Origin of the sequence: Curtobacterium sp. 320, from assembly GCF_031455235.1 — a bacterium.
Taxonomy (GTDB): Bacteria; Actinomycetota; Actinomycetes; order Actinomycetales; family Microbacteriaceae; genus Curtobacterium.
Genome location: NZ_JAVDSI010000014.1, coordinates 1 through 80,895, shown reverse-complemented (window position 1 = coordinate 80,895; position 80,895 = coordinate 1). Strand labels below are relative to the sequence as shown.

General features: G+C 72.1%; 73 protein-coding genes and 3 tRNA genes. 56 read left to right on the top strand and 20 right to left on the bottom strand.

Annotated features, from left to right (window positions below):
- Positions 1–178 precede the first annotated feature (178 nt).
- From gltX to J2X60_RS16260, 3 genes are all read left to right on the top strand, one after another.
- On the top strand, positions 179–1,666 hold the full coding sequence (gltX, locus tag J2X60_RS16270; protein ID WP_309888945.1) for a glutamate--tRNA ligase: 1,488 nt from the start codon (positions 179–181) through the stop codon (positions 1,664–1,666).
- Positions 1,667–1,742: 76 nt separating this feature from the next.
- A complete protein-coding gene (locus J2X60_RS16265) occupies positions 1,743–2,669 on the top strand; it encodes an NAD(P)/FAD-dependent oxidoreductase (RefSeq protein ID WP_309888954.1) in 927 nt (308 codons plus the stop codon).
- 44 nt (positions 2,670–2,713) lie between these two features.
- A tRNA-Gln gene (locus J2X60_RS16260) sits at positions 2,714–2,785 on the top strand.
- A gap of 140 nt (positions 2,786–2,925) precedes the next feature.
- Here J2X60_RS16260 and J2X60_RS16255 read toward each other — a convergent pair.
- Positions 2,926–3,810, bottom strand: a complete 885-nt coding sequence (locus J2X60_RS16255) for a glycoside hydrolase family 16 protein (RefSeq protein ID WP_309888943.1) — start codon at positions 3,808–3,810, stop codon at positions 2,926–2,928.
- Positions 3,800–5,980 (bottom strand): hypothetical protein, encoded by a 2,181-nt coding sequence (locus tag J2X60_RS16250; protein WP_309888941.1) that lies wholly within the window; start codon positions 5,978–5,980, stop codon positions 3,800–3,802. Before J2X60_RS16250 ends, J2X60_RS16255 begins: the two co-directional genes overlap by 11 nt.
- A gap of 293 nt (positions 5,981–6,273) precedes the next feature.
- Here J2X60_RS16250 and J2X60_RS16245 point away from each other — a divergent pair, with 293 nt between their 5' ends.
- The 5 genes from J2X60_RS16245 to J2X60_RS16225 all read left to right on the top strand — a co-directional run bounded on the left by J2X60_RS16245 (position 6,274) and on the right by J2X60_RS16225 (position 14,567).
- Positions 6,274–7,632, top strand: coding sequence for a glycosyltransferase (locus tag J2X60_RS16245; RefSeq protein ID WP_309888939.1), 1,359 nt, complete (start codon positions 6,274–6,276; stop codon positions 7,630–7,632).
- Between the two features lie 206 nt (positions 7,633–7,838).
- Positions 7,839–10,535, top strand: coding sequence for an alpha/beta fold hydrolase (locus tag J2X60_RS16240; protein ID WP_309888937.1), 2,697 nt, complete (start codon positions 7,839–7,841; stop codon positions 10,533–10,535).
- Positions 10,536–10,809: 274 nt separating this feature from the next.
- Positions 10,810–11,640 carry a glycosyltransferase family 2 protein gene (locus J2X60_RS16235; RefSeq protein WP_083294974.1) on the top strand — a complete coding sequence of 277 codons (831 nt, stop codon included), beginning with the start codon at positions 10,810–10,812 and terminating at the stop codon, positions 11,638–11,640.
- Complete coding sequence (locus J2X60_RS16230) at positions 11,637–12,611, top strand: glycosyltransferase family 2 protein (RefSeq protein WP_070416441.1); 975 nt, start codon at positions 11,637–11,639, stop codon at positions 12,609–12,611. Before J2X60_RS16235 ends, J2X60_RS16230 begins: the two co-directional genes overlap by 4 nt.
- A 42-nt stretch (positions 12,612–12,653) precedes the next feature.
- A complete protein-coding gene (locus tag J2X60_RS16225) occupies positions 12,654–14,567 on the top strand; it encodes a discoidin domain-containing protein (RefSeq protein WP_309888935.1) in 1,914 nt (637 codons plus the stop codon).
- 622 nt (positions 14,568–15,189) lie between these two features.
- On the opposite strand, the gene J2X60_RS16220 is transcribed toward J2X60_RS16225, so the two are convergent.
- From J2X60_RS16220 to J2X60_RS16200, 5 genes are all read right to left on the bottom strand, one after another.
- On the bottom strand, positions 15,190–16,452 hold the full coding sequence (locus J2X60_RS16220) for a glycosyltransferase family 4 protein (RefSeq protein WP_309888933.1): 1,263 nt from the start codon (positions 16,450–16,452) through the stop codon (positions 15,190–15,192).
- Entirely contained in the window at positions 16,449–18,014 is a 1,566-nt protein-coding gene (locus J2X60_RS16215) for a lipopolysaccharide biosynthesis protein (RefSeq protein ID WP_139201990.1), read from the bottom strand. The genes J2X60_RS16220 and J2X60_RS16215 overlap by 4 nt, the downstream gene beginning before the upstream one ends.
- Positions 18,011–18,922, bottom strand: a complete 912-nt coding sequence (locus J2X60_RS16210) for a beta-1,6-N-acetylglucosaminyltransferase (protein ID WP_261646391.1) — start codon at positions 18,920–18,922, stop codon at positions 18,011–18,013. Before J2X60_RS16210 ends, J2X60_RS16215 begins: the two co-directional genes overlap by 4 nt.
- A gap of 81 nt (positions 18,923–19,003) precedes the next feature.
- Entirely contained in the window at positions 19,004–19,174 is a 171-nt protein-coding gene (locus tag J2X60_RS16205; protein WP_156794728.1) for a hypothetical protein, read from the bottom strand.
- A 162-nt stretch (positions 19,175–19,336) separates the two neighbouring features.
- Entirely contained in the window at positions 19,337–20,686 is a 1,350-nt protein-coding gene (locus J2X60_RS16200) for a glycosyltransferase (protein WP_229086639.1), read from the bottom strand.
- A 313-nt stretch (positions 20,687–20,999) separates the two neighbouring features.
- Between J2X60_RS16200 and J2X60_RS16195 the strand changes: the two genes are divergently transcribed.
- The 6 genes from J2X60_RS16195 (at position 21,000) to J2X60_RS16170 (ending at position 26,724) form a co-directional block, all read left to right on the top strand.
- On the top strand, positions 21,000–22,262 hold the full coding sequence (locus J2X60_RS16195; protein ID WP_309888930.1) for an ABC transporter substrate-binding protein: 1,263 nt from the start codon (positions 21,000–21,002) through the stop codon (positions 22,260–22,262).
- Positions 22,263–22,421: 159 nt separating this feature from the next.
- Positions 22,422–23,396: a carbohydrate ABC transporter permease gene (locus J2X60_RS16190; RefSeq protein WP_070416435.1), complete on the top strand. Its 975-nt coding sequence runs from the start codon at positions 22,422–22,424 to the stop codon at positions 23,394–23,396.
- Positions 23,397–23,491: 95 nt separating this feature from the next.
- Positions 23,492–24,304: a carbohydrate ABC transporter permease gene (locus J2X60_RS16185; protein ID WP_374475467.1), complete on the top strand. Its 813-nt coding sequence runs from the start codon at positions 23,492–23,494 to the stop codon at positions 24,302–24,304.
- A gap of 5 nt (positions 24,305–24,309) precedes the next feature.
- Positions 24,310–24,855, top strand: coding sequence for a hypothetical protein (locus J2X60_RS16180; RefSeq protein ID WP_309888928.1), 546 nt, complete (start codon positions 24,310–24,312; stop codon positions 24,853–24,855).
- Between the two features lie 20 nt (positions 24,856–24,875).
- Positions 24,876–25,916, top strand: coding sequence for a LacI family DNA-binding transcriptional regulator (locus J2X60_RS16175; RefSeq protein ID WP_309888926.1), 1,041 nt, complete (start codon positions 24,876–24,878; stop codon positions 25,914–25,916).
- A gap of 142 nt (positions 25,917–26,058) precedes the next feature.
- Entirely contained in the window at positions 26,059–26,724 is a 666-nt protein-coding gene (locus tag J2X60_RS16170) for an MBL fold metallo-hydrolase (RefSeq protein WP_309888924.1), read from the top strand.
- Positions 26,725–26,747: 23 nt separating this feature from the next.
- Here the strand turns inward: J2X60_RS16170 and J2X60_RS16165 are convergent, their stop codons facing one another.
- Positions 26,748–27,584 (bottom strand): DUF72 domain-containing protein, encoded by an 837-nt coding sequence (locus J2X60_RS16165; RefSeq protein ID WP_309888922.1) that lies wholly within the window; start codon positions 27,582–27,584, stop codon positions 26,748–26,750.
- Positions 27,585–27,686: 102 nt separating this feature from the next.
- Here J2X60_RS16165 and J2X60_RS16160 point away from each other — a divergent pair.
- From J2X60_RS16160 to J2X60_RS16135, 6 genes are all read left to right on the top strand, one after another.
- Positions 27,687–27,762: transfer RNA gene (locus J2X60_RS16160), tRNA-Glu, on the top strand.
- Between the two features lie 71 nt (positions 27,763–27,833).
- Positions 27,834–27,906, top strand: a tRNA-Glu gene (locus J2X60_RS16155).
- 71 nt (positions 27,907–27,977) lie between these two features.
- Positions 27,978–28,385: a Rid family hydrolase gene (locus J2X60_RS16150; protein ID WP_309888921.1), complete on the top strand. Its 408-nt coding sequence runs from the start codon at positions 27,978–27,980 to the stop codon at positions 28,383–28,385.
- A gap of 168 nt (positions 28,386–28,553) precedes the next feature.
- Positions 28,554–28,943, top strand: a complete 390-nt coding sequence (locus tag J2X60_RS16145) for a CrcB family protein (protein WP_309888950.1) — start codon at positions 28,554–28,556, stop codon at positions 28,941–28,943.
- Positions 28,940–29,314, top strand: coding sequence for a fluoride efflux transporter CrcB (gene crcB / locus J2X60_RS16140; RefSeq protein ID WP_071296136.1), 375 nt, complete (start codon positions 28,940–28,942; stop codon positions 29,312–29,314). Before J2X60_RS16145 ends, crcB begins: the two co-directional genes overlap by 4 nt.
- The gene (locus J2X60_RS16135) at positions 29,311–29,916 is read left to right on the top strand and encodes a histidine phosphatase family protein (protein ID WP_309779859.1); all 606 of its coding nucleotides are present in this window, start codon (positions 29,311–29,313) and stop codon (positions 29,914–29,916) included. Before crcB ends, J2X60_RS16135 begins: the two co-directional genes overlap by 4 nt.
- Positions 29,917–30,015: 99 nt before the next feature.
- Here J2X60_RS16135 and J2X60_RS16130 read toward each other — a convergent pair whose 3' ends face one another.
- The gene (locus tag J2X60_RS16130; protein ID WP_309888918.1) at positions 30,016–31,083 is read right to left on the bottom strand and encodes an FUSC family protein; all 1,068 of its coding nucleotides are present in this window, start codon (positions 31,081–31,083) and stop codon (positions 30,016–30,018) included.
- Positions 31,084–31,243: 160 nt separating this feature from the next.
- Between J2X60_RS16130 and leuC the strand changes: the two genes are divergently transcribed.
- From leuC to J2X60_RS16100, 6 genes are all read left to right on the top strand, one after another.
- Positions 31,244–32,683, top strand: a complete 1,440-nt coding sequence (gene leuC / locus J2X60_RS16125; RefSeq protein WP_309888911.1) for a 3-isopropylmalate dehydratase large subunit — start codon at positions 31,244–31,246, stop codon at positions 32,681–32,683.
- The gene (gene leuD / locus J2X60_RS16120) at positions 32,683–33,279 is read left to right on the top strand and encodes a 3-isopropylmalate dehydratase small subunit (protein ID WP_309888909.1); all 597 of its coding nucleotides are present in this window, start codon (positions 32,683–32,685) and stop codon (positions 33,277–33,279) included. The genes leuC and leuD overlap by 1 nt, the downstream gene beginning before the upstream one ends.
- Positions 33,279–34,646: a UDP-N-acetylglucosamine 1-carboxyvinyltransferase gene (murA, locus tag J2X60_RS16115; RefSeq protein ID WP_071296140.1), complete on the top strand. Its 1,368-nt coding sequence runs from the start codon at positions 33,279–33,281 to the stop codon at positions 34,644–34,646. The genes leuD and murA overlap by 1 nt, the downstream gene beginning before the upstream one ends.
- A gap of 4 nt (positions 34,647–34,650) precedes the next feature.
- The gene (locus J2X60_RS16110) at positions 34,651–35,487 is read left to right on the top strand and encodes a lysophospholipid acyltransferase family protein (protein WP_309888907.1); all 837 of its coding nucleotides are present in this window, start codon (positions 34,651–34,653) and stop codon (positions 35,485–35,487) included.
- A 91-nt stretch (positions 35,488–35,578) separates the two neighbouring features.
- On the top strand, positions 35,579–36,592 hold the full coding sequence (locus J2X60_RS16105) for an NAD(P)H-dependent glycerol-3-phosphate dehydrogenase (RefSeq protein WP_309888948.1): 1,014 nt from the start codon (positions 35,579–35,581) through the stop codon (positions 36,590–36,592).
- A gap of 32 nt (positions 36,593–36,624) precedes the next feature.
- Positions 36,625–37,725 carry a D-alanine--D-alanine ligase family protein gene (locus tag J2X60_RS16100; protein WP_309888905.1) on the top strand — a complete coding sequence of 367 codons (1,101 nt, stop codon included), beginning with the start codon at positions 36,625–36,627 and terminating at the stop codon, positions 37,723–37,725.
- Positions 37,726–37,732: 7 nt separating this feature from the next.
- Here J2X60_RS16100 and J2X60_RS16095 read toward each other — a convergent pair whose 3' ends face one another.
- On the bottom strand, positions 37,733–38,218 hold the full coding sequence (locus J2X60_RS16095; protein ID WP_309888903.1) for a DUF3515 family protein: 486 nt from the start codon (positions 38,216–38,218) through the stop codon (positions 37,733–37,735).
- Between the two features lie 24 nt (positions 38,219–38,242).
- On the opposite strand from J2X60_RS16095, the gene thiL reads away from it, so the two are divergent.
- Complete coding sequence (thiL, locus tag J2X60_RS16090; RefSeq protein WP_309888901.1) at positions 38,243–39,250, top strand: thiamine-phosphate kinase; 1,008 nt, start codon at positions 38,243–38,245, stop codon at positions 39,248–39,250.
- Between the two features lie 23 nt (positions 39,251–39,273).
- Here the strand turns inward: thiL and J2X60_RS16085 are convergent, their stop codons facing one another.
- Entirely contained in the window at positions 39,274–39,837 is a 564-nt protein-coding gene (locus J2X60_RS16085; RefSeq protein ID WP_070416420.1) for an RsmD family RNA methyltransferase, read from the bottom strand.
- Between the two features lie 129 nt (positions 39,838–39,966).
- Here J2X60_RS16085 and J2X60_RS16080 point away from each other — a divergent pair, with 129 nt between their 5' ends.
- From J2X60_RS16080 to J2X60_RS16050, 7 genes are all read left to right on the top strand, one after another.
- Positions 39,967–42,156, top strand: a complete 2,190-nt coding sequence (locus J2X60_RS16080; protein ID WP_309888946.1) for an ATP-dependent DNA helicase RecG — start codon at positions 39,967–39,969, stop codon at positions 42,154–42,156.
- A 20-nt stretch (positions 42,157–42,176) separates the two neighbouring features.
- On the top strand, positions 42,177–42,671 hold the full coding sequence (coaD, locus tag J2X60_RS16075) for a pantetheine-phosphate adenylyltransferase (RefSeq protein ID WP_070416419.1): 495 nt from the start codon (positions 42,177–42,179) through the stop codon (positions 42,669–42,671).
- Positions 42,672–42,758: 87 nt separating this feature from the next.
- Positions 42,759–43,361 carry a DUF177 domain-containing protein gene (locus tag J2X60_RS16070; RefSeq protein ID WP_070416418.1) on the top strand — a complete coding sequence of 201 codons (603 nt, stop codon included), beginning with the start codon at positions 42,759–42,761 and terminating at the stop codon, positions 43,359–43,361.
- 47 nt (positions 43,362–43,408) lie between these two features.
- On the top strand, positions 43,409–43,612 hold the full coding sequence (gene rpmF, locus J2X60_RS16065) for a 50S ribosomal protein L32 (protein ID WP_022905230.1): 204 nt from the start codon (positions 43,409–43,411) through the stop codon (positions 43,610–43,612).
- A 13-nt stretch (positions 43,613–43,625) separates the two neighbouring features.
- On the top strand, positions 43,626–44,351 hold the full coding sequence (gene rnc, locus J2X60_RS16060) for a ribonuclease III (RefSeq protein WP_309888899.1): 726 nt from the start codon (positions 43,626–43,628) through the stop codon (positions 44,349–44,351).
- Positions 44,352–44,355: 4 nt separating this feature from the next.
- Positions 44,356–45,327, top strand: a complete 972-nt coding sequence (mutM, locus tag J2X60_RS16055) for a bifunctional DNA-formamidopyrimidine glycosylase/DNA-(apurinic or apyrimidinic site) lyase (protein WP_309888897.1) — start codon at positions 44,356–44,358, stop codon at positions 45,325–45,327.
- Between the two features lie 32 nt (positions 45,328–45,359).
- Positions 45,360–49,163 carry an AAA family ATPase gene (locus J2X60_RS16050; protein WP_309888894.1) on the top strand — a complete coding sequence of 1,268 codons (3,804 nt, stop codon included), beginning with the start codon at positions 45,360–45,362 and terminating at the stop codon, positions 49,161–49,163.
- A 376-nt stretch (positions 49,164–49,539) separates the two neighbouring features.
- Here J2X60_RS16050 and J2X60_RS16045 read toward each other — a convergent pair whose 3' ends face one another.
- Complete coding sequence (locus J2X60_RS16045) at positions 49,540–50,568, bottom strand: TerC family protein (protein WP_309779852.1); 1,029 nt, start codon at positions 50,566–50,568, stop codon at positions 49,540–49,542.
- Between the two features lie 218 nt (positions 50,569–50,786).
- Between J2X60_RS16045 and ftsY the strand changes: the two genes are divergently transcribed.
- Both ftsY and J2X60_RS16035 read left to right on the top strand, forming a co-directional pair.
- Positions 50,787–51,656 (top strand): signal recognition particle-docking protein FtsY, encoded by an 870-nt coding sequence (gene ftsY, locus J2X60_RS16040; RefSeq protein WP_309888892.1) that lies wholly within the window; start codon positions 50,787–50,789, stop codon positions 51,654–51,656.
- Positions 51,657–51,714: 58 nt separating this feature from the next.
- Positions 51,715–51,873 carry a DUF4175 domain-containing protein gene (locus tag J2X60_RS16035; RefSeq protein WP_139199230.1) on the top strand — a complete coding sequence of 53 codons (159 nt, stop codon included), beginning with the start codon at positions 51,715–51,717 and terminating at the stop codon, positions 51,871–51,873.
- A 96-nt stretch (positions 51,874–51,969) separates the two neighbouring features.
- Here the strand turns inward: J2X60_RS16035 and lipA are convergent, their stop codons facing one another.
- The 3 genes from lipA to J2X60_RS16020 form a co-directional block, all read right to left on the bottom strand.
- The gene (gene lipA, locus J2X60_RS16030) at positions 51,970–52,953 is read right to left on the bottom strand and encodes a lipoyl synthase (RefSeq protein ID WP_309779850.1); all 984 of its coding nucleotides are present in this window, start codon (positions 52,951–52,953) and stop codon (positions 51,970–51,972) included.
- The gene (lipB, locus tag J2X60_RS16025) at positions 52,950–53,657 is read right to left on the bottom strand and encodes a lipoyl(octanoyl) transferase LipB (RefSeq protein WP_309779849.1); all 708 of its coding nucleotides are present in this window, start codon (positions 53,655–53,657) and stop codon (positions 52,950–52,952) included. The genes lipA and lipB overlap by 4 nt, the downstream gene beginning before the upstream one ends.
- Before the next feature lie 63 nt (positions 53,658–53,720).
- Positions 53,721–54,254 (bottom strand): hypothetical protein, encoded by a 534-nt coding sequence (locus J2X60_RS16020; RefSeq protein WP_309888890.1) that lies wholly within the window; start codon positions 54,252–54,254, stop codon positions 53,721–53,723.
- Positions 54,255–54,313: 59 nt separating this feature from the next.
- On the opposite strand from J2X60_RS16020, the gene J2X60_RS16015 reads away from it, so the two are divergent.
- Positions 54,314–55,006, top strand: a complete 693-nt coding sequence (locus J2X60_RS16015) for a hypothetical protein (protein WP_309888888.1) — start codon at positions 54,314–54,316, stop codon at positions 55,004–55,006.
- A 44-nt stretch (positions 55,007–55,050) separates the two neighbouring features.
- Positions 55,051–56,601, top strand: a complete 1,551-nt coding sequence (gene ffh, locus J2X60_RS16010; RefSeq protein ID WP_309888886.1) for a signal recognition particle protein — start codon at positions 55,051–55,053, stop codon at positions 56,599–56,601.
- A gap of 74 nt (positions 56,602–56,675) precedes the next feature.
- On the opposite strand, the gene J2X60_RS16005 is transcribed toward ffh, so the two are convergent.
- The 3 genes from J2X60_RS16005 to J2X60_RS15995 form a co-directional block, all read right to left on the bottom strand.
- The gene (locus tag J2X60_RS16005) at positions 56,676–57,920 is read right to left on the bottom strand and encodes an ATP-binding protein (protein WP_309888885.1); all 1,245 of its coding nucleotides are present in this window, start codon (positions 57,918–57,920) and stop codon (positions 56,676–56,678) included.
- A 23-nt stretch (positions 57,921–57,943) separates the two neighbouring features.
- Complete coding sequence (locus J2X60_RS16000; protein WP_309888882.1) at positions 57,944–59,080, bottom strand: tetratricopeptide repeat protein; 1,137 nt, start codon at positions 59,078–59,080, stop codon at positions 57,944–57,946.
- A gap of 98 nt (positions 59,081–59,178) precedes the next feature.
- Entirely contained in the window at positions 59,179–60,318 is a 1,140-nt protein-coding gene (locus J2X60_RS15995; protein ID WP_217637395.1) for a glutamate--cysteine ligase, read from the bottom strand.
- A 118-nt stretch (positions 60,319–60,436) separates the two neighbouring features.
- On the opposite strand from J2X60_RS15995, the gene aroA reads away from it, so the two are divergent.
- The 8 genes from aroA (at position 60,437) to trmD (ending at position 69,920) form a co-directional block, all read left to right on the top strand.
- On the top strand, positions 60,437–63,589 hold the full coding sequence (gene aroA / locus J2X60_RS15990; protein ID WP_309888880.1) for a 3-phosphoshikimate 1-carboxyvinyltransferase: 3,153 nt from the start codon (positions 60,437–60,439) through the stop codon (positions 63,587–63,589).
- Positions 63,590–63,592: 3 nt separating this feature from the next.
- Positions 63,593–64,762: an acyl-CoA dehydrogenase family protein gene (locus J2X60_RS15985; protein ID WP_071302165.1), complete on the top strand. Its 1,170-nt coding sequence runs from the start codon at positions 63,593–63,595 to the stop codon at positions 64,760–64,762.
- 78 nt (positions 64,763–64,840) lie between these two features.
- On the top strand, positions 64,841–65,695 hold the full coding sequence (locus tag J2X60_RS15980) for an SDR family oxidoreductase (RefSeq protein ID WP_309779843.1): 855 nt from the start codon (positions 64,841–64,843) through the stop codon (positions 65,693–65,695).
- Between the two features lie 4 nt (positions 65,696–65,699).
- Positions 65,700–67,832 (top strand): FAD-dependent oxidoreductase, encoded by a 2,133-nt coding sequence (locus J2X60_RS15975; protein WP_309888878.1) that lies wholly within the window; start codon positions 65,700–65,702, stop codon positions 67,830–67,832.
- A gap of 167 nt (positions 67,833–67,999) precedes the next feature.
- Complete coding sequence (gene rpsP, locus J2X60_RS15970) at positions 68,000–68,416, top strand: 30S ribosomal protein S16 (protein WP_070416404.1); 417 nt, start codon at positions 68,000–68,002, stop codon at positions 68,414–68,416.
- 4 nt (positions 68,417–68,420) lie between these two features.
- The gene (locus J2X60_RS15965; protein ID WP_022902329.1) at positions 68,421–68,657 is read left to right on the top strand and encodes an RNA-binding protein; all 237 of its coding nucleotides are present in this window, start codon (positions 68,421–68,423) and stop codon (positions 68,655–68,657) included.
- A 19-nt stretch (positions 68,658–68,676) separates the two neighbouring features.
- On the top strand, positions 68,677–69,222 hold the full coding sequence (gene rimM / locus J2X60_RS15960) for a ribosome maturation factor RimM (protein ID WP_022905821.1): 546 nt from the start codon (positions 68,677–68,679) through the stop codon (positions 69,220–69,222).
- Positions 69,223–69,227: 5 nt separating this feature from the next.
- On the top strand, positions 69,228–69,920 hold the full coding sequence (gene trmD / locus J2X60_RS15955) for a tRNA (guanosine(37)-N1)-methyltransferase TrmD (protein WP_070416402.1): 693 nt from the start codon (positions 69,228–69,230) through the stop codon (positions 69,918–69,920).
- Between the two features lie 189 nt (positions 69,921–70,109).
- On the opposite strand, the gene map is transcribed toward trmD, so the two are convergent.
- A complete protein-coding gene (map, locus tag J2X60_RS15950; protein ID WP_070416401.1) occupies positions 70,110–70,901 on the bottom strand; it encodes a type I methionyl aminopeptidase in 792 nt (263 codons plus the stop codon).
- Positions 70,902–71,067: 166 nt separating this feature from the next.
- On the opposite strand from map, the gene rplS reads away from it, so the two are divergent.
- The 9 genes from rplS (at position 71,068) to J2X60_RS15905 (ending at position 78,207) form a co-directional block, all read left to right on the top strand.
- Entirely contained in the window at positions 71,068–71,424 is a 357-nt protein-coding gene (gene rplS, locus J2X60_RS15945; RefSeq protein ID WP_022905818.1) for a 50S ribosomal protein L19, read from the top strand.
- Positions 71,425–71,565: 141 nt separating this feature from the next.
- Positions 71,566–72,312 carry a signal peptidase I gene (lepB, locus tag J2X60_RS15940; protein ID WP_309888871.1) on the top strand — a complete coding sequence of 249 codons (747 nt, stop codon included), beginning with the start codon at positions 71,566–71,568 and terminating at the stop codon, positions 72,310–72,312.
- Positions 72,309–73,016, top strand: coding sequence for a ribonuclease HII (locus J2X60_RS15935; RefSeq protein ID WP_309888869.1), 708 nt, complete (start codon positions 72,309–72,311; stop codon positions 73,014–73,016). Before lepB ends, J2X60_RS15935 begins: the two co-directional genes overlap by 4 nt.
- A 102-nt stretch (positions 73,017–73,118) precedes the next feature.
- On the top strand, positions 73,119–73,442 hold the full coding sequence (locus J2X60_RS15930; protein WP_070419101.1) for a DUF2469 family protein: 324 nt from the start codon (positions 73,119–73,121) through the stop codon (positions 73,440–73,442).
- A gap of 110 nt (positions 73,443–73,552) precedes the next feature.
- A complete protein-coding gene (locus J2X60_RS15925) occupies positions 73,553–73,900 on the top strand; it encodes an Lsr2 family protein (RefSeq protein ID WP_070416398.1) in 348 nt (115 codons plus the stop codon).
- A gap of 153 nt (positions 73,901–74,053) precedes the next feature.
- A complete protein-coding gene (locus J2X60_RS15920; RefSeq protein ID WP_070416397.1) occupies positions 74,054–74,422 on the top strand; it encodes a YraN family protein in 369 nt (122 codons plus the stop codon).
- Positions 74,419–75,945 carry a YifB family Mg chelatase-like AAA ATPase gene (locus tag J2X60_RS15915; RefSeq protein WP_309888867.1) on the top strand — a complete coding sequence of 509 codons (1,527 nt, stop codon included), beginning with the start codon at positions 74,419–74,421 and terminating at the stop codon, positions 75,943–75,945. The genes J2X60_RS15920 and J2X60_RS15915 overlap by 4 nt, the downstream gene beginning before the upstream one ends.
- Entirely contained in the window at positions 75,942–77,135 is a 1,194-nt protein-coding gene (gene dprA, locus J2X60_RS15910; RefSeq protein ID WP_309888865.1) for a DNA-processing protein DprA, read from the top strand. Before J2X60_RS15915 ends, dprA begins: the two co-directional genes overlap by 4 nt.
- Before the next feature lie 25 nt (positions 77,136–77,160).
- Positions 77,161–78,207 carry a tyrosine recombinase XerC gene (locus J2X60_RS15905; RefSeq protein ID WP_309888863.1) on the top strand — a complete coding sequence of 349 codons (1,047 nt, stop codon included), beginning with the start codon at positions 77,161–77,163 and terminating at the stop codon, positions 78,205–78,207.
- Positions 78,208–78,213: 6 nt separating this feature from the next.
- Here the strand turns inward: J2X60_RS15905 and J2X60_RS15900 are convergent, their stop codons facing one another.
- A complete protein-coding gene (locus J2X60_RS15900; protein WP_309888861.1) occupies positions 78,214–78,864 on the bottom strand; it encodes a M23 family metallopeptidase in 651 nt (216 codons plus the stop codon).
- Positions 78,865–79,288: 424 nt separating this feature from the next.
- Here J2X60_RS15900 and J2X60_RS15895 point away from each other — a divergent pair, with 424 nt between their 5' ends.
- On the top strand, positions 79,289–80,731 hold the full coding sequence (locus tag J2X60_RS15895; protein WP_071296160.1) for a sugar porter family MFS transporter: 1,443 nt from the start codon (positions 79,289–79,291) through the stop codon (positions 80,729–80,731).
- Positions 80,732–80,895 lie beyond the last annotated feature (164 nt).

The window sequence follows — 80,895 nt, the reverse complement described above, 5'->3', positions numbered from 1 at the left end:
GCCTCTCAGCGCCGATGGTACTGCAAGGGGGACCTTGTGGGAGAGTAGGACGCCGCCGGACTCAACGTTACGAATACCAGGGAACCCCTGACCACCACGTGGTCAGGGGTTTTCTGCGTTCGCGGGTCTTCCACACCCCTCGTGGCGGTCAGTGCCGGGCCGGTAGGATCGTCATGTCATGACTGCGCCATTCACCACCGCTTCCGGTTCCGATGTCCGTGTCCGTTTCTGCCCGAGCCCGACGGGGACGCCGCACGTCGGACTGATCCGTACTGCGCTGTTCAACTGGGCGTACGCGCGGCACACCGGCGGCAAGCTCGTGTTCCGCATCGAGGACACCGACGCCGCGCGTGACAGCGAGGAGTCGTACCAGCAGATCCTCGAGGCACTGCGCTGGCTCCGGCTCGACTGGGACGAGGGCGTCGAGGCCGGCGGCCCGCACGGTCCGTACCGGCAGTCCGAGCGGACGGACGTGTACGAGGACGTCATCGCGAAGCTCAAGGCCTCCGGACACGTCTACGAGTCCTTCGTCACCCCCGAGGAGATGGAGGCCCGCAACAGGGCCGCCGGGCGTGACCCGAAGCAGGGGTACGACAACCACGAGCGCGACCTCTCCGACGCCGAGCGCCAGGCCTTCCGCGACCAGGGGCGTGAGCCGGCACTGCGGCTGCGCGTGCCCGACCGCGACCTGAGCTTCGAGGACCTCGTGCGCGGTGAGATCACCTTCAAGCAGGGCACCTTCCCGGACTTCGTGGTCGTCCGGCCGAACGGCAAGCCGCTGTACACGTTCACCAACCCGGTGGACGACGCGCTGATGGGCGTGACGCACGTGCTCCGCGGCGAGGACCTCCTGTCGTCGACGCCACGTCAGATCGCCCTGTACGAGGCGCTGTACGAGGTCGGTCTCGCCGAGTTCATCCCGGTGTTCGGGCATCTGCCGTACGTCATGGGGGAGGGCAACAAGAAGCTCTCGAAGCGCGACCCCGAGTCGAACCTGTTCCACCACCGTGCCGCCGGGATGATCCCCGAGGGGCTCGTCAACTACCTCGCGCTGCTCGGGTGGTCGATCGGTCCGGACCGCGACGTGTTCACGGTCGACGAGATGGTCCAGGCGTTCGAGGTCTCCGACGTCAACCCGAACCCCGCGCGCTTCGACCACAAGAAGGCAGAGGCGATCAACGGCGACCACATCCGCCTGCTGGACGCCGACGACTTCCGCGGGCGGCTGCTGCCGTACCTGTCGGGCATCGTGTCGGATCCGGTGACGCCGGAGCAGCTCGAGGTCCTCGCGAAGGCGGCGCCGCTCGTCCAGGAGCGCATGCAGCTCCTCGGCGAGGCACCGGGGCTCCTCGCGTTCCTCTTCACGTCGGACGACGCCCTCGAGATCGACGAGGACGCCCTCGGAACCCTCAAGGCCGACGCCGGTGACGTGCTCCGCGCGAGCATCGCCGCGCTCGAGCCGCTCGACGACTGGACGACGGCCTCGATCGAGGGCGCGCTCCGTGCGGCGCTCATCGACGGTCTCGGCCTGAAGCCCCGTGTGGCGTTCGGTCCGCTGCGCGTCGCGGTGTCCGGCCGACGGATCAGCCCGCCGCTGTTCGAGTCGATGGAGATCCTGGGCAAGGAGTCCACCGTCACGCGCCTGCGTCGCCTCGCGGACCGCTGACGTGGCCGAACGGCAGGGGGACGCGGCCGACCGGCAGGCGGACGCGGCCGAGCGGCCGGGTGACGCAGCCGAGCGGCTGACGGTCGACGTCGTCGTCGTCGGTGCCGGCCCGGCCGGGCTCAGCGCCGCCCTCAACCTCGTCCGTGCGAAGCGCACCGTGCTCCTCGTGGACGCCAACCGTCCCCGGAACGCCGCCACGCTGCGGTCGCACGGGTTCCTGACGCGCGACGGTGTCTCACCCCTCGAGCTCCGGAAGCTCGGGCGCGCAGAGGTCGAGGCCTACGCCGAGGCCACGGTCGTGCAGACGGTCGTGGACCGGATCGCGCCGGAGGGCGACCGGTGGCTCGTGCACGGTGCCTGGCGCGGCACCGAGGTCGAGGCGACGGCCCGTGCCGTCGTGCTCGCGACGGGCCTGCGCGAGGAGTTCCCGGTGCTCCCGATGCTCCGCGCGTTCTACGGCACCGCGGTGCACAGCTGCGTCGAGTGCGATGCCTACGAGAAGGCCGGCGAGCCGTTGGCGTTCCTCTGCGAGACGGACGACGTCGTCGACCGCGCCCTGCTGCTCGCGGCGTGGGCGGACGACCTCATCGTGTACACGAACGGCATCGCGCCGCTCGACGACGCCGGCCGTGCGCGTCTGGCTGCAGCGGGCGTGCGCGTCGACGAGCGGGCCGTGGTGGACCTCGAGGGGGACCGTTCCGGGATGACCGGCGTCCGCCTCGCAGACGGGCACGTGGAGCCGCGGACGGGTGGGTTCGTCCGGCCCCGGTGGCACGCCGACCTGGACTGGGTCGACGCGGACCTCCGCCGCGACGCCGAGGGGCTCGTCGTGGTCGACCGCTCCGGACGGACGAGCGTGCCCGGGCTGTACGCCGTGGGCGACGTGACGCCGCCCGGACCGGAACAGCTGATCGTGGCGGCCGGCCACGGGGCGGTCACGGCCGCCGCGGTGCACCGGGATCTCGTCGGTGGTCTCACGGACCTCCGGGATGCTGTACAGTAGTTGATCGTGCCCCGGGCAACCGGGACCGAAGGCCTCCGGGCCTTTGGGGTATGGTGTAATTGGCAACACAGCGGTTTCTGGTACCGTCGTTCTTGGTTCGAGTCCAGGTACCCCAGCACTCGTAGAACAAGCCCCCGGGATCTCCCGGGGGCTTGTTCCGTTTCCGGCGCAGAAGCCGCGTGACACGCCAGGCGACGAACCGCCAGGCCACAGCCCGACACGGCGACGGCCCGACACGCCAGGGCGGCCGATCAGGTCAGGACTGCACCCTGCTCTTCCGGTACGCGACCACCCAGTCCACGAGCACGTGCCCGGATGCGTCGGCCGGCACCTCGGCGTCGTGGATGATCGTCTCCGCCTGCAGTGTCACGCGCATGGGCGTCGTGGGCACCGCGCCCGTGACCGTCTCGAGCAGCTCGTCGTCCCAGTAGAAGCGCACCGCGTCGGCGGTCCACTCCACGGTCGCGACGTGCCAGTCGGTCTGCCCGCCGGACACCACCGTCGGGTCCTCGGGCAGGAACGTCATCGCCTCGGTCGTGGGGTCGTAGCTGCCCGGGATCGCCGACACCGGGCGGACGTCGCCGGTGAGGTCGCCCTCGGGCCAGTCGATCTCACCCTCGTTCCAGTCGCCGGACAGCGGCCAGAGGATCATGACGAACTTGTAGCCGGGGACCTCGTCGGCGCGGTACCGGATCGAGACGCGCTGGTGCGTGTACGCCCGGTAGCCGGCGGGGAGGACCGTCGCCACGAGGGGCTGGGACCCGTTGCTGCGGAGGTGGAAGTCGAGCACCGAGTCGTGCACCGACACCACCTGGTCGGGGGAGTAGAGCCCCTTGCCCGACGTGTCCCGCATCCCGCTGTACTCCGCCATCCGCGGGTACACCGCGAGGAGTTCGCCGAGCGCGGCGTCGAGGTCGAAGTCCTGCGCGAGGTAGGGGACCCACCGCGTCCCCTCGGACTCGAGCGCCCCGGTGGGCATGCGTTCGGCGCGGGCGGTCGAGTCACCGGCACGCGTGGGCAGCACGACGGCCGTGGTGCCGGCGACCACGGCGACCCCCGCGATGCCGGCGATCGTCACGCCGCGGCGCAGGAAGGACCGCCGGGTGGTCATCCGGTGACGTGCCCCGGGCTCATGCTGCATCGCGCACCTCGTAGATCCGGACTCCGTCGCGGTCGTAGCGGAGGGTGCCCTCGTCGGCCACGGACCGCTCGATGGCGTCGATCTGCGCGCCGGTGAGCGTCCCGCGGGTCACGGCGTCGGCTCGCTGCGCCGCCGAGAACACGAGCCAGGAGTGTCCGCCCTGGTCGCGGTCCTGCAGGACACCGGTGAGGTCGTCGGCCGTCATGCCCTTCGGGAACCACGCGGCCTCGCTCTGCAGCGAGTCGACCTGGCCCCAGTGGCGGAGGAAGTTCTCGTAGTTCCCGCCGATGATCGACGGGAAGCTGCCGACGGTCGTGAGGGTGTCGTCCGCCTGGAACCGGCCGTCGAGCCACTTCGCCGCGGCCACGTCGGCCGGTGCGGTCTGGTTCGCCTGCTCGGTCTGGAACGTGGCACCGAGGAACAGCGCGGTGGTCACGGTCAGCACCAGGGCCGTGGCGGCGATGCGGAGCCGGCGGCCGTGGAAGGCGTGGACGGCTGCGATCGCCAGGAACGGCGCGGAGAACAGGACGACGCGGAACTTCGCCTCGCCGCCGTAGCTCTGCCCGAGCACGAGCACGATCGGGCAGGCCGCCAGCCAGAGCACCACGAGGGCGCGTCGGGCGTGCCCACCGCGGACCATCCGGACGAGTCCGATGACGGCGCACACGGCGACGAGTGCCGTGATCCCGAGGACCGCGCGGGACTGCAGGGTCGTCGCGATCGACGGGATGGCGATCGACGTCGACGCGGCGGTGACGTTGCGCACCGGGTCGAAGCCGGTGGTGAGACCGAACTTCTCCTGGATGTAGTCGAGGTTCGGCACGAGGTAGAGCAGGGGGAGCAGCGTCAGCGGGACGGCGAGCCACCAGGGGCGGAGGAAGCCGAGCACGAGCAGCGGCACGAACGCGGCGACGACCACGAACGGGGTCAGCTGGTGCGAGGCCGTGATGACGAACTGCAGGACGACGACGAGCGCCACCGCCGCGACCACGGCGGCCCGCGTCGGCGTGGCGACCGCCTCGGCCACGGGGGAGCGGCGTGCACGGAGCAGCCGGCCGGTCAGCGTCGCGCTCCACCGCCCGATCACGTTGGGCTCGCCGCGGAGGACGGTCAGCGCGACGAGGACCGCCGCGAGGAACAGGAAGAACGCGAACGCCTGCGGGGAGTAGTAGTCCTGCCCGACCCAGTTCGCGGCGCTGAACAGGACCGCGGCGACGTAGGCCCAGCGGCCGTTCGCACCGAGTGCCCGTGCGATCCCGAGGACGAGCGCCCCGTCGGCGAGGGCGAACGCGAGTTCCGTCCACCGCACCGGGTCCGCCGCGTCGAGCGTCCCGGTGGCGGCGCCGAGGAACGCGCTGAAGCTGAAGAACCCGGGCCAGCGGTTGTAGATGTCGATCGACGGGTCGACGGCGCCGTGCTGCAGGATGTACGCGGTCACCGCGATGTGCTTGAACACCCACGGCGGTCGGGGCTCGGCGGCGATCAGGTTCGAGGTGCCGTACATGACGAGCAGGAGGACGCCGGAGGACACCGCGCGGACCACCACGTGGTGGCGACGGTCGACGAGCGTCACCAAGGCGACGACGAACACGAGTGCGGCGCCGGCCCACCAGACCGCGGGCAGTGCAGCCAGGAGGCCCCACTCGCCCAGTCCGGTCGAGTCCGTCTTCGCGACACCCACCGCCCAGAGCGCGGCTCCGGTGACGAGGACGCCGGACGCGGCGACGGTGCGGACCAGGACCGCGGTCGGCAGGGCCGACCGCGCGCGGGCCGACCTGGGCGCGGTGCGCGCGGTCTGGACGCCCTGGCCGAGCGACACCCACCCGGCGACGAGCAGGAGGAGCCCGGCGGCGGGCAGCGGGACCCACTGCCCCGTCCAGACCATCGCGAGCCCGAGGACCGCGTCGATCGCGGCACTGGACGCGACGACGAGTCCGGCGCGCCCGATCGGCTCGCGGAGCCCGAGCAACCGGACCACGGGCAGACCCGGGACGACCAACAGCGCGACGAGCACGACGGCCGTGCGGAGCGGACCGGACGCGTCGGCCGCGATGAGGGCGGCTCCGGCGAAACCGAGACCCGCGGCGACGAGGGACGGCACCGGTGAGGTCGGCAGCACGCGGGTTCCGTGGCGGAGCGACATCCTGGTGGGGGTCGTGGTGGCGGTCACTGCTCGACCACCGCGATCGACTGACGCATCGAGCGTCCCTTCGGGTCTGGGCCGGCGACTGGCAGCGGCCTGCGGGTGTCACGACGGTAACCGGGGGCCGAGGGCGCACGGGAGAGCGGTCACCGGGAAGTGCGGAGGGCCTGCGGCATTGCGGGATCACGCACGCGTGGCGGGCGTCGTACGAGGAGAAACCGCACGGTTCCGCCTGCTCGTTGACCCCCGCCGTCCCCGCAGCGACGGTGGGATGGCCGGCTGCGACCGCGCACGTCCCCCGACACGAGACAGGCTCTCCCATGACCGACACCATCCAGCGCTCGCTCCCGCCCCGCGTCGAGCTCGCCCGCCCGATGTCGAGCGCCGTCGACCCCACCTGGGGCGGTGCCGTGTGGGTCGGTGCCGTCGACCTCGCCGAGGTCCCCGGGGACGACGCCGGCACGGTGGGGCTGCACGACGCGGCCGGCCACCGGTCGGCCAGGCTCCTCGTCCGCGACGGCGTGGCACCCCTCGGGTTCGTCGACCTGCCGGTGTCCGACGAGACGATCGAGGTCGCCGCGCTCCGTGCCGCCGTCGCCGCCCTGCCCGCCGTCCCGCAGCCGCCGATCCCGGTCCGCCTGCCGAGCACCTCCGTCGTCCTGTGCACCCGTGACCGCGCCGACCAGCTCGGCGCCGCCCTCGACTCGCTGCTCGCCCTGGACCACCCCGACTTCGAGGTCGTTATCGTCGACAACGCGCCCTCCGACGAGTCGACGCGCGAACTCGTCGAGGCCCTCGACGACGACCGTGTGCGGTACGTCCGCGAACCCGTCCCGGGCCTCTCGAGCGCACGCAACGCCGGCGTCCTGGCCGCGCGGCACGAGATCGTCGCGTTCACGGACGACGACGTCGTGGTCGACCGGGCGTGGCTCCGTGCCGTCGCCTCGGGGTTCTCCCGCGGGGACGACGTCGTCTGCGTCAGCGGACTCGTCGCCAGCGGTGAGCTCCGCACCCCCACGCAGCGGTACTTCGACGAACGGGTGACCTGGTCGCGCAACCTCGTGCCGCGCGTGCACCGCCTCTCGGCACCGCCCGTCGACCGGCCGCTCTTCCCGTTCGCGGTCGGTGACTACGGCACGGGTGCGAACTTCGCGATGCGGCGGTCGGCGATCACCGACCTCGGCGGCTTCGACGAGGCACTCGGCGTCGGCACGGTCACCGGCGGCGGCGAGGACATCGACATGTTCTCGCGCGTCGTGCTCTCGGGTGCGGCGCTCGTCGTCGAACCCGCGGCGCTGGTCTGGCACCGGCACCGTGCGGACCTCCCGGCGCTCCGGAAGCAGGCGGAGGGCTACGGCACCGGACTCGGGGCCTGGCTCACGAAGATCGCCCTGCAGCCCCGCACGCTCGGGATGGCGCTGCAGCGCGCCCCGCGGGCCGTGCGGCACCTCGTCTCGGGATCCGCCGCCGAGCCGGCCGTCGCCCCGGCCGCGGCAGCAGCAGCGGCAGCGGCACCGGTCGCCGTCGGCACCGCGGACGCGCCGCTCGACGACGCCGCGTTCCTCCGCGAGGTCGGACGGATGCGCTGGGTCGAGCTCCTGGCCGTCGGGCGAGGTGTGCTCCGCTACGGGCGGTCCCGCCGCACCGTCCGCGCCCGCGAGCGCACAGCGAACCGATAGGTCCGTCACCGGGGATCCACGGCGGATCGCGAGGATGCGCCAAACCGCAGGATCCCCGCACGGCGGTCCCCGGCCCCTCGATCGGGGCGTCCGGTCGGCTTACCGTCCTCCAAGCACCAGCAGCGCACCACCGGCCCGCACGACCCAGGGGAGAAGCAATGCGTCCGACACACCCGACAGCGCGTCACCGGACGGTCGAACCGGCCGTGCCGGCATCCGACGACCACTCGATCCTCGACCGGTGGACGCGCGTCGTCGCAGCGTTCCCCGAGTCCCCGGCGCTCGCCGGTGCCGGGACCGCCCGCACGTTCGCCGAGACGGACCGGACGGTCCGGGCGCTCGCCGCACGGCTCACCGAGGTCCTCCGGACAGACGACCGCACCGGCGCCGGCGTCGGACCCGAGCGCACCGGCGCGTCGGTCCCGGTGGGGATCATGGCCGGGCACACGACCGAGACCGTGGTGGGCATGCTCGCGCTGATCGCCGCCGGGCGGACGATCGTCGTGCTCGACGACCACCTGCCCGAGGCACGCCTGCAGCACGTCGTCACGCTCGCGGGGATCGCCGAGGTGCTCGCCGACGACACCCGTGCGGACCTCGCCGCCGCGGTCCTCGGCCCGGACGGCACCGTGCACGACCTCGACGCCCTCATCGCGACGAGCACCGAGCAGGCCGCGACCGGCAGCGCGACCGCCGCCGGCACCGCGACCGGCACCGGCACCGCAGCGACCGCCCGCCCCGGTGGCACCGACCCCGCCGCGATCGTCTTCACCTCGGGCTCCACGGGCCTGCCGAAGGGCGTCGCGATGACGCACCGACAGCTCCTCCGGAACACCGAGCAGAGTGCCTGGAGCGCCGACTACCGCCCGGGCGACCTCGTGGGCGTCGTGCTGCCGCTGTCCTTCGCCGCCGGCATCCTCACCACGCTCGACAGCATGCTGAGCGGGGCCGCCGCGGTCCTGCTCGACGCACGCGACCTCGGGACCGAGCGACTGCTCGAGGGCATGTCCGCCGAGCACGTCACCGCCGTGGTCTGCACGCCGCACCTGCTCCGGTCGGTCGTCTCCACCGTGCGCGACCGCGGCACGGACCTGCACCCCGCGCTCGCCGGACTCCGACTCGTCATGACGGTCGGCGAGCCGATCACCGGCACCGACGTGCACGCCGCACGCCCGGTCCTCGGCGCCCGCACGGTCCTCTGGAACGGGTTCGGGTCGAGCGAGATGGGGGCGGTCTCGTACTTCCCGGTCGGTCCGGACGACGCCGTCCCGAACGGCGTCGTGCCGGCCGGGTACGTGCCGCCGGGCAAGACCGCCCGGGTCCTCCGCGAGGACGGCACCGCCGCCGCGACGGGGGAGACCGGCCAGCTCGTGGTCATCGGAGACGGCATGACCGCCGGCTACTGGGGCGCGCCCGAGAAGACGAGCGAGCACCTCTCCGCCGACGAGGACGGCACCCCGCTGTGGCGCCAGGGCGACCTCGCCCGCGTCGAGGAGGACGGCTGCCTGGTCCTGCTCGGCCGCGACGACGACGCCGTGAAGGTCCGCGGGTACCTCGTCGAGCCGAGCGAGGTCGAGGCGGCCCTCCGTGCCGTCGAGGACGTCCACGACGTCGTCGTCACCGCCCTCGTCGACCCGCCCGCCGTCACGCGCCTCGTCGCCTACGTCGTCGGCCGTCCTGGTCGCCGCACCCCGGCGCCGGCGGCCCTGCGACGCGCACTGCGGGCGAAGCTGCCCGAGTACATGGTGCCGGCGGCGATCGTCCCGATGCCCGAACTGCCGCGCAACGAGCGCGGCAAGGTCGACCGGGCGAAGCTGCCCGGTGCGCCGTCGCTCGAGGTCGAGATGGTCGAGGGCGAGTACGACCAGTGGGAGCTCGTCGTCGGGCAGATCTGGGCCGAGGTGCTCGGACTCCGCGGCGTGCACCTCGACGAGGACTTCACCGCGCTCGGCGGCGACTCGCTCTCCGCCGAGGAGATGCTCGCGATCGTGCAGGCCCGGCTCGGCGTCGACCTCCGTGCGTCGGAGCTCCTCGAACAGCCCACCCTGCGCGCCTTCGCCCGACGGGTGCGCTCGGGGGCGAAGTCCCTGCCGAGCCACCCCGACGTCGTCAAGGTCTCCGAGGCCCGCGTCCCCGGGCGCCCGCCCGTGTTCTGCCTCAGCGGGGCCGGAGCCCTCGGCCTGACGTTCCTGCCGCTGTCCCGCTACCTGCCCGAGCACGACGTGTACGCCTTCCAGCAGCACGGTCTCGAGCGACGGGCGATCCCGGACTGGAGCATCCAGCGCACCGCGCGGCGCACCGTCGAGCTCATGCGCATCGTCCAGCCCCGCGGCCCGTACCTCCTCGTCGGACACTCCCTCGGCGGCCTCGTCGCCCTCGAGGTGGCGAAGCTCCTCACCGAGGGCGGCGAGCGGGTCGAGCACGTCGCGATCCTGGACAGCTACCTGCCGCGCAGCAGCACCGAGCAGGCCCAGCTGCACTTCGGCCGGATGGCGGAGAGCCCGGTGCGCAACCCGGCGCTCCGAGCACTCAAGCGCGGGCTCGACCGGGCGGCGAAGCGCATCCTGCCCGCCGGCGTGCCGGTGGGCGAGGAGTTCGCCAAGCGCGTCCGCGCCTACGGTGCCGGTGTCCTCCGCTACGGCGGGCAGAAGGACTTCGACGCCCTCTTCGACCAGGCCACGATCGTGACGCGGCGGCACACGCCCTCGCCCTACGACGGCACGGCGACGTTCGTGCTCGCCGACGGCAACCCCGACGTGGACGGCTGGAACGACGTGCTCCGCGGTGCGACCACCACGGTGCGCATCGAGAGCGAGCACAGCTCGCTCCTCCGCGAGCCGCACGTCGCCGAGCTGGCGACCGCGTTGCGCGCCGCCTTCACGACGCACGAGTCGCGTCCCTGACGTGACCAGCGAGGGCCCTGGAGGCGCGTGGCGGGCCCGCCCCGCGCCTCCAGGGCCCTCGTGCGTGCCGACACGCCACCCGGCCGCGGCTTGCGGGTTTCCGTATCCGCACTCGGGGGTCCGCAACCAGTGCCCACCCGCATTGACCAGCCCCGTCCGCCGGACGATGGTTGGTCCAAGCCCAGGGAACGGTGTACCCCCGTTCCGACGCCCACCCAGCGCCGGGTCCTCCCTCGACCACTCCCGCATGCAGCCTGAACCCGACAGGAGCACCATGTCCGCCAGCACCGTCCGACCCCGAGACCCCCGCGTCTCGGTCGTCATCCCCGCGAGGAACGAGGCCCGCAACCTCGAGATCATCCTCCCGCAGCTCCCGCCCGTGTACGAGGTGATCCTCGTCGACGGCAACTCGGTGGACGACACCATCGCGACGGCGCAGCGCCTCATGCCGACGATCAAGGTCGTGCAGCAGACCCGCAAGGGCAAGGGCAACGCGCTCGCCTGCGGCTTCGAGGCCGTGACCGGCGACGTCGTCGTCATGTTCGACGCCGACTGCTCCGCCGACGCCGCCGAGATCCCGCGCTTCGTGCAGGCGCTCGTCGACGGTGCCGACGTCGCGAAGGGCTCCCGCTACGCACCCGGTGGCGGCAGCGACGACATCACGATCATCCGCGGCCTCGGCAACAAGGGGCTCAACATGATCTCCAACGTGCTGCTCCGTGCGCGGTACACCGACCTCTGCTACGGCTACAACGCCTTCTGGGCGGACACGCTGCCGACGATCGGGCTCCTGTCGTCGACGCTCCCGCAGCCGACCGACGGCTCGATGCGCTGGGGCGACGGCTTCGAGATCGAGACGATCCTGACCTGCCGCTGGTCCGCCGCGGAGTTCGCGATCACCGAGGTGCCGAGCCACGAGAAGCTCCGCGTGCACGGCACCAGCAACCTCAACGCGGTCAGCGACGGCATCCGCGTCCTGAAGTCGATCATGCACGAGCGTCGTCGTGCCCGCGAGGCCAAGGCCCGCATGCGCCTCATGCCGACCCCGGTCTCGGGCCTCGTGGTCCCGGCCGCCGTGCCGGCGATGGACGAGGAAGCGGCGTGAGCGTCGCGACGGTCGCCGTCGTCATCTGCGCCTACACGCAGCAGCGCTGGGGTGACCTGCAGGACGCGGTCGAGTCGGCGAAGCGCCAGCCCGACGCGACCGAGGTGATCGTCGTCATCGACCACGAGCCGGAGCTGTTCCGCCGAGCGGCCGCCCGCTGGCCGGAGCTCCGGGTCGTCGAGAACGCCGAGGACCGCGGCCTCTCGGGTGCGCGCAACACCGGTGTCGCACTCACCGAGGCCGACGTCGTCGCCTTCCTGGACGACGACGCGACGGCCGACCCGGACTGGCTGATGCACCTCGTCGAGGCGCTCGAGCTGCCCGACGTCGTCGGTGTCGGCGGCCGGGCGACCCCGTCGTGGCCGACCGCGACCGGCGCCGGGCCCTACCCGGACGAGCTGCTCTGGATCGTCGGGTGCAGCTACACCGGCCTCCCCACCACGTCCGCGGACGTCCGCAACGTCATCGGGTCGAGCATGGCCTTCCACCGTGACGTCGTGCTCGCCGCCGGCGGCTTCCGCTCCGGGATCGGCCGCGTCGGCAACCACCCGCTGGGGTGCGAGGAGACCGAGCTCTGCATCCGCATCGCCCGGATCCGTCCCGGCGCCCGCATCCGCTTCGAGCCGCGCTCGAACGTCTCGCACCGGGTCTCCCCGGACCGCGTCACGATGCGGTACCTGCGACGCCGGAGCTACTACGAGGGCATCTCGAAGGCCGTGCTGAGCCGCCGGGTCGGTGCCCGCGACTCGCTCTCGAGCGAGTCGACGTACCTCACCCGGGTCCTGCCCGGCGCGGTGCTCCGCGAGCTCGGGGCCCTCGGTCGCGGTGGGGGCCTCCGTGCCCTGGCGATCGTGACCTCGGCGGTCTCGACCGTGTTCGGCTACGCCGTCGGCCGTGTCTTCGGCACCGTCGTTGTCCGTGCACCCGCCCCGGTGTCCGCGCCCGTGCAGCAGCCCGTCGGCGCTCCCTGACCGACACCCACCCACCCGACCCACCCACGCACAGAAGACGACATGCAGCGAGACGCCCCGACCCCGAGTGCCACCATCCGACGCCGTTGGAAGGTGGCACTCGCGGTCGCGGCAGCGGTCATCACGGGCGCCACCGTCTCGGCGCCGAGCCTCCTCGCGCCGTCGAGAGCCGGTGCGGCGACCACCGCGGACTGCAGCGCGGGGAAGGTCCTCACCGTCGTGGCGCACGCCGACGACGACCTGCTGTTCGAAGGGACCGAGCTCCGCAAGGACATCGACGCGGACAAGTGCGTCCGCTCGGTCATCGTCACCGCCGGGGACGCGGGCAAGTCCGCCACGTACTGGAAGGGCCGGCAGACGGGCCTCGAGGCCGCCTACGCGAACCTCGCCGGCGTCACGAACGCTTGGACCTCGGGCTCGGTCAGCGCCGGTGGCAAGACCCTCGTGACGCGCACCCTGACGGCGGACCCGCGGCTCAGCCTGGTCTACCTGCAGCTGCCGGACGGCAACATCGACGGCTCCGGGTTCGCCGCCACCCGGTACCAGAGCCTGCAGAAGCTCTACCAGCGCTCGATCACGAGCATGAGCACGGTCTCCGGTGCGACCTACGGGACCACCTACACGCTCGCCCAGCTCCAGGCCACCGTGCTCGCGCTGATGACCGGGTACGGGCCGCAGGAGGTGCACACCCTCGACCACGTCGGCACCTACGGCGACGGCGACCACAGCGACCACCACACCGTCGCGTACCTCACCAAGTCCGCGCAGCAGCAGCTCACGACGGCGAGCACGCTCACCGGGTACATGGGGTACCCGATCGCGGACAAGCCCTCGAACCTCACCGCCGCGCAGACGCAGGCGAAGGGGAACGCGTTCTTCGCCTACTCCGCGTACGACGCCGAGACCTGCGCCTCGGTGGCGTCGTGCTCGTCGCGTCCCGAGGGCTCGTGGCTCAGCCGTGAGTACACCGTCGGCACGCAGACGCCCACCGACCCCGGCACCGGTTCGGGCGGGTCCGTCGGAGCCGACGTGACCGCCGGTGCGGCCGTCACCGCGAGCAGCGAGAACCCCGCGGACGGGCAGACCGCCGTGAAGGCCGTCGACGGCGTCGCGAGCGGCTACCCCGACGCCCCGACCGCCGAGTGGGCGACCCGCGGTGGCGGCACCGGTTCGTGGCTGCAGCTCGCGTGGTCGAGCCCGGTGACGCTCGGCGCCGTGGACCTCGCGGACCGTCCGAACGCCGACGACCAGGTCACGGCCGGCACGCTGACGTTCTCCGACGGGAGCAGCGTCGCCGTGCCGACGCTCGACAACGGCGGCGCCTTCACCCGCGTCACCTTCTCGTCCCGGCAGGTCAGCTGGGTGAAGTTCACCGTCACCGGCGTCAGCGCGACGACGCGCAACGTCGGCCTGGCGGAGATCCGGACGTTCGCCCCGGGCAGCACGACGCCGACCCCGACGCCCACCCCGACGCCGACGCCGACCCCGACCCCGACCCCGACCCCGACTCCCACGCCCACGCCGACGCCCGGGGGCGCGACCGACGTCACGGGTTCGGCGACCGCCACCGCGGCGTGGGACGACACCTCGACCGGGCAGACCGCCGCCAAGGCGATCGACGGGGTCGTCAGCGGCTACCCCGACAACACGACCGCCGAGTGGGTCGCTCCCTGGGGGACGACCGGTGTCTGGTTGCAGCTCGACTGGGCCTCGTCGAAGGCATTGAACCGGGTCGTCCTGTACGACCGACCGAACGGCGATGACCAGGTCACGAGCGGCACCCTGACGTTCTCCGACGGCAGCCAGGTGGCGGTCGGGACACTCCCGAACGACGCGTCGCCGCTCACGGTGGACTTCTCGACGCGCAACGTCACGTGGGTCCGGTTCACCGTCACCGGGGTGTCGGCGAGCACGCGGAACGTCGGCCTGGCCGAGTTCCGGGCGTTCACCGGCTGACCCGGGAGCACTCGACGGACGGGAGGCGCGGTGCCGGTGGGTACCGCACCTCCCGTTCGTCGTCCGCGCGTGTGCGCGGGTCGCGGGTGCAGCGTGGGAGGTTCCGCGTGCGGTGCGGTACGCGAGGCCTCGCACCGTGCGCGCGACCTCGCACGTTGGTGCGGCGCGTGCCGCCGCGGGTGACCGTCGCCGTCGGCGCGACCACGGGGCGGACGGGAGGCGCGGTGCCGGTGGGTACCGCGCCTCCCGTTCGTCGTCCGCGCGTGTGCGCGGGTCGCGGGTCGCGGGTGCAGCGTGCGAGGTTCCGCGTGCGGTGCGGTACGCGAGGCGTCGCACCGTGCGCGCGACCTCGCACGCTGGTGTGGCGCTCGCCGCCGCGGGTGACCGTCGTCGTGGGCGCGACCTCATCGCGGCGAGCGGCGCGGTAGCGGCGGGCGGACGCCTGCGGGAACGGCGCGCATCGCGCGGGGAGAGCACGTTGCGTACGAGGCGTGACCGTTCTGGTTCGCGATCGCCGGGGATCGCGAACCGGAACGGTCAGGCGGCGAGCAGAAGGCGACACGGGCGCGAGCACGCGACGGAGGGGAGGGGCGGTGCCAGGGGGAGCCGCGCCTCCTGGGCTTCAGCGACGGGCGTGCGTGAGCAGGGCGCGGAGGAGACCGGCCACGTGCGGTCCGCGGCCGTAGTGGTCGCGCACCCAGGCGCGGCAGCGCTCGCCGAGGGAGGGGTCGCGGTCGGCGCGGTCGAGGGTGTCGAGGACCTTGGTGGCGAGCGCCTCGGGGTCGGTCGGGTCGACGGTCGACGTCGCCCACTCGCCGGCGAGGATCTCGCCCGTGCCACCGCTCTCGGCGGCGACGACCGGGCGGCCGGCGGACATCGCCTCGACGACGACCCGGCCGAAGCCCTCGGGTTCGATGGAGGGCACGACGACCATGTCGGCGGCGTGGAGCAGGGTGACGACGTCGTCCCGCTCGGGGAGGAGCACGACGGAGCCGGCGGGGAGGGACGCGACGGCGCGTCGGACGTCCTCGGCGTCGTCGGGCGCGGCCGCTCCGGCGAGCACGAGCACGGGCGGGTGGTGCGGCTGCGTGGCGTGGTGCGTGCCGGCGGGCCCGAGCGCGGGGGTGAGGGCACGCACGGCGGCGCGCGGCGCGCGGGCGCGGTGGCGTTCGGCGTCCTGCTCGAGCACGAGGCGCCAGGCCTCGAGCAGCGCGAGCACGCCCTTCGACCGGGTGAGACGGCCGTAGTAGAGGACGGTGCGGGTGTCGTCGTCGAGCCCGAGGGTGCGGCGTGCGCGGACTGTCGCGGACGGCGTGGCCGCGGGGAAGAGTGCGGTGTCGACGCCGTTCGGGACGACGGTGATCCGCGAGGCCGGGATGCCCACGTCCGCCCACGCACGAGCCATCGCGTGCGAGACGGCCAGGTAGTGCGTGCGGCCGCCCGCGATCGGCCCGAGGCGTCGGTAGTTCGGCGCGTGGTGCAGGTGCACCACGAGCGGGACGCCGGAGACCACGGACGCCACACGACCCCAGGGGAGGTGCTCGGGCCGGTTCAGCCAGATGACGTCGGGGCGCGAGCGGCGGAGGCGGAGGCCGTCGAGGACGAACCGTGCGGCGTCGCCGGCAGCGCTGCGGAGGCCGAAGGACCGGTTGCCGGTGCGGTGCAGGGTGACCCCGAGCTCGGCGAACTGGTCGCTGCCGGGCTCGGCGCCGTCGGGTCCCGGGGCGAGGTGGCCGCGGTGCCAGACCTCGACGTCCTGTCCGGCGCGCACGAGCTCGCGGGTGTCCTCGAGGACGCACCGCTCGACCCCGCCGGTGATGGCGAGCCCGTTCGTGACGACCGCGATCCGGAGTCGACGGTCGGGGCGTTCCGGGGCGTGGGTCACGGTGTGCCTCCTCGGGCGATCGCGAGCCTGCGGATGAACCAGGGCAGGCAGCCGAGGACGCCGGCGACGCGGACGATGTTCCACACGAGGTCTTGGGGTACGAGGACGGACACCCCGGCGACGACCACCACGGCCGCCAGGACGAGGACCGTCCGGGCACGCGGGCCGCGCCACTCACGGCGGTCGGGGAGCGAGAGCTGCTGCAGCGCCGCGAGCACCATGTAGGCGAAGACCGTGGAGACCCCGGCGCCGGCGATGCCGAGCAGCGGGACCAGCAGCAGGTTCGCGCCGATGTTGACGGCACCGGCGATGGCCGCGATCACCCCGACGGCGACGCCGCGACGCTCCACGAGCAGGAGCCGTCCGGTCGCGCCGCTGGCGATCACCGGGAACGCCGTGAGCGCCACGATGAAGACCACGACGGTGAGCTCGTGCACGCGGTACGACGCCGGTGCGAGGATCGGCAGCGCGACCGGTGACACAAGGGTGACCGCGAGCAGCACCGGGGCGAGCAGCAGGTACAGCTGGTCCCGGGCGTGCAGGGCCAGCTGTCGGCGGGCGACGGCGTCCCGGAGCGCCGCGAAGTGCGGTGCCCAGGCCTGGTTCGTGAAGGTCAGCAGGAGGATCACGGCGGAGCCGACGACGTAGGCGATCTGGTAGCGCGCGACCTCGTCCGGGCCGAGCAGCCGCTGCACGACGATCCGGTCGCCGGCGTTCAGCACGAAGTAGGACAGGTTGCCGAGGGCGATCGGCACGCCGAGCTTGAAGGCCCGTGCGGTGGTCTGGCGGTCGAACAGGCCGGCGAGGCGAGGCCGGGTCGCCGCGAAGCCGATGACCATCGCGGCGGCCTGGGCGAACACGCCGCCCCACGCGTAGGTCGTGGCGTCGGCGTGCACGAACACGAGCAGGCCGAGGCCGATGATCGAACCGCCGACCGAGGACAGCAGGCTCGTGACCGCGAAGACCCGGATGCGGTCCTGGGCGACCAGGATCGCGAGGGAGAGCTGGACGACCGCGGCGGGGAAGATCCAGAGGACCGCGACGAGCAGGATCGGGTGTTCGCCGACGAACCCGGCGACGTCGCCCCAGAGCGGGATCGTGGCGAGGGCGACCGCGGTGACGACGGCTGCGAGGACGATGCCGACCGCGATGAGCCCGCGGGCTTTCCGGTCGTCACCGCCGTCCTCGGCGCGCTGCAGCACGGACGCCTGGTCGAGTCCCGCGACCGCGAGCACGACGAGCGCCTGGTAGAGCGCGATCGCCGAGGCGAGCACACCGAACTCGGAGAGCGGCATGAGGTGCGCGAGGACCGGCGAGATCAGCGAGCTCACGACGAGCTGCATCGACCACACGACCACGTACAGCAGGCCACGGCCGAACAGGACGGACGCGCCCTTCTGGACCGCGGTGCTGCCGGTGTCGGGGACGGTGTGGGCGGCGGCCTCGACGGCGGCGGCTGCCTCGGCGGCCTCGACCGCGGCGGCCTTCCGACCGGTGCTGTCGGCGTCGGGCGGGGTGGCTGCGGCGTGGCGGGCCTCGCGGCGGGTCTGGGGAACGGTCACGAGACACCCACCTCCGGGGTCCGGACGTGCTGTCGGAGTCCGAACGCCTGGTCGACGAGGTCGAGCAGGTCCGAGCTCGCAGCGGTCGAGAACTTGCGGGCGAAGAGGTGCGGCATCGCGGTGGGGTCCGTCGTCCATCGTTCGAGGAGTCGACCGGCGTGGGGGAGTGTCAGCCACGGTGGGCTCTTCATCTTCGAGCCGTCCCAGCCGATGAACCACAGGGTGTGCGGGACGTGGTCCTCGGCGAAGCCGTCGACCAGGGCGGGGGAGTTCAGCACGGTCGGCACGAACGACTCGTCGGCGATCCAGGTGCGGCGCCAGAAGCGGACCAGGTCGGGACGGGCATCGACGACCTCGACGACCGCGGCCGCGTGTGCGGCGCTGAGGACCTTGAGCTGCGACCCGCCCGTGAGCACGACGTCACGCGGGATCCGGCGCGGGATCGGCAGGCGGAGCATGTGCTTCCGCCACGCCCAGTGCGGGTACCGCATCCGGGCGACCCCGCCGCTGGCGCCCCACGCCGCGTGCGGGAGGGGGTGCGGGATGAGGAAGGACTGGTCCCGGTGGGCGTCGAGCAGCGCGGTGATCTCGGCGGGGTTCGCCAGCGGGTAGTCGCTGCCGGTCAGCACCGCCACGTGGCGCGCGCCGGTCTCGGCGAGGGCGGCACGGTAGCCGGAGACCTCGGCCGCGACGTTCTCCCACTTCGCCCAGCCCGTCCGCAGTCGCGGCAGGAGGCGGACCCGGTCGGGGAGCCCCTCGGTCATCGCCCGGTGCACGTCGTCCGGGGTCCGCGCGTCGACGTGCAGGAACACCGGGAACGGGTCGAGTGCCTCGACGAGTCGTCGGACGTGCTGGGGGTCCTCGTGGGCGAGGACGATGCACGCGAGCGCCGCGGGGGAGTTGGCCATGTCTCGAGTGAACAGGGCCGTCCGGACACCGACAAGGCGGTCCCGGGGCGGGTGCGGGGAAGCGGCGGTTTCCCGCAGCGGTCACCGGCGGCGGCGGTACCTCGGGCAGTCGCAGAGGGCGCAGTCGCTGCCCGGCCGGTAGTGCTCGTGGGCGTCCTGCGCGTGGCCGCACACGCAGACGGCCGTCTCCGTGGTGGCGTGGGACGTCGGCACGGTGACGGGCTCGAGCACGAGCGTGGGCCCCAACGGCATGCGTCCTCCTCCGACCCGCGCGGTACGGGCAGCTGCACCGATCCTACGGGGCAGGGAGCGACGCGTCCGCCGACCGAGGGGCCACCGGGCGTGGAACCGGCCGCGGGCTCACCGGGCGCGGAACCGTCCGCGGGCTCACCGGGCGTGGACCCACCCGCGGGCTCACCCGGCGTGGAACCGTCCGGCCTCGACGTCCCGCCAGCGACGACGGCTGCGGAACCACGCCGCCGGGCCCGCCGGGAAGCCCCGGAGCTCGTGGTAGGCCAGCGACCGCGGCACCCCGGCGTCCGGGACGGCGGGGATCGCGGGACCGACGGGCGCGGACTCGACGGCAGCGGGGGCCGGTGCGCTGCCGGTGCGCAGCCGTCCGACCGTCTCGCGGAGCTTCACCATCGCGGCGGCGGGCACGAGCCGGGCGAGGACCGCGACGTGCCGTCGGTCCTTGGCAGCGAGGGCGCACATCAGCGCGGTGAACCCGACGCCGTTGCCGTGCAGCTGCTTGTGCAGGTCCTCGATGCTCTGCCGGTGCCGGTGGTGCACGACCGCTCGCGGCTCGAACCCGATGCGCCCGCCGCGCCAGAGCGTCTCGATGAACATCGCCAGGTCCTCGCCGCCACGGGCCGGGGAGCCCGCGCCGAGCGTGGTGTCGAACCCGCCGACGGCGTCGATCACCGACCGCCGGAACGCCATGTTGGCGCCCGCGCCGTAGGCACCGATGCCGTACACGGCGAAGTGCTTCACGACCGACCCGTCGGGGCGGACCGCCTGCACCCGCGCGTGCCGCATCGTGCCGGCGACATCGTCGGGGACGATCGTGACGGGCGCGAAGGTGCGCTCGCCGCTGAACCCGCCGTAGTACGCCTCGTACCAGATCTGCGCGGGCGTCGAGAGCTCGGTGGGGAGGATCACGCCGGACACCGCGTCGAGGTCGGCCTCGCGGACGAACCGCGCGCCGAGTGCGCGCAGCCACTGCGGGTCGACCCGCACGTCGTCGTCGGTGAACGCGACGACCTCGCCGCGGGCGGCTGCGACCCCGGCGTTGCGGCCGGCGGACAGGCCGGGCCGGCGCTCCGTCACGAGGCGCACGCCCCGACCGGCGAGCAGTGCCGGGAGCCGGTCGTCGGCGGGCACCCGGACCCGGTTGTCGACGACGATGACCTCGTGGTCGGGGTAGTCCAGGTGCTCGAGGACGTCGAGCAGTGCGCCGAGGTCCTCGACGCGGTCCACCACCGTCGAGACGACCACGGAGATCGTCGGCAGGAGGGCATCCGGCACCGGTTCGACGTCGGCGAGCACGGTCTCCCGCAGCGATCCGAGCGCACGGGCGGCGTCGGCGGGGTCGTCGGTGAGCTCGACGTCGAGCGTGCCCGTCGGACGCCCGCCGCGGTAGCCGATCACCAGCGCGGACGAGCCCGTGCCGTCCGCGACGAGGCGGGGGAGCGGTGCGTCGAGGTCGACGTCGATCACGCGTCGGGGTGCGGGGAGTGCACGAGCGGTGCTGGTGGTGGCCATGGTGTGGACGGTAGGTGCCAGGCCGCGGCGGCGACAACGGGGAGCGGGGCCGCTGGCGGTGATCGTGCGGAACCCCGCACGGCGCCGCGGCGAGCCCCCGGACGAGGGTGAGCGCTCACACCTGAAAAGCGAACGGCGCACGGTGGTCACGAGCAGGTCACGGAATCTTTGCAACCGGTTGCGAACGGCTGAGAGCGGGCGTAGCTTCCTCCTCCAGCAGGCAGCGTCGCCTGCTCCAGGCAGCGTCGACCCGATGGTCCTCGCCTGGTGATCTCAACGTGGAGACGACACTGTGAAGACAACACGCGCCAAAGTGCGGTTCGCATCCGTAGCGGGGATCGCGGTCATCGGCCTCGTGCTGACCGGGTGCTCGAGCGGCAGCTCGGCGTCGGACGACGCCAAGAACGGTCAGGACAGCCGCGGACCCATCACCTACGTGCAGGGCAAGGACAACTCGAACGTCGTCCGCCCCCTCATCGCGAAGTGGAACAAGGCCCACCCCGACGAGAAGGTCACCTTCAAGGAGCAGTCCGACCAGGCCGACCAGCAGCACGACGACCTCGTGCAGCACTTCCAGGCGAAGGACGCGAACTACGACGTGGTCGACGTGGACGTCGTCTGGACCGCCGAGTTCGCGGCGAAGGGCTGGCTCACCCCGCTCACCGGCAGCATGAAGATCGACACGTCGAAGCTCCTGCCGGCCACCGTCAAGACGGCCACCTACAACAACACGCTCTACGCGGCACCGCAGACCTCCGACGGCGCGCTGCTCTACTACCGCAAGGACCTCGTCAAGACGCCCCCGACCACCTGGGCCGAGATGATGAAGGACTGCGACATCGCCAAGCAGGCCGGCATCGGCTGCTACGCCGGGCAGTTCGCGAAGTACGAGGGCCTGACCGTGAACGCCTCCGAGGCGATCAACGGCTCCGGCGGCTCGGTCCTCAGCAAGAGCGGCACGCCGGACGTCGACACGTCCGACGCGAAGGCCGGCCTGCAGAACCTGGTCGACGCCTTCAAGGACGGCAACATCCCCGCCGAGGCGATCACCTACCAGGAGGAGCAGGGCCGCACCGCCTTCGAGGCCGGCAAGCTCCTGTTCCTGCGCAACTGGCCGTACGTCTACAGCCTCGCGAAGACGGACGGGTCGAGCACGGTCAAGGACACCTTCGGCATCGCGCCGATCCCCGGCAAGGACGGCACCGGCGCCTCGACGCTCGGCGGTCACAACGCCGCGATCAGCGTGTACTCGAAGCACAAGGCGACCGCGCACGACTTCCTCGAGTTCCTGGAGTCGAACGAGACGCAGAAGTTCTTCGCCACGCAGGGCTCGCTCGCCCCGGTCGTCGGTGACCTCTACACCGACTCCGAGCTGACGGCGAAGCTGCCCTACCTGCCGACCCTGCTCAAGTCCATCGAATCGGCCGAGCCGCGCCCGGTCACGCCGTTCTACCCGGCCGTGACGAAGGCGATCCAGGACAACACCTACGCCGCCCTCAAGGGATCGAAGAGCGTCGACGAGGCGATGAAGGACATGCAGGCGGCCCTCAAGACGGCCACCAGCAGCGGCAGTTAGCACCCGAGTACGCGGCGGACGCCGCATCGGACTGGAGGCGCGGGTCGACCCCGCCCCGCGCCTCCCGTCCGTCCCATCCTGCGTTCCGACACCCGGCAAGGAGGCCGTCACGTGTCAGCAGCAACCGAGATCCCCGCCGCCATCCCCAACCCGACGGGCATGGAGCCGCAGAAGCGGCGCAAGGGCGGACTCAACGCCGAGCACGGCCGATGGGCCGTGTACCTCATCGGCCCGACGATCGTGCTCCTCGCCATCGTCATCGGCTACCCGGTGGTCAGCGCGATCATCCAGTCGTTCCAGCTCGACGCCGGACTCGACAAGGCCACCGGCCTGTTCGTGCAGGGCGGCTTCGCCGGCGTCACCAACTACGTGCACTGGCTCGCACAGCAGTGCGGCAACACCACCTGCCCGCCCGGCAGCATCGGCTCGCAGTTCTGGGTGTCGATGGGCAACACGTTCTTCTTCACGGTCGTCACCGTCGCCCTGGAGACGGTGATCGGCGTGTGGATGGCGATCATCATGAACCGCAACTTCAAGGGCCGCGCGCTCGTCCGTGCCGCGATCCTCGTGCCGTGGGCCATCCCGACCGCCGTCACCGCGAAGCTCTGGTACTTCATCTTCGACGCGAACGGCGTGCTCAACCACGTCCTCGGGCAGCAGATCCTCTGGACGAGCGGCGAGTGGGCGTCCCGGTGGGCGGTCATCATCGCCGACACCTGGAAGACCACGCCGTTCATGGCGCTGCTCATCCTCGCGGGGCTGCAGCTCATCCCCGAAGAGGTCTACGAGGCCGGGAAGATGGACGGTGCCTCCACCGTCCAGCGCTTCGTGCTCATCACCCTGCCGCTCATCAAGCCGGCGCTCATGGTCGCCGTCCTGTTCCGCGTGCTCGACGCGCTGCGCATGTACGACCTGCCGGCGATCCTCACCGGCGGTGGCGGTGGTTCCGGCAACGCCACCACGACCCTGTCGATCCTCGTCGTCGAACAGATCCGGCAGGGCTTCAACTCCGCGTCGGCACTGTCGACCATCACCTTCCTGGTGATCTTCATCGTCGCGTTCGTCTTCGTGCGGTTCCTCGGCGCCAACGTGGTGCAGACGCAGGCCGCCCAGCAGAAGGGGGAGCTCAAGTGACCCTCGCAGCCGACCGTCCCCGGTCCAACGCCCGAGCCCGCGACATCGCCGTCGACCGCAGCGACGTGCGGGTCAAGCGCCACACCGGCCCGCGGATCCGCACCGCCGTGCAGGCCATCGTCATCGCCGTCTGGTGCCTCCTGCCGTTCTACTGGATGGTGGTGACCAGCTTCCGCGACGTCGGGTTCACGTTCGACGCCACACCGTGGCCGACGCACGTCACGCTCGACAACTACGCGACGGCGTTCTCGACGTCGCTCGGCAACCACCTGGGGCGGGCGCTCGCGAACAGCCTCCTCATCGGTGGCGTCGTGACGATCATCGCCCTGCTCGTCGGCACGAGCGCGGCGTACGCCCTGGCCCGTCTGGAGTTCAAGGGCAAGTCGCTCATCGCCGGTGCGATCCTCGCGGCGTCGATGTTCCCGGGCGTCGCGCTCATCTCCCCGTTGTTCCAGCTGTTCACGGACATCGGGTGGATGGGCTCGTACCAGGCGCTGATCCTGCCGAGCATCTCGTTCGTGCTGCCCCTGACCGTCTACACGCTCGCGAGCTTCTTCCGCGAGATGCCGTGGGACCTCGAGGAAGCGGCACGCATCGACGGGTGCACCCGCGTGCAGGCGTTCCGACGGATCATCCTGCCGCTGGCCGCCCCGGCCGTGTTCACGACGGCGATCCTGGCGTTCATCTCCAGCTGGAACGAGTACCTCATCTCCTCCCAGCTCTCGAGCGACGCGACGCAGCCGGTGACCGTGGCGATCGCCTCGTTCGCCGGGTCCCAGCCGCACCAGGAGCCCTACACGGCGGTGATGGCCGCCGGCACGATCGTCACGATCCCGCTCGTGGTCCTCGTGCTCATCTTCCAACGACGCATCGTGGCCGGCCTCACCGCCGGCGGCGTGAAGGGCTGACGACCATGGCACAGCGCGGACCGACCCGGCCCACGGCCCGGATCGAGGAGGCCATCGGCTTCGTCGGCACGTTCGGCATCCTGTTCCTCGGGGCCACGGTGTTCTGCGAGCTCACCGGTCGCCCGGCGCTCGGCTGGGCGCTCACGCTGCTCGTCTGCGTGCTCGGCGTGGTGGTGCTCGACCGGTGGCGGGTGTCGGTGCTCCGCCGCACCCGTTCGACCGACGGTGTCGGCGGGGCGGCGCCGGTCGTCGCTTCGGTCGCGCGGCCGGCAGCGGCGGCGGGCGTCGCGGCCGGCTCCGGTCCGTCGGGGTGGCGGTCGGACCCGTCCCGCATCGCCGTGCAGCCCGCGGTGGACGGTCGGGTGCACCGCCACGTCGGGTGGGACGAACTCGCGCCCGCCGGTCGTCGGGCCGCTCGGACACGCCGCGCCGCGGTCCCGCGCACCGGAGCAGCGCCGGGCACGGCGCTCCCCGGGGCGGGCAGTGCGCCGTCGGTCGCGCGAGCGCAGACCGGCCCCGTCGCCGACGTGCGGCGGCCGTCGGACGGATGACGGGCCTCCCGGGACCGTCCATGGGCATCCAGGAGATCGCGACCGTCACGGGCCTGTCGAAGTCGACGGTGTCCCGCGCACTGCGTGGGATGTCGACGGTCGCGGACACCACGATCGACGAGGTGCGACGGGTCGCCGACGAGCTCGGGTACGTGCCGAGCTCGGCGGCGGCCGGCCTCGCCACGGGGCGACAGCGTGCGATCGGCGTCGTCGTCCCGGTGATCGACCGGTGGTTCTACGTCAAGGCGCTCGGCGGTGTCGACGCCGAACTGCGGCGGGCCGGGTACGACCTGGTGCTGTACAACCTCGCCGGACCCGGCGGCGACCGCGACCGGGCGTTCCGACGGTCGATGCTGCGGCACCGGGTCGACGGCCTCGTCCTGCTGTCGCTCGTGCTCGACGAGACCGAGCGCGCCGAGCTCGAACTCACGCGGCACCCCATGATCGTGATCGGCGGTCCGGCGCCGGGCCTCCGGAACGTCGGCGTGGACGACGTCGCCGTGGCCGGGATCGCCGTCGAGCACCTCTGCGGACTCGGGCACCGGGACGTGGCCTACGTCGGCGGACAGGACGAGGCGGGGATGAACGTGGCGGTGCCGTGGCTGCGGCGGGACGGGTTCGTGGACGCACTCGCCGCGCGGGGGATCGCGGTGCGGGAGGACTGGATCCTCGACGGGCGGTTCTCCTTCGCGGGCGGCGTCGACGCGGGGGAGGCGTTGTTCGGCGGGCGTGACGGGCGCCGCAGTGTCGGGCGTGACGGCGCGTGGCCGACCGCGGTGTTCTGTGCATCGGACGAGATGGCACTCGGGGTGGTCCTCGCCGCGCGTCGAGCGGGCCTCTCGGTGCCGGAGGACGTCTCGGTCATCGGCATCGACGGCCACGAGTACGGCGAGGTCACCGGGCTGACCACCATCGCCCAGGACCCGGTAGCGCAGGGTCGGGTCGCCGCTCGGGCCGTGCTCGCCGAGGTCGACGGCGGGCTCGCGGGGCCGTTGCCGGCGTCTCCGGCGCACCTCGTGGTGCGCTCGACGACGGGGCCGCCCCGGGCCGTCCGCGCGTAGGCGGTGGCATCGCCGCGCTCCGAAGCACGAACGCGACATCGAACCGGGCGTCGTGCCTGGTTCGACGTCGCTTCCGTGGTTCGACGCAAGCCGCGCCATCGCTCCGCCCCGCCGCCCCGCGCCGCCGCGTAGGGTCGCCCGCATGGAGGTCACCAAGCTCGAGCACGCCTGCCAGATCGTCTCCGAGGGCAGCGCGCGCCTCGTCATCGACCCGGGCAACTTCACCCGGCCCGTCGACGTCACCGGTGTCGTCGCCGTCGTCGTCACCCACGAGCACCCCGACCACGTCACGCCCGAGCAGATCCGGCGGATCCTCGACGCGAACCCCGGGGCGGTCGTGATCGGCCCCGCCGGTGTCGCCCGGGCGCTCGCCGGCGCGGGCGGCGCGAGCGGTGCGGGCGGCGCGGGTGGCGTCGTGGTGGACGTCGTCACCGCCGGGGACCGACGCACCGTGGGTCCGTTCGACCTGTCGTTCCACGGCACGCGCCACAACCTGATCCACTCGAGCGTCCCGATCGTCGACAACACCGGTGTCCTCGTGAACGGCAGGCTCTTCCACCCGGGCGACTCCTACACGGTGCCCGACGTCCCGGTCGAGGTCCTCGCCGCACCTGTCGGCGCCCCGTGGCTCAAGGTCTCCGAGATGATGGACTACGTCCTCGCGGTCGGGCCCCGCCTGGCCTACCCGGTGCACGAGGCAACGCTCTCCGACGTCGGCTACGGCATGCACACCGGTCGTCTCCGCGAGGCGATGGAGCCCTCCGGGTCGCTCGTCGTCCTCCGTCCCGGGGAGTCGCTCACGATCTGACCGACTGGTCCAGGAGGCACGGCTCACCTCTGCGCGTCTCGCCTGCGCAGACGGTCGCGCACTATCCGGTCGAGCGCGAGTGCGTCCCAGGGAGCGTGCCGCTCGGCGTCGTTGTCGAAGTACACGTACGCGTCCCGCCCGGCATCGAGGTGCTCGACGATCGTCGTCGCCCACCGACCGAGCGCCTGCGGCGAGTAGCCGTCGTGGTAGGTCCTGGGTGCGCCGTGCAGTCGGAGGTAGGCGATGCGTGCGCCGGTGTCGACGCGCAGGCGTGGGAAGTCGCCCGCGTGCGAGTCGACCAGGGTGGTCCGGTGCCGTCGGAGCACATCGGCGTGCTCAGCACCGAACCCCGCCGCCCGCACCTCGACGGCGTGCTCGATCACCCGGCCGGGGTCCTCTGCCTCGACGGCGGGGACCGGGACCTTCTCGTCGTGCCGTCGGGCGAGCGCTGCCGCTGCACCGTGCGTGCGGGGGAGTCGCCCGAGGAAGTCGTCGAGCACCTCCGGTGTCGGCAGGAGCGCCTCGGGGAGCTGCCAGAGCACCGGGCCGAGCGTCGACCCGAGCTCCAGTGGTCCGGACGCGAAGAAGTTCGCCAGCGCCGTGTCGACGTGCCTGAGGCGCAACATGTGCGTCACGTAGCGCCCTCCCTTGAGCGCGAAGCGGAACGTCGGGGGAACTGCCTCGCGCCACGCTCGGTACCGCGACGGCCGCTGCAGCGAGTAGAAGGAGCCGTTGACCTCGACCGTCGAGAAGTGTCCGGCAGCGTACGCGAGCCATCGGCGCTTCGGCACGTCGGCGGGGTAGAAGTCCCCGCGCCAGGAGTCGTACTGCCAGCCCGACAGTCCGGTGCGCACGATCACCGCGCCACCGTATTCCCGCCGCGGCATGGCGGCGCACCCGGGCGACACGCCTCGTTTTGGCACGGCGCGGGGCTTGTGCAATACTTGTCGAGTTGTCGGAACGGCCCCATCGTACAGCGGCCTAGTACGTCGCCCTCTCACGGCGGTAACGCGGGTTCGAATCCCGCTGGGGTCACCACAGGTGGCTTGCCTCCGACTCCGACAACGACCATGACCCCCGCTTCCGGGCGGGGGATTCCCATGTGTGACGGCCCCATCGTACAGCGGCCTAGTACGTCGCCCTCTCACGGCGGTAACGCGGGTTCGAATCCCGCTGGGGTCACACCAGCACGAAAGCCCTCCGGTCCGCCGGGGGGCTTTCGTCGTCCCGGTCGGCTCTGCGAGGCTGACGGGGTGACCAGTGTCGTGCAGCTCATCCGTTCCGGTGTCCTCAGCGACGTCGCTGAGTACGCGTACGCCGCGTCCGTGCCCGCCGGCAGCCGACTCGTGTTCCTCGCCGGCGCGTGCCCCCTCGACGCCGACGGCCGAACCGTGGCCGTGGGCGACGTCCGCGGTCAGGCGGCGCAGTGCGTCGAGAACCTCCGCACCGCGCTCGACGCCGCGGGGGCCGGGATCGCCGACCTCGCCCAGACCCGGGTCCTCGTCGCGTCGACGCGGCAGGCCGACCTCGTGGCCGCGTGGGAGGTCGTCCGCGAGGCCATGGGCGACCACGACGTGCCGAGCACCCTCGTCGGGGTGACCGTCCTCGGGTACGACGACCAGCTCGTCGAGATCGAGGGCATCGCGGCCGTCGCGGACTGACGCGGTACGCTGATCCGGTCGTCAGACCCGGCAGTGGGGCCTGCCGGACCCAACCGCGGCCAGCCGCCAACGGTCCCTATCCCGAGAACACCGCACGCGCGGAGACGATCCGGCGTGCTCGGCGATAGGAGCACCGTGCACGAACGTCCACCCCACCTCCGCTGGTCGATGCTCGGCGTCGTCGCACTCGGCGGGGCGATCGGCACCGGTGTCCGAGCGCTCCTCACCGAGGTCTTCCCGGCGCACGACGGCATCAGCTGGGCGATCTTCGCGATCAACGTCGTCGGCGCGTTCTGCCTCGGCCTCCTGCTCGAGGCGCTGGCGCACCGCGGCCCGGACGTCGGGTGTCGTCGGGGCCTGCGGTTGTTCGTCGGCACCGGGGTCCTCGGCGGCTTCACGACCTACAGCACGCTCGCCGACGACGCCGCGCAGCTGCTCGACGTCGGTCGCTGGGGCGCCGGCAGCGCGTACGCCCTGCTCACGGTGGCGGCGGGACTGCTCGCCGTCGTGGCCGGCATCGGGCTCGCCACGGTGCTCCGGTCCGGAGGCGCCCGGTGAACGCCCTCGAACTGCTCCTCGTCGCGGTCGGCGGGGGAGTCGGCGCGGCGCTGCGCTTCCTCCTCGACGGTGTCGTGAAGGCCCGGGTGTCCGGCTTCCCGCTCGGCACGGTCGTCATCAACGTGTCCGGATCGCTCGTCCTCGGGGTCCTGACGGGCCTCGGGCAGGCCGGCACGATCCCGCTCCCGGTCGTCGCGGTGCTCGGAACGGGCATGATGGGTGGGTACACGACGTTCTCGACGGCGAGCGTCGAGACCGTACAGCTCCTCCGATCCGGCAAGCCCCGGCTCGCCGTCCTGAACGGCCTCGGGATGCTCGTCGTCTCGGTCGGCGCAGCCGCGCTCGGCCTGCTCATCGGAAGGAACACATGACCTCGGAACGCCCCGGCGAACTCGTCCTCGTCCGTCACGGAGAGACGGAGTGGTCGAAGAGCGGGCAGCACACCGGCCGCACCGACATCCCGCTCACCGAGAACGGCATCGAGCAGGCGAAGCGCGCCGGCCGGTACCTGGCGGACCGCACGTTCGCGCTGGCGCTGTCCAGCCCGTTGCAGCGTGCCCGCGACACGGCGGCGCTCGTCGGTGTCGACGCGGAGCTCGACGAGGACCTCTACGAGTGGGACTACGGCGCGTACGAGGGGCTCACCACGCCGCAGATCAAGGTCCTCCGGCACGGCCCGTGGGACCTCTGGACCGACGGCGTGCCCGCCGGTGACACGCCCGGCGAGAACGCCGCCGAGGTCCGGGTCCGCGTCGAGCGCATCCTCGACCGTGCCCGACCGGTCCTCGCCGAGGGGCAGGACGCGATCGTCGTCGCCCACGGGCACGTCCTCCGCGCGCTCGGCGCCGCGTGGATCCGCCTCGCACCGCAGGACGGCGCCGTGCTGAAGCTCGGCACCGCCTCGGTGAGCGTGCTCGGGTACGAGCACGGCCGCCCCGTCATCGACGCCTGGAACATCCAGCCCCGCGACTGACGCGTCCGCGCACGCAGCCGCAGCGGGTCTGCGGGGGCCTGCTGCGGACGGGAGGCGCGGTGCCGGCCCGACCCGCGCCTCCCGTCCGCGCAGCCCGCGTCACACGGTGCGGATCGCGCTCGTCGCGCCCAGCGCGCGACCGCGGCGCCGCTCGATCCCACGCCCCACGAACAGCAGCGCGACGCTGACGAGCGCCCCCAGGGTGGTCTGCGCGACGCGGTCGAGCGCGAGGAGCTCCGGCGCCTCGGGCAGGCTCAGCCACGACACGGCGAGCGCGAGCGGCGTGAGGAAGAGCAGACACACGGCGTAGTGCCGCGCGACGAAGATCTCGGCGAAGAACTGCCCGACGACGGCGATCAGGACGATCCACCACGCCGAGGGCTCCAGCAGCAGGATCCCCACCGCGATCACGGTGCCCCCGATCGTGCCGATGAACCGCTGGAACGCCCGGAACACCGTGTGCCGCTGGCGCAGTGCGGGCAGCGTCGACACCACGGCGATGACCGCCCAGTAGGGGTGCCCGAGCCCGGGGATCGTCTCGGCGACGGCCCCGGCGACGAGCGCTCCGACCACGTTGAGGGCGACGGTCTCCCACAGCGCGGGCGTCCGGAGCACCGCGAGCGAACGGTGCTTGCGCTCCGCCAGCGGCCGGAACCGGTGCGGGGCGTGCGGGTGCAGCACCAGGCGCAGGACGGACCCGGACATCGCGACGAGCCAGGCCCAGACGACCGAGCACACGATGATCGTGGCGATGACCGGGACGTCGGCCGGCCGGACCGGCACGAGCGACGAGACGAGGAACGCGAACACCGGGAAGATCGGCTGCGCCGGGATCGTGCGGAGGGTGCTCAGCGTGCAGACGGCGAGGACGAGCACGAGGACGAGCCCGACCGCCTGCATCCAGAGCTGCGACCCGGCCAGGGCGACACCCACGCCAGCGGCCATGCACACAGCCTGCATCCCGCCGGCGACACCGGTCGTCACCGCACGCTGCCGGTAGGGCTCGGTCGCGCCGAAGATCGCCGTGAACCCGGCGAACATGGCGAAGGCGGCGTACCCGGGCATCCCGAGGGCGATGAGCAGCGCGAGCGGGGCGCCCCCGGCGACCGCGGCGCGGATCGCGCCCTCGATGTTGATGGTCCGGGTCGAGTGCGCAGGTGTCGTCATGTCGCGACCATCTTCCCACCGCGACGGGTGTCGTGGAGTCGAGCCGCGCCTCCAGGCCGCCGGATCGGCGCGGGAGCACCTTGGTATACCAACCTGCTAGACTCGCCGGACCGAGCCGCGACAGCGGCGCGTCGACGACAACGAGGAAGGGTCGCACCCGATGGGAAAGACGCTCGCCGAGAAGGTGTGGGACGACCACGTCGTGGTCAAGGGCGAGGACGGCAACCCCGACCTCCTCTACATCGACCTCCACCTCGTGCACGAGGTCACGAGCCCGCAGGCGTTCGACGGCCTGCGCCAGGCCGGCCGCCCGGTGCGCCGCCTGGACCTGACGATCGCGACCGAGGACCACAACACCCCGACCCTCGCGATCGACCGTCCGATCGCGGACCCGACCAGCCGGACCCAGATCGAGACGCTCCGTCGCAACTGCGAGGAGTTCGGCGTCCGCCTGCACTCCCTGGGCGACAAGGAGCAGGGCATCGTGCACGTGGTCGGTCCCCAGCTCGGCCTGACCATGCCCGGCATCACGGTGGTCTGCGGCGACTCGCACACCAGCACGCACGGGGCGTTCGGTGCGATGGCGTTCGGCATCGGGACGTCCGAGGTCGAGCACGTCCTCGCGACCCAGACCCTGCCGCTCAAGCCCTTCAAGACCATGGCGATCACGGTCGAGGGCACGCTGCGTCCGGGCGTGACGGCGAAGGACATCATCCTCGCCGTCATCGCGAAGATCGGCACCGGCGGCGGGCAGGGCTACGTGCTCGAGTACCGCGGCTCGGCGATCCGCGCGCTCTCGATGGAGGGCCGCATGACGATCTGCAACATGTCGATCGAGGCCGGTGCCCGCGCCGGCATGGTCGCCCCCGACCAGACCACCTACGACTACGTGCAGGGTCGCGACCACGCCCCGACCGGCCAGGACTGGGACGACGCGGTCGCGTACTGGGACACCCTGTCGACCGACGACGACGCGGTGTTCGACGCCGAGGTCTTCATCGACGCCGACGAGCTCGAGCCCTTCGTCACCTGGGGCACGAACCCCGGCCAGGGCGTCTCGCTGTCCGAGAGCGTGCCGTCGCCCGCGGACTTCGACGACCCGAACGACCAGGCCGCCGCGCAGCGTGCGCTCGAGTACATGGACATCGCGGCCGGCACCCCGATGAAGGACATCGCCGTCGACGCGGTGTTCATGGGGTCGTGCACGAACTCCCGCATCGAGGACCTGCGCGCCTTCGCCTCGATCATCCAGGGCCGCAAGAAGGCCGACGGGGTCCGCGTCATGGTCGTGCCGGGGTCCGCCCGTGTCCGGCTCGAGGCCGAGGCCGAGGGGCTCGACAAGGTGTTCACGGACTTCGGTGCCGAGTGGCGGTTCGCCGGCTGCTCGATGTGCCTCGGCATGAACCCCGACCAGCTCGCGCCGGGGGAGCGCTGCGCGAGCACCTCCAACCGCAACTTCGAGGGACGCCAGGGCAAGGGCGGTCGCACCCACCTCGTGTCACCGCTCGTCGCCGCGGCCACCGCCGTGCGCGGCACGCTCTCCAGCCCGTGGGACCTGGAGACGTCCGAGTCGAACGCCGTCCTGGAAGGGGCACACTGATGGACAAGATCACCACCGTCACCGGGATCGCCGCACCGCTCAAGCGCTCGAATGTCGACACCGACCAGATCATCCCCGCGGTCTACCTCAAGCGGGTCACGAAGACCGGCTTCGAGGACGCGCTGTTCTCCGGCTGGCGCCAGGACCCCGCGTTCGTGCTGAACCAGCCGGCGTACGCCGGCGCGAAGGTGCTCGTCGCCGGGCCGGACTTCGGCACCGGGTCGAGCCGTGAGCACGCCGTCTGGGCGCTCCGCGACTTCGGCTTCCAGGTCGTCGTCTCGCCCCGCTTCGCCGACATCTTCAAGGGCAACGCGGGCAAGCAGGGACTGGTCACCGCGATCGTGACCGAATCGGAAGTCGAGCGGCTCTGGGCCGAGATCGAGCGGAACCCGGGGGTGTCGGCGACCGTGGACCTGGTGGCGCAGCGCGTGTCGCTCGGGGATGTGGACGTCCCCTTCGAGATCGACGCTTACACTCGTTGGCGGTTGATGGAAGGGCTCGACGACATCGGGCTCACCCTCCGTGACGAGACCTCGATCACGGAGTTCGAATCCCGCCGCTCCCGTTGGCGGCCGAAGACATTGCCGGTGAAGTAGTGAACTCTCTCGTACAGGACGCAGCGGCCGCAGGGGCGCGCGTGGGCCTCAAGTCGGACGAGATCGTCATCCGCGGGGGCAAGCCGCTCGTGGGACGCATCGAGGTCCGCGGGGCGAAGAACCTCGCGACCAAGGCCATGGTGGCGTCGCTGCTCGGTGACACCCCGTCGATCCTCAAGGACGTCCCGGACATCTCCGACGTCAAGGTCGTCCGCGGGCTGCTCGAGGTGCACGGCGTGCGCATCACCGATCCTGCACGAGGCGAGCTCATCCTCGACCCGTCGAACGTCGAGTCGGCGCACTTCGCCGAGATCGACGCCCACGCCGGTTCGAGCCGCATCCCGATCCTGTTCTGCGGTCCGCTGCTGCACAAGCTCGGCGAGGCGTTCATCCCCGACCTCGGCGGCTGCCGCATCGGCGACCGCCCGATCGACTTCCACCTCGACGCCCTCCGCGCCATGGGCGCGGTCGTCGACAAGCAGGTCAACGGCATCCACCTCACCGCCCCGGACGGTCTCAAGGGCGCGTACATCGAGCTGCCGTACCCGAGTGTCGGCGCCACCGAGCAGGTCCTGCTGTCCGCGACCCTCGCCGAGGGCGTCACGGAGCTCCGGAACGCCGCGATCGAGCCCGAGATCATGGACCTCATCGCGATCCTGCAGAAGATGGGCGCCATCGTCTCGGTCGAGCCGAACCGCGTCATCTTCATCGAGGGCGTCCAGTCGCTCCGCGGCTACACGCACCGCGCGATCAACGACCGCAACGAGGCCGCCAGCTGGGCCTCCGCCGCGCTCGCGACCAACGGCGACATCTTCGTCGAGGGTGCGAAGCAGCAGGAGCTCATGACGTTCCTCAACGTCTTCCGCAAGGTCGGCGGCGGGTTCGACATCCAAGAGGACGGCATCCGCTTCTACCGCGAGCTCGAGGTCCTCAAGCCGGTCGTCATCGAGACGGACGTGCACCCCGGGTTCATGACGGACTGGCAGCAGCCGCTCGTCGTGGCCCTGACCCAGGCCGCCGGGCAGAGCATCGTGCACGAGACCGTGTACGAGAACCGCTTCGGCTTCACCGACGCCCTGAACGAGATGGGCGCGGACATCGTCGTCCACAAGGAGGGCCTGCCCGGGCACGACCGTCGCGTCGCCCGCCGTCCCTTCGAGCAGGCCGCGGTCATCACCGGCCCGACGACGCTCCACGCCGCCAACGTCCGCGTCCCGGACCTCCGCGGCGGCTTCAGCCACCTCATCGCGGCACTCACCGCCGAGGGCGAGTCCCACATCACGAACGTCGGCATCATCAGCCGCGGCTACGAGCACTTCATCCCGAAGCTGCGCAAGCTCGGCGCCGACTTCGACTTCGCGGGGTAGCGCGGTGACTGCTGCTCCGGCACCTCGCGGTGACGGTGAGGGCCAGGAGGCGCGGCGCGCCTCCGCCTCGCAGGTCACCACCGGCATGCCCGTCCCTGGGCGCCGGTGGCGTCGCGGCGAGCTGAACACGGCGTTCCGGATCCTCGCGACCGTGGTCATCCCGACCTTCCGCTTCTCCGCGCGCTACCACTGGCACGGCCCGAACCGGTTGCCGGCCGAGGGTGCGTTCGTCCTCGCACCGAACCACTTCACGAACATCGACCCGCTCGTCGTCGGCACGGCGGTCTGGCTGTCCCGTCGGGCGCCGCGGTTCCTCGCGAAGGCGTCCCTGTTCAAGGTCCCGGTCTTCGGCAAGATCATGTCCGGCATGGGTCAGATCCCCGTCGAGCGTTCCGGCCGTACCCGGCTGAGCGACCCGCTCGGTGGCGGCCGGTCCTTGATCGAGCAGGGCGGCGCCATCATCGTCTACCCCGAAGGCACGCTCACCCGCGACCCCGATCTGTGGCCGATGCGCGGCAAGACCGGCGCGGTGCGGATCGCGCTCGAGAACGACGTGCCGCTCATCCCGATGGCCCACTGGGGCACGCAGAACATCATGGCGCGGTACGGCAAGAAGCTCCGGCTGATCCCGCCGTCGCGCGTGGACGTCATCGTCGGCGACCCCGTCGACCTGTCGGCGTACCGCGGCAAGCCGATCGACCAGCAGGTGCTCGTCGAGGCGACCGAGCTGCTCATGCGGCACATCACCGCGCTGCTCGAGGAGCTCCGCGGGCAGCAGGCGCCCCCGACCCGCTGGGACCCGGCGGCGAACAACCAGAAGGAGACCGGCCGGTTTGAGTGAGCAGCGACCGGGCCTCCGCCCGCACGATGACCACCCGGACCCCGCGGTCGCAGCCCCCGGAGCGGTGGACACCGCCGCGATCCGGGTCGTCATGCAGTCGACCGACAAGCCGCGCGTCGCCGTCATCGGTGCCGGGAGCTGGGGGACCACGTTCGCCAAGGTCCTCGCCGAGGGCGGTGCCGACACGGTCGTGTGGGCACGGCGCCCCGAGGTCGCGCGCGAGATCACCGAGACCAAGCGCAACTCGGAGTACCTGCCCGGCATCAACCTCCCGCGCACCCTGACCGCCTCGACGTCGCTGTCCGCCGTGCTCGACGGCGCCCAGCAGGTGTACGTGTCGGTGCCGTCGCAGACCCTGCGGTCGAACCTCGACGCGATCGCGCCGCTGCTCGCGCCGGGGGTGCCCGTGGTGAGCCTGATGAAGGGCGTCGAGAAGGCGACCGGTCTGCGGATGAGCGAGGTCCTGCTCCAGGGCCTCGGCATCGACCAGGACCGCATCGCCGTCGCGAGCGGCCCGAACCTGGCGCTCGAGATCGCCCGACGGCAGCCCACCGCGGCCGTCGTGTCCTCGTCGTCGGCCGAGACCGCCAGCGCGGTGGCCGCCGTCGCCACGAACCCCTACTTCCGGTCGTTCATCAACACCGACGTCATCGGCACCGAGTTCGGCGGCGTGCTGAAGAACCTCATCGCCGTGGCGATCGGCATCGTCGACGGCGTCGGCTACGGCGAGAACACGAAGGCGTCGATCATCACGCGCGGGCTCGCCGAGATGACCGACTTCGCGGTGTCGCTCGGCGCGCAGCCCTCGACGCTGTCCGGGCTCGCCGGTCTCGGCGACCTCATCGCCACGTGCCAGTCACCGCTCTCGCGGAACAACACCGCGGGGCGGCTGCTCGGCCAGGGGTACCGGTTCGACGAGGTCGTCCGCCAGATGAACCAGACCGCCGAGGGGCTCGCCTCGGTCGTGCCGATCCTCGAGCTCGCCGCGGCGAACGGCGTCGACATGCCCATCGTGGGGCAGGTCGCCGAGGTGCTCGCCGGTAGGCTCGATCCGCGCAACATCGCGCCGCACCTCACCGAGACCGACGAACCCCAGGGCGAGTGACCGGTCCGACCCCGACCAGCAAGAGGACTGCCATGCCCACGATCGCACCCGTGCCACCGACGACCGTCGCCGTGCTGTTCGGCGGCCGTTCGAGCGAGCACGAGATCAGCTGCGTGACCGCCGGCGGGATCATGGACGTCGTCGACCGTGCCGAGTACGACCTCGTGCCGATCGGCATCACGAAGGACGGCGCGTTCACGCTCCAGCCCGACGACCCGGCGCAGTGGGCGCTCCGTGACGGCACGCTCCCGACCGTGCCCGACAACGGCACCCGCGTGGCGTTCCCGACGTCGCCGGCGACGAACGAGCTCGTGGTCTCGCACCCGGACGGCTCCGTCACGACGATCGCGGTCGACATCGTCTTCCCGATCCTGCACGGCCCGTTCGGCGAGGACGGCACCGTCCAGGGGCTCCTCGAGATCGCCGGTCTGCCCTACGTCGGCGACGGGGTGCTCGCGAGCGCCCTGGCCATGGACAAGCACGTCGCCAAGGCGGTCCTCGAGCACGCCGGGCTCCGGGTCGCGCCGTGGACGACCGTGCTCCGTCGCGAGTGGTCGGCCGACCCGGTCGACGTCGCCGAGGCGATCGCCGCGCACGGGTGGCCGCTCTTCGTGAAGCCGGCACGTGCGGGCTCCAGCATGGGGGTGTCCCGCGTGGACGGCCCCGACGAGCTCGGTGCCGCGATGGACCTGGCGTTCGAGCACGACTCCAAGGTCATCGTCGAGCCGCGGGTGATCGGGCGCGAGGTCGAGGTCGCGGTGCTCGAGGGTCGCGACGGCGTCCCGCGCACGAGCCTGCCGGGCGAGATCGTCGTCGCCGAGGACGGCTTCTACGACTTCGCGTCGAAGTACCTCGGCGGTGACGAGTCGCTGCTCTGCCCGGCCCCGCTCACCGAGGTGCAGACCGACGAGATCCGGTCGATCGGCGCCCGGGCGTTCGAGGCGATCGGCGGCTCCGGGCTCGCCCGCGTCGACTGCTTCCTGACCGACGACGGCTTCGTGGTGAACGAGGTCAACACCATGCCGGGGTTCACGCCGCTGTCGATGTACCCGCGCTGCTGGGCGGCGTCGGGCGTGTCCTACGGCGAGCTCGTCCGCGAGCTCATCGAGCTGGGGCGCGCCGCCGTCCGCTGACCCGGGCCTACTGGTCGACGTCGGACGGGTCCAGGCACTGGTGCCCGTCCTTCGGGAGCGTCGACACCGCGTCGGTGACGTCCTGCACGACCTGGTTCGTGGTCTTCGTCGCGTCGATGACGAGCTGGACAGCCGGCGACCGCCCGAAGGTCGTGTAGACGATCTGCCCGCCACGGTCGTCCCGGATCCAGTCGACGTCACCGAGCGAGAAGCACGGCAGGTCGGAGACCGTCGGGACGGCCACACCGCAGTGGTACAGGGCCACCTCGGGGTCGCCCCATGCCGCCGTCGACTGGGCGTTCGTGTTCCGCAGGTCGAACTTCGAGTCGACCGCTGCCGGCAGCCGGACCTGCACGGCCGCGCACGCGGCGGCGTCGGCTGAGGGCGCCGGGGACATCGCGACGGCGTTCGTGCAGCCGGTCAGACCGGCCGCGACGGCGATCACGACGCCCACGATCGCGGTCTTCCGGTTGGGGCGGCGCACGGTGTCCATCGACGTCCAGGCTACCGTTCTCGTGTGGACGCGACGTACGACGCCTGGGCCGGACCGACCGTGGGGGAGCTCGGCGAACTCGTCGTCCTCGACCGCATCGTGCGCCGGTTGCCCGCCGGAGCGCCGCTGCTCGGCCCCGGCGACGACTGCGCGGTCGTGGCGGCACCGGACGGCCGGTTCGTGGTGACCACGGACATGATGGTGCACGGGCCGGACTTCCGCTGGGCCTGGTCCGCACCCGAGGACGTCGGGTGGAAGGCCGCGGCGACGAACCTGTCCGACGTCGCCGCGATGGGTGCGGTGCCGACCGGCCTCGTGATCGCCCTGGCGGCACCGCAGGACACCCCCGCGGCGGTGCTCGAGTCCTTCGCGGACGGGGTGCGCCTGGCGGTCGACGCCCTGGCGCCCGGCTGCGGCGTCGTCGGCGGGGACCTCTCCACGTCGTCGGCGTTCACGGTGTCGGTGACGGCGTTCGGCGACCTCGAGGGCCGTGCCCCCGTCGTCCGCTCGGGCGCGCGCCCCGGGGACGTCCTCGCCGTCTCGGGGGAGCTCGGGCCGGCGGCGCGCGGCTTGACGCGGCTCTTCCGCGAGGGTGTGGACGCCGACGGCGAACCCTCCCGCGAGGCGGTCGTGGCGAGCGGCGCGGACACGGACCCCGACGTCGGACGACAGCGGCGCCCGGTCCCGCCGATCGCGGACGGGCCACGCGCGGCGTCCGCGGGGGCGACGGCGATGCTCGACCTCTCCGACGGGCTGGCGATCGACGCCGGACGGCTCGCCCGGGCCAGCCGGGTGACACTGGCGCTCGACGAGGCCTCCGGCACCGGGCCCGTCATCGACGAGGTGGCGCTGCACGGCGGCGAGGACCACGGGCTGCTCGCCGCGTTCCCGCCCGGTGCCCCGCTGCCAGGGGGGTTCCGTCGGATCGGCGTCGTGCTCGACCGGGGCGACGCGGACCTCGTGCGCGGGGAAGTGCCCGTGCCGACGACCGGGTGGGACCCCTACGCCGACTGGGACGGCGCGGCCGGCTGACCGGTTCGCGGGCGCGGGCGGCGTCAGGCGGCGGCGACCACGGCCTCCCACGCGACGGTCTCGCCGTAGCTCCGCTTGCTGAACGGCTCGAGCCCCGCGGGCCACGTCGGCTCGGGGGAGCGCTTGCTCCGCTCCACGACGACCACCGCGGCCGCCGTGAGCCGCGGCACGAGCGTCTCGAGCACCTCGGCCAGCTCGTGCTCGGTGACGTCGTACGGCGGGTCGATGAACACCAGGTCGAACGTCCGCACGGTGCCGCGCAGGTACCCGAGCACCGGCTGCGGCTGCACGTCGATCCGCACGCCGGGAACCCGCTGCTGCACGGCCTTCGCGTTCGCCCGGCAGGCCTGCGCCGCCGCCGACGCCCGGTCGACGAGCACGACCTCGACCGCACCGCGGGACGCCGCCTCGAGCCCGAGGGCGCCCGTGCCGGCGTAGAGGTCGGCGACGGAGGTGTCGTCGACGAGCCCGCGTGCCTCGAGCGACGAGAACAGCGCCTCGCGCACCCGGTCGCTCGTCGGCCGGGTGCCGGACTTCGGCACCCGGAGCGTCGTGGAGCCGGCGGCGCCGGCGATGATGCGGGTCATGCAGCCACCGTAGCGGGCCGCCGGGCGCTCCAGGAGTTCTCCACAGGCGGTCCAGGAGGCGCGGATCGCGTCGGTGCCGCCGGGTACCGTTGACGTGTGGTCACGACCGGAACGACAACCGAGCCGGCGGTGCCGGACCTCGGCTCCGCACCGCTCGACGCGCGGTTGTCGACCGTCCTCGGTGGACGGACGGCGAGCGCGATCGAGAAGGCGTTCGGGTACCGCACGGTCGGCGAGTTCCTCGAGCACGCACCCCGGCGCTACGCCGAACGCGGCGCCCTGACCGCGCTCGACTCCCTCGCGATCGGCGAGTCGGTGACGATCGTGGCCGAGGTCGTCGACGTCCGCGAACGGACGATGCGTGCGCGCCGCGGCTCGATCCTCGAAGCCAAGATCGGTGACGGCAAGGGGCTGCTCACCCTGACGTTCTTCAACCAGGGCTGGCGGATGAAGGACCTCGTGCCCGGTGCCCGTGGCATCTTCTCCGGCAAGGTCGGCGACTACCGCGGCGCACGGCAGCTCGCCCACCCCGACTACGAGCTGTTCGACCGCGACGACCCCCGGGCGACGGCGGACCCCGAGTCCGAGGAAGCCATCCGCTTCTCGCGCCAGCCGATCCCGATCTACCCGGCGACGTCGACGCTGACCTCGTGGCAGATCGCCAAGTCGATGGCGATCGTGCTCGACACCCTGCCCGACGTCCCGGACCCGATACCCGCCCGGGTGCGGACCCGGCTCGACCTCGTGCCGTTCCGCAAGGCCCTCGAACTCCTGCACCGCCCCGAGAAGGTCGCGGACTTCAAGCGCGCGCAGGACGCCCTCCGCTACCGCGAGGCGTTCGTGCTCCAGACCGCCCTCGTGCAGCGCCGGATCGCCGCGCGCGCCACGGCCGCGACGCCGCGCTCCGCCGCGCCCGGCGGGATCCTCGAACGCTTCGACGCCACGCTGCCGTTCACGCTCACGGACGACCAGCGGTCGGTCGGCGCCGAGATCGCCCACGACCTGGCGGCGGACTGGCCGATGCACCGCCTCGTGCAGGGCGAGGTCGGCTCCGGCAAGACCCTCGTGGCGATCCGGGCGATGCTCACCGTGGCCGAGTCCGGCGGGCAGTCGGCGCTCATCGCCCCGACCGAGGTCCTCGCGGCGCAGCACCTCCGGTCGATCGTGAAGTTCCTCGGCCCCGACCTCGCGGCCGAGCTCCGGCCGGTGATCCTCACGGGGTCGCAGTCGACGGACGAACGGAGGCGGGCCCTGCTCGCGGCGGCGTCCGGCAGCTCGCGGCTGGTGGTCGGCACGCACGCGCTCCTCGGCGACCGGGTCGACTTCGCCGAGCTCGGCCTCGTCGTGGTGGACGAGCAGCACCGCTTCGGGGTCGAACAGCGCGAGGCCCTCCGCACGAAGGGGGCCACACCGCCGCACGTGCTCGTCCTCACCGCGACGCCCATCCCGCGCACGGTGGCGATGACGGTGTTCGGCGACCTCGACGTCTCGACGATCACCGGGCTGCCCTCCGGCCGCGCCGGCGTCGAGACCTTCACGGTCCCGCTCGCCGAGCACCCGGGCTGGGAGTCCCGCATCTGGACCCGCATGGCCGAGGAGCTCGCCGACGGCCGACAGGCCTTCGTGGTGTGCCCGGCGATCGACGACGCCCACACGGAAGACGACGGCGAGCCCGACCCGGCGAACGACGACGCCCCGAAGCGTGCCCCGGCCACCGTGCTCGCCACGGCGGAACGGATGCGGACGATGCCCGTGCTCGCCGGCCGCCGGATCGAGGTCCTGCACGGTCGCATGACGGCGGACGAGAAGGACCGCGTGATGACCTCCTTCGCGGCCGGCACGGTCGACGTCCTCGTGGCGACGACCGTGATCGAGGTCGGCGTCGACGTGCCGAACGCCTCGATGATGGCCGTGCTCGACGCCGACCGGTTCGGCGTCTCGCAGCTCCACCAGCTCCGCGGGCGCATCGGCCGCGGCCAGTACGCCGGCGTGTGCCTGCTCGTGACCGCGGCCGAGGCCGAGACGACCTCGCGGGAACGGGTCGACGCGGTGTCGGCGTCCGACGACGGGTTCGAGCTCGCGCGGGTCGACCTCGAGCTCCGGCGCGAGGGCGACGTGCTCGGCGAACGGCAGTCGGGTGGGCGGTCGTCGCTCAACCTGCTGCGCGTCGTGGAGCACGCCGACCTCATCGTCGACGCGCGCGAGGAAGCCGAGCGCGTGCTGGAGCCCGATCCGCAGCTCGACGGGCACCCCGCGCTCCGCGAAGCCCTGGCCCGGCGGCTCGACGAGTCCGACGCCGCGTTCCTCGGCAAGAACTGAACGCCGGTATCGTCGCTGGCATGGCGCAGATCGCGGTGGTCCCCGGTTCCTTCGATCCCGTGACCCTCGGGCACCTCGACGTGATCGGGCGTGCGGCGGGGCTCTTCGACGAGGTGCACGTGCTCGTCGTGCACAACCCCGACAAGCGACCGGCGATGTTCGACGCGGTCGACCGTGTCCGCCTCATCGAGGAGTCGCTCGTCGAGACGGGCGTGTCCGACAACGTCCGGGTCGGGGAGTGGACCTCGGGGTTGCTCGTCGACTACTGCCGGCAGGTCGGTGCGAAGGTCCTCGTCAAGGGCGTCCGATCCGGCGAGGACGTCGCGTACGAGACCCCGATGGCGATCATGAACCGCCACCTCGCCGACGTCGAGACGGTGTTCCTGCTGCCCGAGGCCGCCCGCGCCCACGTGTCGAGCTCGCTCATCCGTCAGGTGGCGTCCCTCGGCGGCGACGTGACCCCGTACGTGCCGCAGGTGGTCGCGGCGGCCCTCCACGAGCACACCGGGCGCTGAGCGCCGGACGCACGGAACCGGACACGCCTGCTCCCGCCTCGACTCGCAGGCCCGAGCGATGTAGGCTTGTCGATCGTGTCTTCCCACGTGAACAGCCCCTACGCCCTGCGCGTGCGCGACCTCGCGCACCGGCCGGGCGAGATGCGCGAGCACTCGCTCGACATCGCGGTGCCGGATGCGATGGGAGCCGGTGTCATCTCCGTCCGCGAAGGCGCAGAGATGCACATCGACCTCCGGCTCGAGGGCCTGCACGAGGGGGTCCTCGTCTCCGGGCACGCCAGCGCCGAGGCCGAGGGCGAGTGCTCCCGGTGTCTCATCGACATCAGCGAGCCCGTCGAGGTCGATTTCGCCGAGCTGTTCGCGTATGATGCCTCGGAGGATTTCGACTTCTTCGTTCACGATGACCACGTGGATTGTGAACAGGTCGTTCGAGATGCGGTGGTGCTGGCGCTGCCATTCCAGCCGGTCTGCCGACCGGACTGCCCAGGCCTCGACCCGGTGACGGGCGAGCGACTGGCCGACATCGGCGAGCAGCGCGCTCACGAGGTCCTGGACCCGCGGTGGGCTGCGCTGAGCGGCATCACCCTCGACGACGCGACGAGCGGCGGCGAGGACACCGACGCAGCCAGCACGACCACGCCCCAGACCACCGAGGGTCAGGAGCGGTCCGACGCCGACCAGGCCGACTGACCGCCGCCCCTCGCCACTGACCACCGACCAACCGAAAGAGAACCACCATGGCCGTTCCCAAGCGCAAGCAGTCCCGTGCCAACACGCACGCCCGTCGTTCGCAGTGGAAGGCCGCGCCGGTCCAGCTCGTGAAGACGATCGAGAACGGCAAGGTCACCTACAGCCTCCCGCACCGCGCCAAGGTCGTCGAGGACTCCGCCGGCACGCCCCTGTACATGGAGTACAAGGGCCGCAAGGTCGCCGACGTCTGATCGGACCACACGCATGACAGCGACGTCCGGCGCCACGGGGTCCCGCCCCGTGGGGCCGGACGTCGTTCGTCTGCAGGGCATCCTCGGGGCCGACATCGACCTCGAGCTCCTGCAGCTCGCCCTGACCCACCGCTCGTACGCGTACGAGCACGGTGGCATCGGGCACAACGAACGCCTCGAGTTCCTCGGGGACTCGATCCTCGGCCAGGCCGTGACCGTGAAGCTCTACCGGTCCTTCCCCGACCTCGACGAAGGCGACCTCGCCAAGCGGCGCGCGAGCCTGGTGTCCACCGTCGCCCTCGCCGAGATCGCCCGCATGATCGGGCTCGGACAGTACCTCCGGCTCGGCAAGGGCGAAGAGCAGACCGGTGGCCGTGACAAGTCGTCGATCCTCGCCGACACGGTCGAGGCCGTGATCGGCGCGACCTACCTCTCCGCCGGCCCCGACCCGGCGACCGAGCTGGTGCTCCGGCTGGTCGAACCGCTCCTCATCGACCCGGACCGCTTCGGCGCCGCGATGGACCCGAAGACGAGCCTGCAGGAACTCGCGTCGAGCCTGTCGCTCGGCAACCCGTCGTACCGCGTGACCGAGGCCGGTCCCGACCACGACAAGACCTTCCACGCCACGGTCGTGCTCCAGGGCGAGGACGTCTCCACCGGCACCGGGTCGAGCAAGAAGACCGCCGAGATGGCAGCGGCGCTCCAGGCGTGGACGCAGCTCTCCGGCCGGGCGGCCTGACCGCGTGCCCGAACTGCCCGAGGTCGAGGTCGTCCGCGCCGGCCTCGAACCCGCCGTCAGCGGCGCGCGGGTCCTGCACGTGGACGTCGTCGACGACCGGGCACTGACCCGGCACGACGGTCCGGCCGAGGACTTCGCCGACCGCCTGACCGGTCGCACCATCGCCGCCGCGGTCCGTCGTGGCAAGTTCCTCTGGATGCCCCTGCAGCCCGAGCACGAGGGCGACCGACCCGAGGCCCTCGTGGCCCACCTCGGCATGAGCGGTCAGATCCTGCTCGGCCGCGGGCGCGAGGCGGCGAAGCACCGACGGATCCTCCTCGACGTCCAGCCCACCGGCACCGACCGCGACGGCTCCCCGGAGCCACCGGTCGAGCTCGAGTTCGTCGACCAGCGCACGTTCGGCTCGATGGCGATCGACGAGATGGTCCCGACGATCGACGGGGCGCCGGCCGGTTCCGCCGGACACGTCGACGAGGTCGATCCCGACGCCGTGTGGCGCCGGAGCATCCCGAAGCAGGTGTCGCACATCGCCCGCGACCCGCTCGACCCCGCGTTCGACGACGACCGCTTCATCGCCACCGCCCGGAAGCGCTCGAGCGGCATCAAGCGCGTCCTGCTCGACCAGGGCGTCGTGAGCGGCATCGGGAACATCTACGCCGACGAGTCCCTCTGGGCGGCCAGGCTGCACTACGACCGCCCGGCCGAGCGGCTGACCCGCGCCGACCTGCACGGCCTCCTGGCTGAGGTGCGGCACGTCCTCGGCCGTGCGCTGGAGGACGGCGGCACGAGCTTCGACGCGCAGTACGTCAACGTGAACGGGCAGTCCGGGTACTTCTCGCAGCGGTTGCACGTGTACGGGCAGCAGGGGAAGCCGTGCCCCCGGTGCGGCACCACGATCGTGCGTGAGGCCTTCATGAACCGATCGAGCCACATCTGCGCCGTGTGCCAACCACGCCCACGCCGTCGCACGCGTTAGCCTGACGCCCAACCAGAGCATCCGGAGACCGCATGTACTTGAAGAGCCTGACCATCAAGGGGTTCAAGTCCTTCGCGCAGCCGACGACGTTCGCGTTCGAACCGGGCGTCACGTGCATCGTCGGCCCGAACGGCTCCGGCAAGTCCAACGTCGTGGACGCCCTCGCCTGGGTGATGGGGGAGCAGGGGGCGAAGACCCTCCGTGGCGGCAAGATGGAGGACGTCATCTTCGCGGGCACCTCGACGCGCGGTCCGCTCGGCCGTGCGCAGGTGCTGCTGACGATCGACAACGCCGACGGCCTGCTGCCGATCGAGTACTCCGAGGTCACGATCTCCCGCACGCTCTTCCGCAACGGCGGCAGCGAGTACGCGATCAACGGCGAGAACTGCCGCCTGCTCGACGTCCAGGAGCTCCTGAGCGACACCGGCCTCGGCCGTGAGATGCACGTCATCGTCGGCCAGGGCCAGCTCGACAAGGTCCTCCACGCGACGCCCGAGGACCGCCGCGGCTTCATCGAGGAGGCCGCGGGCATCCTGAAGCACCGTCGACGCAAGGAGAAGACCCTCCGCAAGCTCGACGCGATGCAGACGAACCTGACGCGCCTGTCCGACCTCGCGGGGGAGATCCGCCGCCAGCTGAAGCCCCTCGGACGCCAGGCCGAGGTGGCGCGCAAGGCCCAGTCGGTCGCCGCGGTCGCCCGTGACGCCAAGGCCCGCATCCTCGCCGACGACGTCGTCCGCCTGCGCCGCGAGCTCCACGAGCACCAGGAGGTCGAGGCCGGCCGCAAGTCCGAGCGCATCGTGCTGCAGGAACGGCTCGACCAGACCCGTGCCCGCCAGCAGCACGTCGAGCAGAGCGTGGTCGGCGACGACGTCGACCGCGCCCGCACGGTGGTGCACCGGCTGGAGAGCGTGCAGGAGCGGCTCCGCGGCCTGTCGAGCCTGGCGAACCAGCGCCTGATGTTCCTCGCGCAGCAGGCCGACGCACCGCAGCAGGGCCCCACGATCACGCCGGAGCAGGTGCAGGGCGTCCGGAACGAAGCGGACCGGCTCGAGGCGCAGGCGGCGGAGATGACCGGCGGCACGGCGGTGGCGGCGCAGCGGGTGCAGGCGGCGCGTGCGGCGCTCGACGCCCTCGACGAACGGATCGCCGCCCAGGCAGCCCTCGTCTCGCAGCACGACCTCGAGGCCCAGCGCCTCGGGTCCGCGGTGGACGTGGCGACGTCGAAGCGCGGCTCCGCGGTGACCGACCGGGAACGGCGCGAGCGGGCGCTGGCCGAGGCGGGGGAGCGGTCCGAACGGGCGGCTGCGGCCCTCGCCGAACTCGGCGCGGACCCGTCCGAGGGCATCGACGAGGACGCGCTGACCGCCGCGCTCGAGACCGCCCGCGAGCAGCAGGAAGCGGCCCAGGCGGCGCGTGACGAACTCCGGGACCGCCTGCACGCCCTCGAGCGCGAACGGGACGCCCTGGACGCCCGTGTCGCCGCGCTCGGCATGTCGATCGACGTCCGTGACGGTTCGCAGGCGCTCATCGAGGCCGGGCGCGACGGCATCGTGGGTCGCCTCGCGGACCGTCTCAGCGTGACGCCCGGGTTCGAAGGGGCGATCGCGATCGCCCTCGACGGGCTCGCCGACGCTGTCCTCGCCGACGACCGGTCCGTCGCGCTCGACGCCGTCGCGCACGCCCGCACCGAGGACATCGGACGCATCGACGTCGTGGTCGCCGACGCCGACGCCCCGCCGTCCGGACTGCCCGAGCGGCTCCCGGCCGGGGTCCGCCGCGCGCTCGACCTCGTACAGGGTCCGCCGGCGATCGCCGCGATCCTGCGGGACACGCTCGTCGCCGACACCGACGGGGTCGACCTGGAGGCGGTGCTCACCGCCGCCCCGCAGGCCACGGTGGTGACGCGGTCCGGTGACCTCGTCCGTGCGGTCCGCGTGACGGGCGGCGGGGAGCGCGTGACCTCGCGCATCGAACTCGTCGCGGAACGCGACGACGCCGTGACCCGCCGCGACGCGATCGCGCGCGACGCCGAGGACGCGGCCACGCGCCTCCAGGCCGCCCGCACCGCCGTCGAGGACGCACGTCGCGCGGCGGACGATGCGGACGCGGCCTCGCGCGCCCACGCCCGGGCGAAGGCGGAGTACGACCGGACCAGCGCGTCGACCCGCGCGAAGGTGGAGAACGCGGCCGCCGAGGTCGAGCGACTGCGTGCGGCCCTCGCCGAGACCGACGGCGCCGTCGAGGCTGCCGAGGCGGCCCTGGCCGAGGCGGAACGCGCGCGCCAAGAATTCGCCGACCGTCCGCGCCCCGTCGTCGACGCGTCCGAGCGCCCCGGGCTGCAGGACGCGCTCGAGGCCGCGCGCGCCGCCGAGATCGAGCAGCGCATCCAGGTCGAGACCGTCCGCGAGCGTGTCCGTGCGGAGCGGACCCGCGCCGACCAGCTGGAGCGGCAGCTCGAGGCCGAACGCGCCGCAGCGGCGGAGGCCGCACGACTCGCCGTGATCCGCCGTGGCCAGATCGCCGTCGCCGAGGACGTGCTCGCCGACCTGCCCGGGCTGCTCGGTGCCGTCGACCGGTCCCTCGCCGAGGCCCGCGTGCAGCTCGCCACCGAGGAGGCCGAGCGGTCGAAGCGGAACACCGAGCTCCAGACGATCCGGAACGAGGAGCGCGAGCTCCGCGACCGCCTCCAGTCCATCACCGACGGCGTGCACTCGCTCGAGATGGAGATCTACGAGAAGAAGTTGCACGTGTCCGGCGTACTCGACCGGGCGCAGAGCGAGCTCGGGCTCGTCGAGGCCGTGCTCGTCGCCGAGTACGGCCCGCATGTGCCGGTCCCGGTGGACGTCCTGATCGACCCCCGGGTCCTCGCCCGGAAGCACCGCGACGCCGAGCGGGCGGCCGCTGCCGCCGCGGCGGGGACGGCCCTGGACGGCGCCGTGCCGGAGGCGACAGAAGAGGACGGGGCCGAGCCGCGCCTCCAGTCCGACGACTCGCCGACCGACGCCGACTCGCCGACCGACGCCGACCCGACCTCCGACGCCGACGACGACCTGGTCGAACTGGTCGACGCGGAGTCGACGCTCCCGGGCGGCCCCGCCCTGCCCGAGTTCGACGCCACCGAGGACGTCGACCCCGCCGACGTCGAGACGGTGCCGTACGTCCGCGCCGAGCAGGAGCGACGGCTCAAGGCGGCCGAGCGGGACCTCGGGCAGCTCGGCAAGGTGAACCCGCTCGCGCTGGAGGAGTTCCAGGCGCTCGAGCAGCGCCACGCGTTCCTCGCCGAGCAGCTCGAGGACCTGCAGAAGACCCGGACCGACCTCATGACGATCATCGACGAGCTCGACCAGAAGATGCAGACGATCTTCGAGTCCGCGTTCGACGACACGAAGGAGGCGTTCGACGTCATCTTCCCGATCCTCTTCCCTGGCGGCTCCGGGTCGATCACGCTGACGAACCCCGACGACCTGCTGAACACCGGCATCGAGGTGCAGGTGAAGCCCGCCGGCAAGAAGATCGACCGGCTGACCCTGCTGTCCGGCGGCGAGCGGTCCCTGGCCGCGGTGGCGCTGCTCGTGGCGATCTTCACCGCCCGCCCGTCGCCGTTCTACATCATGGACGAGGTCGAGGCGGCGCTCGACGACGCCAACCTCGGGCGGCTGCTGACGGTGTTCGAGCGGCTGCGGGCGTCGTCGCAGCTCATCGTGATCACGCACCAGAAGCGCACGATGGAGATCGCCGACGCGCTGTACGGGGTCTCGATGCGGCAGGACGGCGTCTCCGCCGTCGTCGGCCAGCGGGTGCAGAAGCGGTCGCCGGAGCCGGCGGTCGCGTAGGCCCGAGTCCGAGACTCAGCTCCGCGGACAGTTTCGTGACCTCGCGGCCACGAAACTGTCCGCCTGGCCGAGACTCGGCGCACCGCCGGCCTGCGCGACCACAGACGGACGGGAGGCGGGGGGGGCCCGGGGCCCCCCCCCCCCCGGGGGGGGGGGGGGGGGGGGGCGGGCGGCCCCCGCCGGCCGGGGGGGCCCCGGGGGGCGGAGGGGGCCCCCCCGCCCGGCGCCCCCCCGCCGCGCCGCCGGGGGCGCCGCCCCACGTCGGTGGGGGGCCCCCGGCACCCCAGGGGGCCCCCCCCGGCCCCCCCCCCCCCCCCCCGGCGGGGGGGGGGGGGCCCACCGGCCCCCGCGCCTCCCGTCTGGCGTGTGGCCGCGACTAGTGCGCGTCGGCCTCGACGGCCTCCTTCGGCTCGCCCGTCGGGGTGAGCCCGCGCTCCTGGCGACGCTTCGACACCACGAGCGACGCCACCGTGGCGACCGCGATCGTCAGCATGATGAAGCCCAGCGAGAACCAGATCGGGATCTCCGGCGCCCACTCGATGTGCTCACCACCGTTGATGAACGGCAGCTCGTTGACGTGCATGGCGTGGAAGACGAGCTTGACGCCGATGAACCCGAGGATGACCGCGAGGCCCTGCCCGAGGTAGATGAGGCGTTCGAGCAGCCCGGCGATGAGGAAGTACAGCTGACGGAGCCCGAGCAGCGAGAACGCGTTCGCGGTGAACACGATGAAGGCGTCCTGCGTCAGCCCGAAGATCGCGGGGATCGAGTCGAGCGCGAAGAGCACGTCGGTGAGGCCGATCGCGACCATCACGAGCAGCATCGGCGTGAACAGGCGCTTGCCGTCGACCTTCGTGGTGAGGCGGTCGCCGTCGTAGTGGTCCGAGGTCGGGATGACGCGCTTGAGGATCCGGATCAGGCGGGAGTCACCCTCGTCGCCGCCGTGGTCGTTGCCGCTGCGGGCCTGCGACCAGGCGAGCCAGAAGAGCAGCGCGCCGAACAGGTAGAACACCCACGAGAAGTTGTCGATGATCGTGACGCCGAGGGCGATGAAGATGCCGCGTGCGACGAGGGCGATCGCGACGCCGACGAGCAGGACCTTCTGCTGGAACTCCTTCGGCACGGCGAAGCTCGTCATGATGATGAGGAAGACGAACAGGTTGTCGACCGACAGTGCCTTCTCGGTCAGCCACCCGGCGAAGTACTCACCGCCGGCCTGTCCGCCGCCGAAGACGAGGATGCCGACACCGAACAGGATCGCGAGCCCGACGTAGAACGCCGACCAGAACGCGGATTCCCTGATGTGCGGGACGTGCGGGGTGCGCACGTGCGAGAAGAAGTCGAACACCAGCAGCGCGAGGATGCCTGCGATGGTGAGGAGCCAGACGAAGAGTGGGACGTCCACGGGTTTCCTTCAGGTCGATGGGCGCAACCAGGTGGTGGGTACGCCGAGGCCTGAAGGTCTCTTCCGCCGCGGTCCGCACGATGTGTCGACCACGACCGGCGCCCCGGGCCCGGATCGTTCCGGACCGTACTGACGGGGACACCGAGGAGGAATACTCCCCTTCGTGGTGTCGAGGGTACCGGGCGCCGCCCACATGCGCCGCGCTCTAAGCTGGGAACATGGCGAGTTCCTGGTCACTGTCCTCCCGGCTGCGCGGGCTGTTCCAGCGCAAGACGATCGACGAGACCACGTGGGAGGACCTCGAGACGGCGCTCATCGGTGCGGACTTCGGCCCGGACATCGCCGACGAGATCATCGAGGACCTCCACGCGCGCGTCGACCGCTACGGCACGACGGACCCCGCCGACCTCCAGCGGATGCTGCGCGAGGTGCTCGAGGAACGGCTGTCGAAGCTCGACACCACGCTGAAGCTCAGCAACCGGCCGGCGGTCGTGCTCGTCGTCGGGGTGAACGGCGTCGGCAAGACCACGACCATCGGCAAGTTCGCGAAGTTCCTCAAGACGTACGACCGCACCGTGCTCGTCGGTGCGGCGGACACCTTCCGCGCCGCCGCGGTCGAGCAGGTCGCGACGTGGGCGGAGCGAGCGGGCGTCGACGTCGTGCGACCGGCTCAGCCCGGGCAGGACCCGGCGTCGGTCGCGTACCAGACGGTCGAGAAGGCCATCAGGGACAACACCGAGATCGTCGTCATCGACACCGCCGGCCGACTGCACACCAAGGCCGGGCTGATGGACGAGCTCACCAAGATCAAGCGCGTGGTCGAGAAGCAGACCGAGATCGCCGAGGTCCTGCTCGTGCTCGACGCCACGACCGGCCAGAACGGCCTCGCGCAGGCGCAGGCGTTCATCGAGGGCGCGGGCGTCACCGGCCTCGTCATCACCAAGCTCGACGGCTCGGCCAAGGCCGGGTTCGTGCTGAGCGTGCAGGAGAAGACGGGCATCCCGATCAAGCTCATCGGCCAGGGCGAGGGCATCAACGACCTCACCGGTTTCACCCCGCACGTGTTCGTGCAGAACCTCGTCGGCTGATTCCGGGTACCGTCTGCGCAGTACAGGGATCGTCCAGGTACACGGAAGGAGCCCTCACATGCCCGCTCTGCTGATCATCGCGATCATCGTCGGCCTCGTCCTGCTCTTCAGCGGCATCTTCGTCGGTGCCCTGAAGTTCCTGCTGTGGGTCGGGATCGTCCTCATCATCCTGGCCGTCATCGGCTGGCTGCTCAGGAGCATCCGCGGTCGCGCGTAGCGACCGACGCGTCCGTCACGGACGCATGCGCGGAACGGGAGGCGCGGTGCCAGCTGGCACCGCGCCTCCCGTCCGTCGTCCGTCCGGTCCCACCGCTCAGACGGCCTGGCGACCCGGCGTCGCGTCGAGCAGGTGGGACAGGTGCTCCGGCACCGTGCCGCCGCGGGTGACCGTGGCACGCGCCCAGAGGCGCCCGGCCCGGTAGGACGACCGGACCAGCGGCCCGGCGAGGACCCCGGCGAAGCCCATCTCCTCGGCCACCTCGCGCAGGGCGACGAACTCCTCGGGTGCGACCCACCGCGCGACCGGCAGATGCCGCGGCGACGGGCGGAGGTACTGCGTCAGCGTGATGATGTCCGTGCCGGCGTCGTACAACCGCTGCAGGGCGTCCTCGATCTCGATGCGCTCCTCGCCCATGCCGAGGATCAGGTTCGACTTCGTGACCAGCCCCGCGTCGCGTCCCTGCGTGATGACGTCGAGGGAGCGCTCGAAGGTGAACGCCGGGCGGATTCGCTTGAAGATCCGGGGCACGGTCTCGACGTTGTGGGCGAAGACCTCGGGGCGGGCGGCGAACACCTGTCCGAGCTGGTCCGGGCGGCCGTTGAAGTCGGGCACGAGGATCTCGACACCGGTGCCGGGGGAGTGCTCGTGGATCTGGCGGATCGTCTCCGCGTAGAGCCAGGCGCCACCGTCGGGCAGGTCGTCGCGGGCCACACCGGTGACCGTGGCGTACTTGAGGCCCATCTCGGCGACGGAGTCCGCGACCCGGCGGGGCTCGTCGCGGTCGAGCGGCTCGGGCTTGCCGGTGTCGATCTGGCAGAAGTCGCAGCGGCGCGTGCACTGCGAGCCGCCGATGAGGAAGGTGGCCTCGCGGTCCTCCCAGCACTCGAAGATGTTCGGGCAGCCGGCCTCCTGGCAGACGGTGTGCAGCTGCTTGCTCCGCACGAGGCCGGACAGCTCGCGGAACTCCGGGCCCTGGGTGGCGCGGGTCTTGATCCACGCCGGCTTGGTCTCGATCGGGGTCTCGGCATTGCGGGCCTCGACGCGGAGCATCCGGCGGCCTTCGGGGGCGAGGGTCATACGAGGGTCTCCTGTCGTGTGGGCGTGGTGGCGGGCGTGCCCGCGGCGCTGCTGATCCGGTGTCCGGCGTGCATGCCCCGCTCTGCGGCGCGGAGGCGGTCGAGCACCACGGGGACGATCTCGTCGACCGTCACGGTGCGACCTGCTGCGCGGCTGAGGGTCGTCACCCCCGCGTCGCTGATCCCGCACGGCACGATCGCGGCGTAGGCGTCGAGGCTGTTCGTGCAGTTGATCGCGAGGCCGTGGCTCGTCACCCCCTCGGCGACGTGCAGGCCGATCGCGCCGACCTTGGCGTGCGGGGCACCGGCCGGGCCGGGGACCCAGGCGCCGCTGCGTCCCGGGACCCGCTCGGCGAGCACACCCACGGCGGCCGCCGCGTCGACGATGACCTGCTCGAGGTCCCGCACCCAGGCGACGACGTCGAGCGGCTCGGCCAGCCGGACGATCGGGTACGCGACGAGCTGCCCCGGTCCGTGCCAGGTGATCCGTCCGCCGCGGTCGACGTCGACCACGGGGGAGCCGTCCGTCGGCAGGTCGGACGGTTCGGTGCGACGCCCGGCGGTGTACACGGACGGGTGCTCGCACAGGACGACGGCTCCGGGTGAGCGGCCGGCGACGACGTCGGCGTGGAGGGCCCGCTGCAGTGCGAGTCCCTCGGCGTGGTCCAGCAACCCGGACGGGCGCACGATGTCGAGTTCCGGCATGCGCGCCAGGCTACGACAGTTTCTGTACTCCGTCCAACAACGGCATCGACGGGTGTCCGGAGGTCACGGCACGCGGACGTCCTGCCACGTTGCCGTGTGGAGCTCCTCCTCGTACAGCGCACGAGCGCGTGGCAGGTGGCGTCGTTCGACCGCGAAGACGTGCACCGCGATGCCCGCCCACAGCACCCCGGGGAAGAGCGCGAGCACGACGTCCTGCCAGTCGGTCGCGTCGAACAGCTGCGGGACGACCAGCGCGAGGAACAGGACGGCCAGGACCGCGGAGAGCCACGCGAACCAGCTGGTCCGGTCCACGAAGTGTGCGAGCCACCGAACCCGCCGTCGGGTGGGGACGCCGACCGGCTCCGGACCCCCTCGAACCCACTCCCGCAGCGCCCGCTGGGTGGCGTACCCGCCGATGGTGGCCCAGGCGACGACGACGAGGACGGTCACGAGCAACCCCGCGCCGATGCCGACAGCCACGACGGTCGACACCGGGATCGCGAACCGCGACGCGAACACGGCGGCGGCGAACCCGCAGAGCAGTGCGACGGCAGCGGCACGGGCCCAGCCGCCGAGGTCGATCTCCCGGAGGTGCATGCGACGGACAGTAGTCCGGGGCTTGACCTGAAGCGCGGTTGAGGGTGTCGGGTGGGGCCATGCGCATCCGCCAGGTCCAGCTCGCCACCCGCTCCCTCGACGACACCGCCCGCTGCTACGAGCGACTCGGGTGCGCCGTGCTCGCCGACGACGACTCGGTCCGGGTCACGGTCGGGGCGTCGCAGCTCGTCTTCCGGGAGCTCGACGGGATGACCGGGGCGCACCACCTCGCGTTCACGATCCCGACCGGGACGTTCGCGGACGCGAAGCGCCGGGTGGCCGAGGTCGCGACGGTGCTCGGGGCGGACGGTGCCGACGAGTTCGAGGGGCCGGCGGGCTGGGACTCGCGGTCGGTGTACTTCGAGGGGCCCGACCGGCAGCTGCTCGAGCTCATCGAGCGACGGGAGCTCCCCGACGGCGACGCCGCGCCGACCGCCGGACAGGGCGCGCCGGCCACCGGGCAGGCCGCGCCGCTCGCCCCGCTGTTCGTGTCGGTCAGTGAGGTCGGCATCGCCGTCCCCGACGTCCCCGGGGCGGTCGAGGCCCTCCGCCAGCACGGACTCGACCCCTACGCCGACCCGCCGCGGCCCGACTTCGCCCCCGTCGGCGACGTCGACGGGCTGCTCATCCTGGTGTCGCCCGGTCGGCAGTGGTTCCCGACGCTCGACCGAGCCCCGTCGTCGGCTCCGGTGGTGGTCGATCTCGGGCTCGGCACGACGGTGGAACTCGCCGAGGGCGTCCTCCTGCGGTGAACGGGCGAGAGCGTCCGGGCGGGGCCTTGTAGAATCGACGGATCATGGCGCAATTCGGTTCACTCTCCGATCGGCTGACCGAGACCTTCCGCAACCTGCGGAGCAAGGGTCGGCTGACTCCGTCCGACGTCGACGGCACCGTCCGCGAGATCCGGCGGGCGCTCCTCGACGCCGACGTCGCGCTCGAGGTCGTCAAGGCGTTCACCGCAGCCGTCCGCGAGCGGGCCCTCTCCGACGAGGTCAACCGTGCGCTCAACCCGGCGCAGCAGGTCGTCCAGATCGTCAACGAGGAACTCGTCGGCATCCTCGGCGGCCAGCAGCGGCGTCTCGAGTTCGCGAAGCGGCCCCCGACGGTCATCATGCTCGCGGGCCTCCAGGGCGCCGGCAAGACCACGCTCGCCGGCAAGCTCGGCAAGTGGCTCAAGAAGGACGGCCACACGCCGATGCTCGTCGCGGCGGACCTCCAGCGTCCGAACGCCGTGCAGCAGCTGCAGGTCGTCGGCGAACAGGCCGGCGTGCACGTCTTCGCGCCGGAGCCCGGCAACGGCGTCGGCGACCCGGTCAAGGTCGCGAAGAACGCCATCAAGGCCGCGGTCGACCAGCAGTACGACACCGTCATCGTGGACACCGCCGGTCGTCTCGGCGTCGACGCCGAGCTCATGAAGCAGGCCGCGAACATCCGCAAGGCCGTCGACCCCGACGAGGTCCTGTTCGTCATCGACGCGATGATCGGTCAGGACGCGGTCAACACCGCCCGCGCCTTCCAGGAAGGCGTCGACTTCACCGGCGTCGTCCTCTCGAAGCTCGACGGCGACGCCCGCGGTGGTGCCGCCCTGTCGGTCGCCAGCGTGACCGGCCGTCCGATCATGTTCGCCTCCACCGGCGAGGGGCTCGACGACTTCGAGCCGTTCCACCCGGACCGCATGGCGAGCCGCATCCTCGACCTCGGCGACATCCTCTCCCTCATCGAGCAGGCGCAGGGCGCCTTCGACGAGGAAGAAGCGCGCAAGGTCGCCGAGAAGATCGCGAGCGACTCGTTCACGCTCAACGACTTCCTCGAGCAGATGCAGCAGCTCCGCAAGGCCGGCTCGATCAAGGGCATGCTCGGCATGCTCCCCGGCGCCAAGGGCATGCGCGAGGCGCTCGACAACTTCGACGAGAGCGAGATCGTCCGCACCGAGGCGATCATCCAGTCGATGACCCCGCAGGAGCGCGAGCTGCCGAAGCTCCTCAACGGCTCCCGCCGCCTCCGCATCGCCAAGGGTGCCGGCTCCACCGTGACCGAGGTCAACGCCCTCGTGAACCGGTTCGAGCAGGCCGCGAAGATGATGAAGACCGTCGCCCGCGGTGGCGTCCCGCAGATGCCCGGCATGGGGCCGATCCCCGGCATGCACGGCGGCAAGAAGCAGCAGCAGGGCGGCAAGAAGAAGTCCAAGGTCGGCAACCCGGCGAAGCGTGCGGCGCTCGCCGCGGGTGCGGCCGCGGCGCCGCAGCAGGCGCCGAAGGGGTCCGGGCTCGGGCTCGGCGGCGGCAAGGGCGGCAAGGCGCCGACCGAGGAAGAGCTCGCGTCGCTGCAGAAGTTCCTGGGTCGCTGACGCGGCTCGCGATCGCAACCAGTTGACTGACTGGAGGCGCGGTGCCGGCTGGCACCGCGCCTCCCGTCCGTCGGTCAGCGCTTGGACCGCTTGAGCCAGGCCCGCAGGTCGGCGTACGTCCCGTCGTCCTCGCCGAAGAGGACGACGTTGCGCGCGGCGTCCAGCCAGGCACCGGTGGACGGGCGCACCTCACCGAGGGCACCGAGCAGGTCCGCCATGCCGATCAGCCGGACCGACCCGGTCGTGACGCTGTCCATGAGCGCCCGTTCCGCGGCGACCTCGCACACGTAGGCGATGTCCGCGCCCGAGAACCCCTCGGTGCGCTTCGCGAGCGCTGCGGCGTCGATGCCCTCGACGGGTCGGTCCCGCAGGTGGCCGCGGAAGACCGCCTCGCGCGCGGGGGCGTCCGGCGGCAGCACGAGCACGGTGCGGTCGAGCCGTCCGGGTCGGCGGAGCGCGGGGTCGACGTCCCAGGGCTGGTTCGTCGCCGCCAGGACGAACACGCCCTCGTTCCCGCCGTCGATGCCGTCCAGCTCGGTGAGGAGCTGGTTCACCATCCCGCGGACGTGCGAGCTCCGGGTCTGACTGCGCCGTTGTCCGAGCGCGTCGACCTCGTCGAAGAACACCACGCAGGGCGCCGCAGCCCGGGCGGCGCGGAACACGGCCTCGATGTTCCGTTCGCTCTGGCCGACGTAGGGGTCGAGCACGTCGGTGATCGAGACGCTCATGAACCGTGCGCCGAGTTCGCCCGCGACGGCCCGGGCGATGAACGTCTTGCCGCAGCCGGGCGGCCCGTACAGGAGCAGGCCGCCCCGGAGGCTCTTGCCGTAGAGCGTGCGCAGCTCGGGGTTCGCGAGCGGTGCGAGGAACGCCGCGGTCAGGCGCTGCTTCACGGTCTCCATGCCACCGACGTCGGCGAACCGGACACCGGCGCGCTCGACGGAGAACGCCGACGCGGGGTCCGGGTCGGGGCCGTCGTCGTCGACGAACGCCGGTTCGACGATGTGCTCCACCTGCTGCTCGGCGGCGTGCCAGTCGAACCCGGTCGCGGGTGGGGGACCGGCGTCGTCCGTCGCGGCGTCGTCCGGTCCGGGCGCGGCGGGGCCGGCCGTCGCGTCGGGTTGCAGCGCCTCGAGCATGAGCGCCCGGGCCGCGGCGTCGTCGGGGGCGACCGCGACCGCTGCCGCCGCTTCGGTCGTGGCCTCGACCCGGCGCCCCGCGTCGAGGAGCAGGCGGCCGAGGTGGACCCGGAGCGTGACGTCCTCCGGAGCGGCCACCACGGCTCGCCGGATCGCGTCGATCAGTGGGTCGTCGTCCATCGGGACTCCTCGTCCGTCGTCGTTCACCACGGGTTCCCCCAGCCGTCGTCGCCGCGGTCGGTCCGTCCCTCGTCGACGTCCTGCCGCACGGGCGTGGTCTTCGGGAACGCGCGCATCGTCCTCCGGATGCGCACCGAGGCGACGACGACCCCGGCGAACACCAGTCCCTGTGCCACCACGGCTGCGACCGGCGGGAGGAAGAGCCCCACGACCGAGACGGCCGTCGCGGCCCCGAGCACGCCGACGGTCGTCGTCCACCCGGGCACCGCCCGCCGCGCCGCGCGCACGAGGAACCCCGTTCGGGGCCGGGTCTCGGCGGCGAACCGGAGCACGACGACCACCGCGAGCGCGAGTCCGATCACCGGCGGGAGCGTCGTGTACCAGCGGCCGGCGTCCGACGGCGCGTCGAGGGAGACCAGGTACTGGAAGCCGGTCATCAGGGCGCCGGCACCGAGTCCGAACCGGATGCGCGCGAGCGGGTTGAGGACCCCGACGACGAGGTTCCGTCGGGCGAGCGCGTTCGTGGGGTCCGTCGCGAGGATCCCGGCGAACGCGAGCGCGGACTCGCCGTCGTGACCCCGCCGGAGTCGCGACACCGCGAAGTTGTGCCGTGCGCCGCGGTCCTCCGGGGCGAGCTCGAGGCCGCGTCGGTAGGCGGCCTGGGCGTCGCGCTGCCGTCCTGCCGCGAGCAGGAGGTCGCCGTGCCTGCGGTGCGCCATCGGTTCGAGCGGCGCCAGCCGCACGGTCTCGTAGCTCGCACGGAGCGCCTCGGGCCGGCGCCGCTCGTCGAGCCAGAGGGCGTCGGCCACCGCGAGGTGGGCGAGCCACGACCCGGGATCAGCCTCGACGGATCGGCGCGCGGCGGCGACGGCTCCGGTCTGGTCGCCCGAGCGGACCAGGGCCGTCGAGAGGATCCGGAGCGCGACGGAGTCGGTGGGGGCGAGGCCGACCGCGCGTCGGGCCTCGTCCTGGGCCTCGTCCGGTCGGTCGAGCGCCAGGAGGGCAAGCGCCCGGACGCGGTGCCCGGCGACCGAAGCGCCCTGGTCCCGTTCGACGACGGCCAGGTCGGCGAGCGCGTCGGCGGGCCGTCCCGCGTCGATCAGCGCGGCCGCGCGCTGGACGGTCGGCCCTGCTCCGCGTTCCGCGGTCCCCCCTGTCACAGGGGAACTGTAGCGGTCGCGCGGACTCCCGCACGTCCCCCAGACGGGAGGCGCGGTGCCGGCTGGCACCGCGCCTCCCGTCCGTCGGACGGTGACGGTCAGAGCGAGTCGCGCAGCTCGGTGACCAGGTGCCGGACGACGGCGCGGAGGTCTCCGCCGTTCTCCTGCGCGACCTGCAACTGCCGCTGGTAGGAGGCGCCGTCCGCGATCATCGTGTCGAGGTGGTGCAGCTCCTGCTGGCACCCGAGACGGTCCGCCACCGGGTCGAGCCGCTGCACGAGGTCGTGCACCTCGTCGGTCACGAGCCGCTCGTCGCCGGCCGCGTTCGTGATGATCTCGGCCTCCATGCCGTACCGGGCCGCGCGCCACTTGTTCTCGCGGACGAACCAGGGCTGCATGGTCGGCAGGGTCTCGCCGGCGTCGAGCCGGTCGGACATCTCGGTGACGAGGCACTGGACGAGCGCGGTCACGGCCCCGACCTCGTGCAGGGTCGAGATGCCGTCGGAGACGCGGTTCTCGAGGGTGCCCCAGCCGGGCGACGGGCGGATGTCCCAACGAAGGTCCTTGACGCCCTCGATGACGCCGGTGCGGGTGAGGTCGTCGACGACCTCCTCGAAGTTCGCCCACGCGCCGAGTGCCGGCGGCAGGCCACCGGTCGGCAGCTGCTGGAACATCAGGGCGCGGTTCGAGGCGTACCCGGTGTCGGTCCCCGCCCAGAACGGGCTCGAGGCGGTGAAGGCCTGCAGGTGCGGGACGTACGCGAGCATCGCGCCGAGGATCGGCAGTGCCTTGTCGCGGTCGTCGATGCCGACGTGGACATGCACGCCCCAGATGAGCATCTGACGGCCCCACCACCGGGTGCGGTCGATGAGGGTCGTGTAGTGCTCGCTGTCCGGCGTGATCTCCTGCTGGTCCCACACGGCGAAGGGGTGGGTGCCGGCGCACATGACCTGCGCGTCGAGCGGTTCGGCGGCGTCGACGACCTCGCCGATGATGCCGGACAGCTCGCTCGTGGCACCGCTCACCCGCGAGTGGACGCCGGTGACGACCTCGACCGTGTTCGTCAGGAGCTCCTCGGTCACCCGGTCGTGGTCACCGAGCCGCTGCTGCACCGCCTGGATGACGGCGGGGGCACGCGGGGTCAGGTCGCCGGTGTCCCGGTCGACCAGGGGGAGCTCCCACTCGACGCCGATGGTCGACGGGCGGGACTCGGTGAAACGGATGTCCATGCTGTACATCCTGCCCGGCTCCTTGTCGGACACGCACAAGGAACCGCACTCCCGGTCGTGCGGATCCGATTCACAGACGATCCACACCGGGCGTACCGTAGTAACGCTCAACAGGGAAGAGGTAGGCATGCAGCTGGTCGTGCGCGGGACGAACGCACCGCTCGTCGGAGAACTCGACATCCCGGTCTCGAAGTACCACGCGCACCGCGCGCTGGTGCTCGCGTCGCTGGCGAAGGGGACGAGCATCGTCTCCGGCATCAGTGCGACCCGGCAGGTCGAGTGGACCGTGGGCACGCTCCGTGCCCTCGGCGTCGACGTCAAGCGTCGCGGGAACGAGTACCACGTCACCGGCCTCGGCGGTCGGTACGAGGCCACCGACGTCGTCGACCACGGCTCCCGGGGCGCCGACGGGCTCCTCAACATGGGCTCCTCGGGCACCACGCTCTACTTCATGACGGGGCTCGCGTCGCTGGCGGACAAGCCGATGACCCTCTCGGGCATGAAGTACTTCCAGCGCCGCCCGATCAAGGCCCTGCTCACCTCGCTCACCCAGATGGGCATCGAGCTCGAGGCCACGAACGACTGCCCGCCGGTCACCGTGCAGCCGAAGCGTCCGCGCGGCGGCGACGTCCAGATCGCCGGCACCCTGTCGCAGTGGATCTCCGGCCTGCTCCTCGTCGCGCCCTTCGCGGAGGAGGAGACCCGGATCCACATCACCGGCGGACGGCTCAACGAGCAGCCGTACGTCGAGCTGACCGTGCGCATGATGCGCCAGTTCGGCCTCACGGTCGAGGTGTCCGACGACTGGCTCGAGTACCGGATCCCGGCGAACCAGCAGGCCACCCCGCACGACTACGTGATCCCGCCGGACATCGGCTCGGCGGCGTTCGGCATCGCCGCGGCCGGCATCCGCGAGTCGAACGTGCTGCTCCGCGGCATGGCGGCGTTCACCACCGCCGAGACCGACCACCCGGAGAGCGAGTTCCTCGACCTCGCCACGGCGATGGGCGTCCCGATGCGGATCGACGAGGAGACCGGCTTCGTGCGCATCGAGCACGACGGCTCCCCACTGCGCCCCCTCGACATCGACTGCCAGCCGATCCCGGACCTGCTGCCGATCCTGTCCACGATGGCGACCTTCGCCGAGGGCACGACCCGGCTCTGGAACGTCGCGCACATCCGGTTGAAGGAGTCCGACCGCGTCGCGGCGATGCTCCAGCTCAACCGACTGGGCGGCCGCGCCGAGCAGGGCGCCGACGAGCTGCGCGTCACCGGTGTCCGTCCGGGTGACCTCCACGGGTCGCCGATGTCCTCGTTCAACGACCACCGCGTGCTCATGTCGCTGGCCGTCGCCGCGTCGAAGGCCGACGGCGTCTCCGCCCTCACCTACCCGCGCGCCTACCGGATCTCGTACCCGACCTTCCTCGAGGCGATGAACTCGGTCGGCCTCGACATGGAGGTCGGCGACGGCGCCGAGGCGCAGATCGCCCGCGACGACCGGATCGACGCCGCCGAGGCCGCTGCGGAGAGCACGGACCTGGGGGAGGAGCAGGAGACGGTGACGAGCGCGCTGCCCGAGCTCGCCGGCGTCGACGCCGACCCGCTCGTCCTCAGCGAGAAGGTCCGCGCACTGTCCCAGCAGGACCCGGACGGCCTCGCCGTGATCGAGGTCGGCGGCCCCGAGCCGGTGAACACGACGTGGCGCGAGCTGCAGGACGAGGCCGACAAGGTCTCCGCCCTGCTCCTCGAGCTCGGTGTCCGCACGGGCGAGTCCGTGGCGATGCAGCTGCCGAACTGGCGCGAGTTCGTCTCGATCACCCTCGGTGCGATCCAGATCGGTGCCGTCGCGACGCCGATCATGCCCGTGTTCGGTCCCCGCGAGACCACGATGACGCTGGCCCGGTCCCGCGCCCGCGTGGTCTTCCTGCCGAACGTCTTCCGGAAGCGTCGTCCGGCGCTCGAACTGCTCGAGGTCATCGACGAGGCGAAGGCCCAGAAGCGCCGCCTGTCGGTCGAGCACGTGGTCGTGCTCCGCTCCGAGGCCCGCGGGCAGGCGGACAGCCCGACGAACCAGCCGCCGCTGCCCGCCGACGCCGCCGACCGCGTCGCCGCGAGCGAGTGGAACTGGCGCTACTTCGACACCGCGCTCGACTCGGTCCAGGTGGACGTCGACCAGATCCTGTCCCACGCGCCCGGCCCGGACGACGTCTGCCAGCTGCTCTTCACCTCCGGCACGACCGGCGAGCCGAAGGGCGTGCAGCACCCGCACCGCACGCTCGGCCTGGCGACCGCGATGCACGTCGCGCAGTCCGGCCTGACGAGCGAGGACCGGATCTACATCCCGTCGCCGCTCGCCCACCAGACCGGGTTCCTGTACGGCATGCTCCTGGCCTTCCGGCTCGGCGCACCGCAGGTCATCCAGCCCGTGTGGGACGGCACCGTCGCGCTCGAGCAGGCGTTCGGTGCCGCGAAGGCCACGTTCGTGCAGTGCGCGACGCCGTTCCTGACCGACCTCGTCGACCTCGTCGAGGCCGGGGCCGGACAGCCCGAGTCCCTCCGGATCTTCGTGCCGACGGGCGCCGCGGTGCCCCGCGCACTGGCCCAGCGTGCCGCGACGGTCCTCGGCACCGCGATCCTCGGCGCGTTCGGCACGAGCGAGACCTGCCTCGGGGCGCTCTCCAGCCCGACCGACGACCCGGCGGACGCCTACGGCCACGACGGTCGCGCGCTGCCCGGCATCCGGATCCGCATCGTCGACGACGAGGGGCACGAGCTGCCGGCGGACACCGAGGGCAACTTCGAGCTGCACTCGCCGACGATGTTCGCCGGGTACCTCGACCGGCAGGACCTCACGGACGACGTCTTCACCGAGGACGGCTGGTACAAGACCGGCGACCTCGCGAAGGTCGACGCCAAGGGCTTCCTGTCCATCACCGGCCGCGTCAAGGACGTCATCAACCGCGGTGGTGAGAAGATCCCGGTCGTCGAGATCGAGAACCTGCTCTACCAGCACCCGCTCGTCACCGACGTGGCGATCGTCGCGATGCCGGACGCCCGCCTCGGGGAGCGCGCCTGCGCGTTCGTCGTGCCCGCGGCCGGAGCGGAGCAGCTCGACTTCGCCGCGATGCAGCGCGCGCTCGACAAGGCCGGCGTGAGCAAGTACTACTGGCCTGAGCGTCTCGAGTACATCGCCGAGCTGCCGCGCAACGCGGTCGGCAAGGTCCAGAAGAACGTCCTGCGCGAGCAGGCAGCCGCGCTCGTCGCGACGAAGGAGAACTGACAGATGACGATGGTGATGGAGCCGCAGACCGAGGCCGCCTTCCAGGAGCTCAAGGCCGAGGTGACCGAGTGGGTCCGCGGTCGCGGCGAGGAGTGGGCGGAGGAGATCGAGCGCACCGGACAGGTCGCGCCCGAGCTGTTCCAGGAGCTCAAGGACAAGGGGTGGCTGTCGCTCGCCGCCCCGGCCGAGCTCGGCGGACGGGGCATCCCGTTCTCGCGCTACCTCGAGATCATGGAGATCGTGTCGCGCTCGCACGCGTCGATCCGCATGCTCGTGCACGTCATCAACGGCACCTGGCGCGCCATGCAGCCGTACGCGACGCCGGAGCAGCTCGACGAGGTCGTGAAGCCGAGCGTCGCCGGTGACAAGCTCGTCGCGTTCACGCTGACCGAGGCGACCGCGGGCACAGGTGCCGACATCCGCACGACCGTCCGCCGCGAGGGCGACACCTACGTGATGAACGGCGAGAAGCACCTCATCACGTTCGGCGTGAAGGCCGACTACTGGCTCATCGCCGCGCGCCTCGAGGGCACCACGGGCCAGGACGGCACCGTCGCGTTCCTCATGCCGAACTCCGGCCTGCCCGGCGCCGAGGTGATCGACGACTCCGACACCATGGGCATCCGTGGCACCGACCACGCGATCCTCCGCTTCACCGAGACCCCGATCCCGGCGTCGGCCCGTCTGGGCGAGGAGGGCCAGGGCCTCGAGGTCGCGCTCGGCGGCTTCCTGCTGCCGAGCCGCGTGTCCGTCGCGATGAGCGCGGTCGGCCTCGCCGAGCGTGCGAACGAGCTCGCCGTCGAGTACGCGAACAAGCGCGAGACGTTCGGCAAGAAGCTCTCGAGTCGGCAGGCGATCCAGTTCTACGTCGCGGAGAACTACGCCGACATCGCCGCCGCGCGCGCCCTCGTCCTCGAGGCGGCCCGCGCCTACGAAGAGGGCCGCCCGGACGCCGGCACGCTGTCCAGCGCCTCGAAGATGGTCGCCGTCGACATGCTCGCCCGCGTCACCGACAAGGCACTGCAGGTGCACGGCGGCCAGGGCTACTGGAAGCGCAACGCCATCGAGCGCGTCTACCGCGACGCGCGCGCGCAGCGCTTCGAGGAGGGCACCAACGAGATCCAGAAGCTGGTCGTCGGCCGCGCCGTCGTGACCGGCCAGGCCGGGTTCTGACCCGCAACCACTCCATGGCCTGGAGGCGCGGTGCGGGCCCCCACCGCGCCTCCAGGCCCTGACAACGCAAGGAACACATTGGCTGCAACCACTGCTCCCATCGCCCTCATCACGGGTGCCTCCCGCGGCATCGGCCGCCTGCTCGCGCAGAAGCTCGGCCAGCGCGGCGTCACCGTCGTCGTGACGTACAAGGGCAACGCCGACCTGGCCGAGGAGTCGCTCGCCGACGTCAAGGCCGCCGGCGGCGACGGGATCACGGCGCAGGTCGACATCGAGCAGCCCGAGTCGATCGACGCGCTGTTCGACCTGGTCCGCGACACGTACGGACGCCTCGACTACTTCGTCGCCAACGCCGCCGCGAGCGCCTTCAAGCCCGTCGCGGACCTCAAGCTGCACCACCTCGACCGCAGCTACGCCACGAACGCCCGCTCGTTCGTCCTCGGTGCGCAGCGTGCCGCGCAGCTCATGGACAAGGGCGGCCGCATCGTGGTGGTGACCTCGTACGGCTCGCTCCGCGCGTTCCCGACGTACGCCGCGCTCGGTGCCGCGAAGGCCATGAGCGAGTCCTACATGAAGTACATGGCGGTCGAGTTCGGGCCCCGTCAGATCACCGTGAACGCGGTCAACGGCGGGCTCATCGACACCGACTCGCTCGAGTACTTCTACACGAAGGTGCCCGGTCAGGCGCCGATCGACACCGTGTTCGAGAAGCTCCCGCTGCAGCGTCCCGGCACCGCCGACGACATGGCCGACGCGGTGGACTTCCTGCTCTCCGACAAGGCCGGCTACATCACGGGCCAGGTGCTGTCGGTCGACGGCGGCCTGACCGTGATCGCCCCGCCGTTCTGGGCGGACACGACGTCCCCGCTGCGCGACGCGGTCCTGCCGCCGGCCGACGCGGCTGCCGACTCGGCTGTCGACACGGCAGAGTAGGCGCATGAGCACCGTCGCCATGCCCGACCTCGCCGTCGTCTCCTCGCCGTGGACGCTCGGCCCCCTGACCCTGCCGAACCGGGTGGTCATGGGGTCGATGCACACCGGGCTCGAGGTGCACGACGACGGCGGGGCCGGCATGGCGGCGTTCTACCGTGAGCGCGCCGCGGGCGGTGCCGCGTGCATCATCACCGGCGGCATCGCGGTGAGCGACGAGGCCCGTGGTGGCCCGGACTTCGCCGTGTTCGGCGTCGGGGGAGCGGACGAGCGGTTCCGTGCGGCGGTCGACGCCGTGCACGACGCCGGTTCGGTGATCCTCGCGCAGCTCTTCCACGCAGGGCGGTACGCGCTCGCGTCGGGCATGGTCGACCGGCACGGGGAACCCCAGCGTGTGGTGGCCCCGTCCGCGTTGCCGTGGGCGGCTGCCCGTGGCGTGGTGCCGGTCGAGCTGACCGCCGCCGAGATCGAGCAGACCATCGAGGACTTCGCCGACGCCGCCCGGTCCGCGCGGGACATCGGCTTCGACGGCGTCGAGATCATGGCGTCCGAGGGCTACCTCATCAACCAGTTCCAGTCGCCGCTGACGAACCTGCGCGACGACGAGTGGGGCGGGGACGCGGTCCGGCGTCGTCGGTTCACGGTGGCGGTCGTCGACGCCGTCCGCAGGGCGGTACCGGACCTCGCCGTGACGATCCGGCTCTCCGGCGCCGACCTGATGCCCGGCTCGTCGACCGACGACGACGTCGACGCGCTCGTGCACGAGCTGCTGCCCCTCGGCCTCGACGGGATCTCGGTCGGCATCGGCTGGCACGAGTCCCGCACGCCGACCGTGCAGGCCGCGGTGCCGCACGGCGCGTGGCTCGCGTACGCCGCCCGCATCGCCGGCGTCGTCCGCGCTTCGGCGTACCCGGACGTGAAGGTCATCGCGTCGAACCGGATGACGGACCTGCGCGACGGTGAGGCCGTGCTGGCCGACGGGCTCCTCGACGCGGTCGCCCTCGCGCGCCCGTTCCTCGCCGACCCCGCGATCGTGAACCGGTCGCTCGCCGGCGCCTTCGACCTCGTCAACACCTGCATCGGCTGCAACCAGGCCTGCCTCGACCGCTCGATCGTCGGCCAGCCCGTGTCGTGCCTGGTCAACCCGCGCGCCGCCCGCGAGGTCGCCTTCCCCGCTCGCCCGACGACCGACCCGAAGCGCGTCGACGTCGTCGGTGGTGGCCCGGCCGGGCTCGCCGCCGCGGTCGACGCCGCTCGTCGCGGCCACACCGTGACCCTCTGGGAGGCGTCCGACCGGCTGGGCGGACAGTTCGACCTCGCCGCGCTGGTGCCCGGCAAGGAGGACTACGCGGCGACGGTCCGCGCCGCCCGCGCCGAGCTCGAGGACCGCGGCGCGACGATCCACCTCGGTCGGGCCGCCACGGCCGCCGACCTCACCGCGAGCGAGGCCGTCGTGCTCGCCCCCGGTGTCGTGCCCCGGACGATCGACGTCCCCGGTGCCGACCTGCCGCACGTCCGGTCCTACGAGCGGGCGCTCCGCGAGGGCGTCCCCGCCGGGACCGTCGTGATCATCGGCGGCGGTGGGATCGGCGTCGACACGGCGGCGTTCCTCGTCGAGTCGCCCGACGAGGCCCGGCGAGCGACCGAGTTCGGCGCCCGCTGGGACCTCGACGTCGCCGACACCGTCGTGGGAGACGTGCCGCAGCGGCTCCCCGTGGCGACCCGCACGCTCCGACCCGGCGGCGACGTCACCGTCCTCCGTCGCTCGGGCAAGTTCGGGCAGGGCATCGGCATCACCTCCCGCTGGGTGGCGATCGGCCGGCTCCGGGACGCGGGCGTGCACCTGGTCGGCGGCGTGCAGGAGTACCTCCGCATCGAGCCCGGTGTGCTCTGGATCCGCGACGAGCACGGCGAGGAGCGCGGCGTCCCCGCGGACAACGTGGTGGTCTGCGCCGGGCAGGAGCGGGCACTCGGGACGGGTGCCGAGGCGGGCGCAGGGCCGTCCGACGGACTCGAGCCGCGCCTCCTGGCAGCCGGTGTTCCGTACGCCGTCGTGGGCGGCGCACGTGACGCCCGGAGCGTCGACGCGGTGCGTGCCACGTCCGAAGCGCTCGAAGCGGTTCGGCGACTCGCACCCTGACGGCGCGTCCCGACTCGCTTCTCGCTCGGAAACCTGCAAGAATGAACGGTCGAATCGTGTCCGCTCGACCCTCTATCCAGCGGATCACGTTCTCATCGAGCTTCCACCGTGTGTGCCCCCACGCCCGCGGTCCGGTTCAACCACAACAACACGCAACAGGAGCATTTGTGGCTGTCAAGATTCGTCTCAAGCGTCTCGGTAAGATCCGGGCGCCGTACTACCGCATCGTCGTCGCCGACTCGCGCACCAAGCGCGACGGTCGCGTCATCGAGGAGATCGGTCAGTACCACCCGACCGAGGAGCCCTCGGTCATCAAGATCGAGTCCGAGCGTGCGCTCTACTGGCTCGGCGTCGGCGCGCAGCCGACCGAGCAGGTCGCGGCCCTCCTCAAGCTGACCGGCGACTGGGCCAAGTTCAAGGGCGAGAAGGACACCGAGTCCAAGGTCAAGGTCGCCGAGCCCAAGCAGGCGTTCGTCGTGGACTCCTCCAAGAAGGCCGTCCTCAAGCCGAAGTCGGAGAAGACGGCCCCCGCCGCCGCTCCGGCCGAGTCGGCCGACGAGACCGCAGAGACGACCGAGGCGTAATTCCTTGCTCGAATCCGCGCTGACGCACCTCGTCAAGGGGATCGTCGATCACCCTGACGACGTGCGCGTCGCCAGTTCCACCTCCGCGCGGGGCGAGGTCCTCGAGGTGCGTGTGCACCCCGAGGACCTCGGCCGCGTGATCGGTCGCGCCGGACGGACCGCAAAGGCGCTGCGCACCCTCGTCTCGGCTCTCGCCGACGGCAAGCGGGTGCGTGTCGACGTGGTCGACACCGATTCCTAGGGAGACGACCCAGCTCCGGGTGGGTCGCATCACGAAGGCGCACGGGCTCAAGGGCGGCATCAAGCTCGAGCTCTACACCGACGACCCGGATCGTCGGTTCACGCCCGGAGCCGTGTTCACGCTCCAGGTCCCGGACGACTCGCCCTGGGCCGGCAAGACCATCGCGCTCGACGAGCTCCGCTGGTACAACGGCCACCCGGTCGCCTTCTTCGAGGGCATCGGGGACCGCACCGCAGCCGAGACGCTCGCGCGGGCGATCCTCTGGGTCGAGCAGGACGCCGACGCCGAGACCGGTGAGGACGACGCCTGGTACGACCACCAGCTCGTCGGGCTGACGGTCCTCCGCGACGGCGTCGAGGTCGGTACCGTCGCGCGGGTCGACCACCTGCCGGCGCAGGACCTCCTCGCCATCGACACCCCGTCGCGGGGCGAGGTCCTCGTGCCGTTCGTCTCGGCGATCGTGCCCGCGGTGGACATCGCCGCCGGCACCGTCACCGTGACGCCGCCGACGGGCCTGTTCGAGGACCCCGAGGACACGTCCCGACCCGAGACCGTGACGGACTAGCGCGCGTGCGCATCGACATCGTCACGATCTTCCCGGAGTTCTTCTCCGTGCTGGACGTCTCGCTGCTCGGCAAGGCCCGCTCCGGCGGCCTGCTCGACCTGCACGTGCACGACCTCCGCTCGTGGACGACCGACCGGCACCGCACCGTCGACGACACCCCGTACGGCGGGGGAGCGGGCATGGTCATGAAGCCCGAACCGTGGGCGCTCGCGCTCGAGTCGCTGTTCCGGCCCGACGGCTCGTCGACCCTGGTGGTCCCGACGCCCGCCGGCACGCCGTTCACGCAGTCGATCGCGCGCTCGCTCGCGTCGACGTCGGACCACCTCGTGTTCGCCTGCGGGCGGTACGAGGGGATCGACGCCCGGGTCTTCGAGTGGGCCGCGGCGCACGCCACGGTCGTCGAGCTCTCGCTGGGCGACTACGTGCTGAACGGCGGCGAGGTCGCTGCGATGGCGATGATCGAGGCCGTCGGGCGACTCGTGCCCGGAGTCGTCGGCAACCCCGAGTCCCTCGTCGAGGAGTCCCACGAAGACGGGCTGCTCGAGTACCCCTCGTACACGAAGCCCGCGTCCTGGCGTGGCTTCGACGTGCCGGACGTGCTGCTCAGTGGGCACCACGCCCGGGTCGGTGCGTGGCGGCACGAGCAGCAGGTGGAGCGGACGCGGCGCGTCCGGCCGGACCTGCTGCCGGACGCGTAGCGCGCGGCTGGCGCTGCGGGCGTCTGTCGCTCTCGCGGCACGGACCGTGCCGCACGGCTGTGACCCGTCGCTTTCGCAGCTTCGGCGCCGGCCGCGCACTGCGAGACGGGAGGCGCGGGAGCGGCCCGCACCGCGCCTCCCGGCCCGGACGTGACCACCTGGGCTCGGTGCGCCGCTGGCTGCGGACCCTCAGGCGGTCGCGTCGGCGCGCTGGGCGCGACGCAGGGTGAGGACCTCGGGGCCGGCGTCGGTGACGGCGACCGTGTGCTCGACGTGCGCGGCGCGCGAGCCGTCGACGCTCTTGAGCGTCCAGCCGTCGTCGTCCTGGAACAGGTCGGCGGTGCCCTGCATGAGCCACGGCTCGATCGCCACGACCAGCCCCTTCTGGAGCTTGAGACCGCGCCCGGGGCGGCCGTCGTTCGGGACGTGCGGGTCGCCGTGCATCGTCCGGCCGACGCCGTGCCCGCCGAACTGCAGGTTCACGTCGTAGCCGGCGTCCTTCGCGACGCGACCGATCGCGTAGGAGACGTCGCCGAGCTTGTTGCCCGTGCGGAACTGGGCGATGCCCGCGGTGAGCGCGCGCTCGACGGTGTCGATCAGGCGCTGGTCGTCCTCGCGCGGGGTGCCGACCTGCACCGTGACGGCGGAGTCCGCGACCCAGCCGTCGACGCTCGCGGCGAAGTCGAGGCTCACGAGGTCGCCGTCGACGAGCACACGGTCGTACGGCAGGCCGTGCAGCGCCGCGTCGTTGACCGAGGTGCAGAGGTTCTTGCCGAACGGCGACTTGCCGAACGAGGGGTGGTAGTCGACGTAGCAGCTCACCGCGCCGCGGTCGGCGATCATCCGTGCGGCCACCCGGTCGAGGTCGAGCAGGTTCACGCCGACGTCGACGGTGTCGAGCAGTTCGTCGAGGACGTCGGCCACGAACCGACCGGCGGCGCGCAGGCCGTCCAGCTCGGCGGGGGTGCGGAGTTCGATCATGGGACCATCCTCGCGCGTTTTGCGGACGTGGGTTGCTGTGGCAAGATGGGTAGCCGTGCCCTGGCTGGACTCTGCCACGGGGGAGTCGCCGACACCGGGCACGCACCTTCACTTACCGAATTCGATCCGCGGCGACCCGTGTGCGTCCGCAGAGAGTGACCCAATCATGAGCCAGCTCCTCGACCACGTCGACGCAGCGTCGCTGCGCACCGACGTCCCGGACTTCCGCCCCGGCGACACCATCAAGGTGCACGTCAACATCATCGAAGGCACGCGCTCGCGTGTCCAGGTGTTCCAGGGCGTCGTCATCGGACGCCAGGGTCACGGCCTCGGCGAGACCTTCAAGGTCCGCAAGGTGAGCTTCCAGGTCGGCGTCGAGCGCTGGTTCCCGGTGCACTCGCCGATCATCGACCACATCGAGATCGTCACCAAGGGTGACGTCCGTCGTGCGAAGCTCTACTACCTCCGCGAACTCCGCGGCAAGGCTGCCCGTCGCAAGATCAAGGAGAAGCGCGACTCCTGATCGCCTTCACAGTGAGCGTCCGCGAGCCGGACGCCGCTGTCGGCCCCTCGTCCATGTACGGTTGTGCATCGACGGGGGGCTTTCCCTTTTCGTGGACTCCTGCGGTCCGCGACGGGATCCTGTGGTTGAACGAGAGCGGAAATGACGGACACGACTGACGAAACCGGGCGCCGGCCCCGTGTCGAGAAGAAGCGGAACGGTGTCCTCACCTTCCTCCGCGACCTCGTCATCATCTTCATCGCGGCGTTGCTCGTCTCGTTCCTCGTCAAGACCTTCCTGATCCGGTCGTTCTACATCCCGTCGGCGTCGATGGAGAACACGCTGCAGATCAACGACCGGGTGATCGTCAACGAGCTCGTGCCCGACGTGGTGTCCCTCAAGCGCGGTGACGTCGTCGTGTTCAAGGACCCGGGCGGGTGGCTCACCGGCTCCGAGGTGCCGAACGTGACGCCGACGACGCAGCCGGCGAAGGCCATCGACTGGCTCCTCACCCAGGTCGGCCTCGGCACCGGCGACAGCGACGACCACCTCATCAAGCGCGTCATCGGCCTGCCCGGCGACAAGGTGTCCTGCTGCAACGACCTCGGGCAGATGTCCGTGAACGGCGTGCCGATCAAGGAGCCGTACCTCAAGCTGCCCACGGGGGAGACCCGCGCCTCGGGGACCGACTTCTCGGTGACCGTGCCGAAGGGCACCATCTGGGTGATGGGCGACAACCGCTACGACTCGAAGGACTCGCGGTACAACGGCGACACCCCGTCGAAGGGGTTCGTGCCGCTGTCCGACGTGACCGGCCGTGCCTTCGTCATCTCGTGGCCGTCGAGCCGGTGGACCTGGCTGGACGACCACCCCGAGGTGTTCGCAGGCGTGGAGGAGCGAGAGAAGTGACCGCCGTCCGGCCGTCGCTCCGGCTCGAGAAGAAGCTCCTGGCCGACGGCCGGGTGACCGTCATCGGGATGGACGAGGTGGGCCGCGGCGCGATCGCCGGACCAGTCGCCGTCGGGGTCGCTGCCGTGACGCTCGACATCGGCCGGGTGCCCCAGGGACTCGCAGACTCGAAGCTGCTCACCGCCGCTCGTCGCGAGGCCCTCGACCCCGTCGTCCGCCGGTGGACCCGGACCGCGGTGGGGATGGCGTCCGCCTCGGTGGTCGACGAGCAGGGCATCGTGCCGGCGCTCGGGCAGGCCGGTGCGTCGGCGATCGGGGCCCTCGTGGCGGATGGCCTCTCGCTCGACGGGGCGGTGGTCGTGCTCGACGGCTCGTTCGACTGGCTCACCCGTGCCGTCCCCGTGACGCTCCGGCTGCCGTCCGACCCGCTCGAGGTCGTGGTGCGGGTCAAGGCCGACCGGGACTGCGCCTCGGTCGCTGCGGCCTCGGTCGTGGCGAAGGTCGCTCGTGACGCGCTGATGACGGCTGCGCACGACGAGGCGCCGCACTACGCGTGGGCGTCGAACAAGGGGTACGGGTCGACGGCGCACTACGACGCGATCCGATCGGTGGGGGCGCACGCACTGCACCGGAAGAGCTGGTTGCACCAGGCGTCGAGCGTGGCGCTGGACGGGTTCGCCGAGTTGGACGCGCTGGCGGGCTGAGCGCGATCGGTCGCGCGTCGGGCTGCGCGGCGGTCGCGCGTTGTGGTGTGGGTCGGTCGCGGTGTGTCGTCGGTGCTCCCGTCGCCGTAGACTGTGGGCGCGATGGATGACGACGAATTCGACGACTACGACCGCGAGGTCGAACTGGCCCTGTACCGCGAGTACCGCGACGTCGTGTCGCAGTTCCGGTACGTGGTCGAGACCGAGCGACGTTTCTACCTGGCCAACGAGGTGGAACTCGCCCGCCGTGACACCGAACACGATTTCTACTTCGAATTGACGATGAACGACGTCTGGGTGTGGGACGTCTACCGTTCCGACCGATTCGTGAAGTCCGTCCGGGTGCTGACGTTCAAGGACGTGAACGTCGAGGAACTCACTTCCCGCGAACTCGAGCTGCCGAAAGAACTCGCGCTCGACGAGTGATCTTCACTTCTTTTCGGTGGATCTGAGAATCGCCGAGACAATTGTGCCGGAATGCATTGCGCCCGCTAATGTGAAGGGGATTTCCCGTCCCCCTGCACAAGGAGCACGTCATGGCACAGAAGGTCACCGTTCAACTCGTCGACGATCTCGACGACACGCCCATCACCGCCGGCTCGGGTCGGACCGTCGAATTCGCCTTCGACGGATCGTCGTACGAGATCGACCTGACCGACGACAACGTCGACAAGTTCCGTGAGGCGATCTCCGACTACGTCGCCGCTGCGCGCAAGGTCTCCGGCCGCCGTTCCGGTGGGACTGCTCCGAAGGCGGCGCCGAAGCGCGGCAACTCGGAAGAGCTCGCCAAGATCCGTGAATGGGCGAAGGAGAACGGGTACGAGGTCTCGACCCGCGGGCGTATCTCCACCCAAGTGCAGGAAGCCTACGCAGCCGCACACTGAGTGCCCCTGCTGCAGGACCCCGGACGGCTTCGGCCGACCGGGGTCCTTCCTTGTCCTCCACAAGTCGTCTTCCGCCGATTCCCGTCCACAAATCGTCGAGGTGCGACTCGATGGCGCTTCGATTCCCGGGATCGTCGTGGCGGAGGCAACGACATGGAACGAACACCGCTGCGGAACAGCAGTCTCGGACGATTCGGCGAAGAACAGGCCGCGGAATGGCTCGAACGCCACGGGTTCCGCGTCGTCGAACGCAATTGGCGATGCGCCCGCGGGGAGATCGACATCGTCGCGTGGCAGTCCTGCACGCTGTGCTTCATCGAGGTGAAGACCCGGTCGGGGAACGCGACCGGCCATCCGTTCGAGGCGATCACGGCATCGAAGGTCACACGACTGCGCCGCCTCGTGCCGGCCTGGTTCGCGGACCATCCGGAGGTGTCGGCGCGGATGATCCGCATCGATGCCGTCGCCGTGCACGTCGACGGTGACCGCGTCGGGGTCGAGCACGTGGCGGGTGTGCTGTGACGACGGACATCGGGCGCGCGTCGGCGATCGCGCTCGTCGGGGTCCAGGGGCGCGTGATCGAGGTCGAGGCACACCTCACGAGCCAGCTGCCCGGCTTCAGCATCATCGGGCTGCCGGACGCGGCCCTGGGCGAAGCGCGTGAGCGGGTCCGGTCGGCCAGCGCCGTTGCAGGCTGTCCGCTCCCGGCGCGGCGGATCACCGTGAACCTCACCCCGGCGTCGATCCCGAAGCGTGGTTCCGGGTTCGACCTCGCCATCGCCATGGCGGTCCTCGGGGCCGAGGGCATCGCGCCGCAGGTCTCCCGCGATGTCGCGTACATCGGCGAGCTCGGACTCGACGGGCGGGTCCGGCCCGTGCCCGGGGTCATCCCGATGGTGATCGCCGCGCGGGACGCCAGCATCCACACGGTCGTCGTGCCGTTCGGCAACGTCGAGGAAGCCCGGATCGTGCCGGGCGTCGAGGTGATCGGCACACCGTCGCTCCGGGCGAGTGCGATCACCGCCGGTGCGCTCCTGCCGCCGGTCGAGACCGACCCCGTCCTGCAGCCCGCGGTGGCAGAGGTCCGTCCGGACGTGCACGACCTCGCAGACGTGATCGGCAACGCCGTCGGCGTCCGCGCGGTGATCGCGGCCGCGGCCGGAGGGCACCACGTGTTCCTGCTCGGCCCGCCCGGTGCCGGCAAGACGATGCTCGCCGAGCGGCTGCCGGGGCTCCTGCCGGACCTCGACCCCGAGGCGGCGCTCGAGGTCGCGGCCGTCCGCTCCGTCAGCGGGCTCGGCAGCCAGTCCTGGAGCGTGCGACCGCCGTGGGAAGCGCCGCACCACTCGTCGTCCGCGATGGCCCTGATCGGTGGGGGCTCGGGGCTCCTCCGCCCCGGTGCCGTGTCGCGGGCCACGCGCGGGGTGCTCTTCCTCGACGAGGCGACCGAGTTCCCGCGGGCGGTCCTCGACGCGCTCCGCCAGCCGCTCGAGTCCGGTCGGATCACGATCCACCGCAGCGTCGGCAGTGCCGAGTTCCCCGCACGGTGCCAGGTCGTGCTCGCGGCGAACCCCTGCCCGTGCGGCAACGCAGGGACCCGGGGTGGCCCACTGTGCTCCTGCAGCCCGAGCACGGTGCGGAAGTACCTCGGCCGTCTCTCCGGACCGCTCCTCGACCGGATCGACATCCGCGTGGCGGTGCCCCGGGTGACGACGGGCACGATCCGCTCGGCGGAGGGCACCGCGCCCACCACGGCCGAGGCGGCAGCGCGTGTGGCCGCAGCCCGACGTCGGATGGCCGATCGGCTGCACGGCACCGGCTGGGCCTGCAACGCCGAGGTCACCGGGCCGTGGCTCCGGTCGGAAGGTCGGGCCGAGCCGGGCGCGACGGCACCCCTCGACCGGGCGCTCGACTTCGGCACGCTGACGATGCGGGGGTGGGACCGGGTCATGCGGTTGGCGTGGACGATGGCCGACCTCGACGACGTCGAGCGTCCGGGCTCCGCCGAGGTCCGGCGCGCGCTGACACTGCGGAGCGCGCTGTGACCGCGCCGTCCGGCGACGACACCCTCGCCCGGGTCGTCTGGAGCGTGCTCGCCGAACCGGGCGACGCCGTCGCCGGGGAACTCGTCGCGGCGCTCGGACCGGACGAGTCCCTCGCACTGGTCCGTCGTGCGGCTGCGGGCGGCGCGAGCGAACTCCTCGAGCAGGTCGGTACGGACGCCTCGTTCGCCGATGGACCCGACCGGGTCCGCGCGGCACTCGAGTCGGCGTTCGACCGGTGGCGACCGCGACTCGGGGGAGCGGACGACCGCGCCGTCGCGGCCATGGCGTCCGCCACGGCGGTCGGCGCGCGCCTCCTCGTCCCGGGCACGCCCGAGTGGCCGAGCGGGTTGGAGGACCTCGGGCCGCACGCGCCGTTCGTGCTCTGGAGCCGATCCGAGCTGGACGACCCGGTCGGCGCCGCGGGCTGCCGCGGGGCGCTCGCGATCGTCGGGTGCCGGGCGAACACCGTCGCCGGAGCCGAGGCCACGGCGGAGATCGCCTCCGTCGCGGCGGACGACGGCGTCGAGATCGTGTCCGGTGGCGCGTACGGCATCGACGCAGTGGCCCACCGGGTCGCCGTCGCCGCCGGGACCCCCACGACGGCGGTGCTCGCCGGCGGTGTCGACCAGTTCTACCCAGCGGGCAACCACGACCTGCTGCGCAACGTGCTCGGACGGGGCCGGGTGCTGTCCGAGTCGCCACCGGGGACCCGGCCGACGCGGTGGCGCTTCCTGCACCGCAACCGGCTGATCGCTGCCCTCTCCGGGGCGACGGTGGTCGTCGAGGCCGCTGCTCGTTCGGGGGCGCTCAACACCGTCCACCACGCGCTGCACCTCGGTCGTCCGGTGTTCGCCGTGCCCGGGCCCTTCGCGTCGGCCGCCTCGGTCGGGTGCCACCGGTTGATCGCCGACGGGAACGCCCAGATCGTCGTCCAGCCCCGTGACCCGGTCGCAGCGGTGTCCGCGGTCGCCGACCACGACGCGCCGCCGGTGGCGGAGGTCCTCGCCCTCCGGACCCGGTCGGATCCGCACGTCACGCGGGCGCTCGACGCACTCGACCGGCGGCCGCTCCCGGTGGAGGAGATCGCCCGTCGCAGCGGGCTCTCCGTCGACGACACGGCGGACGCGCTCGCCCTGGCGCAGCTCGAGGGGCTGGTGGTGGCCCTGGCCGAGGGATGGTGCCGACGATGACGGACGTCGGACCTACGCTGGGCGGGTGACGGAACGCACCGGGGAACGGCTCGCAGTGGCGGTGGACGCGTTCCTCGCGCACGCCCGCCACGGCCGCGGACTCAGCGAGCAGACCGTCCGCGCCTACGCCAACGACCTCGAGCAGCTCATCGCGTTCGCCACCGCACGCGGAGTCGATCGGCTGTCGGACCTCGGCCTCGAGCTGCTGCGCGACTGGCTGTGGGATGCCGACCACCGGGGCCTGGCTCGGTCCACCATCGCTCGCCGGTCGTCGTCGGTCCGGGCGTTCACCCGGTGGGCGAGCGAGTCCGGGTGGATCACGTCCGACCCGGGCGTGCGGCTCCGGGCGCCGAAGGGGGCGTCGCACCTCCCGCGCGTGGTGTCGTCCGACCAGGTCCGGACGATGCTCGACGGATTGGCCGCTCGGGCTGCGACCGACGATCCCGGCGCGCTGCGCGACCTCGCGGTCGTGGAACTCCTGTACGCGGCGGGGATCCGGGTGAGCGAACTCGTCGGCATCGACGTGCGCGACCTCGATCGGGGCCGGCTGACCGTCCGGGTGCTCGGCAAGGGCGGGAAGGAGCGCGTCGTGCCGTTCGGGGTTCCCGCACGCGACGCGCTCGAGGCGTGGCTCGACCGTGGTCGCCCGGCGTTGCTCACCAGCGCGCAGGCGGGCGACGGCCCCGCGGCGGACGATGGCCCCGCGGCGGGCGGTAGCCGCTTGGCGGTCGGCGGCCGCGCTGCGGGCGGTGGCCGCGCGGCGGTCGGCGGTGCCCGGAACGCCGCGCCGGCAGCGGACGCGCTGTTCCTCGGTGACCGCGGTGGCCGGCTCGGGGTCCGAGGCGCGTACCGGATCGTCGCTCGGCTCCTGCAGGACCTGCCGGGCGAGGGCCCGAGCGGTCCGCACACCTTCCGGCACACGGCGGCGACGCACCTGCTCGACGGGGGAGCGGACCTCCGTGCCGTGCAGGAGCTGCTCGGGCATGCCAGCCTCGGGACGACCCAGATCTACACGCACGTCTCCTCCGCACGGCTGCGGGAGGTCTACCGCACGGCACACCCCCGCGCCTGACCGGACTCACCCCGTCCAGGCGGACTCGGGCAGCAGCACCGGCCACGCCGCCGCGGGCAGGTACGGCGTCGGATCGACGTACCGGTCGTCGAGCCGTGCGCCGAGGTGCAGGCACGGGTTCGCTGCCGGACAGTGGCCGACCGACACCGTGCCCACCGCGTCACCCTGCGCCACGGCGTCCCCCGTCGCAACCCTGGGCGCGACGGAGTCGACCGTGCTCCGGAGCCCGCCGCCGTGGTCGATCGTCACGACCCCGCGTCCGGCGACCTGCCCGGCGAACGTCACCGTCCCGTCGTCGACGGCCACCACCACGGTCCCGAGGGGTGCCCCGACGTCGATCCCGCGGTGGCCGGCTGCGTAGTCGTCCGCCGGGGCCTCCCACGGCCGGCCGACCACCCGGCTGCCGGTCGGCCACACCCACGGTGCCTCCGCCGTCGCGCGGCCGAGGTCGGCACGGGAATCCTCGAGCGGCGGCGGGACGACCCGGTCCACCACGGTTGGGACGGCACCGGGTCCGGTGACGAGTCGGCCGGTCTCGACCAGCGGTGCGCCGGCCGCCCACCGGTTGCCCGCGGAGAGAAGCCACACGACGAGCGACACGACGAGCACCACGACCGCGCCGACGGCGACGGCGGGGACTGGATGACGGAACGGCATGGGCACAGCCTCCCGGCGGTGGACGCGGAGCGTGTCGGCGGTGCGTCGAACTGTGGAGGGCGAGCCGCGCCTCCTGGCTTGTGGAGGGCGAAGCGCGCCCGATGCGTGCGCAACGGGCGACATCATCGGTGTCGTACGACGTCGACCATGTCGCAACCGGGCGGACGCAACCGTTGCGTGCGCGCCGGAGCGACAACATCGCTGTCGTACGACGTCGACCATGTCGTTCCGAGTCGGACCGCACCCACCCCGCCCGCGCGCCGCACCCACCCCCCCCCGCCCGCGCGCCCGGTTGGCCCCCGCGCCCGATCCGGGAGTACAGTCGGGGCCGCTCCGGAACACGCAACGCCGCTCGGACGGCGAACCAGCCGACCGCCGGGGCACCGTGCAGCATCCCGCACGGCGGCGGGAAACCTGGAGCATCGTGTCGAACGCGACAACGCAGCACGGCGAAGACCGTGCATTCAAGGGGAAGGTCACGCTGTTCGCCATCGCGGCAGCGGTCGGCGGCTTCCTCTTCGGATTCGACTCGTCCGTCATCAACGGTGCGGTCGAGGCCATCAAGGGCGAGTTCGGCCTGTCCGAGGCCGCGAGCGGCTTCGCCGTCGCCTCGGCACTCATCGGCTGCGCGTTCGGCGCCTACTTCGCCGGCCGCCTCGCGGACCGCTGGGGTCGCACGCGCGTCATGTTCTGGGCCGCCGTCCTGTTCTTCGTGAGCTCGATCGGCAGCGCGTTCGCGTTCGCCACCTGGGACCTCGTGATCTGGCGCCTCGTCGGCGGTCTGGGCATCGGCACCGCGTCGGTCATCGCGCCGGCGTACATCTCCGAGGTCTCGCCGAAGGCCATCCGCGGTCGCCTGGCCTCGTTCCAGCAGCTCGCGATCACGCTCGGTATCTTCGCCGCGCTCCTGTCCGACCAGCTCTTCGCGGTGACCGCCGGCGGCGCCTCGGAGCAGGTGCTCGGCCTCGCCGCGTGGCGCTGGATGTTCCTGGTCGGCGTGATCCCCTCGGTCGTCTACGGCGTCCTCGCCATCACGCTCCCCGAATCGCCGCGCTTCCTCCTCGCCAAGGGCAGGACCGACGACGCGCGCGAGGTGATGGGCAAGATCGTGCCGCGCGACACGGTCAACACCAGCCTCGAGGAGATCCAGGACGGCATCAAGAAGGAGGCCAGCGAGAAGAAGGGCTCCATCCGGGGCAACCGCTTCGGGCTCCAGCCGATCGTCTGGGTCGGCATCATCCTCGCGGTGCTGCAGCAGTTCGTCGGCATCAACGTGATCTTCTACTACTCGACGACGCTCTGGCAGGCGGTCGGCTTCAAGGAGGACCAGTCCTTCCTCATCTCGACCATCACCTCGGTCGTGAACGTCGCCGTCACCTTCATCGCGATCTTCACGGTGGACAAGCTCGGTCGGAAGCCGTTGCTCATCGCGGGTTCGACGGGCATGTTCGTGTCGCTGCTCATGGTCGCGATCGCGTTCTCGCAGGCGACGATCGTGAACGGCGAGCCGAACCTCCCCGGTGCGTGGGGCGTCATCGCGCTGATCTTCGCGAACCTCTTCGTCGTGTCGTTCGGCGCCACCTGGGGCCCGCTCATGTGGGTCCTGCTCGGTGAGATGTTCCCGAACCGCATCCGTGCGACCGCACTCGGCATCGGGTCCGCGGCGAACTGGATCGCGAACTTCCTCGTCACCATCACGTTCCCCGTCCTGTCCGGCTTCAACCTGACCGTGACCTACGGCATCTACGCGCTGTTCGCCCTGCTCTCCCTCTTCTTCGTCATCGCGAAGATCCCGGAGACCAAGGGTCGCTCCCTCGAGGAGATGGGCATCACGGCCGAGGGCGACACGGTGGACGCCAAGGCCTGACGCACCAGCGTCACCACCGTCCAGGAGGCGGGGGGGGGGGGGGGCCCCCCCCCCCCCCCCCCCCGGGGCCCCCCCCCCCCCCCCGCCGGGGGGGGGGGGGGGGGGGGGGGGGCGCGGGGGGGGGGGGGCCCCCCCCCCCCGCCCGCGCGCCCGGTGGGACCACC

Coding starts and splice junctions, on each gene's coding strand:
- J2X60_RS15975 (WP_309888878.1), top strand. CDS start 65,700: ATGAGCACCGTCGCCATGCCCGACCTCGCCGTCGTCTCCTCGCCGTGG.
- J2X60_RS16105 (WP_309888948.1), top strand. CDS start 35,579: ATGCAGTCGACCGACAAGCCGCGCGTCGCCGTCATCGGTGCCGGGAGC.
- map (WP_070416401.1), bottom strand. CDS start 70,901: ATGATCGAACTCCGCACCCCCGCCGAGCTGGACGGCCTGCGCGCCGCC.
- J2X60_RS16035 (WP_139199230.1), top strand. CDS start 51,715: ATGCCCGCTCTGCTGATCATCGCGATCATCGTCGGCCTCGTCCTGCTC.
- J2X60_RS16180 (WP_309888928.1), top strand. CDS start 24,310: ATGGCACAGCGCGGACCGACCCGGCCCACGGCCCGGATCGAGGAGGCC.
- lipB (WP_309779849.1), bottom strand. CDS start 53,657: ATGCCGGAACTCGACATCGTGCGCCCGTCCGGGTTGCTGGACCACGCC.
- rplS (WP_022905818.1), top strand. CDS start 71,068: ATGAGCCAGCTCCTCGACCACGTCGACGCAGCGTCGCTGCGCACCGAC.
- J2X60_RS16255 (WP_309888943.1), bottom strand. CDS start 3,810: ATGCAGCATGAGCCCGGGGCACGTCACCGGATGACCACCCGGCGGTCC.
- J2X60_RS16235 (WP_083294974.1), top strand. CDS start 10,810: ATGTCCGCCAGCACCGTCCGACCCCGAGACCCCCGCGTCTCGGTCGTC.
- J2X60_RS16135 (WP_309779859.1), top strand. CDS start 29,311: ATGACCTCGGAACGCCCCGGCGAACTCGTCCTCGTCCGTCACGGAGAG.
- coaD (WP_070416419.1), top strand. CDS start 42,177: ATGGCGCAGATCGCGGTGGTCCCCGGTTCCTTCGATCCCGTGACCCTC.
- J2X60_RS15930 (WP_070419101.1), top strand. CDS start 73,119: ATGGATGACGACGAATTCGACGACTACGACCGCGAGGTCGAACTGGCC.
- rnc (WP_309888899.1), top strand. CDS start 43,626: ATGACAGCGACGTCCGGCGCCACGGGGTCCCGCCCCGTGGGGCCGGAC.
- ftsY (WP_309888892.1), top strand. CDS start 50,787: ATGGCGAGTTCCTGGTCACTGTCCTCCCGGCTGCGCGGGCTGTTCCAG.
- J2X60_RS16145 (WP_309888950.1), top strand. CDS start 28,554: ATGCTCGGCGTCGTCGCACTCGGCGGGGCGATCGGCACCGGTGTCCGA.
- J2X60_RS16050 (WP_309888894.1), top strand. CDS start 45,360: ATGTACTTGAAGAGCCTGACCATCAAGGGGTTCAAGTCCTTCGCGCAG.
- J2X60_RS16085 (WP_070416420.1), bottom strand. CDS start 39,837: ATGACCCGCATCATCGCCGGCGCCGCCGGCTCCACGACGCTCCGGGTG.
- J2X60_RS16020 (WP_309888890.1), bottom strand. CDS start 54,254: ATGCACCTCCGGGAGATCGACCTCGGCGGCTGGGCCCGTGCCGCTGCC.
- J2X60_RS16245 (WP_309888939.1), top strand. CDS start 6,274: ATGACCGACACCATCCAGCGCTCGCTCCCGCCCCGCGTCGAGCTCGCC.
- lipA (WP_309779850.1), bottom strand. CDS start 52,953: ATGACCCTCGCCCCCGAAGGCCGCCGGATGCTCCGCGTCGAGGCCCGC.
- J2X60_RS15925 (WP_070416398.1), top strand. CDS start 73,553: ATGGCACAGAAGGTCACCGTTCAACTCGTCGACGATCTCGACGACACG.
- J2X60_RS16095 (WP_309888903.1), bottom strand. CDS start 38,218: ATGGACACCGTGCGCCGCCCCAACCGGAAGACCGCGATCGTGGGCGTC.
- J2X60_RS15920 (WP_070416397.1), top strand. CDS start 74,054: ATGGAACGAACACCGCTGCGGAACAGCAGTCTCGGACGATTCGGCGAA.
- J2X60_RS16225 (WP_309888935.1), top strand. CDS start 12,654: ATGCAGCGAGACGCCCCGACCCCGAGTGCCACCATCCGACGCCGTTGG.
- J2X60_RS16170 (WP_309888924.1), top strand. CDS start 26,059: ATGGAGGTCACCAAGCTCGAGCACGCCTGCCAGATCGTCTCCGAGGGC.
- leuC (WP_309888911.1), top strand. CDS start 31,244: ATGGGAAAGACGCTCGCCGAGAAGGTGTGGGACGACCACGTCGTGGTC.
- aroA (WP_309888880.1), top strand. CDS start 60,437: ATGCAGCTGGTCGTGCGCGGGACGAACGCACCGCTCGTCGGAGAACTC.
- lepB (WP_309888871.1), top strand. CDS start 71,566: ATGACGGACACGACTGACGAAACCGGGCGCCGGCCCCGTGTCGAGAAG.
- ffh (WP_309888886.1), top strand. CDS start 55,051: ATGGCGCAATTCGGTTCACTCTCCGATCGGCTGACCGAGACCTTCCGC.
- J2X60_RS16210 (WP_261646391.1), bottom strand. CDS start 18,922: ATGGCCAACTCCCCCGCGGCGCTCGCGTGCATCGTCCTCGCCCACGAG.
- J2X60_RS15900 (WP_309888861.1), bottom strand. CDS start 78,864: ATGCCGTTCCGTCATCCAGTCCCCGCCGTCGCCGTCGGCGCGGTCGTG.
- J2X60_RS15995 (WP_217637395.1), bottom strand. CDS start 60,318: ATGTACAGCATGGACATCCGTTTCACCGAGTCCCGCCCGTCGACCATC.
- J2X60_RS16175 (WP_309888926.1), top strand. CDS start 24,876: ATGGGCATCCAGGAGATCGCGACCGTCACGGGCCTGTCGAAGTCGACG.
- J2X60_RS16005 (WP_309888885.1), bottom strand. CDS start 57,920: ATGGACGACGACCCACTGATCGACGCGATCCGGCGAGCCGTGGTGGCC.
- J2X60_RS16200 (WP_229086639.1), bottom strand. CDS start 20,686: ATGGCCACCACCAGCACCGCTCGTGCACTCCCCGCACCCCGACGCGTG.
- leuD (WP_309888909.1), top strand. CDS start 32,683: ATGGACAAGATCACCACCGTCACCGGGATCGCCGCACCGCTCAAGCGC.
- rpmF (WP_022905230.1), top strand. CDS start 43,409: ATGGCCGTTCCCAAGCGCAAGCAGTCCCGTGCCAACACGCACGCCCGT.
- J2X60_RS16205 (WP_156794728.1), bottom strand. CDS start 19,174: ATGCCGTTGGGGCCCACGCTCGTGCTCGAGCCCGTCACCGTGCCGACG.
- J2X60_RS16015 (WP_309888888.1), top strand. CDS start 54,314: ATGCGCATCCGCCAGGTCCAGCTCGCCACCCGCTCCCTCGACGACACC.
- gltX (WP_309888945.1), top strand. CDS start 179: ATGACTGCGCCATTCACCACCGCTTCCGGTTCCGATGTCCGTGTCCGT.
- J2X60_RS16130 (WP_309888918.1), bottom strand. CDS start 31,083: ATGACGACACCTGCGCACTCGACCCGGACCATCAACATCGAGGGCGCG.
- J2X60_RS16100 (WP_309888905.1), top strand. CDS start 36,625: ATGCCCACGATCGCACCCGTGCCACCGACGACCGTCGCCGTGCTGTTC.
- J2X60_RS15985 (WP_071302165.1), top strand. CDS start 63,593: ATGACGATGGTGATGGAGCCGCAGACCGAGGCCGCCTTCCAGGAGCTC.
- J2X60_RS16190 (WP_070416435.1), top strand. CDS start 22,422: ATGGAGCCGCAGAAGCGGCGCAAGGGCGGACTCAACGCCGAGCACGGC.